Here is a 115343-nt window from a genome sequence, read left to right on the forward strand (position 1 = left end):
CCCCCACTCCAACTCCACCCCTCCTCCCCCTCTTCCGCAGGGAGGCAAATCTCAATATATCACCTCCCTACCCCTCTCTTCAACCCCTACATACCCCCTATATCCCCTCCCACCCGCCCCCTATCTCGCCCCTACCTCAACTTTACCCAATATATCGCTAAATTTCTCGCGTTTACTACATTTTGCTCTCTTAAAGCAACCCCTCCGGCTTACTTAATCCTCCCGGGGACGCATGGTGGGAAAGAGGATAACGTCGCGGATGGAGGGGGAATTGGTTAATACCATCACCAGCCGGTCAACGCCCAAGCCTAAACCTCCGGCGGGAGGCATTCCATACTCTAAGGCTCGCAAAAAATCTTCATCCATCATGTGAGCCTCTTCATCCCCGGCTGCCCTCTCCCGCAACTGGGCTTCAAAACGTTCCCTCTGGTCAATGGGGTCATTGAGCTCGGAAAAAGCATTGGCCAGCTCGCGTCCCGCAATAAAGGCTTCAAACCTATAAGTAAATTCAGGATTGTCCTCTTTCTTCTTAGCCAGAGGTGAGATCTCGATGGGGTAATCCATAATAAAAATGGGTTGTATAAGATGCGGTTCTACCAGGGCCTCAAAAACCTCATTAATTATTTTTCCCCGGCTAAGGCCTGCTTCTATCTCTACTCCCAAACTTTCCGCCGCCCGGCGGGTTTCCACCTCATCCAAAGAAGTAAAATCAATCCCTGTATATCTTTTAATAGCCTCCATCATGGTAATCCGGGGCCAGGGAGGCGCTAATTCCAATATTTCCCCCTGGTACTCCACCGTCGTGGTCCCTAGCGCTTCCCTAGCTACAAAAGCCACCATTTGTTCCAGCAATTCCATCATATCGTAGTAATCGGCATAGGCCTGGTAAAGCTCCAACATAGTAAATTCAGGGTTATGTTTGGTAGAAATACCTTCGTTGCGGAAAATGCGGCCCATCTCGTAGACCTTTTCCAGTCCTCCTACCAGTAAACGCTTCAAGTGGAGTTCCAAGGCAATGCGCAAGTAGAGATCAATATCTAAAGCATTGTGATGGGTAATGAAAGGACGCGCAGCCGCTCCACCGGCCACGGTATGCATGGTAGGTGTCTCCACTTCCAAGAAGCCGCGCTGGTCGAGGAAGGTACGGATAGCTTTTAATACCTTGGCCCTGGTGATAAATACATTGCGCACTTCGGGGTTAACAATTAAGTCCAAATACCGCTGGCGATAACGTAGATCGACGTCTTTGAGGCCATGCCACTTCTCCGGCAAGGGGCGCAGGCTCTTGCAGAGGGGGGTAAAATGGCTGACTTCCACGGAAATTTCGCCTCGACGGGTACGAAAGACCGTACCCCGTACTCCCAGGATGTCACCGATATCCAATAGCTGGGTAAAGATGTGGTAGGCTTCCTCTCCTATCCGGTCGAGTTTTACATAGAGCTGAATGCGACCCACCTGGTCATGGAGGTCGGCAAAAGTAGCTTTGCCATGCTCCCGGATAGCCCTTAACCGGCCAGCTATGGTTACTTCCTTTCCTTCCAGGTCGGCAAAATTGTTAATAATTTCCTGGGTAGAATGGGTACGCTCAAAACGGCCGCCATAAGGCTGCATTCCTGCTTGGCGCAAAGCTGCTAGTTTCTCTTTTCTTACCCGTATTAAATCATTTTCTGCTTCCACCCTGATCCCCCTAAAGTTTAGTTGTTGTTTATGCTTAAAATGCGATAATGCAAGGTACCTGCCGGCACCTGGACTTCTACTACAGCTCCCACCTGTTGTCCCAGCAGAGCCTTGCCCACCGGTGATTCATTGGAGATACGCATCTCGCTGGGTTCGGCTTCCACGGATCCTACAATTTCATAAGTAAGCTCTTCACCGCTATCTAAGTCTAGCACCGTAACTTTAGAACCCATGGACACTACATCCCCCGGCATCTCTTGGGTATCAATTATCCGGGCATGGCGCAATTTCTTCTCTAAAGCAAGAATGCGGCCTTCCAAAAAGGCCTGCTCATTCTTGGCATCCTCATACTCCGAGTTTTCGCTAATATCCCCGAACTCAATGGCCTGTTTAATGCGTTCGGCGACTTCCCGCCTTTTTACGGATTTCAGGTAGTCCAGCTCTTCTTCCAATTTTTTTAAACCGCCCACGGTCAGCAGGACTTCCTTCTCTGCCATCTTACCCTTCGCTCCCTTGCTTTTTCTTTCTTTTCTGCCACCATTGTAATTCGGTAAATCAATAATATGATGTCAACCGTCCCTTTATGCGACCAAAAGCACTGGGGGAATGCCCAGTGCTTGTTGCTTCCCTTGCTTTTATAGGTATTATAGGTTGGGCTCCCATCCTTGTCAAGGATAAAAAACGTTATTCTGCCAGGCGAAAATAAGGACTGGCGCGCCGTGCCGCCTCCAGGGCCCTTTTATACTCTTCCAGTGTCAGGCGCCGGCTTAAAGATTTATAGCGCCATGCTTCACCGGCCGGATAATACTGGTTCATTACGTTAATATAAGAATATGGTGATATCTCGCGGGCGATAAACTCCATAATCTCTTCCGTACCCGCCAACCCCTCCGGCAACACTAAATGGCGTATAATCAGGCCGCGCCGGGCTATCCCATTTTCGTCTATGACCAGGTCCCCCACCTGTCGGTGCATCTCTTTGATGGCCTCTTTAGCTACCTGGGGATAATCCGGAACGCGAGAAAGACGCTGGCCCACCTGGGGATCGGCATATTTAAAATCAGGCATGTATATATCTACCAACCCCTCAATCCTCTTAAGGGTATCCTTTTCCTCGTACCCCCCACAATTATATACCAATGGTAAGCGCAGCCCCCTTTCTGCTGCAATGGCCAGGGCGGCTATAATTTGAGGGACATAATGGGAGGGTGTCACCAGATTTATATTGTGGCAACCCCGGTCCTGTAAGGCAAGCATGATACGGGCGAGTTGCTCCAAGGAAACCTTTTCTCCGTGCTTTCCCCGGCTGATTTCGAAATTCTGGCAAAAGACGCAACCCAGGTTGCAATGGCTGAAGAAAATAGTACCCGACCCGCCCCCTCCTACCAGCGGCGGTTCTTCGCCAAAATGAGGGCCATAGCCGCCGATCTCGACTTCCCAGCCCGCCCGGCAGAAACCCAATTCCCCCTTCTGGCGATTGACATGGCAGTGATGAGGGCAGATGGTACAGTCTTTAAGCCGTTCCATAAGTTCAGCGCCCAGATCCTTTAATTGCCCCTGGGCTAAGCTATTCAAGTAGCCCGGATAGAGAGGCATAATAGCTTAACCGCCCTTATTTTTTCCGCAATTCTTCTAAAATGATATTCCTCAGCCACGCCGCCAATATATCTTCTCCTGGGTCGCGATAGACGTTCAGGCCCAGGTGGGTGCGGTGTTCCACTATCTGGGGACGGGGAAAGAAGCCTTCCACTTCCAGCATCTTAAGACATAGACCCGCCGGCTCTTCCGGCATCAGGTAAGCTGTAGGGCTTATCTCTTCCACCAGCCATCCCTGCCTTTGTAAGAAGGCCTTGATCTCGCCGGATAACTCTTCCGTGCAGCGCACCAGTACGCCCCTTTCTAGATAAACCCTGCCCATCTTCCCCGCCCACTCCTCCAGGGAAGACCTGACGTTGGGAGGCAGCTCGTATTTACTATGTTTCTCTATTAGCTCCATCATATCCCGGGGAGACCAGCCGGACATAAAACCGCGATAAAAAGACTGGTGGCTCAACCTGAAAATAAACATGCGATCGGCGCTCTCTAACTCGGCAAAAGCTGACAGGCGCATAAACAGCAAGGGGTTGATTTCCAGAGGAGCCAGGATCTCAAAATTGGGCTGCACTACAAAAGTCTCTACCTTAGGGAAGCTTTCTTCCACCTCCGGTGCCAGTTGGGCAAAATCCTCTTCGTTTCTAGCCTTGCTTTTCTCTTCGCCCTCAGAATTAAATAAGCGAGACAAACGAAGATAAAGGAGCAATAGGGAGGTAGGCCGTATCGCTCCCCTGTCCCAATTTCCCCTCACTTCCAAAAGCCCTGCCCAGAGTAGTTTCTGCAAGCAATTTTGCGCTTCTTGGATTATAAACTGGCGCCACTGCCCCAGGGAAAAGTCGGAAATCAACCTTTGCAAATTGGCCAAGGACATCCAACGGCACGGAGGCAACGCCAGGACCAGGTTTAAGATATGTTCCAGCCATTTGTGCTCTGTGCTGCTCAACTCTCTTTCCAGGATCTGGGTGACAAACTGGTGCCATTGCCATACCGGATGCAACTCCAGCCATTCCCAGGCTTTTTTCGTCAGCTTAACTTCGTTTTCCCCTTCCTTCTTTAGAAAGCCTAGCTTCCAGGCTAAATTCTCCAATAGCTCGTATCGCTTCTCGTTCTCAGGATAATGTAGCAGAGAAGCTATCTTCTTGCGGTCCTTCTTGTATATATAGCCCGCCTGGGCCACTTTTATTCTCCACTGCAACACACAGGCCAGAAGCACGTAAAAATCCACCAAAAGAAACTTCCCGTGATTTTCCCCCGGTTCCGCTCCCTGCCTTAAGGGTTCAATCAGGCTTTGGACTTTTTTATAATACAGAAAGCCACTCAGTTCTGCCGGTATCTGATAATGCTCCGGCCGAAAAGTGGAGGACAAAAAAAGAAGGCCCAAACCCAGAAGCTTATCCCGCACCTGCCGGGTTACATCTCTCCCCCATAAATTATTTAGCCTGCCATGCGCTTTGTGCACTTCCAGGCCTTCGGCACCTGCACCAAAAAGCACTAACTCCAGCATATACCTAGCCTCAGGTTCAAGCCCTTGCCAAAGCCTCTCCAAGTAGGAAGGTTGGCTATAGAAAGAAATTAAATCTTTACAAAGCTTTTCCCGGAGAAGTTGGGCCTGGCCCCGTCCAGCCTTTCCCAGCTCCGGAACAGGTAAATTTAAGTTCCTGGCCAGGGTCTGCAAAAACTCCAATGGAGCGCTCTCCAAATAATCTTTATAGGTTACCACACCCGCCAACCTATTCACCTTCCCACACTCATAAAGCCTTTATTTCCTGCCGGCTTTCCGCCTCCATTCCGCCAGCTCTATAACCTTGTTATCCGTCTTCTCCCTAGGCTCTCCCGGCGGAGCCCCCTGAGTCCAAACTTTCCCTTTCACCGGTTCCAGTTCCGGCCCTATTATCTCATAACGATATCCCTGTTCCGTTAAAAAGAGCTGCCGGTGGACGGCAAAAACCTGTTCCACCGTATCCCGCGTTACCAGAGAGTAAAAACTAGCCGGAAGCCCCGATTTTTTAGGCCGCAAGATTCTTCCCAGCCGCTGGGCCTCTTCCTGGCGCGAACCGAAGGTTCCTGAAACCTGAATAGCCACACTGGCCTCCGGGAGATCTAAGGCAAAGTTGGCTACCTTGGATACCACCAGGCAGCGCAAACTGCCCTCCCTAAACTCCCGGTAAAGCTTTTCCCGCTCACGGTTGCCGGTCTTACCTGTAATCAAAGGGGCACCCAGCCGCTGCGCCAGCCGTTCCAGTTGGTCCAGGTATTGACCGATGACCAAAATCTGTTCTCCTTCATGGCGCTTGACCAGGGCCTCAACCACAGCATCTTTATACAGATTAGTAGCGGCTACCCGGTACTTATCCCGCTCATCCGCTACGGCGTAGGGCATACGCTCCTCAGGGGGTAAGTCCAGCCTCACCTCAAAACATGTCGCCTTGGCGATCCAACCCTGGGCTTCTAGTTGTTTCCAGGGAATATCATACTTTTTGGGCCCTATCAAGGAAAATACATCATCTTCCCTGCCATCTTCCCGTACCAAGGTGGCCGTGAGGCCCAGCCTTCTCCTGGCCTGCAATTCGGCGGTTATGCGAAAAATAGGGGCCGGCAAAAGGTGCACCTCGTCGTAAATAATAAGTCCCCAGTCTTGTTGATTGAAAAGCCGGAAATGGGGATACTCCTCATCTTTCTTACGCCGGTGGGTGACAATCTGGTAGGTAGTCACGGTGACCGGCTTGATTTCCTTTTTCTCTCCGGTGTACTCACCTATCATATCCGGGGGTAAGTCGGTCTTGTCTCGTATTTCTGCCACCCATTGCCGGGCCGCGGTGACGTTCGTCACCAGTATCAAGGTATAGCACTGGGTCAGGGCCATGACCGCCAGGCCCACAATGGTCTTGCCCGCCCCACAGGGCAAGACTATAACGCCGCTGCCACCCTTGGAACTGCCACTAGCATAAAAGACTTCTGCCGCTTCCCGCTGGTATTCTCTTAGCTTAAAGGGCTCTCCCCCTAAAGTGGTCTCCCGCAAGGAAAATTTCAAGGGCGCGCCCGGCACATATCCGGCCAGATCCTCTACCGGGTAGCCTATCTTAATCAGGGCCTGCTTAACGAGACCCCGTTCCCAGGGATTTATAAGGAGGGTACAAGCATCCCGCTGAGCTTTAATATAAGGCTGCACCCGCTTGTTATTAAGGAGTTCAGTGGCTATAACCGGGTCCGCCGTTACCAATTGCATCTCCGAACCCTTGGCCACCAACTTCACTTTGCCGTACCGGCCCATATACTCCCGTATATCCGTGACCACATTGGCCGGCAGCGGGTATTTGCTCAAATCTCCCAATACCCCGATGATGGTCTCCGCATCCAGGCCGCTGGCGGCCGCATTCCACAGGGAAAGAGGTGTCAGGCGATAGGTATGGATATGCTCCGGGCTTTTAAGCAATTCGGCAAAGCGCACAAGGTAATCCCGCGCCTCGGCATAGAGCGGGTTGTCCACTTCTAAAAGGATGGTGCGGTCGCTCTGTACCACCAGGGGCCTGTCCGGATAATAAGCCATGGGTATCTCCCTTTTTAAATTTTCGTGTCCTTGATAGTAGTTTAGCTCATAGCGTCTGCAGAAGCAACGTCTAATAGCACCAAAATGAACCTAACCTCATACTGACAGCCCAATTAGCTTGAAATCTTGCTCAAAATAGCTTCGCAGGCTGATACAGAAACAGATCGCGGATTGGTCAGGATGGCGGCGATGGCGCCCTGAGGGCAATAAGTGATACCCCAAAAATTTCAAAAGGTTCCGCTCCGAAGGCGCGGAACCTTAATAGGTTTGTCCGCTACCGCTCCAAAATTAGCGGCCGTCTCACTTCTTGAGGGCCAAGGTCCATATCAGTTGCAGGCCACCAGCCAGGGACCCAGGTTAGAAAATCCAGCTCCCCGCCTTCTTTGACCAGCACTGTATCTTCACATTTGGTCCCCTGAATCGTAGGGTTCCAGGCCAGCATTTGGTTATTCTGAAGTATCTCCGTACTGCCTTCTCCAGCCCGATATTCCCGAGGTGCATAACCGATGGCCCCGCCCTGGTGATGTCTTCGCCATTCTTGTGGAAAACCTTCTCGGGCATAAGCTGCCTTCCCGCACTCAAAAACGCTTTGGCTATCTGTACCCACCTTACTGGCACCCAGGAAAGCAGCCTCCACCCTCACGGTAGACAAATAAGTGCTCCATAAGTTATCCGGCACCTTGCCAAAGTAGACGGATCTGGTCAGGGCTACATGCAAGCCGCCCTTCTCACCCACCAGGCCAATAACCGCATACCTCTCCAGCCTCTTGCCCGTAGGCACCGGGTGACGGTGTTTAAAGGCTCGCTCATCCGTTCCCACCAGTAGTACGGCCGGCCGTACGCCGTATCTTGCGAGCCTATAAGAGATATCAGCAAGGATTTCCCATTCTGTCATCCCGGGCTTAAGGCTGACACAGGCAGCCGCTAGCTCGCGGGAGCAGATTTCTCCCAGTTCCCTGGCACGGGCTATTTCCCCTTCTGTCAGGCTGTAGCGCAACCGGTTGAGTTCGGCCCCCAGCACCGGCCAATCCGCCATAGGTATATCGCTGCCCACCTTTAAGTTGCCGACGAGCTTTTTAATAGCCTCCTCCCGGCTCTCATACCATTCATAAGTCCAGGGCTCAAAACCGAGGTCTGGGACCTGCTCTTCCATAATGCGTTCGATTTCGTTTTGGGGAGCTACTACAAATTTGCGGTCCGGCAGGATAACCAGGGCGGCGGCACCTGTCTCCGATCCTGTGACTACCCGATTAGTGCCTCCTGCGGTAAACCAGGAAAAATTCAGGGCTTTAGACAAGCATAGGCCGTCCAGGTTTGCTCTAGCCAGCAGTTCCCTTATACGCCTTTCTTTAGTGGTAATCTCCTTTAAGCGCTCAATCATGATTCTTGCTCCCACCCCTCTGCTGCGACCTTGCCCCAACACCTGAGCTTATCAACGCACGTGGAAACACATTACTTCTACACTCTTACAATCATATTGGGGGAGGTCCCTATATTTCTACAATCTCCAAGCCTAGCAGTGCACTAAAGTCCCTTAGTGCCTTAGCCAAATCGCCATAGACTATTACATAGTGGTGCTCAAATCCCTCAGCCAAAATAGCAGCAATAATGTCGTTTACCGGTTTCTCCATGCGCACGGGTAAGGTATTACCGCTAAATAGTAGCGGTGCCTGCAGCCCCGCTCCTCTGCCTAGCAACAATCGCAGGCTGTCATTAGGACCGGAACTCAACCTCATGATAGTAACTGTTTCCTCTTGCAGGGGGAAATAAAGGGCTAAAGGTATCTTCCTGTTGGGGTGAACTCCGGCCACCACGGGTGCCGTAGGGGAAGCTAGGGACTGCGGTGCTGCCCCGCAATGCCAAAAAATCAGCTCATTCTTTTCTTCGTCGCCCACTACCAGATCGGCCAAGAAGGTCGGTTTGCCGGAAAAGTACTGGCCCAACAGCATGCTCACCGCCCCGTTAACATCGGCCTCACAGGCCGCAACTATTCCTTCATCATTAAGCTTACTTAAGGCGAAACAGGCCGCTCCACCGTAGTAAGCCATAAAATCGGGCCAGCATTCCAAAGCTATACCGTCCAGGGACTTCCGAGCAACTATTTCTTTGAGAGCCAGGTAGCCCCGTACCGATCTTTCCACTCCTTGGCTATCGAGTTTGTCATAACCTTTTACATCCTGTAGCAATAAATGACTATCATCTGCAATTTTACTAGCCAAATTAAAGACCTCATCTAATGATATATATTCCACGGCGACACCCAGGCGGCTGTAAAGGGAGATTTCATTAAAATTAGAGGCATAAAAGCCCTGGGGCCGACGTCCTATCAGGCCAAGGCGCCGCCCTTTAAGCCATTTACGAGCCCCTGCTGCTCTTACGTAAGCAGTAACCTCTTCCAGCGCTTTACGAGAATCCGGATCACCGTACACAGCCTTAAAGTTCTTGCCCGCCGCCTTTAGAGCGTGGGCACCTAAGTTTATACCACAAAGGGAATTAAGCCTTAAGCGCTCACCCGTGGGTTTATCTTGGAAAGCCCACAGTACCAAGGGTAGGTCTAAGGTATGAGCTAGGTGTAAGACAAGGGAGGCATCGGTAAACGTACCCTGTACCACGACAACGGCATCTAAGTCCTTCTCCTTTAGCATTAACGCTGCCTTAACCGCCTCCTCGGCTATGGTAACGGGGTCATCCACCACCTCTAGGTTAATACCAGTCTCCACCAAAGAAGTTGCTACGCGCTGAAACAAGCATTGGGCCAGAGGCATGTCAAACTGGGGTCGACCAAACATTATGAGACCTATGCGATTGCTATCCTTCATGCCGCCACATCCTTTCGCTAAAGGAGAGCACCTTTTATTAACTTCTGCTTTAATAAGACACTTTGTCGGCGTTCAGGAGCCTGAACTGTAATATGGTCAAGGTGGCAATTATAATAAGATAGATAACGGCGGAACTAGCAGCATATCCAAATTTGAAGTTGTTGAATGCCTGATGATAGATGAACAGGGATAGAATCTCAGTAGCATACGAGGGACCGCCGTCAGTCATGGCCAGAATAAGGTCAAAAGCTTTAAAGGATTGGAGGGTTGTATAGGCTACTACTATGGTGGCTGAAGGCGCCAGCAGCGGCCAGGTAACGTTGCGGAAGGTCTGCCACTTGCTGGCTCCCTCTATCCGGGCTACTTCGTACAGCGATTCGGGAATAGAATTGAGCCCAGCTATAAAAATGGTCATAACCTGACCTGTATGGGCCCATACCTGGGCCACGGCCAGACTGTAAATAGCTATTCTTTTGTCGCCCAGCCAGGACTGTATAAGGAACCCAAGGCCCACCTTGTTCAGGAACCAGTTCAGGGAGCCCAGACTGGGATCATAGACGAAAATCCATATAAAGGCTACGGAAACAGAGGCGATCACCGTGGGTAAAAAAAATAGGGCCCGATAAAATATATTGAGCCGGATATTCTTCACCAGAATTAGGGCGAAGATCAGGGAAAAAAGCGTCTGGAAGCAGACTACAAATAGGGTATATTTCAGGTTATTCCCAAAAGCCTGCCGAAAGATCTCGTCGTGAAATAGCAGCGTCTTATAGTTCGAAAGTCCCACCCAGGAAAATTGGGGCGAGATGCCGTTCCAATTGGTCAGGCTTAAGCCCAGCGCAAAAATACAGGGGACTATAAAAAAGATAATATATAAGGTCAATCCTGGAAGGATAAATAAGCTCAAGCCCCAGCTTCTTTTCATGTTCTGGCCTCCTACACCTTGACCTGGTCTGGCCGGGGAAAGGATATATAACTCCCCGGCCAGACCAGGCTATAAAAGCCTGATTTATTCCTTATCGATTCTTCTTAATTGCCAGATCCACCGCCTTCTGTGCCTTGGCAGCAGCTTCTTCCGGCGACATACCGCCAAGTACATCTGCCACAGCATTGGTAATGGCGTCCTGAACCTCACGCACGGTAACCATATAACGCGGCTGGAATAACGTCTTCTTGGACAGCCAGGGGATCTGTTCCTGCAGTTCAGGAGACTCGTATTTCACTCCGTTTACAGTTACAAATTGCCCGGTTGCCTCGGCGTATTCGCCCGCTATATCAGGCCTGAAGAGGAACTGGAGGAATTTCTTGGCAGCCTCCACGTTCTTAGATTTGCTGTTAATGCCCAGCATAAAGGTGGCGGTATGGATACCGTCATACTTCTTCTCGTTTGCCGGAACGGTGATGGGCGCAAGCAAGCCTTGCTTCAAATTGGGATTCTGTTTTTTATTAGATACCATCATGTAAGAACCTTGGGCCAGCATAGCCCCCTTCCCCTGGGCGAACAGGGCTGCCGCACCAGCCTTTTTGGTTCCCAACACGTCTTTTTGGAAGAAGCCTCTATCGTTGAGCTCTTTGAATTGCTTTAAGGTCTTTACAAACCACGAATCGGTGAGTTTGGCTTCGCCGGTCTGAACTTTGCTCAAAGTATCACCAGAGGGCATATTGTTCATGAGCATAGGATTAATAAACTGACCGATACCAATTTCGCTGTCCAAAATAATGGGGGTCACGCCGTTGTCCTTGAGCTTCTGACAAAGAGCTAGGAAACCTTCCCAGTCGTTAGGAGGTTCTAAATTATACTTAGCAAAAATATCTTTATTATAAACGGGAATGTTAAAAACTAGCTGATAAGGAATGGCGTATTGCTTGCCATTGAGTTGTCCAGGCTTTAGGAATTCTGGATTGATGCTCTTGAGGATATCCAGGCCGTTCAAGTCGAGATACGCATTGGCAGAAGCCAAAGCTGCAAAGTCACTACCAGGGAAGGTAGCAAAAACATCCGGACCTTCTCCGCTCTGGAGCTCAGCCTGGATTTTGGTCCTGTATTGTTCCGAGCCTTCCACCGTCTGGCTTACAGCTATATTGGGATTTTCCTCCTGAAACTTCTTGATAATCTTGTTGAAAGCTTCTAAATCCTCTCCCCGCCAGTGGGCGAACCTGATCACCACTTTGTCATTTTGGGGAGCCTGGCCCTCCTTACCCGCGGTTTTGGCCCCACCGCAGCCCGCTAAAATCAAGCTGGCAGCGACCAGGAGAGCCAGCAAGATCCCTACCTTTCGAAGAGTTTTTCCCCTCATACTTCCTCCTCCTTGTTCGGTGTTTAGCTTACTATTAAATTTTTCGCCCTTTTGCGTCCCCCTCCTTATATCACCCCTTATTTATAAGTTTATAATTTTATATCTAGTATAACTCACCCTGTCCCACCTGTCAATCGCTCAAGATCTCACAATATTTGCTTCTATAAGCTGCGCGGGGTGGACTACTTCGATACCTGTGCCGTGCTGGATTTGTACCTTGCACATACCACAGTCAGTAACGACTACGCTGCACTCGCTATTTTTTATAGCGGTAAATAGTGGACGCCCAATAGCCATAGACAGGGTGTACTTCTCTTTTTTATAACCAAAAGTGCCGGCCAGGCCACAGCATAATTCGTCATTGAGAATGACGTCGTACCAATTCTCCAGAATACGTACCGCAGGGGCACCCACGCCTTGAGCCTTTAGATGACAGGGCAGGTGATAATAAAGCTTGGTTTTAGTGGGTTCGGTCCGGCTCGTTCCTACCCCTTCTTCTTCCAATAATTCGCAAATATCCCATACGTTTAGGGCCAGCTCCCTCGCCCCTTCAGGGCCCAAAATGTCTTCATATTCCTGCTTCAGAGCCAGGGAACAGCTGGGGCAGCTGGTAACTATTTTGTATCCCTGGGCAACGTAGTTTAATAAGATCCTGGTGTTTTTTTCTGCTACCTTGTAGGCTTGCTTGAGCAAGCCATTGCTCACCAGCGGTGTCCCGCAACAGAAAAGGGGAGCCAGTTTTACCTCATAGCCCAGGAAATGTAGGAGATTGATAGTGGACTTAGCTACCTCCGTGTCAAAAAAAGTGGCATAGCAGCCCGTAAAATATAGGGCTTTCTTGGAGGAAGGTACCCCCGGTGCTTTAGTGTTGGCTATTACGATCTCCCTTCTGTCATATAAGGGTAAAGGCCGGTGGGGTGTAACACCTATTAGAGCCAGACTCAGGCGTATCCACCTCTGCTTGAGCAACAGGTTAACTAGAGGTGCCAAGCGTTTACCGGCCCTGCCCCAATAATAGTTGTGGGCCAACATCCAATCCCGGATTCTTTCTTTTAGAGGTAACTTTAAGTACGCTCTATTCCTGAGATTAAAGCTCGCCGGTGTAACGCCGTGGGGGCATGCTGCGTCGCACCTTTTGCAGTTGGTGCAGAAGACCAATTCCCTGTCTACAGTAAACCTTGTCTGTGGAGCGTCATTGGTCAAGTATAGCCGTTGCAGCTCCGGCCCTAAATATTTAGGACCAGGAAAATTTACGTATTCAGCCACTACAGGGCATTGGGTGTGGCAAATGCTGCATTTTAAACAATAGTCCAGTCGCCTTTCCAACTGCTCCACGTGCTTAAGCCCCCCGAGCAGCCCAGATTCCCGCCGTATACCCTGTAACTACCGCTACCCCGTTGCCGCTTTTTTCCCCAAAGGGATCGTAACCATACAAATTCCTACCCCCTATGTATACATTCCTGTATACCACTTTGCCGCACGTATCCCGGGGCTGCAGTCGAGATGTAGTTTTAATTCCTGCGCAGGCATAGGGTTGGTTAGCAAAGAAATCCTCGGCAGCACTTGTATTCTCGCCCTGGACCGGCAGGGCAAATACTGTTTCTTCTATGCTTTCGGGGGTAACTTTAAGGCCGCCGCCCAGTATACCCCCAGTGGCCAGTACATAGCTCTGGGCCTGGCAATAAATCTCCCGGCCGTTAATGGACCGGAGCCAAACACCCCGACACCAATCTCCTTGACTTTCCGCCCTAACAGCTTTCGTGTTCCAGATAAACCTTACTCCCTGTTTCTTAAGATAAGATATAAGGCTTTCCGCCAGCCGCCATCCGGTAACCGAGGGGGGGAGCGTGGGCACCTCCATAAAAGCGCACTTAAGATTTTCTTCCAAGTCTTTTTGCACCATTAACCACTTCCTTGCACCCAAAACAGCAGGCACAAGGACTAATGTCCCTGGACTTACCAGTCTCTTGAGTTGGGCCATAATTCCTCTTCTTAAAGCTTCTTCTTCTAGCAAGAGAGCAATATCGAAACTGTTTAATTCTCTCCCCACTTCTATATCCAGGCTGATCCAGGTGGACTCAATAGAGGGTTTTAATCCTAACCGCTTGCACTGACGGTCCAGGTTTTCGGCTATAAGCGCCGGGTAGAAATCGGACATTTCTCGAAAGCCGGTAACTAGTATCCTATTATATTTCTCCCAGTCTGCCTTAGCAGTTAAGGGGACCAAGGCTGTGGGGTTCAGCGTACCTGCCCCCGTGGGTAGAAACCGGTTAGTGCGCCAGCTACCCACATAGGGGTAGCCGGCAGCCTCCATTACTCGGAGGAAAAAACTGAAGGCTTTTTCAATATCCTCTTCTCCCACCACCACATAAGGATGTTCTGGTTGCCTCTGGGCCAGATGCTGCAGGGCCGTCCCGGTCTCCTTCAGGGGAAGGTTGGACCTCCCGGGGTAGTAACCCAGAAAATCAATAAATCCGGTAGAAAGATATAGGCTGCCCCTCCCCTCAGCCACCACCGTTACTCTAGCGTTGGGCACTGCGGCCGCGGCAGCCATGAGCCCCGACAGGCCTGCCCCTATTACCAGCACATCACATTTCATGGCCCTCACGTTCCACCTGACGCAGATTTAAGTTGCCCAGGTACATGCCCCGAGTAATTTCTACCTCCTGGGCCTGATCGCCCCAAAGGACGGGTCGATTACCTTTCCAGCGCTCCTGAATATGGTCCCTCAAGAATTGGAGGGCTCTCTCTCCCGGAAGTATACCTGTATTATGGTAGAAGCCTGCGGCCCTGTAGGTGCAAAAGGTTCCTTGGCAAGGTCCCATACCCAAGCGGGTAAGACGCCGCACATCGTTTAAAGTAAAATATCGTTTCCCCTCTACTACCCTGCTGAGCATTTCAGGGCTTACCCTCTCGCAATGGCAAATATAATACTTGGCAATCCTATCTTCTGGGCGCACCACTGCTTCCAAAGGGATACTATCAGTAAGAGAGGAAGCGCTGATGCCTAATTTGACACAGGCCAGATCCGCCGCAGCCTGAGCCATCAGGCGGAAGGTGGTCAACTTACCGCCTACGGCAGAAATGATACCCTGTATTCCGTGAACCTGCTCATGATCAATGATGGAAAAATCCCTGGTCGCCTCTCGGCCCTGAACACCATTGGAAGTATTTTCATAAATGGGGCGAACGCCTGCAAAGGCCCGGATTATTCGCGCCTGTCGCAAGCCGGGTATCAGCTTTTCGCCCTCAGCCAGCAATCTCCATACTTCCTCTTTTTTAACTTGAGCGGTGTCTGGGTCTTCTATGACTTCCGAGGTGGTCCCCAAAATAGTTACACTGCCGTGGGGTACAATGATATCACCGTCGCTGGGTCTCCGCAGTCTATTTATCACCCGTCGGCACCAGCGGTGATTAAATACCAATAGACTTCCCTGGTCATGCAGTATATTAATCCTAATTCCCGCCATCGCAGCAATATGGTCTGCCCAGGCGCCTGCCGCATTGATCACCAGCTGGCACTCTATCAATTCCTCTTTGCCGGAGATCTCATCCCTCAAGTAGACACCTCGGACAGCGCCATTTTTCAATAGCAACCCTGTAGCTTGTGTATACGTTTTAACCACGCAGCCAGCCTCTTCTGCTGCCCTGGCATTGGCCTCGGCCAATTGGAAGCCGTCGATGGTACCGTCCGGGACCACAAACACTACCTTTGCTGCCGGATTGAGGCTGGGCTCGCGCTCCAGGGCCTTTTTCGGCTCCAATTCTTGGATTTCTATGCCAGCTTCTCTACACCCGGCCACCCACTTATCTATATAATCCTCGTCATCCTCCGGCAGGGCCACAAAGTAGCCTCCGGTATCATGGATAAGGCCCGGCGCCATTTTCTTTAAAAGGGCGTTTTCCCGGGCACACTCCGCTGCCGAAGCAGGATCTACTACCGCATATCTGGCCCCGCTGTGGAGCAACCCGTGAAACCGTCCACTGGTACCGCTGGCCAGTCCCTCTTTTTCCACCAGGAGGCCCTTAACTCCCCGCAGAGCCAGATCTCGCAGGATACCGGTACCTGTAGCGCCTCCACCGATTATGACTATGGGAAATTCGGTTTGCATAGTCACCGCCCCTTAGGGCTCTATCCAATTGCGCGCCCTTTCTACAGCCCTCTGCCATCCTTTGTATAAGGCCTCCGCCTTCTCTTTGGGCATTTGCGGCTGGAAGGTCTTCTCCAGTTTCCATCTCCGGGTTAACTCTTCCCAGCTGGAATAAGCCCCTGCTCCTTTCCCGGCCAGCAAGGCCACCCCCAAAGCAGTGGTCTCATTGACCCATGGCCGGTCTATGGCGATTCCCAGGATATCCGCCTGGAACTGCATGAGGAAATTATTCCGGGTAGCGCCTCCGTCCACCCGTACCCTTTCTAGGGCCAACCCGGCTTCTTGCGCCATGGCCCCCAGGACATCCCTGGTCTGATAAGCAATGGCCTCTAGGGCTGCACGCACCACATGGTATTTATTGGTACCCCTAGTAAGGCCACAAAGAATACCCCTGGCATTCATATCCCAGTACGGCGTACCCAAGCCCACGAAGGCGGGTACGAGATACACACCATTGGTATCTCCTACTTTTAGAGCATAATCCTCCGATTCTTGAGCGCGCGCTATCAGGCCCATTTCGTCCCTTAGCCACTGGATTACAGCTCCAGCTATAAACACGCTTCCTTCCAGGGCATAAAAGACTTTTCCCTCTGCTCCCCAGGCTATGGTAGTCAAAAGGCCCTGCCGAGAAGTGACTGCCCGGGAGCCTGTATTCATCAATATAAAACAACCTGTACCGTAGGTGTTTTTCACCGTGCCAGGAGTAAAGCAGCACTGCCCAAATAAAGCGGCCTGTTGGTCACCGGCTATACCGGTAATGGGTATGGGGACACCTAACAATGCCTCCTCAGCTACCCCGAAGTGACCACAGGAAGGCAAAACTGCCGGCAAAATACTACCCGGTATGTCCAACTCCCTCAGGATCTCCTCATCCCACCTGAGAGTATGAATGTTAAACAACATAGTGCGAGAGGCATTGGAGTAGTCCGTGGCGTGTACTTTGCCACCGGTCAATTTCCACAAAAGCCAAGAATCAATCGTTCCGCACAGGACTTTCCCCGCCCTGGCCTGGGCGCGCAGCCCCGGCACGTTGTCCAGCAGCCACTTGATCTTAGTAGCGGAAAAATAGGCATCTATTACTAAACCTGTCCTGGCCTGAATTTCCTCGCTCCAACCCCTTGCCTGTAAGTCCTGGCAGAAGGGCGCCGTCCGGCGGCACTGCCAGACAATAGCGTTGTAACAGGGTTTCCCCGTCTCCCGGTCCCAGATGACTGTAGTTTCCCTTTGATTGGTGATGCCGATGGCCAGAATGTCCCGCGCGCTGATGCCTGCTCGGTCTATAGCCTCGCGGGCTACCGCCAGCTGGCTATACCATATTTCCTCTGGGTCGTGCTCTACCCAACCGGGCTGGGGATAAATCTGGGTAATCTCCCGGCTAACTTGTTTCAAAGGCCTGCCATCCAAATCAAAGATAATGGCCCTGGAGCTGGTAGTGCCTTGATCTAATGCCAAAATGTACGGGGCCACGCCCGCCCTCCCCCTTCTCAGGCTTAAGGCCTAGAGTGGTCTGTTTAAATTTTGCAGGATAAACTCATCCATGTAGACTATTTGCCCGGTCTGGGCAGAATAGTTACAGGCAAGGGTAACCGCACATGTCTTTATAGCATCACCGATGGGGCACTTGATAAGGCTGGGATCCTGGGCTTTTACTGCCTCGATGAACACGTGGTCGATGTCTCCTGCCGGAGTATCGATGACCTCTACCTTATTGGGGGTGAATATCTGCAGCGTCTTGGGAGTAAACCTGGTCAGGACGTTCTTCCCGGCTATATCCAAAACAATATTCTCTAAAAAGGTCTGCGTACCCATCTCGGGGTAGAGAGCCAGGGTGCCGGTAACTGAGGCTACGGCTCCGCTCTTAAAGGTGAGGTTGACGGCATAGCCATCCCAATTGTTGAAATCCTCATCCTTACGGCAATTGAGGGTATAAGATGCTTTTACTGTATCTACCTCACCGGCCACCAAGCGGCACAGGTCAATAAGGTGCACAATCTGGTCCACTACCGGTCCACCGCCTGTATCTTTGTCGGCTATATGGGGTACAGGGGGTATAGTCCAATACCAGTAGGCGTTTAACATGGCCACCGGTTTGCCAGCGAATATCTCCAGCATCTTTTGCACTGTCTCACGATAGCGATACATATGGCCTACTGTGCAGATAATGCCGGAGCTCTCCACCTGCTCTTTCATCCGATAAGCAGTTTTTAAGTCCAGGGCCAGGGGCTTCTCCAGGAACAGGTGAAGCCGCCGTTTGGTCACTTCCTCCACCATCTCGGGATGAGTAATGGTGGGCGTGTTTATATAAACTATATCCAGTTCTTCCTTATCCAGCATTTCCTTGTAGTCGTAATAGGGTTTAGCTCCCACTTCTTTGGCCATCCTATTGGCCCTGTCGGTAAACACATCGCACACGGCCGTAATAGCTACATCATCCCTGGTTACCAGCTTGCTTTTATGGTGCTGGCCCATCCTGCCAGCTCCGATAAATCCAACTTTAAGCACGGTAAACCCTCCTCCGGTACAACTCTTCCTTTTGCCGATAATGGCTATACAAATTGCCTGAGGTGTTCGGCAGCCAGGAGGACCCCTCGCTCTATTTTTTCATCTGTTCCTGTCCAGATGGGATCTTCATGTTCAATGGTAATAGCGCCCTCATACCCTATCTCGTGCAAGGCAGAGATAAACTTGCGCCAGTCTACATCGCCCTGGCCCGGGATGCGGTGCCGCCACCAGTTGTGGGGATAACAATACATACCCTGCATCCTCTGGACATGGGGCAACATTTCGGTGTCCTTAGCCTGAGCCATGAATATCCTGTCCTTGAATTTTAATACCGCCTCTACATAATCAATTCCCTGCCAGATCAGATGGGAAGGGTCGATGTTCAACCCCAGAGAGGGTGCCGGGAGCCTCCTGAAGATTTCTTCCCAGATGACGGGAGTAACGGCAATGTTATATACGGGCGGCCAGAATTCAATCATGCCGCAGTTCTCGAAACATAACTTGACACCGCATCTTTCGGCTTCCTCTATAATAGGCGGGAATATCTTTTCCATCAGGTCCAGGTTATCGCCAATATCTTTTAAGGGATCCCTACCTGTAAAGGTGGATACCACAGGGACTCCCAATTGTTTCGCCGCCCTTAGCAGGGTAAAAATGTATTTTTGCGCCTTCTCCCTTTCTTCAGGGTTGGGAGACAAAAAGGGCAAAGCTCCGAACATAATGTCCACAATTTGGATATCATATTTCTCGGCCAAGCCTAATATTTCCTTAGTTTCCCCGGCTGCCACCCTATCCCAATTGATGAATTTATAGCGCGGACCGCCGTGCAATTCCACGCAATGGAACCCGTGCTCCTTGGCCCACCTGAAGGTCTTTTCCAGATCCCAGTGCATAAAGCAACTGTGATATAACCCGATTTGCATATTTTGCCTCCTCCTTATCCTTTTATGGATCCTGCTGTCATACCCTCGACAAAGTAGCGCTGCAGGAACACATAAATGATAATCATGGGCACCGAGGCCACCACTACCCCGGCAAAAATCATGGGATAATTAGTCAGATATTCCCCATGGAACTGAAGCAGGGCTACGGGCAACGTTTTTAGTTCGTTGGACTTTAAGAATAATAAGGGGTATAAGAGATCGTTCCAGGTAATGACAAAACAGAAAATGGCCGCAGCCGCCAGAGAAGGCAGGGAGAGGGGAATTACTACCCGGGAATATATCTGCCAGTGCGAGGCGCCATCTACCATGGCCGCTTCTATCAAACCCTGGGGTAGGGTCTTCATAAAGCCAGTCAAAATAAAGACACAGATGGGCAATAAAGTAGCGACCGTAACTAGGATTAAACCGAAATGAGTATTTAGAAGCCCCATTCGGGAGATGAGCACGTAGGTGGGTATCATGTTTACCTGTACCGGTATCATCATGCCTAAAGTCACGAAGCCGAAAAGAGCCGTCCCCCACCATTTAGGCAATCTGGTAATGGCGTAAGCCAGCATGCTGCCCAGCAATAATACAAAGAAGACAGAGGTAAAAGTAACTATGGCACTGTTTTTAAAGTAAACAGCCATATTCTCATGCTCAAACAGTTGCTGGTAGTTATCTAAGGCCCACCTGGCAGGCAAACCCACGGGATTGTTGTACAATTCTGCCACATCTTTGAAAGTGGCAAAGAGTACCAAGGATAGGGGGATGATAATAATTAGGGCGTAAATAATAAGTAGTGAATGCTTAAAAACTTCTCCCAACCACCTGGCCACCAAGCCTGATGATTGTTGCTTCCTTCCCTTTACCTTCATGAGTTAACCCCGCCCAATTTAATTTTGGTTTAAGATGCTGACACCCGTTGTGCGGTCAAACAGATGTATCTTTTCAGGAGATAATTGCAACTTAACTCTCTGTCCCACTGCTGGTAATTTTTGACTTGCGTTTAACCTAATTACTATTTCTATTTCATCCGGAGTTCTTATATATAAGATAACTTCGGCTCCTATATTTTCGATTATTTCTGTAGTACCAACAAAATCTCCCTGCTCTTCTTCATCCCTAGCAATAGTGATATCCTCAGGCCGTATACCCAACACAATCTCTTTGTTTTGATAAGTTATCATTTCCGGATACAAATTAGCCAACCTGATGCTATGCTCTCGCGTCGTAAAATAGGCACTACCCTCACGAATAGCCAACTTACCCTTGATGAAATTCATAGGGGGTGAACCTATGAACCCGGCCACAAACATGTTGTGAGGTCGGTTATATATCTCCTGCGGCGTACCCACCTGCTGGACTACTCCATCCTTCATTACTACAATCCGGGTGCCCATGGTCATGGCTTCTACCTGGTCATGGGTAACATATATTACTGTAGTTTTTAAACGCTGATGAAGTTTAATAAGCTCTGCGCGCGTCTGTACCCTCAGCTTGGCGTCCAGGTTGCTTAAAGGCTCGTCCATCAAGAATACTTGCGGGTGCCGTACAATAGCCCTCCCCAGCGCCACTCTCTGGCGCTGGCCTCCTGATAGCTGCCGCGGGTAACGGTCAAGCAAACCAGCTATACCCAGCATTTCCGCCACTTCCCTTACCCGCTGGTCAATCTCTTTCTTCGGTACTTTGCGCAACCGCAATCCAAAAGCCATGTTGTCATAGACCTTCATATGGGGGTAAAGGGCATAATTCTGAAACACCATAGCTATATCCCGATCTTTGGGTTCCACATGGGTGACGTTCCTCTCTCCAATATATATCTCGCCCTCGGTCGGCATCTCCAACCCGGCAATCATCCGCAAAGTTGTACTTTTGCCGCAGCCCGAGGGACCTACCAGAACCATAAATTCACCATCTTTAATGTCCAGGTCCATCTTGGCTACAGCTACTGTGTTACCAAATCGCTTAGTTACACCTACCAGCCTAACTCCAGCCACAATATCCTCTCCCTCCAGAGCACGCAATTTCTTCTAACTCTAATTTACCTCCGCGGGCTTTAATAGTAGTAAGCAATTCGTTTCTATACAAGTAAGTTGGCCCTAGGTCCCCAACTAAGGGCAAAATCCAATCTACGAACTCCTTCGTCACCCGCTTGCGGGCTTGATCATAAAATTTAAGCGGAAACTCCCTTTCAATGCCCGCCACACGTTCTAAGGACACAAAACCTATACGGGAGGAAGTGCCTTCCCGGACCAGAGTTACCATATGGCCTCCTTGTCCCTCTACAGCCATATTAACAGCCGCCACTCCCACTCTGTAGGCCTCTTCCCTATCTATGGGAGAGACACAGGCGGTAAAGCTCCTCTGATTCATACCCAGCACCTGGGCCCTGGCTCTTAATTTGAGCTTTTCACTAATGCGTCTGACCAAATATTCGGCTGCTCCAGTCCTTACCGCATGACAACCTTTGTCGTTCAATCCAGCAAAAGGAAGATGGCCCAACGGCTCCCCTTTGTTATTGCACACTCCTTCACCTATAGTTACCAATACAAACCCTTGTTCTTTATACACCTTTTCAATATGGGCGAGAAATTCTTCTTCGTCAATGGGAACTTCCGGAATGAAGAGGGGGTGAACTGTGTTAGTAGCATCAACTGCCAAAAAAGAGGCTGCTGCTAGCCATCCCACCCTTCGGCCCATGGTTTCTATAATTCTTACCTGTTCAAACCTCCGCATGGATTCCAGGTCGAGCAACTGATCTCGAACGCTTAACGCCACATAACGGGCTGCACTGGCGTAACCTGGAGCATGATCGGTTTCTGCCAGGTCGTTATCCACCGTCTTGGGAACCCCTATAATCTCCATGGATACTTTTTGACGAGAAGCCGCTTCGCGCAAGCGCAAGCAGGTTTCCATTGTGCCGTTTCCGCCGATGAAAAGGAAATAGCGACAATTATTTTTAGAAAAAAAGTCTATTATTTTCTCCAAGTCCGTTTCTTCTAAGGGATGCCTGCTCCCTCCTAAAATGGCTGCCGGAGTATTATTTAAGCGCTCCAATTCACTGTTTGTTAAATTAAGTTCAATGACTTCCCCGCGCAGGGCTCCTTCCAACCCATGTACCAAACCATAAATTCCATCAATTTCCCGCCTTTTCTGAGCAGCAGCAATTATCCCCGCCAAAGTGCTATTGATGACTGAAGTTGGTCCTCCTGATTGCGCCACAAACAGAAAATTTTTTGCCATGATCACTACACTCACTCTCTGCCTTATGTTCATTGGTTAATGCGATTACTTTGTCTCTGCTAAATGGGTAAGTAGAAAAGTTAATATGATAATATTATAAACTTCGCTATTTACGCCTTTATTATATTCTGGTAATATAGTTAGCGTCAACTGTTTTTTTATGGGGGGTTAAAAAAATGTTAAAATCGGCTAAAGAACTCTTAATTCGGGCGCAACAAAAAAGATACGCAGTCCCAGCTTTTAACTTCCACAACCTGGAGATTTTGCAAGCAATTCTAGATGCAGCCGAGGAAGAAAAGGCCCCCGTAATTCTCCAGATCACCCCTACTTACCTGCAAAAAATCGGTGCTACGGCCGCCGCGGCCATGGCCCGCGCTGCCGCAGAAGAAGCCAAAATACCGGTGGCCCTGCACCTGGATCACAGCGAAACCCTGGAATGGATAATCTGGGCCTTGGCTCATGGGTTTACTTCTGTAATGATCGATGCCTCAAAGCTGGCTTTAGACGAAAATATTTCCCTTTCGAAACAAGTAGCAGCTATGGCCCATGCGGTAGGAGCTTCAGCCGAGGCTGAGCTGGGCCATATCGGCGGGGTGGAGGACTCCATGATAATGGGTAACGCCGCTGCTGGCCTGGCCGACCCCCAGGAAGCAGCCAGGCTGGTCCAAGAAAGCGGTATCGATGCCTTAGCCCCTGCTCTAGGTACGGCCCACGGAATGTATACAGCTGAACCTAAAATTGATTTTCAGCGGCTAGAGGCGATTAAAGAGCTGGTGGGAGTCCCCTTAGTGCTGCACGGCGGCTCCGGGATACCGGACTCCATGCTGCGTGAAGCCATAGTCCGAGGGATCACTAAAGTAAATATTGGGACGGAACTTAAAATGGCCTGGGCCCAGGCCATGCGCGAGGCATTAAACGAAGGCAGGCAAGAGCCCTGGCAAGCGGCCGTAGCTGCCCGCCGGGCTGTGTCCCAAGTGGTAAAAGATAAAATCCATATCTGCGGTGCGGCCGGGAGGGGATAAGTTGGCAGTATAATGGTGAGAAACCCGCAGGGTTTAACGGCTACTGACAACAGTGGAGTTCGATAAAATATAATATTTACGAAACAACTATTCGCTAGGGCTTTGAGTAGAAGCGGTGTTGAAGCGGAGGGAAAGCGGAGAGGGTCCCCTGCCTCTAGCGAAATGGATTTAGCGAAACTGAAGACCCCTTGCCGCTGCTATGACAGTGCCCGTGGCTATCATAATAGCGTTACTGCGAAGGAAAATATTGTTTTTCCCCCGTTAATATAATGGACCCAGAAATTTAGACACGAAAAATGGGGGTCCTAAGCGTCAAAATGAGTATTAGGAAACAATATCCAGCCGAGCTTAAGGCTAAAATCGTACTGGAAATTCTCAAGGAAGAAAAATCCATTTCCCAAATAGCGTCCGAATATAGCATCCACCCCTCTATCTACTTTTCCGCAGCTGTATAAGTTTCTTCCTCAAGTTCACCACCTCTTGCTTCATATCGTAGCTTTTAGCTATATTATAATGCTACAGTTAGCAGCGGTCAAGATAGATGGCACTAAAAAGCTGCTTTTTGAAGCATGAATTGAATATGCTGCGGTTTGTAGAGTAATATTATTACAAGTAGGTGATTTGAGTGAAAAAATTTGCCGAAAGGTTAGTTTCTTTGCGGCAAGCTAAAGGCTTAACGCAAGTTGGGCTTGCGGAACTTCTAAACATATCTAGAGGAGCTTTATCGCTCTATGAACTAGGCAGGCGCGAACCTGATTTTGAAACTGCCTCCAAAATAGCAGATTTTTTTGGGGTAAGTGTAGACTATCTCCTCGGCCGCACCGACGATCCCCGCACCCTTGACCAAATCACGGCCGAGGCTGAAAAAAAGATAGACGAGGCCCTAGAAGGTGATGAAGAACTCATGGCCTTCTGGCAAGAACTTAAAAAGAGAGACGACCTCCAGCTCCTATTCAAGCAAGTTAGGCCCTTGTCGCCCAAGGCAATCAGGAGGATAATGGCGGTAATTAAGGCCATTGAAGATGCAGAAGCCATGGAGGATTAAAGCTTATTCTGGGAAATGAAGATAAACATTAGGGAGGGAGACAATATGTCTCTTGCTATTGAAAAAATCACCAGGGAATTTTCCAACCTGACAACCCAAGAAAAAATAGAGTTTCTAAAGAAAGTGATTGCTGGCCCCCCTGGCGAATGGATCGAGTTAGACAACAAGCTATATTTTATCCCTGAAGGGTCACCGGCCACAGAAGAGGAAGAAAAAGCTTTCGCACAGGCAAACGCCGAAATAGAGGCTGGCCAGGGGGTCACTCTAGATGAGCTCAAAAAAAGCCTTGGATTTTAAAATAGTCCTTGCCAAACAGCCAGCTAAGTATATTCAAAAACTGGACAGTAAATGGCAAAAAAGGATTTTAGCTATCTTAGAGGAAATGTCGAAGAATCCTTACGGCGGAGATATTGAAACAATAAAGGGTAAGCCTGGGTACTACCGGCGTAGGATAGGGGGTTATCGTTTAAAGTTTAAAGTGGAAAAAGAAAGAAGAGAAGTCCATATTTTAGAGTTCGGGCCAAGAGGAGATTTTGATTTTTAGATAATCCGATTTTAGGGAGTGTCTGGCATTAGAGATGTTCCGGATATGGAAAATTAAGTTAGAAAGGATAGTCTCTGAAGATATAGCTGAATTTGAGGCTGGTAAGGCAGAAATAGCCCGAGGTGAATGGATAGATTGGGATGAGCTCCGAAAAGAACTCAATCTTTGATATTACCAGCATTGGCCCCCGCTAAGGCGTATATAAATAAGCTGCCATTATTGTTGACCGGCAGCCTTTTTATTTATCGCCAGGTTTCAACAGGATGTGACACAGATGCACCACTTAATCCGCACCTTACTACCCCAAAATATTCGTGGATTAGAACTTCCCTCATTCCCGCTATTTCTTTCCAAGGTATATCAGGATATTTTCCCTTGAGTTGTTGCGAAATGTTTTTGGCTGCCTACCCGATTACCTCCAGCCGCCTAATAACTGCTTCCTGAAGCATCACATCCGTAAAGAAATCATCTTTCTTTACGTCGGCGACCCATTCAGAAATCAACCTAGCACTCTCCAGCATATGGTTTAGCCGGACCCGGTCCCTTTCTGCTTTCATAGAATCGCTCTTCTCTCACGTAGTACTCTTTCCCGGAAATACGGAGACAAAGATGCTTCCGTCACTACGTCTACGTCCCTCTGCAGGGCCTCCCTCAATTCGCTTATTATCTTCACGTGGGTCAAAAGTGATTTCCTTACGTCGGGGGCGTATTCAATAAGAATGTCTATGTCACTGTCTTCAGCCTGCTCTCGTTTTGCGTAAGAACCGAAAACAAATGCTTTCGCTACGCCGTGCCGTCGCAGAATCGGGACGGCTATTTCTCTTATCTTTTCTATGTCCACTGTAATCCCTCCGAGAAAAATTATATCCTGAAAAACATGGAATTTCCAATATTAACACCGCAAATGTTTCTACTCGAAACGCAGTTATCTTTGCCCGGTCTTGTGTGAACCGTTCCGTGGCCCCTCGTAGTATATAATCATCCACTATCGCCTCAAAATCCTTTTCTAAAAAACTCTTGCACCATAAATTTTTTAGTTTTATACTGGTACTAACCAGCATACCTTTTTAGGAGGAGGTAGAAACATGAGAGTCGGAATTGTCGGGGTAGGCACTATGGGGAGCCGCATGGCGGAGAAGCTCCTCGCTGCCAACCTGGAATTATTCGCCTATGATATTCGCCCTTCTGCCCTAGCGAAAGCTCAAGAACTAGGAGCAATTGCCTGCAGTTCCTCCCAGGAGGTGGCCCAAAAGGCCGAGGTTATCCTCCTGTCTTTACCTCTGCCAGTAGATGTGGAGAGTGTAGTTCAGGGGCCCCAAGGGGTACTGGCGGGTTCTCAACCCGGACATATCATCGTGGATCTTAGCACTGTAGACCCCTTTACCACCCAAAAAATTGCGGCCAAAGCTGCTGAAAAAGGTGTAGGTTACCTGGACGCGCCTGTCCTAGGCCGACCCCCGGGCTGCGGCAATTGGACCTTGCCGGTGGGCGGTAAAGCGGAACACTTGGAAAAGGTTCGTCCCGTTCTGGAAAAATTGGCCCGGAAAATTATTCACGTGGGTCCTTCCGGGCACGGTAATATTATAAAGCTCCTAAATAACATGATGTTCGGCGCTATCAACGCGGTGACGGCGGAAATTATGGCCATCTGCGCTAAAGTAGGGATGGAGCCCAAGGTCCTCTACGAGACCATTGCCGGCAGCGGCGCGGCTTCGGTCAGCAATCTCTTCATTGAGCTGGGGCCCAAGATGATCAACCGCGATTTTAGTCCCCTCTTCACCATCGATCTGCTGCATAAGGATTTAAAACTAGCCCTGGAGATGGCGGAAGCTGCAGGGGTGCCGGTTATCGTGGGTCACGCCAATCAGCTCCTCAACGAAATGGCTCGGGCCAAGGGATTGGGCAGCGAAGATACCAGCAGCGCCGTAAAGGTTTACGAAGAATTTCTCGGTAGACCGATCACTGATAAGTGAGGCCAACAACGCCTGTAGGAGGAGTTGCTTATGAAGGAAGTCCTGGTAGAATATGGCGACGCCAAAATGCCCATAGAAGTGCCGGATACAGCGACTATTTTCCACTTGGGTAAAGATAATATCGATCCGCCCGAAGTCGACCCCTGGGAAGCCACTCGCCAAGCCCTGGCCAACCCCTTGGGAATGCCTCCTTTACGCGAGCTCGTGAAGAAAAACAGCCGGGTGGTAATCGCCTTCCCGGATCGCGTCAAGGGTGGGGCTCACGAAAAAGCCCACCGCCGGGTTTCTATCCCCATTATCGTAGAAGAACTGCAAAAGGCCGGGGTAGAACTTAAGAATATAAAGCTCCTGTGCGCCGTAGGACTGCACCGAAAAAACACCAAAGAAGAGCTTTACTGGTACTTGGGCCGGGAAATCGTGGATGCCTTCTGGCCGGACCGGCTGCTGATGCATGATGCTGAAGACCCCGAAGGAATTGTAGAGTACGGCTATGATGAAATGGGCAATGTGGTTAATGTGAACCGCCATATAGCCGAAGCCGACCTGGCCATTATGATCGGCCACGTTCAGGGTAACCCCTATGGAGGATACAGCGGCGGGTATAAGATGTGCGTAACCGGGGTTACCACCTGGCGCTCTATCCGTTGCCACCATTGTCCCAGCACCATGCACCGGGAGGATTTCATTCCTGTCAACACCGAAAAGAGCTTGATGCGGAAGCAGTTCGACTCCATCGGCCAGGCCATTGAAAAAGGAATGGGCAAGAAATTCTTCTGTGTAGATGCCGTCACCGGTACCAATTCCCAGGTGCTAGGAGTCTACGCCGGCAGTGCCAAGGAAGTACAAGAAGCCAGCTGGCAACTAGCCGAGCGCCGCACCAACGTTTACCTTGATATTAAAGAAAAATTTGATATTATGGTTTTTGGTTTGCCTCGCACCTTCCACTATGGTCCTGGTATGGGCACTAATCCTATCCTGATGCTCCAAGCTATCGGTGCTAATGTAGCACGGCACTTCGATGTATTCCGGGAAGGCGGGGTAGTCATTGCTCCTTCCCTCTGCGACGGGTGGTTCAACGATGAATGGTTCCCGTCTTACCGGAAGGTATTCAATAAACTACAAGACATAGCCGACTTTGCCGAAGCAACCCGGTTTGAGGATGAAATTTCCCATGACCCGGAGGACATATACAAATATCGTTATGCCTATGCCTATCATCCCTTCCACGCCCTTTCCATGGTCTCCATGGGGGGGATTGCTTTAAAACACACCAGCGCCATCTTTATCCCCGGGGCCAGAAAACCGGGCTATGCCCGAGCTATGGGCTGTATACCGACCAATACTTTCAGCGAGGCTTTAAAAAGAGCGGAAAAGTACGTGGGCAAAAACCCCAGGATATTGGTTTTGCCGGAGTTCTTTTTGAAAGTAGCCGTTCACTTGAAGCGCAAATAGGAATAAAAGGAGGCTTCCCCGTGCTGTATCCCGGTAGTGCCAAACCTTTATACGAGCAGCTCAAAGATATAATTAAACAAAAAATCCTAACCGGAGAATTAAAGCCCGGGGAAGCCTTGCCCGGTGAAAGGCAACTTATGGATATTTATGGGGTAAGCCGGGTAACCATTAGGCAGGCCATCAGCGAACTGGTCAACGAAGGTTTGCTGTACCGTCACCATGGTAAAGGCACCTTTGTGGCCGTCAGGCGCATAGAACGTCCCCTGGCCCGCCTTTTAGGTGTGGCCGAGGAGCTGGCCCTGGAGGGTATGCAAATAGAAATTAAGGTTATTAAAACCGGTGCGGTAGGCCCTACCCCGGAGATCCGCAAGGAGCTCAGGCTGCCGGAAGGAGAAACCGTATTTTTAGTAACCCGTTTGATTGTCGCCGAACAGCAGCCGTTGTTATTAGACCGCAGCTATTTTCCTCTAACCATCGGCCAGTTGTTGCAAAATATGGACCTTTCCCACGACCTCATCTATACCCAACTCGAACTTTATGGGTATAAAATTCACCATGCCGAGCAGCGGATCAGTGCCGGTCGGGCCTCAAGGGAGGAAGCAAAGCATCTGAAGTGCAATGCTGGTAGCCCCGTGCTGGCTGTTAAACGTACCACTTATGTTGAAGGTGGGTTGCCCATCGTTTTTTCCCATACTATCTACCGCGGCGACCGTTATGAATACCGGGTTAACCTTCAACGACACGTTTAATAATAGATAATAATAACGCCAGGGGGTTCCTATTTTGGTTACTATTACTTTTACTTTAATTCTATTCATTTTTGTAGCTTCAGTTGTTGCAGGTTGCGTCGGAGCTTTACTCGGTCTAGGAGGGGGGATTATCATTATCCCCTTCTTAACCCTGGGTTTAGGGATTGATATCCGGTACGCCATCGGCGCTAGCGTCGTTTCTGTTATTGCTACTTCCAGCGGTGCAGCCGCGGCCTACATTCGCGACCGCATTACTAACATCCGCATAGGCATGTTTTTAGAAATGGCTACTACTACTGGGGCAATCATTGGTGCTTTCCTTGCCGGTTTAATTAACCCTCGCGTTCTTTATTTCATTTTCGCCATGGTCTTGGGCTACTCCACCATAGCCCTGTTTCAACGCCGCCATGTTGAACTACCCGAAGGCGTAGTTCCCCACCCTGTAGCCACTAAGCTACAGCTCGCTGGCAGCTACTATGACCAGGTACTGCAACAGCAAGTTAACTATATTTCCGCAGGAGTATATGCCGGTTTTGGTACCATGTTTGTCGCTGGCATAATATCCGGCCTCCTGGGCATCGGCAATGGTGTCTTTAAAGTTATGGCCATGGATATGTTCATGAAGCTGCCTATGAAGGTATCGACTGCCACCAGCAATTTTATGATCGGCGTAACTGCTGCCGCCAGCGCCGGGATTTATTTTGCGCGGGGTTATATTAACCCGGCCATTGCCGCCCCGGTTGCCCTAGGGGTGGTTTTAGGTGCTATACTGGGCACCCGTCTAATGGTTCGCTTGCGGAATGCTACTCTCCGCAAAGTTTTCCTGCCCTTTCTTTTATATGTGGCCTTACAAATGTTAATCAAGGGAATTCAGGGGTGAGCTTATGGGGTTATCTAAAGGACAAACACAAAGATCCTCAGCCCAGCCCTTTATGGTGGAAGATTTAATCAGCCTGGCCTTGCGCATAGGCGTTATTGCCAGTTCCATCATCACGGCTAGCGGTCTGCTACTCCTAATCATTACTGGCCAGAGCGGCTATCCACCCGATACCTTCCCCACTAGCCTCAGCCACGTTCTGGCCGGCTTTTTTCAATTGAAACCCTTTGCCGTTATTGAAGCTGGCTTGCTTATCTTACTCGCCACTCCCATTTTTTGGGTAGCAGCTTCCAGCGTAGCCTTTCTTTTACGGCGTGATTACAGCTATACCTTGATTTCCCTATATGTGATGTTGATGTTGCTGCTCAGCCTTTTCCTGGGTAAAGCTGAGTAAAAGCCCGAGTAGGCCGACCCTGCAAAAAGTGAGAATAACTCAGAGCCCCAGGTGGTTGAGTGCCCCCTGGGGCTGGCTGTTCTTATATCTTCAGCGTAGCGCCTTCATCCGCAGAAGTAACTAGGTGGATATAGCGCCGGAGATATCCCTTATTTATCTTGGGTCCGGGAGGTCGCCAGTTAGCCTGGCGGCGATTTAGTTCTTCCTCGGGCACTAATAGTTCTAACCGACGCCCTGGAATATCAATTAAAATTGGATCGCCATCCTCCACCAGGCCTATCAAGCCACCGCTAGCCGCTTCGGGAGCAACATGGCCCACCATCGGACCCCGGGTGGCGCCGGAAAAGCGCCCGTCGGTAACTAAAGCCACATCTTCCAGCCCCATCCCCATCAGCAAAGAAGTAGCTGTAAGCATCTCCCGCATGCCGGGGCCCCCTTTGGGGCCTTCATAGCGGATCACAATTACGTCCCCGTGGTTAATGCGTCCCTCTAGAATAGCAGCATTGGCCTCTTCTTCGCTGTCAAAAACCCGGGCCGGCCCCTGGTGGCGGAGCATAGAAGGCATTACTGCCGTTTGTTTTACCACCGCCCCTCGGGGAGCCAGATTGCCCTTAAGTATAGCCAAGCTCCCCTGGGGGCTATAGGCACGAGCAAGGGGCCGTATTACTTCCGGATTCTTATTTTTAGCCGTGGCGGCTATTTGGCCAATGGTTAGCCCGCTTACTGTTTGCTGGGAGCCGTCCAAGAGGGAACCTAGCTCTTTCATTATGGCCGGCACCCCACCGGCGTCTTCCAGGTCTTTTAAAGTGTGAGAGCCGCTGGGTTTGATTTTAGCGAGATAAGGAGTAGAACTGCTTATTCTTTCAAAGTCATCCGGGGTAATCTCTATATCTAATTCATAAGCAATGGCCGGAATATGCAATAAACAATTGGTAGAACCTCCTACCGCCATGGCCACTCGGATGGCATTGAAAAAGGCTTCCCTGGTTAATACGGAACTGGGCTTAAAACCGGCATGCACTAGTTCCACTATGCGGTAACCGCTGGCTTTGGCCAGGCGCCTCTTCTTCCCTTCCACGGCATGGGCGGTAGCACAGCCAGGCAAGCTCAGGCCTAAAGCTTCGGAAACAATGGACATGCTGTTGGCTGTGCCCATCATGGCGCAGGAACCGGCAACCGGGGAGAAGCAATCCTCCATTTCCTCAAATTCTTCCTGGGTCAGAAGGCCGCGCTTTAACTTTCCTGCCGCTTCCTTCAGTTCGTAAGTGGCCCATTCCCTTCCTCCGTAGCGGCCGGGCAACATAGGGCCACCCGTAACGATAATAGCCGGTAGGTCTAACCGGGCAACCGCCATGAGCAAGGCCGGGACAATCTTATCACAACCGCCCACTAGAACTAAACCATCAAACCGCTGGGCTTCCACCATTACTTCAATAGAATCGGCAATTACTTCCCGGCTGGGCAGCACATAGCACATGCCCTTATTGGCCTGGGAGAACCCATCACAAATGGCAATGGTGCCGAACTCGAAAGGGATACCGCCTGCTGCATATACCCCATATTTAACCTGTCTTACCAGTTCATTAAGATGAAAATGCCCGGGATGCATCTCGCTGTAAGTATTTACAATTCCGATAAAAGGCTTCTTCATTTCTTCGGCTAACAAGCCTATATTTTTTAAATGTGCCCGAGGCCCCCCGCGGTCTATACCTTCGACTACTTCCCAACTGCGGTACCTGCGGTCCTTAGTAAACATCTGAGCTCTCTTTCCTCCACACTCTTAACCCAGCAAGCCTAGGGCTTCTAGTTCGGCCCTTAATCTCTGACTCTCTTCCCTGGTAAGGGGGCGCAGTGGGGGACGAGGTATACCACCGTTTATTCCTCTAAATTTCAACGCTTCTTTATAAGGGGCAATGGGAGTATAGCTCCTAAAAATGGCCCGCAACTTAATGACCATATCTTGGGCTTTTAAGGCTCTTTCCATATTTTGGGCCTTTAAGCTTTCATAAATCTCAACCACCGGCTCCGGGAACACCGTAGCCGTGGCAGCTACCGCGCCGGTACCGCCCATAAGGAGGGAGGCGTAAATCTGGGCATCATTGCCCATGAGAATACAGAAGTCCTCAGGCATCTGCTGTTTAAAGTTAATGAAGTTCATAAAATCCATGCTGCTATCTTTAATACCCACAATATGGGGATATTCGGATTGCAATCTGGCTAAAACCTTGGGTGATACGGAGTTTTTCACGTTGCCGGGTATGTTATAGACATAAAGGGGAAAGTCGGGAACTTGCCTGGCTACTGCAGTGTAATATTGTAGAATGGTGGCGTCGTCCACCGTATAATAATACGGGGGAATCAGCGCCGCTCCGTCGGCGCCCGTATCCCGCGCGTGAAGAGTAAGCTCAAGGGCCTCCTTTAAGTCCAAAGAACCTGTATGGACAATAACCGGTACCCGGCCGGCCGCCTCCTTTACGGTTATTTCCGCTACTTTCTTTCTCTCTTCCAAGGATAAGAGAACCCCTTCTCCCGTAGAACCGCAGGGAAATATACCGTGAATCCCCTTCTCGATTAAAAAATTGGTCAGCCTCCCTATCTCCTGTAGATTTAGCCTCCCTTCTTCCGTCAAGGGTGTAACCGTAGCTGCAATAATACCTTCTACTCTCTTGTAGCTCAAGGATCTATCCCTCCTAAAAATTTAAAGATTGGACTTCCCCTACATAGAGGAACAGGAAGTTCCCCTTAGCTTATTCCTAAGCAATCTCACTACTGGAGGCATCAATATAATAGCAGCAGCCAGTATAAATAAGCTCCGCGATATCGGGCTGTCTAAAAACACACCAAACTTTCCTCCAGAAAGCATCAAGGACTGCCGCAAAGAATCTTCCAACATAGGACCGATGACCAGGGCTAATACCAGAGGGGCCACGGAGAAACGCCATTTCCGCAGGATATAACCCGCAATGCCGGCAATAAACATAATCCAAATATCGGTAACCGAGTTATTGACCGCAAAGGCACCTATTACACATAAAAGCAGAATAATAGGCATTAACAGATTCCGGGGCGTGCGCAGAACATTAACAAATAAGCCTACCAAGGGAAGGTTTAATACCAGGAGCATAAAATTCCCTATATACATACTGGCGATCACGCCCCAGAAGATTTCAGGGTGCTCCTTTATCAGAAGCGGCCCGGGAGTAACCCCGTGGATCATCATGGCCGAAAGTAAAAGGGCGGTGGGTGGTGCAAAAGGAATGCCCAAGGATAAAAGGGGAACAAAGGCTCCCACGGCCGCAGCATTGTTGGCTGCTTCCGGACCTGCCACTCCTTCCGGGGCGCCGTGGCCAAACTCTTTCTGGTACTTGCTTATCTTGCGCTCTAAAGTATAGGACAAGAAGGTGGAGATAACGGCTGCAGGGCCAGGAATCAAGCCGGTAAAGAAACCTAGGAAGGAGGCCCTAATTATAGGTCCAAGAGAACGCCTGAATTCCATCTGGTTGGGCAATAGTTCCTTTAGCTTGACCTTTATGATATCTTTCTTTTCCTCTAATTTCTCTTCCGCCACCTGCAATACTTCGGCAATTCCAAATAGACCCATAGCAATGGGGACAAAATCTATTCCTTTTTGCAGCTCTACCGAACCGAAGGTCAGGCGCGGTTGGCCGGTAATAATATCCAGGCCTATGGTACCCAAAAGCAAGCCAGCACCTACCATTATGAGGGACTTCAGTAATCCCTGTCCGCTTAATTGGGATAAAACCAGTAAACCAAAGACGGCAATAGCAAAATACTCAGGGGGCCCGAATTTAAGAGCTACCTCAGCCAGCCTCGGAGCGAGAAAAGTTAAAATTATCAGAGCAATGGTCCCGGCCACAAAAGAACCTACAGCGGCTAGGAAAAGGGCTGCCCCGGCCCTTCCCTTGCGGGCCATTTTATAACCGTCGATGGCTGTTACTACGGAACTGGCTTCCCCTGGTATATTTACCAAGATAGAAGTGGTGGAACCGCCGTACATGGAACCATAATAAATACCAGCAAACATAATCAAGGCAGTAGCCGGCGGTAAGCCATAGGTGACCCCTAATAGTAGAGCCATAGAGCCGATAGGCCCGATGCCCGGCAGTACGCCAACTAAAGTGCCTAAGAAAGCTCCAACAAAAGCGCACAAGAGATTTATAGGTGTCAAAGCCACAGCAAAACCATGTAATAATCCTTCCATTGCTAAAGCTGCCCCCTATCCCAGGATGCCCTTGGGGAAATAAATACCTAACCAACGGTAAAAAACAATATTGGCCACAATAGTTGTTAACACAGCCACTGCCAGGGATATCCACCAGTTCCGGTAGGCCATGATTCTTAAACTGGTATATAACAGGAAGATACTGGATAGGATGAAGCCTAAATAAGTTAAGGCCCAAGGGTAAAGCAACAGAGTTAGGATAAGCATAAAAGGCTTTCTATAGCCCGAACTTTCACCTTCCCCTTCTTCCTCCCATATGTCCTTCTCCTGGTCACCGGAGGAAGCGAGAGGAGAGGACCATAGTAGCTCTTTGCCGATGAGCATTATGCAAAGGACTACCAGAGTTAACCCTACCAACACCGGCATAAAACCCATACCCGGTGCCGCTGCCGAGCCAAAGGGCAATTTAAAGGCCTCATATAAATAAACTGCGGTTATCGTTCCTATAGTCAAAGCACCGGCCACGTTCCTGGATATCCTGGCCATAGTCACTTAACCCCCTAAAACCTCCGAATTAACTATAGCCACAGGAAGTTCTCCCTTAAGCACCTTGACTAAATTTTGAGCGGCAACAATCCCCATTCTATCAATCGCTTCTACGGTATGGGCACCGCTATGCGGCGCCATGACCACCTGGGGGAGTTCAAACAGGGGAGAGGAAGGATCTGGGGGCTCTTCTGCAAAAACATCTAACCCGGCCCCGCCTAATTTCCCTTCCTTCAAAGCAGTGTAAAGGGCGACCTCATCTATAATATCACCCCGGGCAGTGTTCACCAAAATGGCTCCGGGTTTTATAAGGGCCAATTCTTCCGCACCGATTAAGCCTTTGGTTTCGGGGGTGGCCGGTAGATGAAGGGAGATAAAGTCCGCCCGGCTTAAGAGTTCCTTTAAAGTTACCAATTCAATTCCTTCTTTTTGTATGAAATCTATATCAGGGTAAACATCATAGGCTAAGATCCGCATATCGAAACCCTTGGCCCTGCGGGCTACTGCCTTCCCGATTTTCCCTAGTCCGATGATACCCAGGGTCTTCTTCCACAGCTCAAGGCCCACAATGGGTTCCCAAAGGCTCTGGCGAACCTGTCGGTCGGCTAAGGTTATTCGTCTGGCCACACCCAACATCAAGCAAAAGGCCATATCCGCTACACTTTCACTATTGGCCCCCGGCGCGTTGCAAACCGCAATTTTACGCCGGGTGGCTGCCGCCACATCGATTTTATCTACCCCGACGCCAAATTTAGAAATTACCTTTAACCGCGGGGCTGCAGCTATAACTCTTTCTGTGATTTCATCTTCGCCACAGATAATCCCATCCACGTTACCTACCAAGAGTAGCATTTCCTTCTCTTTAAGCTTCTTACCCAACCAAGGGTTGGGAACTATATGGCAATTACCTTTTTCAAGTATCTGGAAGGGTTCGCGAGAGTAACGGCCAAACACGCGAGCAGTGATTAAGATATTGAACATAGCTCACATTCCTTTTAACCGTAATAAAATTATATTTGTTTTAAGAGGGAAGGCGGAAATGTATCCGCCTTCCGAACATAAGTGTAAAATTATTTGGCTTCTATCTGGGGCATGGATTCGATCAATTTCTTCATAATGGGAGCCTGCTTGTTAAAGTAGTCCACAACATCTTTACCGCTCATTACTTCCAGCATTATGTTATTATCTTCCATAGTCTTCTTAAATTCAGGATCGTTAGCCACTTTTTGTAGAGCTTCGGTCAATACCTTCCGGGCTTCGTCTGGTAGACCTTTAGGGGCAAAAACGAACTTCTTCACGCCCATATCAATATCAAAGCCCTTTTCCTTCATGGTGGGAACATCCGGCAAGGCGGAGAATCTCTGGGTAGAAGATATGGCTAAGGGTCGCAGCTTGCCTGCCTTAATATGAGGTATAGCCTCACCTGGATGGGAGGCAGCAGCATCCACATGGCCTCCCAAGATTGCAGTCAAAGCCGGAGCGCCGCCTTTAAAGGGTACAGGTTGGGACTTAACGCCGGCCAATTGGAATAAATAGTCTAGGCAAAGTTGAGGAATACCACCCATGCCCGAATTGCTGTAACGTATAACTTTATTCTTTTCTTTAGCATCTTTAATCAAATCTTCGAGAGTCTTATAAGGTGAACTAGCATTGACCGTAAGTAAAATGGGCTCATTTGTAAGGCCGAGCAAAAACTCAAAATCCTCCTGTTTATATCCCAAGTTTTTTTGAACGAAAGGCTGGGTCACAAATAACCCGCTGGCCCCCAGGGCAATGGTATAGCCATCGGGCTTGGTTTTAGCCAATTCGGTAGTGGCTATCATCCCGTTGGCCCCGTCGCGATTTACAACAACCATAGGCTTACCTAAGTATTTGTTAGAGGCTATCTGAGCTATGGCCCGAGATATAAGATCGCTAGACCCTCCAGGAGGCCAGGGGCAAATGAGGGTGACTTCTTTTTCAGGATATTTGGGGGCCGGAGCAGTTTGACTGCCTCCCTGTTGTTTGGGGCCACAGGCTACCATAACAAGGCCTAATATTGCCAAGAGACTTAATAAAATCAACAGTCTTTTATTGAAGCTCTTCATCCTCTCTCCTCCCTCTCAAGTTTCGGGTTTTAACTTATTCCCTTAAAGAACTCTCCCCCGCCTAGACCTTCTTGCTATCGCCTCCTCCTTTTATTACTAAAATTGTATAACTAATAGCACCTTCATGTAGTAACAAGTGGTAAAATTTCGCTGCCATTATGTAACACTGCAATCCTATTGCTTTGGCCAACAAGCTTTACAGCCATATTTAGAGCTTCTTGAGGGCTGTCAGCGCTATAAAATCCCAATACACGGGCCTCAAGGGCCGAAATTCCCTTGCTCACCAGGATAACTTTAACCTTTCTAAGAATATTACCTACGCGGGCTAAGTAAGAAGCTATATTTAGATCGGTTATTTCCTTGCCAGCCACTAGCCTTTCCACTTCCCCTAAAGGCCTGAACCCGTATTCAAGAATTAGGTCTCCGTGGCTTCTGGATATACCTTCGGGGCATTCAGCCAGCAGAATTACAACTCCACCTGGTTTGACTACCATATCGGCCGCTTGCAGGGCCTTGGTGGCCTGCCACAGCTCTAATTCGGCCGGAAAGGCTTCGGTTATTACTATGTCCGCTTTTCCTTTAATAGGGACTCCATAAATATTTTGGGCTAGCCTGCATCCCTGCCTGTGGGCCCTGATAGGATCACCGGCAAAGACTCCGGCCAGACGGCCTGTTTTATCCTGGACAACATTAACGATAAACTTTAAACCGGCTCTAAGGGCTACTTCTTCTATTTCCTTCCTTACCGGATTATCCGGCCTACCTAGGATTTCACTGGCCACATAATAGGCGCTGAGCCAATGGGTTTGACCGGTAGTAAGGGGGCCACAAACGCCGGGCTGAATGATCTTACCGCCGCCGCTGTAACCGGCCACCCTATGGGGTACAATATGGCCTATACCGATTATGAAATCGGCTTCCTTTAAGTGCCGGTTAATCCAGATCTCAATACCTGAATCGGTCTTGCCAATGTTTATCAAAGAATCTGGGTCTTGCCAATTATGATTATGAACTAAATAATTCTGATACACTTCTGGGCTAAGCTTTTGCTTTAGTTCGGCTTCATTAAGGGGCCGGTGGGTGCCCAGAGCCACGAGAACTTCAATGCGCTCATTACGCACCCCTGCCTTCTTTATCCTGTCTAATATGTGAGGTAAAATACGGCTTACCGGTGTAGTCCTGGTGTTGTCGTCTACAATAATTAATACCCGCTGGTCGGGCGACAGCATCTCGCTAAGGGCCGGAGTACCTATGGGGTTGTCTAGCCCTTGGGCAATAAGATTATCTTCATCTCCTACGCATAACTCACGAGCGTCGCGGGGATAAAATTCGTCAACTGAAATCTGCTTATTAATTCGGAGGGAAGGGAAAAATGGGTTGCTAAAATGAATGACAGCCATTTTCTTAGAGTTAAACCTCTTTTCTGGTTAATGTACCAAATCTGGAACATTGTTTCTTAGTAAATATATTCGACACAAATTAAACAATTCCTTCTTCCCGATTCCTCGACATAACAGTGAATTATTTGGAAAACTTAATTCTTGGCAGAAAAAGTGAACAAATAGATACTAGTGGGACTAGCCAGCCTATAAAATAGTAGGGAGCAGTCATTATCGGATTAATCCCTAAAGCAGCTTGAATCATAAAATACAAATTAGTCCAGGGGAAGAAAGGGGCCGGAACCATTGTCTGTTCTAGCATTAAACGGGAAAGATGAGAGGCATCCACGCGGGCCTGCCTGAACTTTTCGCGAAAATACCCGCCGGAGATAACTAAGCTGGGGATCACGGCACAGGTAATAACTCCTAGCAAAAAGGCCATGCCCATGGCCCTTAACATTAAATCTTTATAAGAGTTTTCTCGCCCAATCAAAAATCTTCCTAACCCCCCTTCCACTACCCCTAATTCCTTTAGGAGCATGCCCCAGGTACCAGCCAAAAGCACCAAGACGCTTACACCTGTATAATTGTTAATATTCGCTCGGGCAGCCAAGGAATCCAGAAAATCCACTCCGGTCAAGGGAGAACTGCCGGAAATCCCAGCTAGAATTTTGCTAATAGTAAACTGGGGCTGGGTAAGGAACCCCAATAAAACACTAACAATGATATTCAAAAAAAGTATGAATAATAAGGGCGCCCTAGTTATGCTTAACACCAGTACTAAGCCTACAGGTAATAATAAAAGCGGGTTAACATTATACTCCATAACAATCTCTTGCTTCTTCTGTATTATAGCTGTGGCTATATCACCTTGAGGAAGGTACAAATTCAGGACGCTGTACATAAAAACGGCTATTAAAATCGAAACGCCCGCTGTACGGCTGGTATTTATTATGTGATCCCTTAGATTGCTCTGGGCCATGGACACAGCTAGAACAACCATCTCCGATAAAGGCGATAAAAGATTGCCGGCTAGGGCTCCAGAGAGAATAGCCCCTCCGGCCAGGGCTGGAGATACGTTAAGCGTAGCCCCGATGCCCAGAAGGATAATTCCGGCTGTCCCCAAGGCCGCTACGATCGAACCCAGAGCTACACAGGTTACCAGGGAAATAATAAAGGCTTCGGTGAGATAAAATTGAGGCGAAATATAAGTTATGCCATAATACAAGAGGGTGGGTAGTACCCCCGAGGTTATCCAAATGCCGATCGACAAACCAACAACTAGAAGTATAAGGAAAGGATTAAAGGCTTCGCTCGCGCAGTGGGCCAGTCGTTTTTCTATATCCTGCCATTTATAACCCAACCGGGTACCAAATATAATAGTGAAAATAATATTGAGCAAAAAGGCTGGTAGCAGGTTTATATGGTTGTACACAAATACTATAATAAGCAAATAGCAGACTACCAATAATAAACCTATCTGACTACCTGTAGGTAACTTTATGTTTTCCTGGTCCATTTTAGGGTTCACATCCTAAAACCCCGGGTTAAAGCCCAATTTTCTTGAAATACTCAAAGTGGCTTCTTTCACTATAGGTCCCAGTTCTTTAGCCTTGTCCAGGGTGAAGCGAAAATCCGGTCCTGCAATACTTACAGCAGCTATAACCTGGCCGTCGGCCTGGAAAATAGGTGCCGCTACACATATAACGCCCAAGCGGTTTTCTTGGCAATCGAGGGCGAATCCCTGCTGGCGAATCTGAGCCAGATGTTCCTTTAGCCTTTCCACATCGGTAATGGTATGAGGCGTAACCGGAACTAAATTTACTTTTTGCAAATAAGAGTCTAACCGTTCGGCGTCCATAAAAGCTAACATTGATTTACCAACGGCTGTAGAATATAAAGGTACCCGCTTGCCAACCCTAGACAGTAAGCCTATAGTTTCGGAGGTATCTATTTTCTCTACATAAACACCTTCGTCTCCCTCCAGCCATACCAGGTGGACAGTTTCCCGGCTCCTGTTAGCCAGGTCCACCAGTTCGGGACGAGCTAGCTGGCGCAATTCCAGAGAATCCAAGACCTGGCTGGACAGCAACAACAACTTAAAACCCAGGCGATAACGCCGGGTAACTTCATCCTTAAGAACGTACTGCCTGTTTACCAGGGCCATAAGGATGCGGTGGACAGTGCTTTTGCTCAAGCCTAAAGCCCGGCTAATCTCCGTGACCCCAAGCCCCTCTTTAGCAGAAGCCAATACTTCTAGAACCTCTAACGTTTTTATAGGTGTGGAATCGTTAGCCTTCGTCACCCTTCGTTCCCCTTTGTTTTAAATATAGAACTATATTCCACATATGAATAATTCGTCGTCTCTTAAAAAATTCCTGCCGGAGCTCCGAAATATAAATTCCTTGCCCCAATAAATAAGCACTTAAGGCAAGGAATTCAACGTTAAATTTAACGTTTTATAATCCCGCTACTCTACAATAATACCGCTACCGGCTCGCGGGCGGCTACGGTCCAGTTCCACGCGGTATTTATATCTATCGGCCCGGTAGGCATTGATAGAGAGCTCCACGGGCATATCGCCAGAATAAGCTATGCGCTCCATTATTAGAAGGGGAGAGCCTACTTTTACTTGCAGATAAAAAGCCTCTTTCTTCCCCGCTTTTCCGGCCGAGATGGTCTGTTCGGCCCTCTCCAACACCAGCCCTAGCTTGGACTCCACCAGTTCATACAGGCCGTAATGTTCGAGGTCAAACTCAGCCAGGCGAGAACCGTACTCGTAGGGCCAGTAGCTGCGCAAATAAGTAACCGGCTGGCCGTTCATTTTCTGGATTTTTTCGATGAGATAAAGGGGTTGGCCTTCAAATACCCGCAGCTGGGGCGCCCGGCGCAATTCTTGCGGAGTTATTTTCACCGGGCCGGTATATAGGATTTCGGCGCTGGGCACATAACCACGTGCCCGCATCTCTTCAAAAAACCCAGTGAGCTTTCCCAGGGTTTCCTCTACCGCCGCCCTTTTAACAAAAGTGCCCTTGCCCGGCCGCCTTTCCAGCAAGCCTTCTGCCACCAGAGCAGACACCGCCCGCCGTACCGTAATACTGCTGACGCCGTACATCTCCATCAACTGTTTGTCTGTAGGGAATAAGTCCCCTACCTTATATTTCCCCTCTTTAATAGCGCGGCGCAGGTCATTAGTGATTTGATAATGTAGCGGAACGGGTTTAGAACGGTCGATATTTATTTTCATGACGATCAGACACCTCAATTTTGCTTAATTATATAAAATTATACTCATGTGCATTATACTGCCTTTTTATGCGTCCGTGCAAGCACCAAAAATAAAATAGCCCGCTCTGGCATTATACCCATAAGCCAGGGGGCTATAAAACCACTTTTTAAGCTTTAAATTTTATGAGCTCACCTCTTGCCAGACATACTCCAGCCCCAATTGAGCCAGCTTCTCCTTTGTGGGCCGCCCCTGACGGTCCCAGCCCATGAGGTCATAGTACTCATCCAACATGGGCTCCAGTTCCACCACCTGACCTTGGCTGGGACCTGAAGGCATGGGCTCTTTTAGCATCCTGGGGGGAAGCCTATCATCTTTGCGGTCGAAACCTTCTCGTAGGTTAAAGAGCCGCTCCAGATTAACTATTCTCTCAGCCTTTAGCCTGGCCGCTGCCTCATCCAGGGCCAGGCCCGTAACCGCCCGGTAAAGCTCCAGTTGCTCCTTTAGTCCCAGAGCGAAGCGCATGGAAGAGCAGAGGGCAAGGGAATCCACTACTGCCATTAGCAACTGCATCTCTCGCACCAAGGCAGCCTTGCCCCTATATTCTAGGCGCCTGCCGCCGTCCCCGGCAGCCTCAGCGCCCATAGTAGGAGCTATCATATGGTGGGCTCCCCGGGGAGAGATGGCATAAGTCAGGCCCATGCCTTTTATCCCGCGAGGCTCATAGGTAGGAAACTCCTGTCCTTTGACCTGCATGGCTAACTCGGGCACGCCCAGCTTTTCGGCCGCTATCCTGGAACCTTCGGCTAAAAGATCCCCCAAGCCCTCCCGCTGAGCAATTTTCTGTAATATGGCCACCAGGGCTTCGCCGTTGCCAAAGCGCAGGTCAATACCGTCGGTATCCCTTTGGGTGAGGATACCTCTTTCATAACATTCCATGGCCAAGGACACTACTGCTCCGGCCGACATAGTGTCCAGGCCGTAAACATCGCAAATTTCTACCGCTTTTACCAGGGCTGCCAGGTCGGCCACACCGCAGTTAGCTCCTAGTAGTCCGATGGACTCAAACTCGGGCCCTTCAATTTGGGTTCCAGAATAAGGACCATCTTTAATACGGCTCACCTTACCGCAGGCTATGGGACAGGCATAACACGACATGTGGCCTACAAAGATGTTCTCCTCCATGCTGGCGGCATTGATTTTTTCCGCCTCTTCAAAATAGCCCGTGCTAAAGTTGCGAGTGCCCCAGTAGCCCAGGGCATTGGTCCCGTCTATCATTTCCGGGGTGCCGTATTTCCGGCGAGCCCGGGCCTTGAGGTTGGATCCCAATATTTCGTAAGTTTTTTCCGCCAGGCTGGCCAGGGCTTCCGGGTCGGCCACCTCTACCCCGCTGGTACCGCGTACAGCTATGGCCTTTAAGTTTTTGGAGCCCATCACAGCTCCAGCGCCACCCCGGCCGAACTCGCGGTGATAATCGCTCTGGATGCAGGCAAAGCGGCTTTGTTTTTCTCCTGCCGGGCCAATACAGGCTACTTTGATGGACTGATCTTTGAGCTCGCTGCGTATGGCATCCTCCGTAGCATGGGTGAGTTTGCCCCACAGGTGGGAGGCATCCTTTAACATCGCCTGGTCTCCATCTATCCAGAGGTATACAGGATGAGGAGCCCGCCCCTCAATTATGATACCGTCATATCCAGCAAACTTAAGCTCAGGGGCCAGGTGCCCGCCGCACAAGGAAAAGGAATAAGTGCCTGTCAAAGGTGAGCGAAAGGTAACAGTTATTTTGTTGGCGCCTGGAGCCAGGGTCCCCTCTAAAGGACCGGTAAGAAAAATAAGTTTATTATCCGGCCCCAGGGGGTCCGTGGCCGGTCTTAGCTCCTTTAGCAAGAGGTAAGCGCCTACACCGCGGGCACCTATATAGCTGGCAAATACTTCTTGGGGGGTAGGTTCCTTAATTATGGTACCGTTGTTGAGATTGATACGCAAAATCTTTCCGGCTAACCCCTTTAAAGCCGTCATTATCTGATCCCCCCTTGAATCTCAGCAGCAGCTACCTCGGCGTAAGCATCCCTTGGCCCCCGGTCAGCCACAGCCAAAGGCACATACTGGATGGCGCCTTCGCGGCAGTGGGCGACGCACTGGGGATTACCTTGGCAAAGATCACAAATCAAAACTACTCTTTTATCTTTATCAATGCCTATGGCTCCATAGGGACAGGCCCTTATACACCGCCGGCAGCCTATGCAGGTTTCTTCGTTTACCAGGATGGCACCTGTCTCCGGGCTTTTACTTAAAGCGCCCTCCCGGCAAGCAGCAATGCAGGGACTTTTGGCGCACTGCATGCAGGTTACCGGAATATTTACGTATTTGCTGTGCACCCGGACTACCCGGATACGGGCTTTGCAGGGATTCACCTGACCTTCATGTTTAAAGGAACACCATTGCTCACAAAGGCGGCACCCTACGCACTTTTCCGGGTAAACGACCAGGACGTTAGTGGCACTCATTATTATACATACCCCTTAAAAATGTATAATATTATACTCTATGGGTCTATTATATCGCTTACTTTTGGCTTTAGCAAGGAAGATTTCTCCCTATCAAAGTTCCCTTATCCGCCGTCCATAAAATTTACTGTCTCTATAACATCTCCCTGTTGTAAAATCAAGCCATATTCTTTTTTGGTCAAAAAACGCTTGTTTACGGCTACTGTGACAATGGGAGAAAGTAATCCTTCCTGTTGCAGCAATTCATGCAAACTTAGGCCATCCCTTACTTGCTTTCTTTTCCCGTTGACTATAATTTCTATCAAGGGTATTCACTCCCGCAGACACTCTGATACGGTAGACTACCAGTCGAGGTTTATACCCCCATCGTGGTATTTAGGACATAGGGAATAGTTGAACCGGCCTTGGGCAAGACGGCAACCCGGGCCCTTGCCGGCAAGCTATCCTTGACCATATCCACCGCTTCCTGGAGGTTGGCAGCAGGGGTCACTTGCATGATGCCGGCAGTCTCAGGGTCGATATTTTTACTGACTAAGATTACCTGGGCTTTTTGCAAGCTGCGGCACCACAAATAAGCTTTATGAGCGCCCATCTGGAATTCTTGCTGGGCAAAGTTGCGCAAAACCCCTTCTACCGTCCCTCCTTCGAGCATGGCTTTCGTAAACCGGTCATCTCCTACTCCTTCCCGGCACTCAGCGCAAAGAATGATTACGCCTTTTTCCTTTACAATACGGGCCGCATGGGCCAGCCCTTTTTGGGCCTGGTAGAGATTAATATCTTTAGGGAATCCCCCGGGTGAAGCGATGACCAGGTCGGCCTCGCGGGAAACAGGTACTTCGCAGATTTCCCGAGCTAGGGCCACACCGGCGCGGTGGGCCTCCAAGTAGTCACCGGCTACCGCTTTGACAATCTCTCGCCGGCCGTTAAGAATCACGTTGACAATCAAGTTTATCCCCACCAGGCGGCCTATTTCATCAATGTCCTCCCGGGCGGGATTGCCTTCTACCCGGCCCAGTTCGCTCCCCTCCAGTTTAAGGAGAGAATGATTGGCGCGGATGGTGGCTTCTCCGCCGCAGCCGATGGCCAAACCCTTTGCCCCTCCGCTATAGCCTACAATCTGGTGGGGATCGATCATGCCCACTATAATGCGCACTTCGGCTTCCAGATAGTGGCGGTTTACCCAGATGGGTGTTCCGCGGGAAGTGGTGGCCACATAACGCAACGTGCCGGGCGCATAAGCATCATGGCTGATCACTTTGATTGTATTAGCAATCTCTTCGCCCACAATGGCAGGAAACTCTTCCGGAGGCGCCGGCCGGTGTAAGCCTGCACCTATGAGGATAGTAATGCCGGATCTCTCAATACCTACTTCGGTGAGTCTTTTGATTAAAACAGGCAAAATAACTTTATTGGGCACCGGCCGGGTCAAATCGCTCACCACAATTACCGCCTTCTTGACTCCCCGCAAGCTCTCCCAGCTAAAACCCAAGGGGCTGGATAAGGCCCGCTCTATTTCTCCTGCTTCATCTGCTGCTCCCGGGTAAGGACGTAAATTTACTACTTCTACCTCTAAACCTGGCGGCAATTCCGCTGTCTCTAAACCGTTGCCGTAAGGGACTTCTACTCGCATCAATATCCCCCTTCCTAGGAAATCATCATTCCTCAGTGGTATTACCACTAACTATTAAATTTTTTAATTCCTTCCACTGGCAGAAGAATTCCGCGGCCCAGGCTCTTCCTGTACTACCTGCCGCTCTACGTTCTCTAAATGTCTAAGCATAGCGGCTGCAGCCGCATTAGCATCTCGCTGAAGCAAGGCTTCCACAATAGCTTCGTGTTCGGTCACGGAAGCTTCTCCGCGGCCCGGTATAGATAGTGATCGAGAACGGCTGTCAGCCAAAAGATCGAGGAGGCTTTCTACAATACGTACCAGTACGCTGTTTCCGGTAGCCCGGGCCAGGTCGTAGTGAAACTGGCTATCATGACTCGCTAAAAGGGAAAGGCGCCCGCTTTTCAGTTTCCCCAACTGCTCCTTGGTCTGCCGGATAAGATCGGCCAGCTCACTAATTTCCTGTTCCCCGGCCCTCTGGGCCACCCACACGCTAGCCACCGGTTCCAGGACCTTGCGAATTTCAAACAAATCTTTGATAACCCGGGGACTGACAAAAATTCTCTTGGCAAATTGCTGCAGATAAGCATCCGGATCCTGTTCGGCAATAAAAACCCCCTGCCCATGCTTGATATTGACCAGTCCTTCCGCAGCCAACATTTTTAAGGCTTCCCTGACCGAGGTACGGCTTACGCCCAACATCTCCGCCAGTTCCCTTTCTGCCGGCAGTTTATCTCCTGGCTTTAACCGACCCTCGAAAATGCGCTTCTTAATTTCGTCCACTACCCGGTGATAGACACTGCGCGGGTCCTTAATGGTCTGAAAAAGCTCATTAGATTTCTCTGCTTTCATTATTTCACCTGCTCCCTCTATGTCGCTCTGTTCAACTTTTACTTCTTCCTATACAAAGCTATTCTATCATAAGCAGAATATGCATGTCACGGCCACTGGTAGCTTCCTTCCCCAAGGCGTAAGCAGGCCTCTTGTCACTCCAAGCCGGGATCATGTAAAAAACGCGCCAAACGTGATGTCTGGCGCGTCTATTCACCAGAATTAAGCTTTTCCTTCCTATACAGCTTAGGCTTCTCCATCTTCGGCCGCTAATTCGGCGCTCCGGCCGCGGAACTGAAGCCACAGGCCCCACACAACCATGGCGATGGCTATAATCATAAAAGCGACGGAGATGGGTCGCGTAAAGAAAATCAAAGGTGAACCGTCGGAAAGCACCAATGACTGCTTTAAGGAGGTCTCCAGCATTTGGGCCAGGACAGTGGCTAAAACCATAGGTGCCAGGGGGAAGCCCAACTTGCGCATCAAATAGCCTAAGACTCCAAATATTAAAGCCACCCAGACATCGAACATTAAAAAGCGCACGCTGTAAGCTCCAATTACTGAAAACAGGAGAATTAACGGACCAAGGATGGGGAAAGGAATGAGGGCAATACGGGCCCACAATCCTACTAAAGGCAAGTTTAAAATTAAGAGAATAACATTTCCAATATACATACTAGCAATAACAGCCCACACCAGGTCCGGATTTTCTTTAAATAACATGGGACCGGGTTGCAGCCCGTACATCATAAAACCACCTAAAAGCACGGCCAAAGCCGGACCAGAAGGAATGCCAAAGGAAAATAGGGGAACAAAACCGCCGCTACAAGTAGCGTTATTAGCGCCTTCAGCGGCCGCCACCCCTTCTATGGCTCCATGTCCAAAAAGATGGGGGCGTTTAGATACTCTCTTTTCCACATCGTAAGCGATAAAAGTAGTTACTGCCGGGCTGCAGCCAGGCAAGAGGCCTAGAAAGAAGCCGATTACTGAAGAGCGCAACATAGCTCCCCAGCTCTGCTTAAGATCCTCCAGCGTAGGAAGCCAGTCGCGAACTTTAGTTTCATAAATCGTAACTACTGCCCTTTCAACATTTACCAGCACTTCACCAATAGCGAAGAGACCTATGATGACGCTGATAAAGTTGACTCCAGCCATCAAAGTAACCGAGCCAAAGGTAAGGCGTGCTTCACCCGTGACAGGATCGAGCCCTACCATGGCCACCAAAAGGCCTAAGGCGGTGGCGATTAGCCCTTTTAATAAAGCCCGGCCGGAAAGGCTGATAACCAGAGTAAGAGCCATAAACATCAAGGCAAAATATTCAGGAGGTCCAAAGGCTAGGGCCACATTGGCCAGGGCCGGGGCGAAGAAGGTGAGGCCGACCAGGCTTAAAGTCCCGGCCACAAAGGAAGATATGGCTGAGATGCCTAACGCCGGGCCCCCTCTCCCCTGCCGCGCCAGCTGGAAACCATCTAAAGCTGTAGGCACGGAAGAAGCCTCACCTGGTATATTAACTACGATGGCTGTAGTGGAGCCTCCATACATGGCACCGTAGTAGATAGCGGCCATCATTATGATGGCCGGGATGGGCGGCAAAATGGTAGTCAAGGGCAACAGAATAGCGATAGCCGAAGTAGGCCCGATGCCCGGCAAAACACCTACCAGGGTTCCTATCAGGCTCCCTAATAAGGCGTATAGAATGTTTAAAGGCGAAAGAGCCTGAGCGAAGCCGTCTAAAAGGAAGTTCCAAGAAAAGGACATAAGAGAATGCCTCCTACCACCCTAAGGGACCTACGGGAAAAGGAAGTTCCAGCATGTGAATGAACAGGAAAAAGACAGTAGCGGCCGACAAAATTCCTATTATGAAGGTAAGAACAATGTGGTAGCGCCCCAAGTACCACACCAAAAATGTTATAAAAATTAAGGTGCTCAAAGGGAAACCGAGAGTTTCTATTAGCAACAGATAAATTATCAAGCTTACGCAGGTTACCAGTATCCTTATAAAACCATGGCGGTCAGGCCAGGCGATTACTTTCTTTTCGCCCCGATAAAGCCACCCGGTAATAGCCAGAATTATTCCCGTCCCCATTACTATCCAGCTCAGTAAAAGGGGCAGGGTCCGAGGGTGTAGATGCTCCCCCGTAACCCCGGATATTTTTAAGGAAGTAATCAAGGATGTGACTCCCAGAATGGCCAAAAAACCGCCGCTAACAATATCCGCCGAACGCTGTGTCCGCATAAAGCTCCCTCATGTTTTTGGTCAGTGATTATTGCTGTTTAATCTGGTCTACCAGCTCTTTATAAATGCTGGTCATCTTGGCAATATACGCCTTGGTCTCTTCATGCCCCATAGCTATGGGAACAAAACCTTCCTTTTTCATTTGGGCCTGTATTTCCGGATTGCGAGCAATTTCCAGGAAAGCCGTTTCTAGCTTCTTAATAACATTGGCTGGCGTGTCCGGTGGTACAGCTACTCCCCGGTCAATAGTTTCTACCAAGTCAATACCCTTTTCCTTAAAGGTGGGAGCATCTGCAAAACCTTCAAATCTCTCCTTACCGGCAAAGGCTAGCACTCTGATTTTATCCTTGTGCTTAACCAGATCATCAGAGTTGCCAAAAATAGCCTCTACATGACCGCCCAGAAAGGCGGTTATCTGAGGAGCTGAGCCAGTAAAGGGCACATACTTAAATTTAGTACCCGTTAGTTTCTCCAACCTTAAGGTAGCCATCTGGTGCCCGGAGAAAGTTCCTGAACCGCCAATGGAAATTTGTCCGGGCTTTTTCTTGGCAGCCTCCAGGAACTCTTCTAAAGTTTTATAGGGGCTGGTGTTTAACACCGCTAACCCTAGTGGAGTAGACTGGAACAGCGCAACCGGCACAATCTGCTCGGTCTTATAGCCGGTGGCCTGTTGCATGGGCTGTAAAATGATGTGAGGGATGTTGAAACCACAAATAGTGTAACCATCGGGCTTGGAGCGCACTAGTTCACTCCAACCCACTGCACCGCCGCCGCCCACTTTATAGTCAATTACTACTTTCTGACCCAAAATTTTTTCTAGAAGGGGCTGCTGTCTTCTGGCCTCCCGGTCTGATTGTCCACCTGGATCAAAAGGAATAAGATAAGTTATTTGCTTGTTGGGGTAATCATCTTTGGATGCAGATGGAGCCTTACCACAAGAAGTTACTAGTAAAGCTACCACCATTATTAGAGCTACTAAACTGAGCAAATGGGCTTTCCTGCCCTTCGCCATCATGTCTTACCTCCCCTTCTTAAAGTCTTGCCGTCTTTCTTTATATGACTTCAGTGGTCTTACCTCTTACTTTTCGACGGGTAATTAAAAAATCCTTCTTGTTGCTAAAAAAAATATTTATAGTGCCAGTATAACAAGAACAGTGTGTCACTACTGCTATGACCCAACCTTTCCCACCTGGTAATACCGCTTCGGCCAGCCCCGAAAAACATAAGGCCAGGCTTCCATTTATAAGACTGGAAACCTGGCCAGAAATAGATCCTTTTAGACACAAGCTGTTCAAGCCAGTGCCAGCTTTTGCCTTGCCCGTTCGCGTATAGCCTCAATTTTCTCCTCTGACATCGGCCGCTCAAAGCTGCGCAAGCCGGCCAACCGGAAACCATGCTTTTTTGCCAGGCGGCTGATCTCATCCACCTGCTCCACGGTAAGATCGCGACCTAAAGTGAAACATTCCAGGCGTCCTTCCAGGGCCAGGATCATGGTTTCCGCCATGCAGGCATAAGCCAGCCCGGGAGGATAACCGAAGTTAAAGCGGAAATTAACCTCTCCCGGGACTTCCACCACACCGCCTTCGATAACCAGCACATCATCCCTTTCCTCCGCTACCCGGCGGGAAACATCTCGCGGCCGGGCCACATCACACACCACTGCCCCGGGCTTAAGATCTTCCGGTTCAATAACCGCCTCAGCCGCGGAAGTAACGGTAAGAACCACGTCCGCCCGGCGCAGAGCTTCTTTTATATCGGTAGATAAATTGACCGTCAGCCCCGTGTCCTCCCAAATGCGGCGGGCCAGGTCTTCCAATTTCTGCTTCTTCCTGGCCACCAGGGTTAAAGAAGTGCATTCCCTGGCCAGAATCCTAGCGCAAACCGCGCCTATAGCCCCGGTAGCCCCTACCACTGCCACTTGAGCGCGGGAAATATCGATCCCCATCATTTCGGCCGCCTTCTTGGTACCCTCCAGAGCTGTAGCTACAGTATAGCTGTTTCCCGTGGTTACAGGAATGTTCAAGTGGCGGGCTATGGTGATCCCGGCATCTCCTACCACTGAGGTCATGGCTCCCAGGCCCACAATCTCGGCTCCCAGTTTTTCTGCCAGACGGCCGGCCTGAATTATGCGGTCTAAAACAAATTTTTCCGGCAGAGTAACCATCTGCCGGCTGGTTAAGGGGCAGGAGATAAACCATCCCTCGGTTTCAGCGTAGCTGGAGCGCACCCCGGTTATATAAGATGTTTTAATAGGTGGCAACCACAGCAGAAGCCTCTCTACCCAACGGTGGGGGAGATAGGCGGTAATAGGAAACTTCCGAGCTACATCACTCACATCCAGCGGGTGAATAATAAAGGCGAATCTGTGCAACTTTCCAACCCCCTGCCTTGTATGCTTATCCACCTTAACTCAGCGAAGCAGGCGCAGGCTCCTGTAAATGTACTATACGGGGCTTAAACCCCAAGCGGTCTAGCAGGGCGTTATAATCATCGGGAGTCACTTCTTCCGGCCGTTTGCCGCTCAAGACCAGGAGAACAGCCTCCAGGACATTGGTGCCAAAGGACCGACCATTAAATTCGGGGGTGGTAGTAATCAGAGTTGCCACACCCCTTTTTTTAAGCTCCTCTACATCCGCCTGGGTAACAGTATTGGTGATAATGATTTTTCCCGGCAACTTGTCCGGCATATAACGGCGGATGAAATGAAAATCGCCGGCAATAATCTCTGCCTCTTCGTAAAACCGGGTGTAGCGGGGCTCGATTTTCTCTTGTTCTCGACCGGTTGGATAGAGCATCTTTATAGGAAAAAGGCGTACTATGGGGGCCGCTAAATAGGCCACCCGGCGGAAGGTAGGTAAGGACCTTAAGGGTACGGGCAAACCCAGGCCGAAGATTAAATCCCCACAAGTAAGATCGGCTCCAGCTTCGGCCAGTGCTTCCGCCATGCCGAACCGGTCCACAGCGCAGACCATCAACACTTTCTTACCCCGGAAATCCAAGCCCTTCCCGGAAAGCTCTTTAATCACCCTCCGTTCCAGGGTATCCTTTAGACCTCCGCCATCTACTATAGGTGTTTGCCTAGCCGCTTTTACTACCCGCGCCGCATCCCGCAGGAGATATTTGCGCGACCCAACGCGAAGGTAAAGATCCATTCCCCCCAGGCCAAAGGCATCGACTTGGCCGTCCATCTCCCGGATGAGGGCAATCATCTTCTCCAGGTCTCCATCGGTACCAATGCGCGAGAGCTCAAATTGAATTCCCAAAAATTCCACCTGGACCACGTGGTTTCTCCTGGAAGATCCCAGGCTAATGCTAACTACCCGCTTCATCTCTCCTTCTCTCCTTTGCCGGCAGTAATACCTTTCGCACAAGCTGGCGCAATTTTTCCACGTCAACCGCTCGATCTTCTTTGATAGGTGAAGTTCCTATTTCCACCCCGATGACTTCGCGGCCGAGCAGAGCTTCGCTGAGTTTAATGCGGTAATCCGAGCCGATAACTATTATTACATCGAACTCCCGCAGGTGGGCAATAGTCTCCATAAGTTCAGTTATGAGATCGAGACCATTTTTCTTACGTACAAATTCCCACCTTTCCGCCTCCGTAAGGAGAAAAATATATTCTACCCCTTCCTCCTCCAACATCTTCTGCAGCTCTTGTTTATTGGCCACTGGAAAACCAATTACTGCTACCCTCCGGCCCCGCCGGACTTCCCCCAGGCTTTCCAGCCGGGAGACAAAAGACCGGTCCACTCCTATCCGCTGGGCTGTTTCGGCTTGGGAATAACCTTGACAGCGCAAGGAGAGAATCCGGTCAATAGTAGCATTGATTTTGCGCCGGTCCAGGAGTTTATCGCCTACCCTTATGAGCTCCACTTAAACTTCTCCTTTGTGCACAAATATGTGCACGGTAAATTATAACAAAACCCCACCCGAAAAGCAAGCTTCGCTCCACGAAAAACTTAGGAAATCAAACCGGCCATAAGTTCCTCTGGAGTCAAGGCGGTAATACCTTTGTATCCCTTGAAGTCTTGGATATTATAAGTGCATATTTGTTTTATAGCGGCCGCAATCATTTGGGCCACTATGAAAGCATCAAATATCCTTGCTCCCTTCAAATCAGGCTGTTCAGCCAGAATTTCGGTTAGCCTATCAAGAGCCTTGGATCCTGCATCTACAATTAGGCAAGCGGTACGAATAGCGTTTACTTGCTCCAAAGCTAACTCTGGAGAAAGCGGCCGTTCTACCCGGCGCTTATCAGTAATAATAGCATAGAATTCTAACAGGATTTGGGGAGTGATAACGCCATTAAACTGGCCTGCTATAACTGCCTCGATGAATTTGCGGCTTACAGGGTGTTGTGGGGCATCTATATTAATAGCATAAACCCAGATATTGGTATCAACTAAAATCAAGCCTTTACCCTTCCTTCATATAGTTTTTCTCGATCAATGTTTCTTACCTCCCCCAAGCTAAATTTGCCCAGCATCCTGGGAGTTAAATCCGTTAAATATCTCTCCAGGGCTTCTAAAACTATCTCATTTTTCGGCCTGTTGCTGTGCGCTGCCACTCGGTCTAGGATCTCCAAAATTTCTGCCCGGTCTTTAGGAACATAAATATTCAGTTGCACTTCTATCACCTCTAAAATACATTGTAATATAGGCAATAGCTATAATCAATATGGAAACGAAACTCAGAATTGAATTGGGTTAGACGGTGGCCCAGAATATAAAACGCCTGGCTACCCTAATCTAGCGTCGGAAAAACGCACGTCAAAGGTCATGGAAATAACCCGCCCTGCTGCAAGTGTGGTGCAGGTACCTAACCCCTTCTAAACGTTGGTATTTTTCCATTCTTTAAGAAACCCCGATTTTGCCAAGTAACTTTCCAAAAGGGCCACAACTCCCTCCCAACTGTTCTCACTATTTATAGCCTGGCGCACCCGGGCGGCGCCGGGTAAACCTTTGAGATACCAGGCCAGGTGCTTGCGCATCTCCTTCACGCCCTTTTCTTCTCCTTTAGCCTCCACTGCCATCCTAAGGTGCCTCAAGGCCAGGCTCAGCCGCTCGGCCGGCCCCGGCGGCGGGGGAACCTTTTCTCCCGCCAGCAGGGATCGAGTGCGGGTGAATATCCAGGGATTTCCCAGGGCTCCCCGGCCCACCATCACTGCATCACAACCGGTAGTCTCCAGAAGATTTAGAGCATCTTCCGGCTCCCAGACGTCGCCGTTGCCAATCACCGGCACTGTCACTGCTTCTTTCACCTTGCGGATAATTTCCCAGTCAGCCCGTCCGCTGTAAAACTGGCTTCTGGTCCTGCCGTGGACGGTAACCGCTTGCGCTCCGGCTTCCACCACCGCGCAGGCTACTTCTACCGCATTGACTTCCTTTTCATCCCAGCCCTTGCGCATCTTAACTGTAACGGGGACGGGATGAATGGCCTCCGCCACGGCAGCCACTATAGCCCTGGCCCGCGGTATATCTCGCATCAGGGCTGCCCCTTCCCCGTTGCGGGTAATTTTAGGCGTGGGGCAGCCCATATTGATATCTACTAATGCCGCACCGGCCCGGACAGCTTCCTTGGCCGCCCAGGCCAAAATTTCCGGCTCGCGACCGAAAAGCTGAACTGTTACCAGTCCCTCTTCCCCGCTTAAGTCCATCAGCTCCCACGTGGCTCTATTGCGGTAGTAAAGCCCCTTGGCGCTAATCATTTCAGTAAAAGTAAGGGCCGCCCCTGCTTCCCTTAAGATGAGGCGAAAAACCTTATCCGTCACCCCGGCCATGGGAGCGGCTACTACCGGCGCTTCCAGAGTTACCTTCCCGATTTTCACTTGCTTTACCAACACCCTATCTGTTCCGTTCATAAATTATCCGTAAACCTTCCAGAGTTAACCAGGGGTTTACTTTATCAATTACCTCTGTTTCAGGAGCGATCAGCCCGGCCAGGCCACCGGTGGCCACCACTAAAGCCTCTGCGCCCAGCTCCATCTTCATCCGGTTAACAATACCCTCCACCTGGCCTATAAAGCCATACATAATACCAGCTTGCATGCAGGCCACGGTATTCTTGCCGATAACGGAACGCGGCCGCACCAGCTCTACCCGTGGAAGCTTAGCCGCATGGTAAAAGAGGGCTTCCATGGAAATGCCGATGCCCGGAGCAATGGCACCGCCCAGATACTCTCCCGCGGCTGAAATAGCATCAAAGGTAGTGGCTGTCCCGAAGTCCACCACAATAGCCGGACCGCCATACAGTTCGTAAGCCGCCACCCCATTAACAATGCGGTCTGCTCCCACCTCGCGGGGATTATCGAAGCGGATGGGCATACCCGTCTTGATCCCGGGCCCGACTACCAGGGGTTCTACTTTAAAAAGCTGCTGTACCGTGGTAACCAGTATTTGGGTCAAAGGAGGTACTACCGAAGCCAGGACCACAGCCTGGATGTCGTCTCTTTTTAAACCGTAATACAGTAAAAATTGGTACCAGAGCAGGCTATATTCTTCCGGCGTCTTCTGGCGGTCGCTAGCCATCCTCCAGTGACAGACCAGTTCCTTCCCGCGGTAAACGCCGCAAACGATATTAGTATTGCCGACATCAATAGCTAACAGCATAAGTCTACCCCCTCTCTTTCCCATTATTCCACAAGAAAAGCCCTTCTCCTCCTCCCCCTAAAATGCTTAGTTTCTTACCCAATAAAAATAGGGCCTCTGTACCCAAAACAGAGGCCCTCGCTATCCGGCTAGATATCCTTATATTTAAGCCATTGGCCCTTTGGCCGCCTCTTGGTGGCCCGGACCGGGCAAAATCCCGGCGCGATGCAGGGATCGGCGCACCTGCAAGCTTACAGCGGCGGCCAAAGCCAGTTTAGCTAAATCAAGGGGTATATAGGGTATCACACCTAAGACCAATGCTTTTCCCCAAGTAAGGTGTAAAAGATAGGCTAGCTGGAGGGTACCCAGGAAATAAACTACTGCCAGGCAGGCCAGCATACCGCTAACCACCCGGAAATAACTTATTTTACCGCTTTTACCGCCTTCAACAATCCATCCCAAAAGGTAAACGCCAATTACAAAGCCCCAGAGGTAACCGCCGGTGGGCCCTAAAAAGCGGGCTATTCCCGCGCTGCCCCGGGCAAAGACCGGCAGCCCAATAGCTCCCAGTAATAAATAAACCAATACTGCTATTGTTCCCAGCCGCCGTCCCAAAATAGCGCCAGCCAGAAAAACGCCCAAAATCTGGCCCGTAATGGGTACAGGGGTAAAGGGCAGGGGAATAGAAATTTGCGCCAGCACAGCTATTAAGGCAGTGAAAAGCGCCACCATACTTATCTCTCTGGCCTGCATAAAGAAAATTCCTCTCCTTTGGCAAAAATTTTAGCGCAAGCTTATTTCCCCGTAATTAAACCGCCGCCAGCAACCCGCAGCATCCCTTACTAACAGAGCTCCCTCCTCATCAATGTCTGCTGCCTCACCTTCATAGATTTTGCTGGAAGCGATCACTCTTACTTGGCGACCCAGGGTTATACTGGCCTCCTTCCAGGCATCCCTCACCGGGCCAAACCCTTCCTCCTGCCAGCGCTCATACCAATCCTCCAAGCGGCAAAGGAGGGCGTGAAAAAGGGGCAAGCGCGCCACTTCCCGGCCTGCTTCCAGCTTCAAGGAAGTAGCGAGGGATTGAACCTCAGGAGTAAAGTCGGTTATCTCCAGGTTAACATTGATACCTATGCCTAAGACCACATACTGGGTACTATCCATCTCGGCCCGCATCTCAGTCAGGATCCCGGCCACTTTGCGCCCCCTGATCATGAGATCGTTAGGCCATTTAATACCCGGCCGGAGCCCGGTGATTTCCTCCACTGCCTCTTTCACGGCTACGGCAGCCATAAGGCTGAGCTGGGGCAGCTGCACGGGTGCTACGCGCGGCCTGAGGATTAGGGAAACCCAGATACCCTTACCTGCCGGCGAAAGCCAGGACCTTCCCAGACGCCCCCGGCCGCTGATCTGGTATTCCGCCACTACCACCGTACCCTCCGGTGCGCCGGCATCCGCCAGCTCTTTGGCCACCTGGTTGGTGGAACCCACTTCATCGTAATAGTAAAAGGAGCGCCCCAACCAGGAAGTTTTAAGTCCTGCCATTACCTCTTCCGGGAAAAACCGGTCCGGCGCGGTGAGGAGGGCGTAACCCCGACGGGTAAAGGCGCTGATCTGGTACCCTTCCTGGCGCAAAGCGCGGATATGCTTCCAGATGGCTGTCCGGGACAGGCCTAATTTGCGGCTTAATTCTTCGCCCGAAACGTACTCTCCTTGATGGCGCCGCAATTCGGCCAGTACTTGGTGTCGGCTTCCTTCCTGGGTCATACTCCCATTTTAACTCCCTTCTTTATGTTTGTCAACTATACATATTTAAGTAGGTTAACAATTTGTATAAAAACTATTTCACTTCGTCTTATCTTTTTTGCTTAACAGGAGAACATAACTTTCAACTCTGGCTGCCCGGTGGTTTCTCCCCTCCGAGGTACTCCTTAATTTTATTATTTTCATCCACCAAGATTACTTTAGGCTGGAGCTTACGGGCTTCTTCGTCGGTAAAAAGGCCGTAAGAAATAATAATTACAATATCCCCTGGCTGGACCAGACGCGCCGCTGCCCCGTTAACGCAGATAATACCGCTACCCCTTTCCCCGGCAATAACATAAGTTTCAAAACGGGCACCGTTATTATTGTTGACTACCTGCACCTTCTCCTGGGGCAAAATATCGGCAGCTTCCAAAAGTTCACTATCAATGGTGATGCTCCCCACATAGTTAAGATTAGCGGCCGTAACAGTAGCCCGGTGAATTTTAGACTTCATCATAATGCGCCACATACCCTATGCCTCCTTTGGAACTTCTACCACCAGGTTATCAATGAGCCTAGTCTTTCCTATCCAGACAGCTACCGCCAGCAATACCTTCCCGCTAATTTTATCCAGTGGTTTTAAGGTTTCCGCGTCGTTAATGCTGACATAATCTATTCGCGCTAGGGGCTGGCTGGAAATTTCCCGGGCCATGGCCTGCTGCACAACCTCTACCCGGCGCTCACCGGAAAGTATCATCTTTTCGCCCAGCTTGAGGGCCCGGTAAAGGGAAAGGGCCTGCTTCCGCTCTTCAGCATTCAAATATTTATTGCGCGAGCTTAAGGCCAGGCCATCGGGTTCCCGTACGGTGGGTACGGTTATAATCTCCACCGGGATATTTAAATCCTGTACCATGCGCTGGATGACTACCGCTTGCTGATAATCCTTCTGGCCGAAAAAAGCCCGGTCCGGTTGTACGATATTAAAGAGTTTGGTAACCACTGTAGCTACGCCCCGAAAATGGCCGGGTCGCGAAGCTCCGCACAAGACAGCAGTCAAACCTTCCACTTCTACATACGTGGCATAACCGGGCGGGTACATCTCGGCTACCTCCGGAGCAAAGACGGCGTCTACTCCCACCTCAGCGGCCAGTTTAAGGTCGCGCTCTAGGTCCCGGGGATAGCGCTCAAAATCTTCCTGGGGGCCAAACTGAGTGGGATTCACAAAAATGCTCATAATCACTGCATCGCAGCATTCTCTGGCTCGACGGGCTAGAGTAAGATGCCCTTCATGCAGGTAGCCCATGGTGGGAACAAAACCGATGCTTTGCTTCTGTTCCCGCCTTTCTGTAACCCACTGGCGCACTTCCGCTACCGTTTTTAAGAGTTGCATTTAAGCTTGCCTCCTAACCCTGGCAGCCAGCCCCCTGTTCCTGGAGGCTGACCGGTGTTCCTAAAGCTGCTTGTTCTTTAGCAGACCTGAACAGCTTGATAAAAGCAGATGCTTCCCGCTCCCTAAGACTCCCTTTGCGCCGCGCCACTCCTACTGTGTGACGGCCCAGAGCACTGTACAGTTCCACCAACTGCGGGGCTTTGTCCCGCATGGCCTTCAGGTGGCCGGCTACTGTGGCCACGTCGCCCCGGCTAATAGGACCGGTTAAAGCAGCAGGTATGCCTTTTTCCCCTATGTTTTTCCAGGTGCCCTCTATCAAAGGAGCCAGGGCTTTAGCCGCCATTTCCGGGCTCATGCCGGCCAGCACCATTAGCTGGCGGCTTAAGTCCACCAGGGCAACTAAATAATTAGAAGCCACGCAGGCAGCCGCGTGGTAAAGAGCCTTGTCTTCCGGCCGGATATAAAAGAACTCTCCTCCGAGCTCCCGTACCAAGCGCTCGGCTAAGGGATAGGCTTCCCGGTCGCCTTCAATGCTAAAGACAGAACCCGGCAGGTTAGCCACCGCCCGGTCGGCATCCGCACAGGATTGTAACGGGTGGAGGGATAAAGCCCACGCACCCTGCCGGCGCGCAGGGTTTAATACTTCGGAAGTGAGGGAACCGCTCATATGAATAACGGTCTGCCCAGGCCTGAATCCTCCTCGAGCCGCTACTTTATGGGCTACCGGCCCGATAGCCTGGTCACTGGTGGTCAAAAACACAATATCTGCCCGCCGGGCTACCTCCTCCGGCTCCTTAAAGGCAGGACAGCCCAGGCGTTCAGCTGCCCTCTGGGCTGAGGAGTAAGTACGGCTGGCCACGCCTACAATGGGGTAACCCCTGTCTTTGAGGAGCAAACCCATACCGGTACCCACGCTGCCCGCACCAATAATACCTACATTTTTCATTATTTGTTCGCCACCTTAAGGCCAAAATAAAAAGCCTCCCGGACGGGTCCAGAAGGCCAAGATCTTCGCTCTCTTTTCCCGTCTCGGTCCAAAGGAAAAAGGATCCAAGCGGAAGCTCTATTCTATGGGTATACCTTCTAAACTTTAAGCAGTGCAAGCCCTGATGGTGCCGCCTGCGTTTTTAGTTTACCATATTTTATGACAAGGGGGCAATAAATTTTTAGTTAAATTTTACTGCTCCAGCCACCGGGCAGCCTCCAAGGCCGCCAGGAATCGCTGGCGCAGGTAAGGATATCGCTCGACTAAGAAGTTAACTATCGCCTTAACCTCATGGCGTTTCGTTTGGCCTGCGGCCGGGCAAGGATTGGGCAGTGTGGGCAAATGCTCTACCCTGGCCAGGCCAGCTACCGTGGCTTCCGGAAGATAGATAAGGGGCCGGATGACAGTTATCCCGCTTCTGGTCAAATAAGTTACAGGAAGGAAGGTGGAAAAGCGGCCGTTGTAAAACTAATTAAGCAAAAAGGTCTCCAGTAGCTCGTCCAGGTGGTGGCCCAGGGCCACTTTGTTGCAACCCAGACGCCTGGCCACTTCGTTTAAGGCCCCCCGGCGCAAGTGCGAACAAAGGGCGCACGGATTGGGTTCCCGCCGGTACTCAAAGACGATAGCTCCGATGGGAGTAGGTTCCAGATGAAAAGGTATGTTGAGTTCCCGGCAAAAGCTGGCCAGGGGTTGGGGATCTACCTTCCAGCCCAGGTCCAAGAAGACGGCCTGGAAATCAAAATCTAAGGAAGAAAAGTTTTTTAACAGCCACAAAATGTAAAGGAGGGCAGAGCTGTCCTTGCCGCCCGAAGCTCCCACGACGATTTTGTCGCCGGCCGCGATCATATTATATTTATAAATGGCCCGTTTAACCGGGGTTAAAAACCACTTGCGGTAAGTATGCTTGACTTTGTGCTCAATGGTCCACCTTGGGTTCATGGCAGTTGTCTCCCGGCTCCTTTTCCGAAGGTAGCTTAGTCAACTGGCGCCATAATACTCTATTGCCCCTCCAACGTCAAGCACGGGAAAATAAAAAACGGCTTTGCGCCGTTTCCCTTACAGGCAGCACCCTGTTTTGCGGATAATCCTCAGGCTACGATTTCCTTAATTAGAAGCGAAGGATAAGCAAGGAGACGAATTACCTCCCCCGCCCTCTCTTTAGGCCTTAATACCTCCACAATAGGTCTCAAGGGAACACCCGGCTCCTGGGCTATCACCCTGGCCGTTTCTCCCGTGGTAAGGCGCACTATAGTGCCTACCGGATAGCTGACAATTTCCTGAAGGAAAATTTTTACTAAGTCCATATCCAAGGCGCCGTTCGTACTCTCTACCATTAAAAGTTCCATGCCTTCGTGGGGTAAGAGTTTGGGGCGATAACAGCGATCGGTAGTTACCGCATCATAAACATCAGCAATAGCTACACAACGAGCCGCCAGAGAAACTTCTTCTTTAAACAGGCCGCAGGGATAACCAGAACCATTACATCGCTCGTGATGGTCTCTTACCACCCGCCTGACCTCTTCGCTCACCAGCCCCTCCAAGCGCTGATAGCCTGCTTCCGGGTGAAGCTTTATTACTTCAAATTCTTCTGGGGTTAACTTTCCTGGCTTACAGATAATTTCGCTCGGTATTTCCAGCTTGCCAATATCATGGAGCATAGCTCCCATGCCTAAAACCAGCAGCTCTTCGTGCGAAAGATGGAGGCGAGAGCCCAGGTAAGTAGCCAGCAAAGTAACATTCAGGGAGTGAAGGGCAGAGTAAGGGTCCATGTCTTTTAACATAGCCATCTGAAGGAAGATGTCCCGGTTATCTTGCATGCGACCGATAAATTCCGCCACAGCCTCTTTGACGTCCTCTACAGCCAGGCGGTTACCCAAGCGGCAGCTGCGATAAAGATCAAACAATACTCCCTGGGCTTCTAGGTACACTTGCGTGGCCGGACCATCGTTCGGGAGTAAAATCCTCTTTGCGTCAGGTGCCCGAGGCATAACGCTGCCCCCTGCCCAAACACAACCGATAAAACCAATTATTGTGATTCGACAACTTGGTAAAAATTCCTACTAAAATTTACATGGCTAATAAGTACATACTGTGATTATCGATAAAGGAGAAATTTGGTAGAATAATAGGTAACATCCAGGAGGTGAAAATCATGCCCCGGTTGACTGTCCAGTCGCGACAGCGGGTGGAGCTGATTGATATTACTTTCCAAGTCCAGGAATTGGTTACCCAACATAAAATAGCTTCTGGGGCTTGCCTGATCTTTGTACCCCATACCACCGCAGGCATTTTCATTAACGAAAATGCGGATCCCGATGTAGAACGGGATATTTTGGCCGCCCTCTCCCGGCTTGTGCCCCGTAATGGAGACTACTTCCACCAGGAGGGAAATAGTGATGCCCATATTAAGGCTATACTTACCGGTTCCTCGGTGCTGGTACCTATTGCCCAGGGACGCCTGGATTTGGGGACCTGGCAGGCCATCTATTTTGCCGAATTTGACGGACCACGCCGGCGCCAGGTAATAGTAACCTTTATCAATGCGCTGCCGCACTAAACGGTTTTTGGGCTAAGCCCTTGGCGTACCACTTTTTTATTTCTGTTCCAGTTTGTGATCTCCATCATGGTAAGCTGGAAACATAAGGACTAAAATACTATTAAAGAACCAAAGCAACACAAAAATAAGGTTCCAAGGGAGGGGGTAGAATGACCGGGGGACGTTGCCCAGGGCAAGACCGGCGCTACTGGAAGCCGGAGGACATTTTTGAAGAGCCCTGTCCCCATTGTGGGGGCTTGATTGAAATTTGGAAGGACGATGTGACTCTGCGCTGCCCGCATTGCCGGAAACTGATAACCAATCCGCGCTTCGATCCCGGCTGCGCGGCTTGGTGCTCCTACGCCAGCAAATGCTTGGGGGATAAAGCTCTTGCATACCAGCGCCAACCCCGGGTTATCCGGGATAAGCTGGAAGTGGAAGCGCGTAAAAGATTGCTGCACCACAAGGAACTATTGAATATAGCTTTAAAAGCGGCCAGCTTTGCGGAAAAAATAGCCAGAGAAGAAGGAGTAGAACCTCTGGTAGCCATAGCTGCCTGCCTTTTCTATGATCTTGGCGCCACCAGTGACAATCCGGACGGCCCTTCCCTGGCCCGCCAGATCATGATTAATACCGGCCTCGAACCGGACCTTATCGCCAAGGTAGTTAAGATTATAGCTGCTGGCGACCAACCCCTGGATGATCCCGCATGGAAAGTAGTGCAGGATGCCCGCCGGTTGGCCCGCCTGGCAGGCACCACGGACCCGCCTGGCCAGGGAGCTTAAATAAATTCAAACCCTACCCGCCGGTATTTATTAAAGCGAGAGTTTACCAATTCCTCTCTGTCTATGGCCAGCAATTCCTTGAGGTGGAAGATAAGCCTTTCTTTAACTCTGGCGGCCATTCCTGCTTTATCCCGGTGGGCACCGCCCAGGGGCTCAGGGATAATTTCATCAATAATTTTCAACTCGTAAAGCTCTCGGGCTGTCAGTTTTAAAGCCTCCGCTGCCTCCCGGGCGCGACCGGCGTCTTTAAAGAGAATGCTGGCGCAGCCTTCAGGGGAAATAACGCTAAAAAAGGCGTTTTCTAGCATGAGCAGCCGGTCGGCCACGGCCAGGGCCAGGGCCCCTCCGCTACCTCCCTGGCCTATGAGGACGGTAATAATGGGCACCTTTAAGGTACTCATAATAAATAGATTTTGGGCTATGGCTTCTCCCTGTCCCCTTTCCTCAGCGCCGGTACCGGGATAAGCCCCCGGGGTGTCCACAAAGGTAATAACCGGCCGGCCGAATTTTTCCGCCTGCAGCATCAGGCGACGAGCTTTGCGGTAGCCTTCCGGGTGGGCCATGCCAAAGTTATACTTTACGTTTTCCCGGGCATCGCTGCCCTTCCGGTTGCCGATGACCGTAACCGGTATGCCCTCCAGAGTCGCAATACCTCCCATTATGCTGGGATCATCCCCGAAACAGCGGTCCCCATGGAGTTCCAAAAAATCCGGGAAAATAGCTTGCACATAATCAGACGCCCCCGGCCTTTCGGTCATGCGGGCCAGGTGCACACGCTCAAAGGCGCTCAAGTTCTGGTAGATTTCCTGCTCAATCATTTTTACTCTCTCTCGCAAAAGTTGAATTTCAGTGCTTAAATTAAAATTGTGTTGCTGGCAAAATTTTTCCAGTTCATCTATTTTCTCCAGCAGCTGGGACAGATCGCGTTCATAAAGCAGCATTTAGATCTCCTCGCGGGTGCATTTTTAAAATTTTAGCTAAAGTGGCCTTCATGTTTTTTCGGGGAACAATAAGGTCTACAAAGCCTTTGTCCAGCATAAACTCGGCACGCTGGAAACCCTCCGGCAGTTTCTGGCCTATAGTCTGCTCGATAACCCGTGGCCCGGTAAAGCATATAAGGGCTTGAGGCTCGGCTATAATTATATCTCCCAGGGAAGCGAAACTGGCCGTCACCCCACCTGTGGTGGGATCTGTTAATACACTTATATAAAGCAATCTGGCCTGGCTAAACTTATTTAGCAGGGCCGCGATCTTGGCCATCTGCATTAAAGAGAGCATACCCTCCTGCATGCGAGCCCCGCCTGAGGCACAGAAGGCAATGAAGGGGAGCCTTCTATCTAGAGCCGCCTCAATTGCCCGGGCGATCTTTTCTCCCACCACCAATCCCATACTGCCCATCATGAAGTGGCTATCCATTACGGCCAGGACACAAGGCTGACCCTCTATCTGACAGAAGCCGGTGACCACTGCTTCCTTAAGGCCTGTAGTTTCCCGCGCTTCCTTCAACTTGTCCTGGTACCCCGGAAAGGACAAGGGATCACTTGACTCCAGGTCAGCGTCAAATTCCTGGAAGGTGCCCTCATCCACAATCTGCTTTAGTCTTTCAGCGGCGGTCAGGCGAAAATGATATTCACAGTGGGGGCAGACCTTCAGATTATCCCACAGGTGTTTCTGCACCAGAATTTCCTTACACCCTGGGCATTTTTCAAAGGGAGTCTCTGGGGAATACTTTGGGGTGTCTAGTTCAATATATCTGGTCTTCTTGAAACCGGGAAACATTAAAGTATTTATAGCCTCCTGCTAATAGTTGATTTTATTACCTGATGTTAAATTATAGCATATAAAATCCTGGTAGGCCAGCAAAAAATTCCTACAGATTGTGAGCTAAATCACAGCACCCTAACTAGCCCATCCTTTAAGATTAAGGCTGGGAACCCTAAAGGCCTTCGCCTAAAACCTAAAAATATAAAGAAGGGGAGGAGAAAAGCATGTTTTGTTATCAGTGCGAGCAAACCGCTGGAGGAACCGGCTGTACTAAAATAGGCGTCTGCGGCAAGAACGAAGATATTGCTAGCCTGCAGGACACCCTTATCTTCGGCCTTAAGGGTATTGCCGCCTACTCTTATCATGCCCGGGAGCTGGGGGCCCGGGATGAAGAGATCGATGCTTTCATGCATGAGGCCCTCTTCGCCACCTTGACTAATGTCGATTTTGACCTGGACCGGCACCTGGAGCTGGTTTTAAAGTGTGGCGCCATGAACCTGAAGGCCATGGAACTCTTGGATAAGGCCCACGTGGAACGTTTCGGGGCCCCGATTCCCACTAAAGTATCTACCGGGACCAAAGCCGGCCCCGGCATCCTGGTTACCGGCCATGATCTTCTGGATCTGTACGAGCTCTTGAAACAGACCGAGGGGACCGGTATTAACGTTTATACCCATGGCGAGATGCTGCCGGCCCATGCCTATCCTGAGTTGAAGAAATTCCCCCACCTGGTGGGCAACTACGGCTCGGCCTGGCAGAATCAAAAAACCGAGTTTGAAGAATTCCCGGGAGCCATTCTGGGCACCACCAACTGTGTATTAATTCCTAAGGATTCTTATAGGGATCGCATGTTCACCTGCGGGGTGGCTGGCCTGCCGGGGGTAACCCACATCAAGGACCGCGACTTCACGCCGGTTATTGAGAAGGCCAAGTCCCTGCCGCCCTTGCCCGAGAACGAAGGAGGTTTTGTGACCACCGGCTTCCATCATACAGCCATTCTGGGCCTGGCTGATAAGATCATTGAAGCGGTCAAGGCCGGTAAAATACGCCATTTCTTCCTGGTAGGCGGTTGCGACGGGGCCAAGAAAGGCCGCAATTACTACACGGAATTTGTGGAGAAAGTACCCAAGGATTGTGTGGTCCTTACCTTGGGGTGCGGCAAGTACCGTTTCAACTATATGGATCTGGGCGAAATCGAGGGTATCCCGCGCCTCATCGATATCGGCCAGTGCAACAATGCCTACTCTGCCATCCAGGTGGCCCTGGCCCTGGCTGATGCTTTCAACTGCAGCGTAAACGACCTGCCGTTAAGCCTAGTGCTGTCCTGGTTTGAACAAAAGGCCGTGGCCATTCTTCTGACCCTCTTGCACCTGGGTGTGAAAAACATCCGCATAGGTCCTTCGGCGCCGGCCTTCATTTCACCCAATGTCCTGAAGGTGCTCCAGGACAACTTCGGCTTAAAGCTTATCACCACTCCCGAAGAGGATTTAAAGGCCATCCTGGGCTAAACTTCGAAAATAGCCAAAGCCGGGCAACCGTCCCTTCTAAAATGGACCTTGCCCGGCTTTATATTTTTCCTTCCACTTTTAGGAGCCGTAAAGAGTAGCCAGGCGCCTTAAGGCCTCTAATTTCTCACAGCGACCAATCTTAGCCTCGGCCAGTCCTTTCTCTAAAACCGCAATGGAATGATCATAAAGGCGGCGGTTTACGGGGTAGGGATGGCCGTCTTTGCCCCCATGACTAAAGCTATATTTTACTGGGTCGCGAAAACTGGCCGGAGCGCCATAAGCCACTTCCGCCACCATGGCCAGGGCGCGCAAGGTTTTGGGGCCTACACCTTCGGTGCTTAAGATAGCGGCGAAATCTGCGGGATGGGCAGCATAGATTTTTAAGAGGGCCTTATTTAAATAATCAGCTCGCGGTATGTCATGCTGCCAGGGAAGCTGGAGGTTGACCAGCCCCGAGGTACTCGCTTCCATAATCCGGCGAAACTCTTTCATAATTTTTTCCGGCTTTTCCTGGGCCAGACTCGCCACTACCTGCCGGGCCTGCTCGCTTTCCTCCGCTACCATATTCAGGACCTGGCCGCGGTGATCGCAGCAGACAGCGGCATGGGGCTCACACACAAAATTTACAACCTTTTCGCTTAACCAATGATAGCGCCGGGCCAGGCGAGTATTTTCATTCATGCCCTGCTGCACCACGGCCCACTGGCCGTTAAAGGTAAAAATAAAGACGTGGTGGTAGAGCTGGTACCCGTCCTGTAGAGCTGTATTATCCACCTTGGCTGCCATGCGGCTGGCATAAATAAGCCGGTCGGGATCGAGGGATAGAGCGTAACGGTCGGCAGCTCGCATGATCTCCTGGGGTGTCTGCCGGGAGGTCCGGCCTTTGCCCCCAGCAATGATGAGCCCCAAATCCTTCTCCTTACCTTTTATACCTTCCTTTAAGGCACCACAGAGGGTAGTAGTAAGGCCGGAGGAATGCCAGTCAAAACCTAATACGCAACCCAGGGCCTGAAACCAGTAGGGGTCGCTTAAGCGCCGTAAAACTTCCACCGGGCCGAATTCGCACACAATCACTTCGATGATGGCCGCGGAAAGGCGACGCATGCGTTCGAAAAGCCACGGTGGACAATGGCCGCCATGCAGGGGTAAGCTGGCCACTCCTGTACGCAAGACATTCCACTTCCCTTCTCCCAGCGCTCCTTTAGAGGCTATCCCTACCCTTAAAATCTTTAGCGTGCCCAGCGATAAATTCTTCCAATACGCTGTGACAGCAGCTGCCAGCAGGATTCTCTGTGAGGCACCTGCCCCCTCGACCTGCCCCCGTATGTTCCATAACCGCCTTTAACTCGGGTGGGCAGCCGTCAGCTAAGGCTTGCAATATATCCCGTCTCGTTATTCTCCGGCAGTAGCACAAAGGTACATCCAAACCTTCATCTTTAAGCCACACTGCTATCGGTAAATCTGCCTTTTCAAAATAGAATTGGGAGCTAGGGGAAAAATAGACTACCTTACAGCTGCGGCTTGGGCATAGAAAGTAATTATCTTCGGTTACTAAGGGTACTTTGTCTGGTATTACCATATTTTTAACCGTAACATCTTTTACCTGTATTCCTGCTGTCCCGCATTGCGGGCACAAGTGTTCTGTCTTCTTGGACTGGCTACATTTACAACTACAGTTCTCCACTTTCATGCTCCTTTCTCAAGTGCAAGCTTGTTTAAGCTGTACGTACTGCACTGAAAAGCGATTCGTACTCCCATCTGTACGGGGATAACACTCCCAGGACAGGAGCCACTAGATCCTGTAATTTGGTACCAGGCAAAAAGCCATAATTCAACAGGGATTGATACAGGATAAAATTAATCAGCTGAGAGAAATTTAGGCCCAGAGACGCCGCCATAGCTGTGAGGGAAGATGTGGGGCTTAAGGAAGGAGTTCCGTTAACATCAATAATATAGAAATTCCCTTGGGCATCCGCCCGCAAATCGAGGCGTAAGGCATCGCGGGCGCCCAGCTGCGCAAACACCCGGGCGGCCATGCTGGCCAGGGAAATGTAGCGCTCGTCCCCGGCCAATATAGTCACAGCTTCGTTTTGCTCTCGTTTGACGGCAGTAGTCCTAATTTTTCGGCTTAAAAAGACCAGAGGAGGTAAAACATAAGATGGCGACTGCCCCAGGACACCAATAGTCACCTCCTGGCCGGGAAGATATTCTTCCACCAGGATAGGCAGATCGCCCAGAGTGTCTAGAAGAAATGATACTTTGCCTCTTAGCTGTTCGTAATCACAAACCTGGGAGTCAACATCAATACCGATGCTGTTACCACCGCCGTTGGGCTTAACAAAGAGAGGAAATTCTAGTTCGGCCACTACCCTGGCCAACTGGCTGTCCAGATCTCCCCGGCCAGGTTCCAGAAGGATATGGCGCGGCACCGGGAACCCGTATTTTTCCAAAACCTCGTAAGTCAGATTTTTATGCCGGCAGACCTCCATGGTCTCCACCGACGAATGGCTGGCCGGAATGCCGTAATGCTTTAAGAGTAAGCGCACGGAAGCTGCACCGCTGCCATCATATAAAGTATGAGGTTCGTCCAGAAAGCCTTCGGCTAAGACAAAGGCCAGGTGGGGCTCCGGCAGGCGTACCAGGGCTCGTTCCAGCTGCCTGCGGCTTCGCAAATTAAGGGGATAAACCTCGGTACCTCCTTCGAGCAAAGCCCGGTAAATTTGGCGTACCGTTTCCCAAGTAAGGCAATCGCTATAGGGACCCTGGCGCAACCGGGCAGGTACGGCATTGAAAAGGAAGAGTATGCGCAGCAAATCTGTCACTCCCTGGAAAGGCTGTAAGCTGCACTCATTATAGCGCCCCGGCTTTTTAACGTCAATGGAAATTCTCCTTGACAGGGACTGGCATTCTTTAGTATTCTAAGTCCAAAGCAAAATTTAATACACAGGTTGAGCTGAGAAAGACGAGACGAATTAGAGGAGAGAGGAGACGAGACTAGCCGGTGGTAAGAAATGGTCTGGCGGTTTTCGTCAGGCTGTTTTTGTTTTTTTATAATACATCAAGGAGGCTTGAATAAATCATGAGCGAAGAAGTCAAACTCCAGAAAGCTACCAAGCAGGGATTACAAGCAGTAGATGTAGTGATAATAGCCGTTCTGCTGGCAGCGGGGGCAGTTTTACGCATGATCACCCCACCCTTTTTTGGCATCACCCCTAATCTGGTCATCGGCATGTATGTCCTGGCTATCATGTTGCTTAAGCCCCGCTTAGGCCAGGTGTTGGGCATTGGCTTGGTTGCCGCCGCTGTCTGCCAGCTTACCACTAAGTCCCTCCTGCCCTACTTGAATTTCATCAGCGAACCCGTAGGGGCCCTGGTTACAGCTCTTTTACTCTATCTGCCTTTTGATAAAAATCGCCTCTTTAGCACCATCAAGCCTTTGGTAGTGGCCTTTCTCGGCACCTTTGCCAGCGGCTTTACCTATATCAATGTCTTTAAAGCCGTGACCTTGTTTGCAGCGCTGCCCAAGAATCCCGCTTACACTTATCTTTTGATGGTGGTCATCGTAACAGGCGTGGTTAATGCCATCCTGGTCCAGGTGCTCTACTTCCCGTTAAAGCAGTTGCTCAAAAATATGTAATCTAAAATAAGGCCCGGGAGGCGAAACCTGCCCATGGAGCCCATAATCAAGGTAGAAAACTTTACTTTTTATTACGGGGATAGTGAGCTACCAGCCCTGGCAGATATTAACTTCACCGTCCAGCGAGGTGAATTTTTAGGCCTCACTGGCCCCACCGGAGCGGGTAAGACCACGCTAGCCCTGGCCCTTAACGGTATTATACCTCATTTTCAAAGGGGGCGTTGGTCCGGCAGGGTATCGGTGGCGGGGCTGGTAACTGCGGAGACCAGTTGCGCCCGTCTGGCCCAAGTGGTAGGGAGCGTCTTTCAAGATCCAGAGGCCCAGTTAGTGGCTGCTGAAGTGGAAGAAGAGCTGGCCTTCGGGCTAGAAAACCTGGCTGTCCCCCGGGAAGAAATGAGCAGGCGCATCGATGAAGCCTTAAGCATGGTAGGTATCCAGCAATTGCGCCACCGGAGCCTAAAAGAGTTATCGGGCGGTCAGAAACAGAAGGTGGCCATTGCAGCGGCCGTGGCCTTACGACCTGCCATACTGGTACTGGATGAGCCGACTTCCGAACTAGATCCCCAGGGCACCCTGGAAGTCATGGAAGTACTGCAAATGCTCAACCGGCGTTATCATATTACTATTCTCCTCATTGAACAAAAATTAAGCGTTATAGCGCCATATATCTCTAGGCTTATCTGCCTGAATAAAGGCCGTATTGTAGCCGACGCCAGCCCTCGCCAGATATTAAGCCAGGAAAAACTCCTTAATGAACTGGGCCTGGAAGCACCGCCCGTCTCTGTCTTTTTTCGCAGGTTGCGCCAAGCCGGTTTTTACCTGAAAGATTTACCCCTGACCGTAGAAGAAGCTCAAGCGGAACTAGCAAAGCTCCTAACCAGGGAGAGGATATTATGATCCGAGCCGAAAGTTTAAGTTTTACCTACCCTAATGGCGTTGAGGTATTAAAAGATATTTCCTTCCATATAAAAAAGGGAGAATTCGTAGCTTTAATAGGCCAGAACGGCGCCGGCAAAACTACCCTTTTAAAACATTTCAACGGCCTCCTCAAGCCAACCGCCGGCCGGCTTTTAATCGCCGGCCTGGACACTGCCCGGACTAAAGTAGCCGAACTCACCCGCAAAGTGGGTTTTCTTTTTCAAAACCCGGACCACCAGATCTTCCTTCCTACTGTAAAGGAGGAAATAGCTTTTGGCCCTAAAAATCTGGGGCTTAAGGGTTTAGAGCTTCAGGCCCGGGTAGAAGAAGCCGCTGCCCTCGTGGGGTTATCACCCTACTTGGAAGCCAATCCCTTACAGTTGAGTAAAGGGCAACGCCAAAGGGTAGCCTTGGCTTCGGTCCTTTCCATGCGCCCCGATATACTGGTCCTGGACGAACCCACCACGGGCCAGGACTGGCGCGAGGCCCTGGAAATAATGGAAGTGATAACAGGGCTCCACCGGCAGGGCCATACCATCGTGCTGGTGACCCACGATATGGAAGTGGTGGCCCGCTATGCTGAAAGAGCCTTAGTTTTAGGCGGAGGAAAGCTTTTGCTGGACGGCCCCCTTACAGAAGTTTTCTCCCAGGAAGAGATACTGGCCAGCACCGGCCTTGTGCCCCCTTCGATAGTCCGGTTAATACGGCCCTTCCGGGAGACAGGGCTTTTCCGGGATGTCTTGACTGTAGAAGATCTCTACGAGGAAATTATCTCTCTCTTAAGGGGTGAGGCCCGTGTCCCGCAAATCCTTCCTGCATGAGCTAAACCCTTTAAGCAAAATAATCTGGTCCTTGGCGGTAGTCACAGTGGCCTTTTTTTTAAATAGCCCCGCGTCAATGCTTCTCCTCTTTGCCTCGGTCCTGGCCCTCGCCTGGGCCGGTAAAGTGCTAAAGGAGGTTTGGCCGGCTATCCGAGGGCTGGCGCTCTTTGCTGGTCTTTTCTTCCTGTTCCAGATCTTTTTGATCCAAGAGGGGGAGACGGTATTCACCCTCCTGCCAGGTACTGGCTGGGGCCGGGTAACCGATGTGGGGTTGTATGCCTGCACTATGCTGGCCTTAAGAATGCTGGCCATGACTTCTACCATACCGGTGCTGCTGGCTACCACTCCACCCAAAGATATCATTATAGTTTTTGTGGAAAAATTGAAGGTGCCTTACCTTTACGCCTTTATGTTAGTCACTTCTTTACGATTTATCCCTATCCTTAGAGAAGAACTGGATCTCATCCTCCAGGCCCAGCGCGCCCGGGGCTATGACCTGGAAGGGCGTAACTTTATTAGAAAACTTAAGGCCATCCTTCCAGTAGCTCTACCCCTGCTCCTTATGTCCGTCCGGCGAGCCAGGACTATGGCCATCTCCATGGAAACCCGGGGATTTGGCTCCGGCCCCCGTACCCACCTGCGGACCATCGATTTGCAGCCCAGGGATATAGCAGCCATTGCCTCCTGCCTGATTTTCGTAATCCTGGTAGCAGTCTTATAAATCAGGAGTGAGGGAGCCAGTAACTTCTTTTTAGCAGGAAAACCATGTTAAATGTCGAAAAGTTAAATAGGAATAAAGAAGTCGTAAGTAGTGGGGCAGAAAGAGGTGTGAAATCCTGGATCTTTTCCGGGTCATACCTGACCGTTTTTTTAGCATCCTGGCCAGTCCGGCCAAGGAACTCTATGCGCGGGCTCTTTTTTTGCTGTACGACCTTTACTGCCACAACCTCTTCGGCATCCCCCGGGAAGCGGTGGTGGATTGCCTGACTCAGGAGCTGGAAGACCAGGCTTTGACCGACCTGCCTGAAGAGGTGCTGGCCGCAGAACTGGAAGTGGACAAAGGAGAATCGCCCCGCAATAAAGCCAGCGCTATTTTGAGGCGCCTGAAGGAAACCGGCTGGATCGATGTGGAAACGCGTCTGAACTTCGAGCAGTTCGTTAACCTGGCTGATTACTCCATCAAAGTACTGGATACCCTGGACAAGATACGTAAGCAGCGCCCTGCAGAATATCAAGGTTATGTATACGGTACTTATGCCGCTCTGAGTATAGAAGATGTAGAGCGCCAGGGGGCGCTGGCCCTGGAAGCTGCTTACGAACTGACTGAGGCGTTAATCCGAGAACTCAAATCTTTAAACCACAACATTAAAAAATACATGGAAAAGCTCTTGCAAGAAAAGCGACCCCAGGATGTTCTGGCTACCCATTTTCTGGAATACCAACCCCAGGTCCTGGATCGGAGCTACCATTACTTGAAAACTTCGGACAATGTCTCCCGCTACCGGCCGCGCATATTACAGCGCATTGAACAATGGCTTAAAGAGCCCAGCTGGGTGATGGAGGTTGCCCGCTCTGGGGTGCAAAGGGGAAAATACCAAAGCGAGGAAGAGGCTAAAGAAGAGATTTACCGGCAGCTCCACTTTATCCGGACCAGCTATTTGAATATGGACGACCTCCTGGAGGAAATCGACCGGCGCAATGCCCAATACGCCCGTGCCTCAGTAGAAAAGTTACGCTACCTTTTAAACAGCAGCCGGGATACAGAAGGGCAACTGGTAGAGCTTTTAAAATTTATGGGCTATCAACTCTGGAGCCAGCAATGGGCCAAAGATGAAAGCTTAAATGAAGAATGGCAGAGTCTCTTTTCCCTCTTTACCCAAGCCTATTTAGCGGAAGAATCCCTTTTCACCCCGCGCCAGAGAAAGCGCCTGCACCAGCCAGCCGAGCTCACCTTAGCCGATCTAACTCCCCGCCACAAGGCCCTTTATGTGGAAAAGGTCCTGCAAAACCTGGAAAGCCAGCTCACGCCCCCGCGTATAGAAGCTTATGTGAAAAGGATTCTAGAGGGCCGGCAGGCAATAACAGCAGCCGAGATGAAAATCGATACTATCGAAAGCTTTGTGCGCTTGATTTATATCGCTGCTTATGCCAGCCGTAAACGCAGCTTTTATACAGTAGAGTTTAGCAAGGAAAAGATCACTACCGCAGGAGGGCAATTTACCTTCCCCAATATTACCATACGCAAGAGGCGGGGTTAAAATAAAGTGGAATGGGTAGAAAAATACTTGAGTTTAAGCCCGCGGGAAAAGGAAGAATTTACCCGCATTGTAAACCACCTTTTATCCTGCACCTTCATCTGCAAAAGAAATGAAAATACCCGTCGCGCCTTCTACTTCGTGGAACGGCACGAAGCTATTTTCCAAGGGTACCTAAGCATTGCCGGGTGGGATCTTATAGTTGATAGAGTTCACGGCGTCTGCCAGGCTCTAAGCCGGTTGGGCACCAACCGGTTAAACCTTAACCTCATACAAAGTATTTTGCTTTTGATTTTGCGCCTTCTATATGAAGAAAAGCGCCGGGAACTGAGTATCGTCCAGGATATTCTGGCCCGCACCGAAGAGGTGCAGGAAAAATGCCTGGCCTTGAAGATTCAAACCCGGCCCCTGGATAAAAAGACTCTGCGGGAAACCTTTGCCCTATTTAAGAAATTTCAATTGGTGGAAATCCTGGATGAGGATATTACGGATCCCGAATGCCGCTTCCTCATCTACCCCACCGTGCTTATGGCTGTTCGCGTGGAAACCATCCAGGAGCTCTATAACCGTTTGACAGCTTATACCGCCGGGGAAGAGGGTGAAGAAAATAATAATGAAGATCCTGCGGAAGATTAAGCTCATCAACTGGCATTACTTTGCTAACGAAACCATTACTTTGCAGGGGAGCGCCCTTTTGACAGGAGAAAACGGCTCCGGAAAGTCCACCATCCTGGATGCCCTGCAATTCTTGCTGGTGGGCGACTCCCGCAAGGTGCGCTTTAACCAATCTGCCCATGCTGAGACCCGGCGGGACCTCAAAGGCTATCTTCGCTGCAAGACTGGACATGAAGGAAGCGGCGCCGAAGGCTATCTTCGCCATGACGACTTCACCTCTTATATAGTTCTGGAATTTTACGACACCCGTAAAAAACAGCCCTTTCTCCTGGGTACAGTTATAGACTCTTACGCTTCCGGGGAACACGACCCTCCCCGTTTTTTCAAAATAGAAGATTGTTCCCTAGAAGACTCCCTTTTCCTGGACGGCAACCGCCCCCGCAACTTTCGCGAACTCAAAGCCTACCTCTCCCGGCGGAAGGGAGCGGACTTTTACCATACAGGGGAACAATGGCGCACCCATCTCTTGGCCAAGCTCGGCCATTTGAGCGAGCGCTTCTTTTCCCTCTTGGTAAAGGCCTTGAGCTTTACTCCTATCACCAATATCCGCCAGTTCGTCTACGACTATATCCTGGAAGAAAATCCTATCAACATAGAGGCCATGCTGGATAATCTCCAGCAATACCGCCAGCTGGAAGCCCTGCTCGTTCAAACCCGGGAAAAAATAGCGCGCCTGGAGGAAATAAACAATAAATACCGGGAAATCCAGGAAGTCCAAAACTGGATCCGTGCCCAGGACTATATTATCCTGCGCGCCCGGGTGGAAGAAGGACGAGAAAAAATAACTTCTCTTGCCCAAAGGATAGAGGAGCTGGCTCTTCAAATAGGGAACACGGAAAAAAGGTTGGCCGAACTGGCTGACCTGGAAGACAAAAACCGTCATATCCTCGAAACTCTTATCGAGGCCCGGGCCCATAATGCTGTACGGGTAACCGTGGAACATTTGGAGAGGGAAATTCAAGAACTGGAAAAGCAGTGCCAACATTTGGCGGTCCAGGCAGCCCAGTTAATCCGTTGGGGACAAGCAGAGAAAGAGGATCTGGAAACTGCGTGGAAATTGGCGCGGGAACAGGCAAGCTGCCTGGGACTAGGTACATTAGACTTAAGGCCTTTGGAGGAGGCCCTGCCCTACTTTGAGGCCCTGGCCGCAGGCCAAGGGGTATCCCTTCCCGGCGAAGATTATTGGCGCAACCTGGCCTTAAGGCTTAAAGATCTGCAAGAGCAGGTAACCCAGCAGATCTTTCTTTACCAGCAAAAGCTTCAAGGGCTGGAAGCCGAGAAAGATCAGCTACAGGAAGAGCTGGAGAGCCTGCGCAAGTCCAAATTGGTTTACGATAAAAGCGTAACGGAGCTAAGAAAAGCTATTGCTGAAGAGGTAAAGCTGGGGGGAGAGCCTGTAGTACCCCAGATCTTATGTGAACTATTGGAAATACCCAATGAAAAGTGGCAAAATGCCGTGGAAGGTTATCTTAATACCCAGCGCTTCGATCTCCTGGTACCCCCGGAGGCCTTCGACCACGCCTTAAAGGTGTACGAAAAGAGGAAATATGAGCTGCGACTTTCCGGAGTGGGGCTGGTAAACACCGGCCAGGTGCTGCAATACCTGGATCAACCCATTGCCGGGAGCCTGGCGGAAGAAGTGGTGACGGATAACCCCTATGCTCGAGGCTATATCAACCGGCTCCTGGGCCAGGTTATGAAATGTGAAAGCGAGCAAGAATTAAAACGCCACCGCATAGCTATTACTCCTACTTGCATGACTTACCGCAATCATACTGCGCGGCAGATCAATTTTGAAGTGTACCGAGTTCCCTTTATCGGCCAGAGGGCCCTCAAGAAACAGAGGGAGCTTAAAGAAGCCCGCCTGGCCGAAGTCCTACAGGAAATAGCAGAACTGGAAGCAAAAAAAGCCCTCTGTAACAGCTTCTTAAACTGCACCGGCGACAAGGCCGAGCGCTACAGCCGCATGTGGGAGACCTGGATGGAGCTTGAGCAACTGCCCGGGCTGCAAGACAGGCTGGCAGCTAAAAGACAAGAACTATCCTTAATTGACCGCACTGAATTGGAAGAGCTGGAAGCCCGCATCCGGCAAATAAGAAAAGAAGGAGAAAACTTGCGGCAAGAACAAGAGCGCCTGCAGAAGCAGTTGGGTAGCTATCAGGCCGACCTCCGCCACCTTAAAGAGGAGGAAAAGGCCCGGCAAGAGGAATGCGCTGTGTTTATTCAACAACTGGAGCAATTTGCCCAAGAGGATCCCCAGGTAGCCAAAGCAGGAGAAAACCGCTACCAGGAAGAGCGCCGCAAAAAGAGCAACCGGGAAATTATAGATAACTTTTCCATCAACCGGGCAGGAAACTTGACCCGGGTGGAGCGCCTGAAGCGAGAGCTCATAGAACTCAAGACCGGTTACAATAATGCTTACCAGTTCGGCGGTGCTCCTGTAGCCGAAGATAATGCTGCCTATGAGGCCGAATACCGGAAGCTAGTGGAGAGCGAATTGCCGGAGTACGAAGAGCGCATAAGTCAGGCCCGAACAGCTGCTGAGCAGGAGTTCAAAGAGCACTTCGTTTACAAACTGCGCGAGCAAATCTATAGCGCCCGCCGGGCTTTTCAGGATCTCAATATAGTTCTAAACGGTATTACCTTCGGCCAGGACCGCTACCAGTTTGTTTACAGTCCTGCTAAAGACCTGGAAGACATCTATGCCATGATTATGGACCAGGGCCTGGAACAAGGCCTCTCCCTTTTCAGCCAGGTTTTCCAGGAAAAGCATAAGGCCGCCCTGGAAGAGCTTTTCTCCCAAATCCTGGAGGTTCCGGAAGAGGAGCAGGCTGAAAATATCCGGCGCTTTACTGATTACCGCACCTACCTGGACTATGATATCAAAATCTATCACCAGAACGGGGACGTATCCCTTTTCTCCAAAGTCTGCCGGGAAAAATCAGGCGGGGAAACCCAGACACCTTACTATGTAGCCATTGTAGCTTCTTTCCTCCAGCTTTATTGTTACAATACCTTGCCGGAGGACAGTATTCGCTTGGTCATGTTTGATGAAGCTTTCAACCGCATGGACAGCGACCGCATCGAGAACACCCTGCTGTTCATCAACAAGCTGGGCCTGCAGCTTCTGGCAGCCGCCCCTACCGAGAAATGTGAGCTCATTACTCCCCATGTACCTACCACCATCCTGGTCTTGCGGGAAGGCCACCATGCCTGGACAGTAGATTATCACCAGGCCCTTAAAACGTCCGAAACAGCGCTGGCCGAGGTGGCCGCCACAGAGGAGAAAGAAACGGCATGAAGGATTACCGCTCTTTAATCCTCAATGCCCTTCTGGACAAATATGAGCGCAGCAAACACTATACCGACCCCAGCCGGGCCACCCGGGGGATTTTCCTCCCTTACGATCGCCAGCACTTGCCCGACTATTGGATCGATACTACTGCCGATTTCCGGCTGGAGATAAACCGGGTCACCCAAGAGTTGGCGGCTCGAGGCCTTATCACCATCAAGTGGTCCCGCTTTGCCCAGGGACAGACGGTGGAAAAAGTGGCTCTTAACCTTGCGCAGGTAGCCGAGGCCTATGCCCTGGTGGGGCGTACCCCTCCCTGGAAAAAGGAAGACAAAATGCGTTCGGTAGCTTTAAGCTGGCTCCCCAAGTGGAAGCAAGGGGGTTTTTGGGGAGCTACCTTCCTGGAAAAGCTTCTTAGCGCCCTGGACCGCAAGGTACCCTTGCCGGCTGGGTGGCAGCTGGAGGAAGCAGAGCTCCTGGAGGAAGTCTGCCGGGTACTGGACGCCCTGCCCGGCTTAGTGGAAGAAGTGCCCCGCCGTATTTTCAGCCTCCGAGTCCTGGGCCACAGCAAGAGATTGGAAGAAATAGAAAGCCGTTTCTTGCGCGTAGTGCGGGAATTCTGGCCCGAAGGACAAGGTTTGGAAGACAAGGATGAGCTTCTGGCCGAGCTGGGCATTGTGCCCAATCCCCAACATATTTATATAGCCGGTCCCCTAATATTGAGTGGCCCCTCGGGCTCCCTGGACCTTTCTTTATTTTCGCCGGCTGTGGGCCTGCCGGTGGCCATGACCTTAACCCACCGGGTGACCGGTCTCAGGGCCAGCCGTATTATCACCGTGGAAAATCTGACGCCCTTTTACCTCTTGGCTTCCCAGGCCCCCTCTGACACCCTCTGCCTCTACCTGGGAGGGTACCCCAACCGCTCCCGCCGGGAGTTCTTGCGCCAGCTCTACACCTTGGCTCGCCAAAAAGGACAGGAGGTAGAATTCTACCATTGGGGCGACCTGGACCTAGGAGGCTTTCGCATCTTCCACCATCTCTGCAGCCGTTCGGGCATCCCCTTTAAACCCTACAAGATGGACCGGGAAACTTACCTACAACACCTGGCCTACGGCTTACCCTTTAATAAACAATACCGTGCCCAACTGGAAAACCTCCTCTGCCATCCCGGCTTTGCCTGCTTTCACGAGGTCATCCGGGAAATGTTACTGCAGGGCAAGCGTCTGGAACAGGAGAGTATTGCAGCGGTCATCTGTAATAGGCAAGTTAGAGCTGAAGGCCCTGAAAGTATGTAATTTGGGGATAACCAGCAGGCTAACTTCGCTTGTTTGGCAGGAGAAAAGGCTTTTCTGTCGAATTGAACTTTGTATGGAAAAGAAAAAATATCCAGCGGTTGAGGTATTTTAGATGTTTGAAGAAACCTTTCCCAGTATCTTATATGCTTTGCTCCTCCAGGATTTTCCCGAAAGCCTGGTTGAAACGATGGCGGTCTTTAGCCTTTTAAACCTGCGGATAAAAGATAGAAAAGTTTTGGCCATTGCCCTGTTACAGACCCTCACCAACCTGGTGCGCCTTTTGCCCATCGCGTTTGGCATGCATTCGGTAATTTTAATTTTGTCTTTAGCTGTGTATACCCGGCTTTTCACCCGAGCCCGACTGTCCAAGATATTTTTGGCCGTCCTGGTATGCTTTGCTCTCATAGCTACTGCCGAGCTAATTTACGCGCGACCTCTTTTAAACTTTACCGGGTTAGAATATGAGGAGGTCTTCGCCAATCCTTTTTTAAGAGCGGCCTTTGCCCTTCCCGATATAGTTGTATTGCTGGTTGTAGCCCTAGGCAAAAATTACTATAACCAAAAGAAGGGATTAAGTTGTTAAGGTTTAACCTGACCCGGCCGGCTGTAGCCTATCTAAAGGAGAACCTCAATTTAACTCCGGAGGAGGAGGAAATTGCCCTATATGGGCTGCAAGTTATCCTCTATCCTCTCATAGGCTTTCTATCCATCAGTCTGGTAGGTTGGCTTTTAGGCTGTCTATATACTACCCTGGCCGCTACCTTAACGGCGGCTTTTCTACGCCTGTGGTCTGGCGGGGCCCATAGCCGGTCTCCTCTAACCTGCACCCTGCTAGGGATAGTGGTTTCCCCAGCGCTAGGGAAAATATCGCTAGTATTGGCGCCTCTTTTGAACCCTTTTCACCTTTTCTTAATAGTTATCCTGGGTTCGCTTTTATCCTTGTTCTTCGTCTGGCACCTGGCTCCTGTGGATTCCCCAGCCAAACCCCTTCTTTCTTTGGAACACCGCCAGAGAATGTGGCGTTTATCCGTGATCAGCGTATTACTCATCGCTGCCGTACAAATTGCCTTGTTGGCTCTGACCGGGGCCACAGCCCTGGTCCTGGCCTTAAGCCTAGGTCTGTGGTGGCAAACCTTTACTTTGACCAGGGCGGGACATAGGTTTGCCACTTTCATAGACGAGATAATCTCGTTGTAATTAAAGGAGGTAAAAGAGGATGAAGCGTTTACTTTATCGCCTTTTGCCTGCTGTGTTCAGCTTTTTAGCCTTCGCGGCTGCTGTTGGGATTAAGCCTACTTGTTCTCTGTTATGGTATCAACCCGAGGTTCCCAGGTCCCTCCGCAAATAAAATACTCTTAAGAATACTCTGGTGCCGGGAAGCCCCGCCCTTCCCGGTAAGAAAAATTTTTTAGAATGTTGGGTGCTATCGAGTACAGTCCAGTAAAAGGGGAGGAGACATCTCAGCTTTAATTCTGTTAACGGGAGAATCGTCAATGCGCAAGTGGGAACAAAGAAGGTCACAGGAGATATCCGAGTATATTTTAGTTACCCACATTGTTAGCCTTTTAATTTTTCTTATGATCGTTTTTAGTTTTTATAATTTGCCCTTGGGACTAAGTTTACCTATATATCTACTCTTTCTTTTTGCCATATTTGTGATAGGTATTATGACATACACTGGCCGCAAGCTCTTACCCAAGATAACTTTTCTGGACCAACCCCAGATAGATGAGATTTTGCTCCTGGCCGTCATCTTCCCTTTGGCCTTTATCTTTCTCTGGTACAGTCATAATTTTTTCGGGGCCAAGGTCTTGATCCTGGTCCCCGCCATAATTGCTGCCACCACCTTTGGCAAGCTGTTGGGAACGGTGGCCGCTATCCTGGCCAGCGCCCTTCTTTTTTTCCTGGATTATAGGCTTCATCACTATTTATCTCCTGAAATTTTCCAGGCCAACTCCATCATAGCCAGCGTTATCATTCTCCTCGCCTGGCTGGTGGGCGGCCTGATGGAAATAGAGAGAAAAACCCAGGAGGATTTGCTTCAGCTGGCTGATTATGATCAATTAACCGGTCTGTACAACCACCGCTACTTACAAGAAAAGCTGGCCCTAACTTTAAAAAAAGCGGCAGCGGAAAATCTTCCCGTATCCTTTGCCTTATTAGACATAGATCAATTTAAGTACTTTAACACGGTTTACGGTTACCAAAAGGGAGACGAAATTTTAGCTAACATCGGGCAACTATTGCGGGAAGAAGTCAAAGAGCCGAGTTATGCTGCTCGCTACGGTACCGACGAATTTGCTCTCGTTTTTCCTGGAAAAGATAAGGATGAGGCTCTCACAGTAGCTGCGCACATAAAACAAAAAATGGTGAACCAGGCTACCCTTTGCTTGCTGGACAGCGAAAGGACACTGCCTTTTAAGCCCTTTACCATTGTTACCGGTTTAGCGAGCTACCCTGTTGACGGCGATGGAGTTTCGTCCCTGGTAAGGGCGGCAGAAAATGATTTATTTAGAGCCAAGTACGCCCAGGGTAATACTTACCTCTATTATTCTATAATAAGTCAGATCAGCACCTTAAAAGTCAAAGAGGCCTTCCCTACCCTCCAGGCCCTGGTAGCGCTGATAAATATCAAGGATCGCTACACCTTTGGCCATTCGGAAAGGGTTATGTCTTATTCTTTGGCCCTAGCGGAAAAATTATCCCTCTCCGAGGAAGAAAAAGATACTTTGCGCTATGGCGCCTATTTACACGACCTGGGCAAAATCGAAGTAGAGAATTCTGTTTTAAATAAGCCAGGGCCTTTAAATGAAAATGAATGGAAATTTATGCAAAATCATACAGTATGGGGTAGTGAAATGGTTAAACCTTTAGTATTTTTCCAAGAAATATCACAGATCATCCGCTCCCATCATGAAAACTACGATGGCTCAGGTTATCCGGATGGTTTGAAGGGAGAAAAAATCCCACTCCTTGCCCGCATCGTGCGACTGGCCGACAGCTTCGATGCCATGACTACGGACCGCCCTTACAGAAAAGCACTCGGGTATTCCGAAGCCAGCCAAGAGTTGCAAAGGCACGCGGGTACTTATTATGATCCCCTCTTACTAGGTCCTTTTCTCGAAGCGGTAAAAGAAGTATATGAAAAGCGTGAGACTTACTCGGAATAGGGGGATAGGGGTGTCCGGCCCAAAAAGATCTGCTTCTATACCTTTCCGTCTCCTGCCCAATCCTGGTTCCTGGGCAATACCTTCTCAGGAAGCGCTATTCTTGGTACTTACTAAAGAAAACTACCAAAAATATTACCCTGCAGCCCCTCAAGGAGCAGACTTCATCCAAAACATATATTTACTTGCCTGTTGGGGGATAAAACCTAACCCCGGTTATCAGATTTCACTTTCGCAGGTAACCCAATCAGATCGGGAAGTTATTATAACAATAAATTTTATAGAGCCGGAACCCCCTAAATTTTATCCCCAGGTTGCGACCCGCCCTCTAATCGTGGCTGAGGTAGCTAAAGCTGCTTTATCTCCCCGCGGACTGCTAACCTTTATCTTTATAGCAGAAAAGGGCCTGGAACTAGCTCGCCTTAAAACTAATGTTTCATCGTAAAGCTTTGTAGGCGTTAACCCGTCCTACAGGCGGCTCAAAGCCTACTGCGGGATCAACCCCTGCCTCGATCCTTTCCCTTACCTCCGCATTGCTCAAGCCAGGATACTTGGCCCACACTAAAGCTGCTATCCCGGCCACGTACGGGCTGGCCATAGAGGTTCCTGACAGGTAGTCGTAGCCCAGGGCTATGCCATAATTATGAATATAATTGTCGTGGTTGGGGGTGGTAGAAAAGATGTTTAAACCCGGCGCGGCAATGTCCACCCAAGGCCCATAATTTGAAAAAAACGCGCGGCTGTCGTTTTCGTCGGTAGCCCCTACCGCGATGGAATTGGAATAAAAAGCGGGATAAAAAGGAGCCGAGGAATTATCATTGCCTGCCGCGGCAACCAGGACCACTCCCTGGCTCCAGGCATAATTGATAGCTTTTTCTAATACCCTGGAGGGCTGGTTGCCGCCGGCGCTAATATTTATGACTTTGGCTCCATTTTTCGTGGCCCAGACAATACCTTTAGCCAGCCAGCTATAGTAACCGCTTCCGTCATCGCCCAGTACCTTAACGTTCATAAGGGCAGATTTAAAGCCTATACCGGCCACCCCTTTCCCGTTATTGGTGGCTGCCGCAGCAATTCCTGCTACATGGGTACCATGGCCGAATTTATCGTCCACCGTTCTGCTGGGCGTAAAATTGGCGTTGGCTACTATTTGGTCAGCCAGGTCTTCATGATCCTGGTCAATTCCTGTATCTAAAATGGCGATTTTTACTTTCCGGCTCCCTTTTGTTACTTCCCAGGCATCCGGTGCTTGAACCTTGGCCATTCCCCATTGTTTTCCAAAATAGAGATCATTAGGAACAAAAACAGCGCGGGCTATGTAATCTGGCTCGGCAAATTCCACATGGGGACTGCGGCTGTAATTGGCTACCTTCTCCAGAGCTTTGTCCTTTGCTACTTTAACTACTTCGATTCCTATCTCAGGGATAGCATCAATTACCTGGCCATTATTTTGACCATGTACCCTATCCTTAACGGCTTTAGGTATTGCAGGTTTAAATTTAACGAGAATTTGATCTGAAGCAGGCGTGTCTCCCTGGCCGGGGGTTGGAAAGAGACTGGGAGCTGCAAAACCGCTAGTAGAAGCAAATAGTAAAGCCAAAATGAGGCCTACAGCTAAAAGTAAACGTGTTAATAATTTTCGCATGCCCTGATCTCTCCTTTCTGTGAGATATTCTTAAGACATTTTTTCATTAGATTGAGACGGCCTAGAAAGATTTATCCCTCCCTTCCTAAAGACCTGGGCATCCCGGATTCTTCTGCACCATTTAAAACAGCGGGTTGTTCAAGCTGACCAGTTTTCTCCCTGGACTGCTTACGTCGGTCCTTAAAGTGCCGCAAGATACCCAAAAACACCATAATCAGGGCTCCTGCTAAAGCCGAAGCAAAAATTACTATGACCAAAGATACCTGAGGGAATTTCCAAATCAAAAAATAAATATCCACCGGTACCGCATTTTGTACGGCGAAAATAGCTATAAGCAAAGTAAAAATTAAGGCCAGCAAGCCATAGAACTGCATTTTAAAGCTCCTTTCCTGCTATTCTCCCCTGCTTAGCTTGCGCGCAAAAGTGAGAAAGCCGGTGTGGCCCACCATGCGGTGTTCGGGCCTTACAGCCCGGCCTTCTACATACCAGCCTCTAAGCATCACTTCTACGGTCTCGACCAAACCAAAAGTACCCACCTCCCGCAGAGCCGTAACAAAACTTCGCACTTGCATAATAGATGGGAGGTAGGAACACACAATGCCTCCGGGGATAAGAGCATTGTACACAGTCTCCACTGCCCGCCAGGGCTCCGGCACATCCAGGATCACGCGGTCAAACCCTGCTTCGACAGTTGGCTCGTAAATGTCCCCGAGCCTCAGTTCGAGAAAAGGGGGCAGCTCGCCAAAATAGGCTTTAATGTTTTCCATAGCCCAGTCCAGCATATCCTGGCGCACATCGTAAGCTACTATTTTCCCGGCAGCACCTACCTGCCTCAGTACGGCGAGCAGAAGCGCCCCGCTCCCCACGCCTCCTAGCAAAACTCGAGCACCGGGGAAGACATCTGCCCATACCATAATAATACCTAAATCCTTGGGGTAAATGATACCGCTTTTGCGCGGCATCTTAATTATATAGTCCGAGAGAGTCGGATAAAAAACATAGAGCTTCTTCCCAACCGAAGTTTTGACAACGCTGCCGGGTTCGCGGCCTAACACGTTATCGTGTTCAATGTATCCCCAATGTGTATCCAGACGCCCGCCCGGGGTTAGACGCTGCAAGAATTGAACACGGTGATCAGCGAAAATAACTAGTTCCCCTTCTTTAAAAGCCAAAATTACCAGCTCCCTCTCCGACCTAACAAAAAGGCCCATCTCGTTCGAGGGCCTTTAGGCTTCTGAAGCAACTCCCTTTTACACGAAAATCCTTTCCACCTGCACAGCGGGAAATGCAAAAATAATCTTTAGAGGTTCATCATACTCATTGCTAAAACTATGCTTTACACCAGTAGGTACATGTATAACCGTGCCTTCCTCAATCGGATAGCTTTCTTCTCCCAGCTTTAAAGTGCCTTTCCCTTTAATTACATGAATTACTTCCTCTACCTTATGAATATGTAACGGAATAGTCCCGCCCCGCTGTAACGTAATTTCTCCGCTGGTTATAGCCGCGGCACCAGTGGTATTATCAACTAGAGATTTTATAAAAACATTGGGAAATACTTCCTTAGCTTCTACCCCATCGCTTTTTATTACTGGCATTAACAAGACCCCCTTGATTTATAATTTAACCTCTGTTTTCCTCCATTGCTGTTTTCATTTATAATATTTTCTTCGTTTACATTCATTTTCCTGCCACGCTTATTATTTCCTCTATTCGGAAGAAGTAGCGTTGGCCACAGCGCCACCATAAAAAATGAAAGCAAGAAGAGCGCCTCCCAAAAGCCAACCCGCCCTTCTTGCTCCCGCCATAGTACTTAAATAAAACTTACTCCGCATACTTTTGGGCTATAGCGGCAACAATGTCAGCCCGGCTGATAATGCCTACCAACTGGCCCTTATCGTAAACAGGCACTCGCTTGATTTTTTTCGTGTGCAGGATGGCAGCTACTTCTTCTACAGGAGTATCAGCACTCACAGTGATTACTTCCGGGTTCATAATATCTTTGACGCGGCTACCATTTTTTAGAGCGATAAGGTCCGCCTCACTAACCATACCTATAACTTTACCGCTTTCATCGCATACTGGTACACCGCTGATACCGTGTTCAGCCAGCAATTTAGTTAGTTCATATATAGGAGCATAAGCGCTAATCGTTATTACTTCCCTGGTCATAATATCTCTGGCCAGCATATCCTTTCTCCCTCCCTTCATTTTTATTTCCCTGTTAACCCCATAAGAGCAAGCCGCTGGAGTACGGGTGAGCCAAGTCTTCTTGATACGGAAATACGCACAGGTTATAGCCCTGGCGACCGCTGCGCCGGCAGGGCAAGAGTCCGGTATACAAATACCTCCCTTCGCCGAGGGCTTGGTACGAAGTGAGTACCAGTTTTTCCCCGGCGATAATTTCGCCATTTACATCCACAGGTCCAAAGTAAACTGCTACGCACACATCTTCAGGCCGTAAAGAGCCTAATGATATTATCGACTTAATGGTTAAATTGTCACCAACTTCCAAAGTTCTTGGCCCTATCCCCTCCACTTTTTCAATCTGCACCTGGCTCCAGTGATACTCAACCCATCTCTTCCACTCAGCCAGTTCCCTGGCCCGCTGCTGGTTATTAACTTTCAGGCGCTGGTACAGTCTGGCAGAAGGTATATAAAACTCCCGGGTGTATTCCTCTACCATGCGCTGGGTATTAAAAACAGGGCCGTAGGCTTGCATGGATTTTTTCATCCTGGCCAGCCAGCCCGAGGGCAATCCCCTCTGGTCGCGTTCATAGAACAGGGGGATTATTTCTTTTTCCAGCAGGTCGTAAAGAGCCTTGGCTTCTATGGCATCCTGATAAAGAGGATCAGTATAAACCTCTCCACGGCCGATAGCCCAGCCCGTCTCCGGTGTCCAGGCTTCACCCCACCAGCCATCCAGGGTGCTAATATGTAAAGCCCCATTAATTGCCGCTTTCATACCGCTGGTGCTGCAGGCTTCCAGGGGGCGGCGCGGGTTGGCCAGCCACAGGTCTACTCCCTGCACCAGATGCCGGGCTATGTTTATATCATAGTCTTCCAGGAAGACCAGACGTCCCTTAAATTCCTCCCGCCAGCTCTGGGCGATAATCTCCCGGATTAGCTTTTTCCCTTCTTCGTCTTTAGGATGAGCCTTGCCGGCATAAATTATCTGCACTGGCCATTGGGAATTGCCCAAAATCTTGGATAGTCTTTCTAAGTCGTAAAACAAGAGGGTAGGCCTCTTATAGGCGGCAAAGCGGCGGGCGAAACCGATGGTCAAGGCCTGGGGGTCCAAAATGGAATGGGCATCGGCAATCTCCTTCTGGCTGGCCCCTTGAGCTTCCAGTTGAGCCGCTAACTTACGCCGCACCAGTTTTATCAAGGTCTCCCGCTGCCTTTCATGGGCTTGCCATAATTCCCAATCGGGTATTTGTTCCACCCGGGCCCAGATGTCCTTTTCCGCCTGAGTTTCACGCCAACCGGTGCCCAGGTAGCGGTCAAATAGTTCCAGCAACCCTTCTCCCACCCAGGTGGTGATATGTATTCCATTGGTAATGGAAACAATAGGTACCTCGCTCACTGGCACCTCCGGCCATACCGCCTGCCACATCTTGCGAGCTGTCTGGCTATGCAAACGGCTTACACCGTTGGCCCAGGCTGAAAGGCGTAGGGCCAGTACAGCCATATTAAAAGGTTCCTGCTGGTTGTAGGGGTCCTGGCGACCGAGGGCTAAAAATTCGTGGCGGGAGAGGCCTAGAGACTGGTAATACTCGGTGAAATATTTATCCATCAAATAAGGAGGGAATAAGTCTATTCCGGCGGGCACCGGAGTATGGGTGGTAAAAATATGACTGGTACTGGCCAGTTCACGAGCAGCTGCAAAGTCAAGGCCATATTTTTCTTTGAGCTGGCGAATATGTTCTAGGGCCAGAAAAGCCGAATGTCCCTCGTTCAAGTGACAGACACTAGGCTCAATCTTCAAGGCTGCTAGAGCCCGCATCCCCCCTATCCCCAGAAGTATTTCTTGCTGGATGCGCTTTTCCAGGTCGCCGCTATAGAGCTGATCAGTGATGGCCCGGTCAGTTTCCCAATTTTCCGGACAGTCGCTATCCAAAAGGTAGAGATTAAGGCGGCCTACCCGGGCCTTCCAGATCTGGGCCCTGACCAGCCGGTCCGGAAAAGTAACTTGGATGGTAAGGGGTTTACCGTCAGGGTCGTATTCCAGCTCTAGGGGCAGCTCGTGAAAGTCGTAAAAAGGGTAAACTTCCTGCTGCTGGCCCTGGCTATCCAGGCGCTGGCGGAAATAGCCGTGCCGGTATAAAAGGCCTACACCCACGAGGGGCAAGGCCAAGTCACTGGCAGATTTCAGGTGATCCCCGGCTAAAATCCCCAACCCTCCGGCATACATGGGCAAAGCCTCACTCAAACCAAATTCGGCCGAAAAGTAAGCGATCACTGTGCTTTTCTCCAGCCCGTGGGTCTCGGCCCAGGAAGGGGAAAAGTCCTGGTATTGCTGGTATTGCTGCCAGACCCATTCCAGCTTGCTGGTATAATCAGGATCTTCGGTTGCAGTGAAAAATTTTTCTTCTGGCAACCGCTGGAGCAACAGCACGGGATTATGCTCGCATTGCTCCCATAGGTAGGGGTCCAGGCGGCGAAAAAGTTCGGCTGTTTCATGGTGCCGAGGCCAATAGAGGTTCAAAGCTAGAGTTCGCAGGGGCTCCAATTTTGCCGGCAATCTTGGCCGGACTAGAAAGGTGTGGGCAGGACGCATCTTATCCTCTCCTAACGTGTCTTAAGTACTTCCTGATAAAGGGCCAGGGTTTGCTGGGCTACCGCGTCCCAGGTATAATCCTGTTCCACTTTGGCACGAGCGCGCTGGCTCAGTTCCTTAGCCCAATCAGGATTTTGGAAAATAGCCACCAGGCAACGGAGCAGGTCGTCTACATCACCAGGGGTAAAGCATAAACCCGTCACTCCATCTTCTACTATTTCAGCCAGACCCCCCGTACGCGAAACGATCACCGGCACTCCAGCCGACATGGCTTCCAGGGCAACTATGCCAAAGGGCTCATACAGGCTGGGGAATACGGCTACCCGGCTTTGAGCCAGGAGCTGGTTGCGCACTTTTTCCGAGACAAACCCGGTAAACTGAACCTTGTCGGCTATCCCGAGCTCTGAGGCCAGGGATTTTAGCTTTTGGATATAAGGTCCTGAACCGGCAATAATCAAGTTGGCCTCCGGGTAGAGGTTGCTTAGCCGGGCAAAGGCTGCCAGGAGAACTTGCACTCCCTTTTCTACTACCAGGCGCCCTACGTAAAGGACAGTCTGACTCCTCCCGGAGGGAGGAGTAATATTTATAGGCCGGACAGCGTTAGGAATTATTTTGACCCTGGTGGCCGGCGGTTGAAAGAGTTGTTGGATTTCCTCTGCCATATAGCGGCTGCAGCAAATTATCTTGGTGGCATCGGCCACCAGTTCAGCCTCTATCTGGTGGATGGTGAGCTGGATCTTATTATGGAGGCCCTTATTGCGGCCATACTCAGTAGCATGAATAGTGCACACTAGGGGCATCTTTCGGGCATCCCGCAGTTCCCGGGCAGCATAAGCCACCAACCAGTCGTGGGCATGGACGACAACATTATTTGGCGGCAAGCGCCATATTAACTCTTGTCCCCAGTCGGCCATAGTTAAGTTAAGCTGTAATACCCAGTAGAGGAAGTCTATCTTGCTATCCGGCTGGGAAAATCTTGGTAAATAATGGATATAAACACCATTTTTAACTGATGATTCGGCCTGTTCTCCCGGAGCGGGGGTGAGGACATGAACCTGGACACCCTTTCGGGCCAGGGCTTCGGAAAGATCGCGAACATGGATCCCCAGCCCTCCCACATGGTGGGGTGGAAATTCCCAGCTCAGCATAAGCACTATAGGCTCGTACAAATCAGCAGCCGGGGCGATAGGAGGAAACGCGGGCTTGACCCGGCAGTAAAGGCTATAGTCCAGCCTGGGGAAAATATGGTGCTGAGCTTCCAGCCTCGACAAGAACTCTTCATCTATGTTGTTATCCTGGTAATCCCGGTAGAGTTTAAAAAAGTTGGACAAGTGCGTTTCCAAGCGGCTTTGGGCGTACTCCACCACTGTCCGATTAGTAAGGATAAAGGGCCAGTCGCTGCTCTGGGCCAGCAATAGCTCCCTCGCCGCCTGACTAAGGGCGCGCTCCTGCAACGGGCCTGCAGGCGAACCACCTTCGGCCATAATTCCCATGGCCTTTTCTGCCTGGTGCAGGAGGGGATAAACCCAATCGTTGGATTGATTAAGCCATACGCGGTTGTAACCCCCCTCTCCCCAGCTGGAGGGTCCCAGGGTTACTTCCTGCTCCGGCGGGTATTTTTCCAGGTAAGCCGAGAGGGTGGTCAGGCAGGTTGGCCGTCCTCCTGCGGCCAGGCGCAAAACATCTTCGAGCCAATCAGGCCCTTCAAACCACCAGTGGCCAAAAAGCTCTGCATCGTATGGCGCTACTATTATGGGTTTACCTGCCATATGGTTAGCCCAATAAAGTACTTGCTTGTCACGATTGTTCATAAAGTCTTGAGCATGTTCTCTGGCCCTAGCCCGGGCCGTCCGGTAATCATAGGGATCTTTGGCGTCCGTTTTTCCAGTAATGCGATAGTATTTAAAACCCGTATCGCCTCGTCTACCGCCGATAAGGTAGGGTTCCAAATAATTAAAATCCAGATCATAGCCAATATCGCGGTAAAACTCTCGGTACACAGGGTCCCCCGGATAACCCTCGGTGCGGCTCCAAACCTGGTGGGAAGTCTCCCAATCCCGGCCAAAGCCCGCTATGCTGCCGTTAACCCTAACCGGAGCATAAACCGCCGCAGGTGGCCTGGGGATGGCATTTAAGAGCCCATGGGCTGCTACTATGAAATATTTAATTCCGGCTTTCTCCAATATCTTTTCCACCCCAGGTGTATAACCGCACTCCGGAAGCCAGAATCCCGCCGGTACCCATCCCATTACCTCGGCAAAGAGATCCAGGGCGATTCTTATCTGGGCATACTGGGCTTCCGAAGTAAGCATAAGAGGTAAGTAACCATGGGTGGCACAAGTAGTGATTATTTCCAGGTAACCTCGCTTTTGCAAATCTTTTAAAGGGGTAAGCAGGTCTCCCTGATAAATGCTATTAAAAGTTATCGCCAAACCCTTAAGGCGTTGGAAATAAAATTCTGCCAGTGGATTAAACACTGGATCTTTTGCCGTTCGCTCCACTTCCCGGAGTGCTAATTCCTGGAGCTTGTCCAGGTACTGGCTGTAGCGCTCCTGCCTTCTTTTATCCCTGAGCATGGTGATCAAAGGAGGAGATAAAGAAAGGGTGAGCCTGAACTCTACCTTTTCTTGGGCCAGCTTTTCCCAGCTTAGTAAAAGCGGAAGATAAGATTCGGTCAGAGCCTCGAAAAGCCATTTCTCTTCCAAGGTTATACCCTCTTCCCCTCGGGGCAGAAAGGGCAGGTGGGCATGCAACAAAAGCGCTAGATAGCCGGAGGGAGTATCTTTTAGCCCAGCCATAGGATTTCACTCCCTTCAGGACCAGGAGCTCAAAAAGTTGCCGAGGTCTTCTGGCCACGTTTTCTCGCCAGCGAGCTTGAGTGGGCGGTCTTCCGTTTCCGATTCAGGCGGTTGCAGTTTAAGCTCTGGAGTACGGGAAAAAAGGATAAATTGTCCTTCCGGAGTTCTTACGCCAAGCTCTACGTGGTAGGTAAAGCGCGGGTTTATGTGATGAAAGTAATAGCTCCCGGATTGTAAAGAAGGCAGGATGATTTCTTGCTCCAACGAGGAAGAGGCAGGGCAACAGAGGCGCAAGATTAAATGATGTTCCGGCTGGACTTTGCTGAGAAAATCTTTAAGAGTCTCCATTCTTTGGGGGGTGAAAGTCCAATACACAAAAAGCGTTTGTAAATCCTGGGGTATACAGACCAAATCGTTTTGAATACAGCTGGCAAGTAGACCCCGCATGGGAATCTCCCCCCTTTACTTATAAGAAGCAAATTACGATCCTTTCACCCTCCTGCTCCTCCTTACAGTTATTTTTTTTGATTTTAGCAATAGTTTTTATTAGCTTTCTAGTTTATTCATAACATACCTATCATTTCCCGTCAATTTTTGTTGTAACTTGTTTTTTGCTAAAAAATACCTCATAATAAACTCAAAGATGTTTATGGCCATTCAATTATATCCTGTGTTCAAATTTTAATTATAGGCTGCTTATCTTTGCCCAGCTTAACTAAATAGTCTGATCAAAGGAGTAAGTAGAACATTGTTTTTTCACCGCCCAACGCCAAGGTTCTGCCAGCCCTTGGCACCTGGCCAGCTTCTTTTGCGCCTAAAGAGCAGCCGCCGGGAAAAACAGCGCTGCCTGGTAGTTTACGAGGACCAGGGCTTACGGACCGCCCCTATGTATACTTACGCCCGAACACCTCATTACCTCTATTACCAAGCTGAAGTCCGACTTTCCCGCCCCTGGCAGTGCAGGTATTTCTTCCGGTGCCAAGCAGAAGGCGAAGAGCCCGTTTATGTTCTGCCCCCCGCCGGTCACGCCAGGCAACCTTTCATCTATCGCTGGGTGGCGTCCGACATCTTTAGTGTTCCTGAATGGGTTTACGGTGCTGTTTCATACCAAATATTCCCTGATCGATTTTATAACGGAGACCCGTCCAATGACCCACCCGGAACCCAACCCTGGGGAGGAATTCCCACCGCGGACAATTTTTTCGGAGGGGATCTCGAGGGCATCTGGGCTAAAATTCCCTATCTCCAATTTTTGGGTATAAATACCATATGGCTAAATCCAATCTTTGCTTCTCCTTCCAATCACCGTTACAATACCAGCGACTATTTCAAGGTAGACCCTGCCTTGGGCGATAATAAAACTTTGCGCCGCCTGGTAGAATCCCTCCACACAGCAGGCATGCGCCTAATTTTGGATGGAGTGTTTAATCATACCGGCACCGAATTCTTTGCTTTTAAGGATGTTTTGGCCCGGGGAGCTAGTTCCCCATATAAGGATTGGTACTATTTTCAGGGTTTTCCCGTTCAAATAGAGCCCAAACCCAATTACCTGTGCTGGTGGGATATCCCCAGCCTTCCTAAGCTGAAGGTCAGCAACCCCGAGGTACGTGACTACCTCCTTTCCGTGGGTACTTACTGGCTCCGCGAAGCCGGTACGGATGGTTGGCGCCTGGATGTGCCTAACGAGGTAGAGCCTCCCTTCTGGCGGGAATTTCGCCGGCATGTCAAAAATACTAACCCTGAGGCCTATATCGTCGGCGAGATCTGGCACGATGCCCGTTTCTGGCTCCAGGGCAGGTACTTTGATGGGGTTATGAATTATCTTTTCCGCGACCTGGTTTTGGATTACTTCGCCCGCCGCCGTTTTCCCATTTCCACCCTGGATTTTCTTCTGGGGCTTATCCGCTTGCGCTATCCCGAAGTAGCTAATTTTGCCCTGCTAAACCTCCTGGGGAGCCACGATACTGCCAGGGTAATTACTGCTTTTCAGCAAGGCCTGGCCGGCCAACCCGGGCATTCCGGCACCTACGCCGAGGCGGTAATGCATTTACGACCGGCTTTAATCTTACAATTTACCTATCCCGGCATTCCCCTAATTTATTACGGCGACGAAGTGGGGCTTACCGGTGGACCTGATCCCGACTGCCGCCGGACCATGCCCTGGGAACCACGGGAGTGGGACCAGGACCTCCTAGCCTTCTACCGCCGCTTAATAGCCCTGCGGCACCGCCTCCTCCCTCTGAGGCGCGGGTTTTTCCAGCCCCTTTTTACTGACGATAAGGCTGAAGTCTACGCTTACGCTCGGCGCCTGGGAGGTGACAGGGTTATTGTGGTTTTGAACGCCAGCGATTTTCCTCAAACCGTTACTTTGAAGTCCAGTGAAGTTGAACTTGAAGAAGGAGAAACTTGGGAAGATGGTTTGAGCAATCGGTCTTTTGAAGTGCGAAATGGCCAGATTGTCTTACCCCTCGAGGCCAATTTGGGGGCTGTATTATATCGAAGTTGAAAAATTTGGCTGTAGCTTAAGGGGAGGTATAGTCTGCGGCCAGACTGGTCACCGGATAGGGTACATGATAAAATACCCTTAAGAGGTTGAGCACATATGAAAAACTTTTTTAAAAAATGTTTAAGCATTATTATTTTACTGTTACTCTTATTGTCTTCAGCTGCCTTAGCAGCCCCCGTTGGAGCCTCTGAAATTGGCCCTGCTATATATGTCCTGCGGGTAGAAGGCCCTATTGTTCCTGTAGTGGCTGATTATATCCAGGATGGGATAAAATTTGCTGAGAAACGCGGGGCAGCTTGTATTATCTTAGAACTCAGCACCCCGGGCGGCCTTTATACTGCCACCCAAAAAATAGTGGAAAATATATTGAACTCCCAGGTGCCCGTAGTAGTGTATGTTTGCCCGGCAGGGGCCTGGGCCGGCTCAGCCGGCACTTTTATTACCATAGCTGCGCATGTAGCAGCCATGGCCCCGGGTTGCAGGATTGGAGCTGCCCATCCCGTAGCCATAGATAATGATGGGGGACTCTCCGATACGCAAAAACAGAAAATGGCCCAAGACGCTGCCGCTTGGGTACGCAGCATTGCCCAGCTAAGGGGACGCGATCCGGCTCAGGCAGAATTGGCTGTCCTGGAGAGTAAGTCCTTTAGCGACGGTGAAGCTTTAAAAGCACGACTCATCGACTTGCAGGCAACAGACAGAGACCACCTGTTAAGCCAGCTTAACGGCTGCACGGTAAGTTTAATCAATGGCCAAGAAGTTATACTAAATGTGACAGGCTTACCCATAAAGTATGTACCTATGAGCCCTATCCAACGCCTGCTTTTTGCCGTAAGCGAACCCAATATCGCTTACCTCCTCATGAGCATCGGCACGGTGGGCCTGCTGGCGGAACTCTACCACCCGGGAGCTATCTTCCCGGGGGTAGTAGGCGGTATAAGCTTAATCCTGGGTCTCTATGCCTTGGGCAGCCTTAACGCCCAGTTTAGCGCAGTGCTTTTACTTTTATTGGGTTTGGCTTTGCTGGCAGCAGAGGTTTTCGTGGTAAGTCACGGCTTGCTGGCTACGGGAGGGGTTGCCTCTTTTGTGCTGGGTTCATTGATGCTTTTTAGTGGCGGTCCCCCGTCCTTCAGGGTGGGCCTAGGCCTTATCGCTATTACAGCCTTAAGCCTGATGGGTTTTGCGGGATTTCTTCTGGGTGCAGTGGTCAAAGCACAGCGGCGGCGAGCCATCACGGGGAAAGAAAGTCTGGAAGGAGCTATAGGAGCAGCTTTGACGGATTTGAAACCTGAGGGAATAGTGCTGGTGGAAGGAGAGCGCTGGAAGGCGGAAGGCCTGGAACCCATTGAAGCCGGGGACAGGGTGATTATAGTGGGTATAGAGGGTCTTAAGCTCAAAGTAAGAAAAATTTAAAGAAAGGATAGGTGTGAAGGTATGGAAAATTTTATTTCCCTCATTGCTCTATTAATAATTTTAGTCAGCTTAGTATCAGCTTCTATCCGGGTAGTCCAGGAGTATGAACGAGGGGTTATTTTCCGGCTGGGACGCTATGTAGGAGTGAGAGGGCCAGGGCTTTTCTTCTTGATTCCGTTTATTGAACGCATGCAGAAAGTGGATTTGCGGGTAGTGACTATGGACGTCCCCACCCAGGAGGCCATTACTAAAGATAATGTTACCGTAAAGGTGAATGCCGTAGTTTACTTCCGGGTAGTAGAACCGGCCAATGCGGTGATCAAAGTAATGGACCATATCCTCGCTACCTCTCAGCTGGCCCAGACCACCTTGCGCAGTGTGTTGGGCCAATCGGACCTGGATGAACTCCTGGCCCACAGGGAGCAAATTAACCAGCGCCTGCAGCAGATTATTGACGAAGGTACGGAGCCCTGGGGAGTTAAGGTGAGCCTGGTGGAGATTCGAGATGTGGAACTTCCCCAAACTCTGCAACGGGCCATGGCAGCCCAGGCAGAGGCTGAACGGGAACGCCGGGCCAAGATCATTCATGCCGACGGTGAATACCAGGCTGCAGCAAAATTAGCAGAAGCAGCCAGGATTATTTCTACACAGCCCGCTTCCTTGCAGTTGCGCTACTTGCAGACCCTTACAGAAATAGCTTCTGATAAGTCTAATATCGTGGTTTTTCCTATACCCATTGAGTTATTCAAAAATCTGTGGCAGCAGTCCCAATAGTTCACCCCATATCTTCCTGTTCTGGTGAAAGCGGCCAGCCGGTGCCAGCAAGGTAGCCAGGTTACCCGCAGCCGCCACAGCCAAGGTTACCCGGAACTGTGGCCTACAAAGCCTTGCATCACTGGCTCGTGCTGGCCACCTTACGTTTCTTAGCATAGGGTAACAGCTCAGCGCTTCCTTCAATGCCCAACGAAACACCCGCAAAAAGGGCTTTATCATCTGCCCCTCTGATTTGGGAATTATGCCGAACGCCTTGATTTATCACGCAAATAAGTGATCCACTTAGTTACGTGGAGGTGGAGCATGTGGAGTACCAGAATGTTACCCTTTCGCTACCTAAGGAAGTGCTGCGCCGGGCAAAACATATTGCTATTGAGCGGGGGACCTCGCTCTCCGGTCTTCTCACCCAGTTACTCGAGGACCTCACGCGCAGGGAAGACGAGTACCGCAAGGCAAAAGAGCGCCACCTGGCCATGCTGGGCGAGTTTGACCTGGCGACCAAGGGAAACGCCACGTGGACCAGGAGCGATCTCTATGACCGGTAAAAAAATGGCGACCGGCAGTTTGTAGATACCAACGTGCTGGTTTACGCCCACGATATCTCAGCCGGGGAAAAGCACGCCCGGGCTAAAGCTCTGGTCGCCGAACTCTGGCAATCGGGCAACGGCTGCCTCAGCATGCAGGTATTGCAGGAGTTCTACGTGACGGTAACCCAAAAAGTCCGGAAGCCGCTTTCGCCGGAAACGGCATCCCGGATCATTGAATATCTATCGAACTGGCACTTGCACACGCCGGATGCCGATGACGTGCTGGAGGCCATCAAGATTCACCAGCGGTACGCTATATCATTTTGGGACGCGACGATTATTCGCAGCGCTGAGGCACTGGATTGCAGAGTGGTCTGGTCTGAAGACCTGAACCCCGGGCAGTATTATGGCGAAGTGAAGGTCGTAAATCCCTTTTCTTAGTAAGAAGTCATCTTCTATCTCCCTCTTTCCCATTGTTCAGACAAAGGAAACTCGCTTCTGATTGGTAGTGCCTGAACCCCTTACCTTATCAAGCCTACCAGGTTCGCCACCACTTCCCTTAAAACTAAAGGGGGCCTCACCAGAACCGTCCTATGAACCCCGGCCCCCGAAACATCCATACCAAGCTTTCTAGCCTCTCTCAAAGCGCGGAACAAATGAAAATCATGGGTCACGATGATGGCCCGGTGCCATCCATGTCTCTGCATGATAGAGAGAGCGCCTTCCAGGTTTTCTCGGGTGTTACGGGAACTAGTTTCTTCATAAACACAGTTTTCGGGTAGGCCCCGGGCTATAAGGACCTCCCTTGCCGCTCTGCCCTCCGGTTTTGGATTAAAATTTCCTATCCCACCAGTGGTGATAACGGCCGGAGCATAACCCTCCCGATATAGCGTCTCCGCCAGGGCCAGGCGTTCCAGCAGGGCAGGACTGGGGCCGTCAGGCCATACGGCAGCACCCAATACAATTATTACATCTGCTTCCTGAGGGTTAGCCCGGCGGCCGAACCATTCAATGTAGGCGTAGAGGACACCCATTATTAGAATTGCTATAGCCACAAGTAAGGTTAATATGCGTGCAGCAAATTTTTTCACTATATTAAGGCTGGCCATGTTCTCACCTTGACCCCTTCGCAAACCTGGCCTGCGCCCTGTGCTTTAATCTCTCCAGCAGGCAGGTTAGCCCTTTCGTACTCAAGCCTGTCCCTTTCAAATATCGCGCCTATTGAAAAGGTAAACGGCAGCGGCCAAGGCGAGGACTATATAGACTACAGTGTAGACTATCATCCAATTACTGGGGGTGGATAAGCTACCGAAGGGGCCTAAGAAGGCCTGCCGGTTGAAAAAGGCAGTACCCCTGTCGGCCGGAAGCCTCTCTACCACCTCCGCGACCAGTCGCCGGTAGAGGGAGTCGGCCGGCAGAAGAAGGCTGGTGATCACTCCGGCGTACACGGCCGAAGTAGAGTCCAGCAATGCTCCTACCTGCTCTATCATGCCTCCCACCACGGCCAGAGCATATAGAGCAAAAGCCAGAATGCCATTGCCCGTGGTGGGGAGCCTGGTGGTGCCCAGCATGGTGACGGCCAGGAGTACCAGCGGTTCAAGGATGAACAGGCCCAGGGCCGGCAGTAGCCCCGGTATCCTCATCCCCAGTTGCCAATGTACGATACCTGTCACGGCCAGGAGAAAGAGGGCCGCGTACGTAATCAACATGGACGCCTGGCCGGCAAATTTGCCCAAAAGGAGGGAACTGCGGGACAGGGGCCGCGTGGCCAGGGTATAAAGGGTGCCGTTTTCGATTTCGCCGGAAATGCTGCCGACCGCGGACATGATGGACAGACCGGCAACAAGGAAGCTCGCAAAGTAAACACCCAGCACAAAAAGCAGGATCGCCTGCATTTGGGCCAAAGGATCTGCCTGCCAGTCCCTGCTATAACGCTGCCCGATAAAGTGGAGGCCGGTGCCGTACAGGACCAGGAAGCCCAGGGTCAACACTCCGACTACCAGAACTACTTTCTTGCGCCAGGCTTCCCGGAAGGTGAAAACAGCCATCAACCACATCCAAGCTTTTCTCCTTCCCTAATTAACGTGACAAAGACCTCTTCCAGGGAGTTGTGCCGGGGCGTTATCTCATATATGCGCAAGCCTTCCGCTACCAGGCAGGCTACCAGGCCGGGTATCTCTTCTTTATTGCTTAGAGCCACTGTAAGACGGCTGCCTTCTATCTTTAGGAAAGGGTAACGCCGGCGCAAGTTTTCCTCCAGTTCCGGCCTTAAGCCGGCAACCCTGGCCTGCACTTCTGTAGGCCCGGCGAGAAGCTCCGCAAGCCTCCCTTGCGCCAGCACACTCCCCTGGTGGATAATGGCTACCCGGTCGCACACTTGTTCCACTTCGCTTAAAAGGTGGCTGTTTAGAAAGATGGCCTTACCCTCCTGCTTTAAAGCCAAAAGGATCTCCCGTACCTGGCGCCGGCCCAGGGGATCTAGGGCCGAGGTGGGCTCATCCAAGAAGATTACCCGCGGGTTGCCCACCAGGGCAGCCGCCAGGCCTAAGCGCTGCTGCATACCTTTGCTGTAATGGGCTACCAATTTCCCTCCGTCTTTCGCTAACCCCACAAGCTCTAGGACCTGATGGGCCCGGCGCCGGGCTTCCCTCTCTTTAAGGCCCGCCAACCGGGCGTGGAAGATCAAAAGCTCTTCGCCCTTAAGCCAGCCGTGAAGGCGGAAGTTCTCCGGCAAGAAACCTATCTCCCTGCGCCCTCTGCTGTCCCAGGGCAAGCGGCCGGCCACCAGGGCCTTTCCCTGCGTAGGATGCACCAGGCCCACCAGCATCTTTACCAGGGTGCTTTTCCCGGCACCGTTGGGTCCCAAAAGGCCGAAGATCTGCCCCTCCTCTATGGAGAGGCAGATCTCCCGGCAGGCTATTTGCCGGCCGTAAACTTTAGTAAGATTTTGGGTTTCAATAATAGCCATCACTTAACCTCCGTAGCTACTTCCAGAGCTTTCTCCAAGGGAAGCCCTCCTATGGCCCACCACATGTCATGCTGGCGCCATACCAAGATACCGGGAGATTTATCGTCGCGGCTAAAGTAAACTCCCTGGCTGCCGTTCACCGTAACCATCCGGGCCGGCAAATCCCGGGTCTCCGGTAGGGGAAGAGTATGCTGCCAGTCGTTTATGGCTGCCAGCTGGCGGCGCAAATTATCGGGCAGTACGGGAAGATTCAGTAAGGCCCGGCGCACGTCCAAAACATCCACTCCGGCAGGAACCTCGATGGTCAAGTCGCCGGCGACCACGAGATATAGGGTACCACCCGGGAGGTTGTATCTACCCCTTTCCGACCCTTTATACCACACATTTACTAGCGGCGGGACCTTTATGACGAAGGACTGGCCTTTAAGGCTTTCCGGCAGAAGCGCGCTGCCGTGCCTTTTTAGATAGGCGTTTATGTTTTCTACGTCAGGCGAAATCTTAATGACCGTACCCTGGTCTACCAGGATCTCTTCCCTCTTCAGGCCCGCCAGAACCTCCGGAAGCTTAAGCTTAAGGCCGGTTAACTCTTCTACCTGCGAGGGATCGGCTTTCAGCGCGTGCTGCCCTGACCGTACAACCTCTACCCGGCCAAAGTTTCGGATATCCACCTCCCCCGCTTGACCGTTAAGAAGTCTTTCTAGCTGGGCCATATCCTCGGGAGTAAATTTGATCACCTGGATCTTTTCCGTGCGGAAAATGCTCAAAAATTGGGAGGCCAGGCTGCGTCCCGGAGCCCAGCTAAGGACAAGTACCAAAGTCAGGGCGGCCGCCGCCATCCCGGAAACCCACTTGTAACGCCGTATCATATCTTTTATCCCCCTTATTTTACTGCTTATGCCCATGAGGGTCTTTACCGATCCACCAGCCGGAGGCCGGCTCCCGGAGGCTGGTAGAACCCCGTAGGGCACCCGCCGGGGATGGGCTACAGCCTCTGCTGCCCGCCGGTACACCTCCAGAGCAAGACTTACTTCCCTGCCCACCTCTTCCAGCGCAGCCGCCCGCTCCCGGCAAGCAGGGCACCGGCTCAAGTGGCCGGCCACCCTTACAGCCCCGGCCGCGTCCAGTTCACCGTCCAGATAGGCCTGGAGGATCCCCTCCTCGGGACACATGGTCCTCCCTCCCCTCATACCGTTTGTACAGGGTTGCAAAGTGCCGCCGGGCCCGGGCCAGGATGGTACCCACCGAACCTTTATCCACCTGGATAACCTCGGCAATTTCGGCGTAGCTGTAACCCTCATGCCTTAAAAGAAGGCAGAGGCGGTCTCGGGGCGGAAGCTGGGATAGGCAGCTGCGGATCTTGCGAGCTTCCTCGTCCCGTATGACTGCTTCCTCTAGGGGAATTACCCAGGGCATCTCCTTAAGGACCCCTCCCTCTTCACGACGGCGGCGCCGCTCTTCGCCGCGGAGATAGTTGTAGGCTAGGTTGGCGGCCACCCGCATAAGCCAGCCGCCGAGATTGCTTTTATCGCCGGGGGGCTGGCAATAAAGCTTCAGGAAGACCTCCTGGGTCAAATCTTCAGCCGCCGGCCGCTCCCCCACAAGGTAATACAGCCAGCGGTACACCCCGGGATAGTAGGTTTGAAACAGCGCTTCAAATTCAGCAGGCTTGATAGCCCCTCACCCCTGCCAACCCTTTCTAAATAAATATAACACCGCCGGAGGGAGTTTTGTGACACCCATGAAGAAAAGGGAAAAACGGGAGCACTGGCCGTTTAAGCTGAGCTCACTCTGACAGTAAAAGCTTCCCGGCACCGGCCGCTTGGTACTGCTGCGCCCTGCGAAAAACCCAGTGCGTTGGCATACTGCGCTTCAGGCACCACGCACACGTCTTTCCGCAGGCGCTGCTTTAAAACCACCAGAACTTCCAGGTTACCCCCTGCCCGCCATATAAATCGCCTCTGCAAAGTCCAACTTTTCAGCCCAGGCAGCCGCAACCGCTTCTGCTATGGAAGAGCCAGCAGCGTACTTCGCTTCCGCCATCCCCTTGATGGCCATGGTTAACCGTCCCGACGCCCACGGCCTCCAGTGCGGACCCGGCCAGTGCCGCTCATTCGATACCGCCCGCGAGGGCGGCCGTCAGCCTTCTGTGCACTTTTCCTGCTCGCTCGCCCTCCTCTACCCGGCTTACTGTCGCACAAAACAAAAATGCCGGGCACCTTTCTTCGGGTACCCGGCTATACTTTTCCCCTACTGCTCGTTGACCGCCACCACCTGGCCGTCCTCGACCCACTCCACGTCCGCGCCGAGGTTCTCGCTCACGAAGCGGAGCGGGACCACCGTCCGCCCGGGTGGGACTACCTTCGCTGGGACATCGAGGGCTACCTTCTTACCGTCGACCACGGCCTCGGTGCGCCCCGTGTACAGGATCACTGTCTTCCCGTTGGCCGAGTTCGTGATGGTGACCACGCCGTCCTTGTAGTCCACCACCAGCCCCAGGGCCTCGGCTACCGCCCGGATGGGCACAAGGGTGCGGCCGCCCTCGATGAACGGCTCGAGGTCAAACGTAAGCTTTTTGCCCTTCACGAACACCTTTACGCCTTCCTTGCCCGCCTTGCGGTAGAGCTCGCCGACCTTCTTGTACAGGGTTTTCTCTTTCGGCTCGGCAGCGATAGCTTTCTCCACGTCTTCTGCCGCTTCCTCCACTTTGCCGAGTTCTTCCCTCAGGATAGCCCTGTAGGCGTACACGGCACCCGTCACGGTCTCGGGCGATTCAAGCAGCTTCTCCAGCTCAGCCAGCGCTGCCTCTCTGTCGCCCTTGGCCCTCAGGCACTGGGCCACCAGCACCGCCACCCTGGCCGTGGGGTGCGACAACCGTTCCTGTAGCTCCCTGAGTAGCGCTATAGCCCTGTCATACTCCCCGACGTTGCGGTATGCCACCGCCAGTTTCCAGAGGATCTTCTGGTCACCGGGATTTTCCGCCAGTTCCTTTTCCAGTTCGGCAATGCGCTTTTCGAGACCCTTCGTGCCCGCTTTGGTTAATTCCTCTTCCTCAATCCCTTCGGCGATTTCCCGCCCGAGTCTTTCCTCAACCCTCACCTGGAATTCGTCGCCTTCGTTGCGGGTGCGGTTCTTGACCTCAAAGTCGTGCCTCTCCGCGTGCCGGTACACGCCTTCCGCAACGGAATCCTGGTGGGTTTCCGCTACAGCGTGGCCTGCACCCCTATTCCTCCCCTGCTCCATACCGAATGCCATCCCGAACGTGCCAAAGAGGAAAATGGCCGCCGTAAATACGGCAAGGAACATTCTGACTTTCTTCAAGCGTGTCTCCCCCCTTGGGTAATCCTTGATTTTTGTTTTTCCCTTATTTTAAGAACGTTAAGAACGCATTTCCTGACGCCCTGCTTCCACCTCCTCCCATACGGGCCTCCGGCACGTGCGCACGGCCCCCGCCGGGCCCGCCCCCGGCTGGGATGTCTTTCTAATATATTAATACGGAACTCCCTCCTCTTTTCGAGGGTATTACAAAAGAAGTTCGTGTCAAAATTTACTAGTTTGGCCCGCGAAGGTTTCCAGAGCGAGCGCAAGCCAAGCAGGCCTGGGATCAAAACTGGGGATACGCCAGGGTATTATCCGCTTGACAAAATACTTTCTGGTATAATATACTTTGCATCACAAAGCTACTTAAAGGAGGAATACACTTGATGAAGCCTGAAAACGTGCACCAAAGCCTAGCGCTAATCCAGGAAACCCTGGTCAGAGCGCGGCGGGAGTTTTTTTCTCCCGACGGTCCTGTCTACAGGTGCTGGGGGTTCACGTGGGGCATCGCTTTCGCCCTTACCCACCTGCTGGTGTCCCATAGAGACCGGGTCGGGCCGTGGATGGGGGTGGCTATTGGATTAACCTGGATGGTTGCCACACTGGTTGCGATGGCCTACACTTATCGCCACTACGCCGGTCTACAGGGCGTTTCGTCTCCGGCGGGACGGCGTATCAGGTTGGTCTGGATGATCAGCATTTTGCTATTGCTCCTAACCGTTGGCCTAACAGGTTCCTTTAACTGGCTGGTAGGTGTCTGGGCCGTCTACACCGTCAGCATTCTCTATCTTATGATGGGGGCGCTGTACTTTGATAACCTGCAGATGGGTACTGGTCTGTGGCTCGGGCTGGCTAACCTGTTTGCCGCGTGGCTGGGTGAGGGTGTCTACGACCTGGCCATGGCATTGCTAGGGGGAGGCGGTCTAATCGTGGCAGGATTGCTCCACGATCGGATTCGCGCTGGCAAGGACGACAGGGAGCCACGATGATGGAAATAATTGGTGGCCCGGTCGCCTTCCCACATCTCGACGACATCATCCACCAGCCAGCACGACTGCAGATCATGACCGTGCTTTGCGGGTTGCCGGAACGTGATCGCATCGCCTTTACCAAGCTTCAGGAGCTTTTGGGCTTATCGGCAGGAAACTTAAGCACTTGCCTGGCACGGCTGGAGCAAGCCGGCTACGTTAGGACGGAGAAAGCCTTTCGCGGGAAACGGCCTGTCACATGGATCGCAGCAACACGACGGGGACGCCAAGCCTTCGAGGAGTACATTCAGGCTCTTCGCCGCTACCTTAACGAGGTAGATGCGATAAGGCAGACAAATATGAGGCAATTCACGGGTTAATGTAGCGTATCCGCCGGAGGAGACGGGCAGTCGCGGTCAATTGCCGCCACTCAGAATACCTCGCCATCGTCCCCCACCTCGCCCAGAAAAACAGCCGCCGTAACCCCCTACACCGAGTGTGCCCAAGCGGTTCACCCTGGTGAACCTTTATGCCAGCGGATGGCCACAGGCCCGGCAGTGGGGGAGGAAACGACTAGTTTCGATGCCGCACCGAGGACAGGTGATGGTTTGACCTGCACCGCACCAGGCGCAAAAAGGCCCAGGATTGGGAAAACCGCACACCGGGCAAGCTCCCTTCCAGAGACGGCGGCGCTGCACGGCAGGTGCGGACCAAAACCGGTTCTTGAGGTACACCAGGGCGGCGACGCAGACCGCCGACCCGCCGATGGAAACAACCCATTCCACCGGGACAACGTCACGCAGGAAGGGATACGCGATTTTAAAGGAGACCAGCAGTACCTGCACCGCCCCGAAACCGAGGAAACTGGTGCCGATCACGGCGTAACGGCCAAGGTAGGAGCTCCGGCGGAAGAAGTTGAAGGTGAAGAAGGTCAGGATAAAGGTAAACAGGGCATAACCAAGACAGGCGATCCCGGCCTTGAGGTCACGGGCACGGCGAAGGCGGGTCAATTCTGTCTGCAACCGCGCCTGGGCCCGGTCAAATTCCTGCTGTGCGGGGTTGAGTATCTGGACCCGAAAAACCTCCAACTGTCTTTCCGCTTCCTCCCTGGCGGCCTGCGCTTCCTCTAGGATTTTACGGTTTCGCTCCCACTGTGCCCGCTTGCCGGGGTCGTCGATGCCGCGGTCGAGGAGAGTGCGGTACTCCTCACGGGCGGTTTCATAGTCAAGACGCGCCCTGGTTTCGGCTTCCTGGCGTTGCCGGAGGATTCCAGCAAGCTCGCTTTCCTGCCCGCGCAACAGTCCCAGTTCCTGTTCCTGTCGGTCTAACTCGTACGCCTGGTGCAACCTTGCGTAGTTCGGGTAGGGGAATGCGCGATCAATGGCCACGGCCAGACGCATACCGCCGACCAGTAGAAATACGGCCAGCGCCAGGGCCAAGATCTTTTCCGCGCGCGAGATCTCCCTTTCGTACTGGCTTTCTTCCATGCTGCTCTTCTCCCTATCTCAACCTTTCTTGGTGACCTTTTCCAGTGTTGGGCAGCCGGTCAAATCAGAGACGATCCCGGGGCGGAAGCTGGGACAAGCAGCTGCGGATCTTGCGAGCTTTCTCGTCCCGTATCAGCGCTTCCTCTAGGGGAATTGCCGCGGGCATCTCCTTAAGGACTCCTCCCTCCCCGCGGTAGTGGCGCCGCTCTTCGCCGGTCTTCGGCCGCCGGCCGATCCTCCACAAGGTAATACAGCCAGCGGTACACCCCGGGATAGTAGGTTTGAAACAGCTCCAGTACTCTTCTTGGAGTGGCCTATCTGGCTGCAGTTAACGTTCGCACCAGGGCGACGGCGGCCTCGGCGCGGGACACCGAATCTGCCGGACGGAAATAGCTGCCGTCCCCTATCAAAATCCCCAGGCCGTAAGCCAGGGCTACATACCCCAGGGAATCGGGGGAAATACTTGGGGCGTCGGCAAAAGGCACTGTGAAGATACCCTTCGCCTGGGCCGCCCGGTCCAGCCCCAGGAAGCGTACCATCAACCGGGCCAGCACCTGGCGGCTGATGGTGCCACTTGGCTGCAGGTTTTCTTTTACCCACCCGAGCTGCCTGGCCCGCTCCAGCACCTGCTCTCCGGTAAGACTGGCAGTTCCCCCAACTCCATCATGGGCGGCGAGCATGGCCCGCAGGAGCTGTACAGCGGTAATCTCTTCACCGGGGTGGAAGGTGTCACCGTATTCCCTAAAGATGCCGGCCTGGCCCAGAAGGGAAATTTCTTTTTCCGCCCAGTGACCGGCAATATCGGTAAAGCGGTAAGGCCGGGGCTGCTGGACCAGCGGTTTCCCCTGCCAGTCCAGGGCCTCCCCGGTCCTGGCATCCATCATGGCTGCTGCCTGGGTGCCCGGCCGCGGTACCGGGCGGTAGACCAGCCGTATTTCTCGCTTTTCACCGGGCCGGTATACTTCAACGTAACTCAACACCAGTGGCTGCCAGGCGAGATACCGGCTCGTGGCCTCCGCCTTATCCAAAACACCCTCCGCCGGCGGGAAGTCCATATCTGACCAGTTAAAGTCATAGGCCGCGATGTCACCTGTGGCCGAATCCACAACTACCTTAAACCCGTTAGCCGGGTAGGCAATGCCGTTTACCACCCGCCGGTACTCGAAGGAGTAGGAAGGCGGCTGTTCCTCTTGCCTGACCGGCACGTAGTAAGGTTTGCGAATGTTGACCAGCCTTACTTGTTGGAAACGCTCCGGCTGGATCTTCCGGAGGAACGCTTCGGCGATCTTTTGCGCTTCTTCTCTGGTCAACCGCCTCTCCTCTTTACCGTTTTGACGGTGCCAGGACTGGTCGCGATGAAAACCTAACAGTTCGCCGGTCACGGCGTTAACCCGGGCGCTCAACCACGCTGGCTGGCGGGTTTCCTTTTCCCCGTTGCTCCAATGGAAGTTCCAGGTGCGCAGGGGCGGATCCTCCCAGTCATCGCTGGCCAGGATGGCGCTGCGCAGGGTCAGACCCTCTGGAATGGCGACCCATTTCCGTACTGCCGCCTCGGCCTGTTGCTGTGGGATGATTCTGGCAGTTTCCTCTATTTCTTTAACCTCCTCGGGAGTGAGCGGAACGGGAGCTGGGGTTTGAGCTTCCCTCTTCTCCCAGTCGAGAGCTCCCATACCCTCCGGTTCTCCCATCCAGCCACCGTCCAGGTTCGCCGGTTTCCCTGTAAAGGCGTCGATAGCGCCGCTGGAGGGATGTTCCAGCCGGTAGACCAGCATCACCGGCACCCTCTGCCCGCGCGCGCTGGAATAGGGGCGGTAGTACTGAAGTTGCAGCATTTCCGCACGTTCGAAGGCTTCCCGCGCTTTTTCAGGAGAAATAGCCTTCCCCGCATCTGGAAACTCTGCTTTGGTCCAGCGGAATTCGTAGCCGGTTACCCTCCCTGTTTCGGTGTCTACAGAAATGGTTACTCCATCCCGGGGGAAGGGGATGCCATTGACCAGCCGCTGCCACCGGAAGTTGTAGGTGGACGCCTTCCAATGCATGAGCGGCAGCAGCTCGCCTGGGCTATCCTCTAGCCTCAGTTCTGCCAGGCGCCCGGGTTGCAGCCGGCCAAGGAGCTCTTGCGCTATTTTGATCGCTTCTTCCCGGGCGATGGCGGGCAATTTGGGCCAGGGCTGGGGTTGTGGTTTGTACTGCCAGAGGTTCATACTGAGGATGTCCCCCGTTCGGGCATCCACCTCGGCGTTCATACTGCCGCCGGGTTCCTTCTCTGCTCTCCAGTTTAGATGCCAAACTTGCCGTTCTTCATCCCGGCTGTAGCTGGAGGAGAACTGGGTGAATTCCTGGGGTACTTCAAAGGCTGCTTTCACCGTCTGAATAGCTTGCTCCAGGGTAACTGTCGGCTTTTCTGCCGCCAGGGCAAGGCCAGGGAGCAACGCCACCATCATTAATAGCAGGGTGAAAACCACCGCCGCTCTCGACGGGTAACTAGCACATTTCATTAAATTTACCTCCTTTTTTGTTCAGCATTTCCAGCGGGGGCACCCACAACTGCCCTTACTCCCCTCCTCTCCCGGATCTCTTCTCCCCCTCTACTTCTGGGTTTAACGTTCAGCAGCGGGGAAAGTCCCCTGTCTTGATAAGCTCTAGTACCACTTTATGCCTTTCCTTTGGAAATTTAACAGGATTCTCGTAATCCTTGTTTCACACCGGCAATCTCTTTTCCTGAAAACAAATTTATAAAGGTCTCCACAAGGTGCGGGTCGAACTGGCTCCCCGCGCACCTCTTCAGCTCCTCCAGGGCTTCCTCATGCGTCAGGGCGCCGCGGTAGGGGCGCTCTGACGTCATGGCATCGTAGGCATCGGCAATGGCCAGGATGCGGCTCAGAAGATGAATCTGGTCTCCCCGCAGCCTCTGGGGATAGCCCCGCCCGTCCCACCGCTCGTGGTGCTGGAGGATATAAGGAGCCACCGGGGCCAGTTCCCCGGAAGAAAGGGCGATGCGGTACCCCACCTCGGGATGACGCTGGATTTCCTTCCTTTCCTCTTCTGTCAAGCGACCCGGCTTTAAGAGAATATGGTCCGGTACCCCCAGCTTGCCGATGTCGTGCACATCCACCAGCAGACGGAGATTGTCCAAATCTTGGCGCGATAGCCCCACCGCTTCTCCCAACAAGCAGGCAATCCCTTTCATGCGTTCCGTATTGTGAATGTCTTTCTCCGCCAGGGCCGCCTTGAGGGCGCGGATCACCGCAGCCCGCAGGTCTTTTCCCCTGGCAAGCTTGTTCATATACATCGCGTCGTCCGCCTCTTTGTACACCTCCCGCAGCGGACGCGAAGCGTCTTCGGCCGTCGCCGCCCCGACGGAGATGCTTAAGGGTAGGTCCGGGTGCTGCGCAGTGTCCCTTTCCGCAGCTTCAATTATGCGCCTGACAACTTCCTCAGCCGTCGTCCGATCCGTTTGAGGCAAGATCACGGCAAACTCGTCTCCGCCAATCCGGGCCACCACGTCCGACCCCCGGACACAGCTCGCAATTACCTTCGCCGCACGGCGCAATAGCTCGTCACCCTGCTCGTGCCCCAGCATATCGTTAACTACTTTTAAGCCGTCGAGGTCGCAAAGAACGAGGCTAACGGGGAAGGAGCGGCTCTTTTCTAACCGCCGCAATTCTTCCTCGACGAAGGCTCGATTGTATAACCCGGTGAGGGCATCGCGCGTGCTCCAGCGCCTCAGTTCCTCTTCCATCCTCTTGCGCTCGCCGATGTCGCGTATGCACTGAACTGCCCCTAAAAGGTTCCCCTTATCGTCGTAAATTGGGGCCACAAGGGTCCAGAAGTGAAGCCCCCTGCCTCCGCAGGCGAAAGGGGCAAAACCTTCGCCGACAAGAATATGGCCCTTCCTCTCGATTTTTTCATACTCCTGTTCCCACTCCTTGCCATTGCCGAGGAAAATATTGACCAGGATGGGCCTCCGTTTGCCGAAAAACGGGACGGCGTAAGCGTATTCGCCCTTGCCCACGATTTCTTCTTTCTTGACGCCTGTCATTTCCTCCATGGCCCGGTTCCACACTAGCACCTTCCCCTCGCGGTCAACGGCAAGGGTGGCGTCGGGAAGGGAATCGACGATTCTTTCGAGAAGGCTCAGCCTCTCCCCTGAGCTTTCCGGCAGAACCCCGCTGCTGTTACTGAACAGAAGTTCCAGAAGCCTTCTGGCCGTCGCAGTTTTCTCCTCCGGCAGAGCGTCCACTAGGCGGTGAAGTTCGTCTCTTCGCTGGCTTGGGTTCATGCGCACCGCCGTCTCCTTTGTGCTTTTTTAGAATATTTTTTTCTTTTTTCACCAAAGAGAATCCTACCCCCCAGACGTCATCTCCTTACCATGGCTATCGTATTCTTTTCCGGCTATGTCCAGCTAACCACCCAGCAAGAACGGTGTCAAGGAGAAATTTGTCGAAAATATTGGCCCTACACGTCGCACTGAGAATTAACAGTGAAGCCTCCCGTCCTAAAAAAGAGGGGGCTTCGTACTGAAGCTTTGCCGGCTATGAATCAATTCATGGGCATCCCGCATAAGCCTCCGGCCCGTAGCCTGGGGCAACAATTGATTTATAGGGGCTCGCGCGGGTTATTCTTTCTCTCCAGCAGCCACACTATCGCGGAAACAAAAAGCCACACCCCAGCCGCCGAGAGGGCCCCCAGGGGGTCTTTCTTAAACACCAGCCAGAACATCACCGTGCCCAGGGCTCCACCGAAAGCAAAACCTAAAAATCCTCTCTTATCCAACGACAATTCACCCCTTTGCCCCGGGTCACACTCCAGCAGGCTGAGTTTAGGGATGAACTCACCGGAAGGGCACGTCTGGTGGCGGCCGTACTCTCCTTAAACAAGCCCGTTGCGCCAGGTTTCCGCCGATAAGGTCAGTAGTGCTGGCCTACTTACCGGGGGCTATAAACTTTCCTAAAAAAACAAACCTGGAAGAGCTAAAGGCTTAGACGCCTGGCTACGGCAGCATCTGACCACTGCCCCCGAGGGGCGCCAGAAATTCGCCACTCCTTTTTCCGCACCGACAGCCCCTTCCGCTAAAATAACTCCCTTCTCCCCTTTACGACCGAAAAAACCTTTTCCGGGTTATTCCGCCTTACAGCAGGATACGGTTTTCGGCCAGAAGGCCAAACGGATAACAGCGGTTCTTCTTTGCTTCTTTTTCGGCATACATGCGCGTGTCAGCAACGGAGAGGAGAGAGCGTGCGTCCCTGCCGTCCTCAGGGTAGTAGGCTACCCCGACCGAAATGCCAACCTCTATACCCCCGGAATAAGGTAGCTCCGTCAGCAAATTTTCTTGGACCCTGGTCCTGAACTTTTCCACCCGCGGCCCCCTCCCTGCAAACAGGAATGCAAACTCGTCTCCCCCGTACCGGGCAGCTATATCCTCTTCACGTGTTGTCTTCTTTAGGGCTCTTGCGGCTGCTCGCAAAACTTCATCCCCTACCTGGTGACCCAGGGTGTCGTTTATCAGCTTCATGTTATCCAGGTCCAGGATGGCCACCGCAAAACTGCTGCCTCTCTTTAACCTGCGATCCAGTTCCCGAAAAAAGGTCCTGCGGTTGTAAAGGCCTGTAAGGGGGTCGGTCTCTGCTTCTTTCTTGAGTGCCAGGGCTACCAGGTGGAATTTTACGGTCAGGAGGTACATGGCCAGTATAGTCACCGCTGTACCGGCGTTCACCAGCACCAGGTCGCCCAGGATCCTTCCCCAGCTTTCCGGAAGACCAAGCTTGGTCCAGTAGGCGCTCAAAAAAGTTCCGGTGCCCATAGTTAATAGGCCTAGCAGCAGCAATTTCTCTGGCCCGCAACCTTTCCGGCCGCGCCTCCAGTACAGGCAAATTCCCATGCCCAGGGCGGATACAAAATATATCACGGTTTTGCAAAGGTCAGAGAGGGCCTTGATCTGTTCTACGTTCACTGGCGAGCGACCACCCCTCTACGTAACTCACAATTAAACGCATAGATTCGATATTTGTACATCCTTTTCCTTCCTTAGTTGAGTTGTTATTTTACTGGAACCACACCAGCAAGGGCATACAATATAGCCCCTGTCTTCCAGTACTCTTCTGAAGGAAAACCGCGTGAGGGGCGAATCTTCCACTAGTAAGATTATCTTCTCCTGGGAGCTTAATAGCATTTTCCTTGACCTCCCCGCTATTGCTGCCCACCCGCCTGTGCGAAAACCTTGTACCTGCAGGCCTGGATTCTTGCAGGATTGAGGCGCGCACCCTGGCGATTTTGCCAGGGCTCATAATCGCAGCGAATCACCCCCGATTGGAACCTTGTGGCTGGCAGCAAGTCAGATTCTGTGACCTTCTTCCTCCAGAATCTTTAGGAACACCTCTACCACCCGCGGGTCGAAATGTTTGCCCGCCTCGTCCTTCACATAGGCGCGCACTTTTTCATGCGGCCAGGCCGGCCGGTAGGGACGGTCTGAACTCAAGGCGTCCCACACGTCCACCACGGCAAAGATGCGCGCCGCCAGGGGGATCTGTTCACCTTTCAGTCCCCGCGGGTAGCCCGTGCCGTCCCACTTCTCGTGGTGGCAGTAAGGGATGTCCAGCGCTAGACGCAGGTAGACAATGGGGGAGAGCATCTCATAGGCGTACTGCGGATGCCGACGCATGATCTCCCACTCCTCCGGGGTAAGCGGACCGGGCTTGAGCAGGATGCTGTCGGGAACGCCCATCTTTCCGATGTCGTGCAGCAAGGCTCCCCTGCGGACGTGTACCAGCTCCTCTTCCTTCATTCCCAGCGCCCGGGCCAGGCGCAGGGTCATCTCCGTGACGCGCCGGCTGTGGCCTTCGGTTTCCTTGTCCCGCAGGTCGAGGGCGCGCGCCCAACCCTCGATGGTGGCGTCGTAGGCCAGGATCAGTTCCAGGTGGGAGCGCTGCAGCTGGTCTACCAGGGCTACGTTGTCAATGGCAATGGCTGCCTGCCCGGCCAGGGTCTCCAGAAACTGCAGCCACTCCCCGTCGGGGTCAACAGGAGACCGGTGGCAGACTTCCAGCACGCCCTGGATCTGCCCCTTGGCGATGAGGGGTACCGCGTAGTAGGTGACGAAACCTTCATCCGCCAGAAGCGGGGCCTGGACCAAGTCGCGCTCGGCCTCCGGCAGGAAAGGAATATGTATGGTACGGCGTTCGAGGGCTGCGCGGCCGGCGTAACCCTCGCCCAGGCGCAGGCGGAGGCGCTGGATAGCCCCTGTGCGAAAGCCGCGCCAGGCGGCGTACTCCAGCATCAGTGTATGTGGGTTAAAGAGCAGGATGGCAGCAGCATCCATGCCTAACTGGGCGGTTATTTCGTCCAGCGCCACGCTGAAGGTGATGCGCAGGTCAAAACTGCCTGCGATGGCCAGGTCGATGTTGCGCAGAGCCTGCACGAGCTTCAGGCGGCGCCGCGTCTCCTCAAAGAGCCGGGCGTTGGTAATGGCCTGGGCGGCCTGATCCGCCAGCCCCTGCAGCAGCGCCAGCTCTTCCGCGGTAAAGTGGCGCACTCCGCCTGTAGTGACGAGGGCCAGAACGCCGATGAGCTGGCCATCCCGCTGCATCCTCGCGCCGACACCAGTGCAAAGATTATAATGGAGGCACAAATCGGCCACGCGCCGGTCAGGGACGGCCCGGAGATCGGAAATTACGACGATGGGCCCCCCTGCAGAATGTATTCTTCGTAAAGGGACCGCGGGAGCGGCTTCATCCGCTCGGCCAGTTCCGGCGGCAAGCCGGAGCCGTCTGCCAGGTTGAGCACATCGCGCCGGTCGTCGTACAGCAGAACGGCAGCCACGGGCACGAGGAGCGCGGCACGAGCTTCTTCGCAAACCACTTTCAGCACGCGGTCCAGGTCGAGCTGGGCGTTGAGGCGGGAGGCGATGCGCAGCAGGGCCTCCGTGCGCGCGGCCTGGTAGCGTATTTCCTCCTCCATCTGCTTACGCTCGGTGACGTCGTTATAGACGGCCACGATTTCGTTGGAGGGAAGCTTATAGACGTAGTATTCTCGCCAGCCTTCCCGGAAGGCGTCCCTGTAGCGGAGAGCCCAGTGGTGTTCCGGTTTCCCCGTTCTCCAGACCCTCCGGAAGACCTCCAGAAGTCCGTACTCCCCAACCCCGGGGAATACCTCGGTCACCCTACGGCCCAGAAGTTCTTCCTTCCTGATGCCTTCTATTAGCTCCGCGGCCCGATTGAAATCCTTGAAGATGAAATTTTCGCCATCGTCTACCGCCTCGTACACTGCCACGCCGCTACCCATGTTGTCGAAGAGGTGTCGGTACCTCTGCTCGCTCTCGCGCCGCTTTTCTTTTGCCTTCAGTGTTTCGATGGCCATTTTAAGCAGGTGGGCCACGGTCTCTGCAAGAGCTATTTCCGTACCGGTCCACGCCCGCGGTTGGGGTGCGGCCACGGCAAGTCCGCCCGTCCGGCCTTCTTGTTGGAGGGAAACGGCAATGGAAGCCCGAATACCCAGGCGTTCCATTACGCCTGCCAGAGGTGCCAGTTCGGGATGGGTCTCTCCGATTTTTTGCCAGTCGGGAACGGCCTGCACGTGGGGGATGCTCAGGCCGGTATAAGCTGCTACCTTCCCGATCTCTGCAACCTCTTGCCCTAGGCCGCGTGTCACCCTGTGGGAATGGAGCCAGATAGTCCCCATTTTCAGGCCCAGTGCCCTAAGCAAGCGGTCGAGGCTGGTTTCTAGAAGTGCGAGGAGTTCCGTAGGGGCTTCCACTGCATTGTCAGCGGCTCTACTAAAATTCAACAAAAACTTTCTCCTTTCAATAATTGGTAGTGCTGATATAAAAGTGTACCACTGTACGCAACAAATAAAAAAGTGCCCACCTGACCAAGACCCTGTACTCTATAATTAGTGACACTTTTTATGGCGTACAGGGGGCTTACACCTCTGCCTACGACTTCAACGGCAACCCGAAGTATGCCTTCCTTTACCTGGAGGGCCTTCGTATCCGCCACGCTTTTCAGTTTGACCCTCTATACGGTGTTAATATTTCCCGCGTCGATCCCTTACCCCACCAGATAGAGGCAGTATACCACTACATACTCAAAAATCCAAGCCTTCGGTTCCTTCTCGCCGACAATCCCGGCGCAGGAAAGACCATAATCTAAATCATTAAGTCCCTCCACAAAAAAGGACGCCCCAAGATTAATTAACTTGGACGCACCCTCTATCCAATCATAAATATTCATTTCTGTCCCTTCAACGTAGCCACCAGTTTGCATATAGAACCTAATCACTGAATATGTATCACTGCCAACTGCCGGATCACAAACAGAACCACCCAGGGAGTTACTTTTGAGGATCCACTTTATCTATTTCCTCCGGCCTCGAAATATTGTCTTGGGGTG

General features: G+C 51.3%; 113 protein-coding genes and 3 pseudogenes. 35 read left to right on the forward strand and 81 right to left on the reverse strand.

The window, feature by feature from the left end; genetic code table 11:
* Positions 1-213: 213 nt before the first annotated feature.
* The 18 genes from lysS to AC1BI1_RS05790 form a co-directional block, all read right to left on the reverse strand.
* Positions 214-1683, reverse strand: coding sequence for a lysine--tRNA ligase (lysS, locus tag AC1BI1_RS05705; protein ID WP_476716433.1), 1470 nt, complete (start codon positions 1681-1683; stop codon positions 214-216).
* An 11-nt stretch (positions 1684-1694) separates the two neighbouring features.
* Positions 1695-2174: a transcription elongation factor GreA gene (greA, locus tag AC1BI1_RS05710; protein WP_476716321.1), complete on the reverse strand. Its 480-nt coding sequence runs from the start codon at positions 2172-2174 to the stop codon at positions 1695-1697.
* A gap of 187 nt (positions 2175-2361) precedes the next feature.
* Positions 2362-3273: a radical SAM protein gene (locus AC1BI1_RS05715; RefSeq protein WP_476716322.1), complete on the reverse strand. Its 912-nt coding sequence runs from the start codon at positions 3271-3273 to the stop codon at positions 2362-2364.
* Positions 3274-3289: 16 nt separating this feature from the next.
* Complete coding sequence (locus AC1BI1_RS05720; RefSeq protein WP_476716434.1) at positions 3290-4990, reverse strand: helicase-associated domain-containing protein; 1701 nt, start codon at positions 4988-4990, stop codon at positions 3290-3292.
* Positions 4991-5029: 39 nt separating this feature from the next.
* Positions 5030-6817 carry a DNA repair helicase XPB gene (locus AC1BI1_RS05725; protein ID WP_476716323.1) on the reverse strand — a complete coding sequence of 596 codons (1788 nt, stop codon included), beginning with the start codon at positions 6815-6817 and terminating at the stop codon, positions 5030-5032.
* Between the two features lie 274 nt (positions 6818-7091).
* Complete coding sequence (locus tag AC1BI1_RS05730; protein WP_476716324.1) at positions 7092-8198, reverse strand: M24 family metallopeptidase; 1107 nt, start codon at positions 8196-8198, stop codon at positions 7092-7094.
* Positions 8199-8307: 109 nt separating this feature from the next.
* Positions 8308-9636 carry an L-fucose/L-arabinose isomerase family protein gene (locus AC1BI1_RS05735; RefSeq protein WP_476716325.1) on the reverse strand — a complete coding sequence of 443 codons (1329 nt, stop codon included), beginning with the start codon at positions 9634-9636 and terminating at the stop codon, positions 8308-8310.
* Positions 9637-9685: 49 nt separating this feature from the next.
* A complete protein-coding gene (locus AC1BI1_RS05740; protein ID WP_476716326.1) occupies positions 9686-10561 on the reverse strand; it encodes a carbohydrate ABC transporter permease in 876 nt (291 codons plus the stop codon).
* A 91-nt stretch (positions 10562-10652) separates the two neighbouring features.
* Positions 10653-11933: an ABC transporter substrate-binding protein gene (locus tag AC1BI1_RS05745; RefSeq protein WP_476716327.1), complete on the reverse strand. Its 1281-nt coding sequence runs from the start codon at positions 11931-11933 to the stop codon at positions 10653-10655.
* 138 nt (positions 11934-12071) lie between these two features.
* Positions 12072-13268, reverse strand: coding sequence for an anaerobic glycerol-3-phosphate dehydrogenase subunit C (locus AC1BI1_RS05750; RefSeq protein ID WP_476716328.1), 1197 nt, complete (start codon positions 13266-13268; stop codon positions 12072-12074).
* A gap of 4 nt (positions 13269-13272) precedes the next feature.
* Complete coding sequence (gene glpB / locus AC1BI1_RS05755) at positions 13273-14532, reverse strand: anaerobic glycerol-3-phosphate dehydrogenase subunit GlpB (RefSeq protein WP_476716329.1); 1260 nt, start codon at positions 14530-14532, stop codon at positions 13273-13275.
* The gene (locus tag AC1BI1_RS05760) at positions 14522-16045 is read right to left on the reverse strand and encodes an FAD-dependent oxidoreductase (protein WP_476716330.1); all 1524 of its coding nucleotides are present in this window, start codon (positions 16043-16045) and stop codon (positions 14522-14524) included. The genes glpB and AC1BI1_RS05760 overlap by 11 nt, the downstream gene beginning before the upstream one ends.
* A gap of 12 nt (positions 16046-16057) precedes the next feature.
* The gene (glpK, locus tag AC1BI1_RS05765; protein ID WP_476716331.1) at positions 16058-17551 is read right to left on the reverse strand and encodes a glycerol kinase GlpK; all 1494 of its coding nucleotides are present in this window, start codon (positions 17549-17551) and stop codon (positions 16058-16060) included.
* 30 nt (positions 17552-17581) lie between these two features.
* Positions 17582-18586 carry a Gfo/Idh/MocA family protein gene (locus AC1BI1_RS05770; protein ID WP_476716332.1) on the reverse strand — a complete coding sequence of 335 codons (1005 nt, stop codon included), beginning with the start codon at positions 18584-18586 and terminating at the stop codon, positions 17582-17584.
* Between the two features lie 44 nt (positions 18587-18630).
* Positions 18631-19509, reverse strand: coding sequence for a sugar phosphate isomerase/epimerase family protein (locus tag AC1BI1_RS05775; RefSeq protein ID WP_476716333.1), 879 nt, complete (start codon positions 19507-19509; stop codon positions 18631-18633).
* A 14-nt stretch (positions 19510-19523) separates the two neighbouring features.
* Positions 19524-20387, reverse strand: a complete 864-nt coding sequence (locus AC1BI1_RS05780) for a carbohydrate ABC transporter permease (RefSeq protein WP_476716334.1) — start codon at positions 20385-20387, stop codon at positions 19524-19526.
* An 18-nt stretch (positions 20388-20405) separates the two neighbouring features.
* On the reverse strand, positions 20406-21509 hold the full coding sequence (locus AC1BI1_RS05785) for an ABC transporter ATP-binding protein (protein WP_476716335.1): 1104 nt from the start codon (positions 21507-21509) through the stop codon (positions 20406-20408).
* On the reverse strand, positions 21496-22755 hold the full coding sequence (locus AC1BI1_RS05790) for a diphosphate--fructose-6-phosphate 1-phosphotransferase (RefSeq protein WP_476716336.1): 1260 nt from the start codon (positions 22753-22755) through the stop codon (positions 21496-21498). Before AC1BI1_RS05790 ends, AC1BI1_RS05785 begins: the two co-directional genes overlap by 14 nt.
* A 176-nt stretch (positions 22756-22931) precedes the next feature.
* Between AC1BI1_RS05790 and AC1BI1_RS05795 the strand changes: the two genes are divergently transcribed.
* The 6 genes and pseudogenes from AC1BI1_RS05795 to AC1BI1_RS05820 all read left to right on the forward strand — a co-directional run bounded on the left by AC1BI1_RS05795 (position 22932) and on the right by AC1BI1_RS05820 (position 25535).
* Positions 22932-23777 carry a class II fructose-bisphosphate aldolase gene (locus tag AC1BI1_RS05795; RefSeq protein ID WP_476716337.1) on the forward strand — a complete coding sequence of 282 codons (846 nt, stop codon included), beginning with the start codon at positions 22932-22934 and terminating at the stop codon, positions 23775-23777.
* 317 nt (positions 23778-24094) lie between these two features.
* Positions 24095-24202: pseudogene (locus AC1BI1_RS05800) on the forward strand (transposase); the annotation flags it as partial.
* Positions 24203-24402: 200 nt separating this feature from the next.
* Entirely contained in the window at positions 24403-24822 is a 420-nt protein-coding gene (locus AC1BI1_RS05805; RefSeq protein ID WP_476716338.1) for a helix-turn-helix domain-containing protein, read from the forward strand.
* A gap of 15 nt (positions 24823-24837) precedes the next feature.
* Positions 24838-25119, forward strand: coding sequence for a hypothetical protein (locus tag AC1BI1_RS05810; protein WP_476716339.1), 282 nt, complete (start codon positions 24838-24840; stop codon positions 25117-25119).
* On the forward strand, positions 25091-25366 hold the full coding sequence (locus AC1BI1_RS05815) for a type II toxin-antitoxin system RelE family toxin (protein ID WP_476716340.1): 276 nt from the start codon (positions 25091-25093) through the stop codon (positions 25364-25366). Before AC1BI1_RS05810 ends, AC1BI1_RS05815 begins: the two co-directional genes overlap by 29 nt.
* 34 nt (positions 25367-25400) lie before the next feature.
* Complete coding sequence (locus AC1BI1_RS05820) at positions 25401-25535, forward strand: hypothetical protein (protein WP_476716341.1); 135 nt, start codon at positions 25401-25403, stop codon at positions 25533-25535.
* A gap of 73 nt (positions 25536-25608) precedes the next feature.
* On the opposite strand, the gene AC1BI1_RS05825 is transcribed toward AC1BI1_RS05820, so the two are convergent.
* The 3 genes from AC1BI1_RS05825 to AC1BI1_RS05835 are packed head-to-tail and all read right to left on the reverse strand — an operon-like array spanning position 25609 to position 26207.
* Entirely contained in the window at positions 25609-25758 is a 150-nt protein-coding gene (locus AC1BI1_RS05825) for a HepT-like ribonuclease domain-containing protein (RefSeq protein ID WP_476716435.1), read from the reverse strand.
* Between the two features lie 12 nt (positions 25759-25770).
* Positions 25771-25923: a HepT-like ribonuclease domain-containing protein gene (locus AC1BI1_RS05830; protein ID WP_476716342.1), complete on the reverse strand. Its 153-nt coding sequence runs from the start codon at positions 25921-25923 to the stop codon at positions 25771-25773.
* Positions 25920-26207 (reverse strand): nucleotidyltransferase family protein, encoded by a 288-nt coding sequence (locus AC1BI1_RS05835; protein WP_476716343.1) that lies wholly within the window; start codon positions 26205-26207, stop codon positions 25920-25922. The genes AC1BI1_RS05830 and AC1BI1_RS05835 overlap by 4 nt, the downstream gene beginning before the upstream one ends.
* A gap of 244 nt (positions 26208-26451) precedes the next feature.
* Here AC1BI1_RS05835 and AC1BI1_RS05840 point away from each other — a divergent pair, with 244 nt between their 5' ends.
* Genes AC1BI1_RS05840 through AC1BI1_RS05860 form a run of 5 tightly spaced genes read left to right on the forward strand, consistent with a single transcriptional unit; the run spans position 26452 to position 30811 of the window.
* A complete protein-coding gene (locus AC1BI1_RS05840) occupies positions 26452-27339 on the forward strand; it encodes an NAD(P)-dependent oxidoreductase (protein ID WP_476716344.1) in 888 nt (295 codons plus the stop codon).
* A 30-nt stretch (positions 27340-27369) separates the two neighbouring features.
* Positions 27370-28791 carry a lactate racemase domain-containing protein gene (locus AC1BI1_RS05845; RefSeq protein ID WP_476716345.1) on the forward strand — a complete coding sequence of 474 codons (1422 nt, stop codon included), beginning with the start codon at positions 27370-27372 and terminating at the stop codon, positions 28789-28791.
* Positions 28792-28811: 20 nt separating this feature from the next.
* On the forward strand, positions 28812-29540 hold the full coding sequence (locus AC1BI1_RS05850) for a GntR family transcriptional regulator (RefSeq protein ID WP_476716346.1): 729 nt from the start codon (positions 28812-28814) through the stop codon (positions 29538-29540).
* A gap of 34 nt (positions 29541-29574) precedes the next feature.
* Positions 29575-30420: a sulfite exporter TauE/SafE family protein gene (locus AC1BI1_RS05855; RefSeq protein ID WP_476716347.1), complete on the forward strand. Its 846-nt coding sequence runs from the start codon at positions 29575-29577 to the stop codon at positions 30418-30420.
* Positions 30421-30424: 4 nt separating this feature from the next.
* Complete coding sequence (locus tag AC1BI1_RS05860; protein ID WP_476716348.1) at positions 30425-30811, forward strand: DUF1634 domain-containing protein; 387 nt, start codon at positions 30425-30427, stop codon at positions 30809-30811.
* An 82-nt stretch (positions 30812-30893) separates the two neighbouring features.
* Here AC1BI1_RS05860 and ilvD read toward each other — a convergent pair whose 3' ends face one another.
* The 33 genes from ilvD to AC1BI1_RS06025 form a co-directional block, all read right to left on the reverse strand.
* Positions 30894-32567 carry a dihydroxy-acid dehydratase gene (gene ilvD / locus AC1BI1_RS05865; protein ID WP_476716349.1) on the reverse strand — a complete coding sequence of 558 codons (1674 nt, stop codon included), beginning with the start codon at positions 32565-32567 and terminating at the stop codon, positions 30894-30896.
* A 24-nt stretch (positions 32568-32591) separates the two neighbouring features.
* Complete coding sequence (locus AC1BI1_RS05870) at positions 32592-33488, reverse strand: dihydrodipicolinate synthase family protein (RefSeq protein WP_476716350.1); 897 nt, start codon at positions 33486-33488, stop codon at positions 32592-32594.
* 39 nt (positions 33489-33527) lie between these two features.
* Positions 33528-35033 carry a tripartite tricarboxylate transporter permease gene (locus tag AC1BI1_RS05875; RefSeq protein WP_476716351.1) on the reverse strand — a complete coding sequence of 502 codons (1506 nt, stop codon included), beginning with the start codon at positions 35031-35033 and terminating at the stop codon, positions 33528-33530.
* Between the two features lie 15 nt (positions 35034-35048).
* Positions 35049-35540: a tripartite tricarboxylate transporter TctB family protein gene (locus AC1BI1_RS05880; RefSeq protein ID WP_476716352.1), complete on the reverse strand. Its 492-nt coding sequence runs from the start codon at positions 35538-35540 to the stop codon at positions 35049-35051.
* Positions 35541-35546: 6 nt separating this feature from the next.
* Positions 35547-36521 carry a phosphoglycerate dehydrogenase gene (locus AC1BI1_RS05885; protein WP_476716353.1) on the reverse strand — a complete coding sequence of 325 codons (975 nt, stop codon included), beginning with the start codon at positions 36519-36521 and terminating at the stop codon, positions 35547-35549.
* An 89-nt stretch (positions 36522-36610) separates the two neighbouring features.
* Entirely contained in the window at positions 36611-37627 is a 1017-nt protein-coding gene (locus tag AC1BI1_RS05890; RefSeq protein WP_476716354.1) for a tripartite tricarboxylate transporter substrate binding protein, read from the reverse strand.
* Positions 37628-37749: 122 nt separating this feature from the next.
* On the reverse strand, positions 37750-39027 hold the full coding sequence (locus tag AC1BI1_RS05895; protein WP_476716355.1) for a nickel-dependent lactate racemase family protein: 1278 nt from the start codon (positions 39025-39027) through the stop codon (positions 37750-37752).
* 121 nt (positions 39028-39148) lie between these two features.
* Entirely contained in the window at positions 39149-40537 is a 1389-nt protein-coding gene (locus AC1BI1_RS05900; RefSeq protein ID WP_476716356.1) for a Na+/H+ antiporter NhaC family protein, read from the reverse strand.
* Positions 40538-40540: 3 nt separating this feature from the next.
* Entirely contained in the window at positions 40541-41311 is a 771-nt protein-coding gene (locus tag AC1BI1_RS05905; protein ID WP_476716357.1) for an IclR family transcriptional regulator, read from the reverse strand.
* A 165-nt stretch (positions 41312-41476) separates the two neighbouring features.
* Entirely contained in the window at positions 41477-42253 is a 777-nt protein-coding gene (locus AC1BI1_RS05910; protein WP_476716358.1) for a GntR family transcriptional regulator, read from the reverse strand.
* Positions 42254-42415: 162 nt separating this feature from the next.
* Positions 42416-44251, reverse strand: a complete 1836-nt coding sequence (locus tag AC1BI1_RS05915; protein ID WP_476716359.1) for an aldehyde ferredoxin oxidoreductase family protein — start codon at positions 44249-44251, stop codon at positions 42416-42418.
* The gene (locus tag AC1BI1_RS05920; RefSeq protein ID WP_476716360.1) at positions 44251-44739 is read right to left on the reverse strand and encodes a 4Fe-4S dicluster domain-containing protein; all 489 of its coding nucleotides are present in this window, start codon (positions 44737-44739) and stop codon (positions 44251-44253) included. Before AC1BI1_RS05920 ends, AC1BI1_RS05915 begins: the two co-directional genes overlap by 1 nt.
* A gap of 104 nt (positions 44740-44843) precedes the next feature.
* Positions 44844-45044 (reverse strand): sulfur carrier protein ThiS, encoded by a 201-nt coding sequence (gene thiS / locus AC1BI1_RS05925; protein ID WP_476716361.1) that lies wholly within the window; start codon positions 45042-45044, stop codon positions 44844-44846.
* A gap of 50 nt (positions 45045-45094) precedes the next feature.
* Positions 45095-46369, reverse strand: a complete 1275-nt coding sequence (gene larAH5 / locus AC1BI1_RS05930; protein ID WP_476716362.1) for a nickel-dependent malate racemase, LarAH5 family — start codon at positions 46367-46369, stop codon at positions 45095-45097.
* A 63-nt stretch (positions 46370-46432) separates the two neighbouring features.
* On the reverse strand, positions 46433-47200 hold the full coding sequence (locus AC1BI1_RS05935) for a FadR/GntR family transcriptional regulator (RefSeq protein ID WP_476716363.1): 768 nt from the start codon (positions 47198-47200) through the stop codon (positions 46433-46435).
* Between the two features lie 225 nt (positions 47201-47425).
* Entirely contained in the window at positions 47426-48937 is a 1512-nt protein-coding gene (locus AC1BI1_RS05940; RefSeq protein WP_476716364.1) for a tripartite tricarboxylate transporter permease, read from the reverse strand.
* Between the two features lie 13 nt (positions 48938-48950).
* On the reverse strand, positions 48951-49415 hold the full coding sequence (locus tag AC1BI1_RS05945; protein WP_476716365.1) for a tripartite tricarboxylate transporter TctB family protein: 465 nt from the start codon (positions 49413-49415) through the stop codon (positions 48951-48953).
* A 28-nt stretch (positions 49416-49443) separates the two neighbouring features.
* Complete coding sequence (locus AC1BI1_RS05950) at positions 49444-50427, reverse strand: Bug family tripartite tricarboxylate transporter substrate binding protein (protein WP_476716366.1); 984 nt, start codon at positions 50425-50427, stop codon at positions 49444-49446.
* A 279-nt stretch (positions 50428-50706) separates the two neighbouring features.
* Positions 50707-51786 (reverse strand): shikimate dehydrogenase, encoded by a 1080-nt coding sequence (locus AC1BI1_RS05955; protein WP_476716367.1) that lies wholly within the window; start codon positions 51784-51786, stop codon positions 50707-50709.
* A gap of 34 nt (positions 51787-51820) precedes the next feature.
* Positions 51821-52744 (reverse strand): quinate 5-dehydrogenase, encoded by a 924-nt coding sequence (locus tag AC1BI1_RS05960; protein WP_476716368.1) that lies wholly within the window; start codon positions 52742-52744, stop codon positions 51821-51823.
* Complete coding sequence (locus AC1BI1_RS05965; RefSeq protein ID WP_476716369.1) at positions 52728-53288, reverse strand: transcriptional regulator; 561 nt, start codon at positions 53286-53288, stop codon at positions 52728-52730. The genes AC1BI1_RS05960 and AC1BI1_RS05965 overlap by 17 nt, the downstream gene beginning before the upstream one ends.
* Positions 53289-53374: 86 nt before the next feature.
* The gene (locus tag AC1BI1_RS05970; RefSeq protein ID WP_476716370.1) at positions 53375-53827 is read right to left on the reverse strand and encodes a type II toxin-antitoxin system VapC family toxin; all 453 of its coding nucleotides are present in this window, start codon (positions 53825-53827) and stop codon (positions 53375-53377) included.
* The gene (locus AC1BI1_RS05975; protein WP_476716371.1) at positions 53824-54042 is read right to left on the reverse strand and encodes a hypothetical protein; all 219 of its coding nucleotides are present in this window, start codon (positions 54040-54042) and stop codon (positions 53824-53826) included. Before AC1BI1_RS05975 ends, AC1BI1_RS05970 begins: the two co-directional genes overlap by 4 nt.
* Positions 54043-54243: 201 nt before the next feature.
* Entirely contained in the window at positions 54244-55275 is a 1032-nt protein-coding gene (dusB, locus tag AC1BI1_RS05980; RefSeq protein WP_476716372.1) for a tRNA dihydrouridine synthase DusB, read from the reverse strand.
* Positions 55259-56023, reverse strand: coding sequence for a type III pantothenate kinase (locus tag AC1BI1_RS05985; RefSeq protein WP_476716373.1), 765 nt, complete (start codon positions 56021-56023; stop codon positions 55259-55261). The genes dusB and AC1BI1_RS05985 overlap by 17 nt, the downstream gene beginning before the upstream one ends.
* A 144-nt stretch (positions 56024-56167) precedes the next feature.
* Positions 56168-56755 (reverse strand): biotin transporter BioY, encoded by a 588-nt coding sequence (locus AC1BI1_RS05990; protein ID WP_476716374.1) that lies wholly within the window; start codon positions 56753-56755, stop codon positions 56168-56170.
* Positions 56756-56785: 30 nt separating this feature from the next.
* On the reverse strand, positions 56786-57769 hold the full coding sequence (locus tag AC1BI1_RS05995; protein WP_476716375.1) for a biotin--[acetyl-CoA-carboxylase] ligase: 984 nt from the start codon (positions 57767-57769) through the stop codon (positions 56786-56788).
* A 121-nt stretch (positions 57770-57890) separates the two neighbouring features.
* Positions 57891-58277 (reverse strand): aspartate 1-decarboxylase, encoded by a 387-nt coding sequence (panD, locus tag AC1BI1_RS06000; protein ID WP_476716376.1) that lies wholly within the window; start codon positions 58275-58277, stop codon positions 57891-57893.
* A 3-nt stretch (positions 58278-58280) separates the two neighbouring features.
* Positions 58281-59138 carry a pantoate--beta-alanine ligase gene (panC, locus tag AC1BI1_RS06005; RefSeq protein WP_476716377.1) on the reverse strand — a complete coding sequence of 286 codons (858 nt, stop codon included), beginning with the start codon at positions 59136-59138 and terminating at the stop codon, positions 58281-58283.
* A gap of 13 nt (positions 59139-59151) precedes the next feature.
* Positions 59152-60084, reverse strand: a complete 933-nt coding sequence (locus tag AC1BI1_RS06010; RefSeq protein ID WP_476716378.1) for a Rossmann-like and DUF2520 domain-containing protein — start codon at positions 60082-60084, stop codon at positions 59152-59154.
* Positions 60085-60315: 231 nt separating this feature from the next.
* Positions 60316-60549: a hypothetical protein gene (locus AC1BI1_RS06015; RefSeq protein WP_476716379.1), complete on the reverse strand. Its 234-nt coding sequence runs from the start codon at positions 60547-60549 to the stop codon at positions 60316-60318.
* A gap of 42 nt (positions 60550-60591) precedes the next feature.
* Positions 60592-61062 (reverse strand): tRNA lysidine(34) synthetase, encoded by a 471-nt coding sequence (locus AC1BI1_RS06020; RefSeq protein WP_476716380.1) that lies wholly within the window; start codon positions 61060-61062, stop codon positions 60592-60594.
* Between the two features lie 149 nt (positions 61063-61211).
* A complete protein-coding gene (locus AC1BI1_RS06025; RefSeq protein ID WP_476716381.1) occupies positions 61212-62111 on the reverse strand; it encodes an HD-GYP domain-containing protein in 900 nt (299 codons plus the stop codon).
* Between the two features lie 164 nt (positions 62112-62275).
* Here AC1BI1_RS06025 and AC1BI1_RS06030 point away from each other — a divergent pair, with 164 nt between their 5' ends.
* Together AC1BI1_RS06030 and AC1BI1_RS06035 are read left to right on the forward strand one after the other, a co-directional pair.
* The gene (locus tag AC1BI1_RS06030; protein ID WP_476716382.1) at positions 62276-62680 is read left to right on the forward strand and encodes a secondary thiamine-phosphate synthase enzyme YjbQ; all 405 of its coding nucleotides are present in this window, start codon (positions 62276-62278) and stop codon (positions 62678-62680) included.
* Positions 62681-62829: 149 nt separating this feature from the next.
* Entirely contained in the window at positions 62830-63444 is a 615-nt protein-coding gene (locus tag AC1BI1_RS06035) for an HD domain-containing protein (RefSeq protein ID WP_476716383.1), read from the forward strand.
* On the opposite strand, the gene AC1BI1_RS06040 is transcribed toward AC1BI1_RS06035, so the two are convergent.
* The gene (locus tag AC1BI1_RS06040; protein ID WP_476716384.1) at positions 63441-64385 is read right to left on the reverse strand and encodes an acetyl-CoA carboxylase carboxyltransferase subunit alpha; all 945 of its coding nucleotides are present in this window, start codon (positions 64383-64385) and stop codon (positions 63441-63443) included. The two genes, AC1BI1_RS06035 and AC1BI1_RS06040, sit on opposite strands and share 4 nt — an antisense overlap.
* The gene (accD, locus tag AC1BI1_RS06045; protein ID WP_476716385.1) at positions 64372-65223 is read right to left on the reverse strand and encodes an acetyl-CoA carboxylase, carboxyltransferase subunit beta; all 852 of its coding nucleotides are present in this window, start codon (positions 65221-65223) and stop codon (positions 64372-64374) included. The genes AC1BI1_RS06040 and accD overlap by 14 nt, the downstream gene beginning before the upstream one ends.
* 209 nt (positions 65224-65432) lie before the next feature.
* Between accD and hcp the strand changes: the two genes are divergently transcribed.
* Positions 65433-66716, forward strand: a complete 1284-nt coding sequence (hcp, locus tag AC1BI1_RS06050) for a hydroxylamine reductase (protein WP_476716386.1) — start codon at positions 65433-65435, stop codon at positions 66714-66716.
* Positions 66717-66794: 78 nt separating this feature from the next.
* On the opposite strand, the gene AC1BI1_RS06055 is transcribed toward hcp, so the two are convergent.
* The 3 genes from AC1BI1_RS06055 to AC1BI1_RS06065 are packed head-to-tail and all read right to left on the reverse strand — an operon-like array spanning position 66795 to position 69529.
* Positions 66795-67886 (reverse strand): DUF763 domain-containing protein, encoded by a 1092-nt coding sequence (locus tag AC1BI1_RS06055; RefSeq protein ID WP_476716387.1) that lies wholly within the window; start codon positions 67884-67886, stop codon positions 66795-66797.
* Positions 67887-67917: 31 nt separating this feature from the next.
* Positions 67918-68400 (reverse strand): (2Fe-2S)-binding protein, encoded by a 483-nt coding sequence (locus AC1BI1_RS06060; protein ID WP_476716388.1) that lies wholly within the window; start codon positions 68398-68400, stop codon positions 67918-67920.
* A gap of 31 nt (positions 68401-68431) precedes the next feature.
* A complete protein-coding gene (locus AC1BI1_RS06065; protein WP_476716389.1) occupies positions 68432-69529 on the reverse strand; it encodes a D-alanine--D-alanine ligase family protein in 1098 nt (365 codons plus the stop codon).
* A gap of 266 nt (positions 69530-69795) precedes the next feature.
* Between AC1BI1_RS06065 and AC1BI1_RS06070 the strand changes: the two genes are divergently transcribed.
* The 13 genes from AC1BI1_RS06070 to AC1BI1_RS06130 all read left to right on the forward strand — a co-directional run bounded on the left by AC1BI1_RS06070 (position 69796) and on the right by AC1BI1_RS06130 (position 83221).
* Positions 69796-70353 (forward strand): tryptophan transporter, encoded by a 558-nt coding sequence (locus AC1BI1_RS06070; protein ID WP_476716390.1) that lies wholly within the window; start codon positions 69796-69798, stop codon positions 70351-70353.
* A gap of 33 nt (positions 70354-70386) precedes the next feature.
* Positions 70387-71250, forward strand: a complete 864-nt coding sequence (locus AC1BI1_RS06075) for an ATP-binding cassette domain-containing protein (protein ID WP_476716391.1) — start codon at positions 70387-70389, stop codon at positions 71248-71250.
* Positions 71247-72092 (forward strand): energy-coupling factor ABC transporter ATP-binding protein, encoded by an 846-nt coding sequence (locus tag AC1BI1_RS06080; RefSeq protein WP_476716392.1) that lies wholly within the window; start codon positions 71247-71249, stop codon positions 72090-72092. Before AC1BI1_RS06075 ends, AC1BI1_RS06080 begins: the two co-directional genes overlap by 4 nt.
* On the forward strand, positions 72067-72813 hold the full coding sequence (locus tag AC1BI1_RS06085; RefSeq protein ID WP_476716393.1) for an energy-coupling factor transporter transmembrane component T family protein: 747 nt from the start codon (positions 72067-72069) through the stop codon (positions 72811-72813). The genes AC1BI1_RS06080 and AC1BI1_RS06085 overlap by 26 nt, the downstream gene beginning before the upstream one ends.
* Before the next feature lie 199 nt (positions 72814-73012).
* Positions 73013-74350: a Wadjet anti-phage system protein JetA family protein gene (locus AC1BI1_RS06090; protein ID WP_476716394.1), complete on the forward strand. Its 1338-nt coding sequence runs from the start codon at positions 73013-73015 to the stop codon at positions 74348-74350.
* 6 nt (positions 74351-74356) lie between these two features.
* Entirely contained in the window at positions 74357-74983 is a 627-nt protein-coding gene (locus tag AC1BI1_RS06095; protein WP_476716395.1) for a DUF4194 domain-containing protein, read from the forward strand.
* On the forward strand, positions 74961-78323 hold the full coding sequence (locus tag AC1BI1_RS06100) for an ATP-binding protein (RefSeq protein WP_476716396.1): 3363 nt from the start codon (positions 74961-74963) through the stop codon (positions 78321-78323). The genes AC1BI1_RS06095 and AC1BI1_RS06100 overlap by 23 nt, the downstream gene beginning before the upstream one ends.
* Positions 78320-79609: a Wadjet anti-phage system protein JetD domain-containing protein gene (locus AC1BI1_RS06105; protein WP_476716397.1), complete on the forward strand. Its 1290-nt coding sequence runs from the start codon at positions 78320-78322 to the stop codon at positions 79607-79609. Before AC1BI1_RS06100 ends, AC1BI1_RS06105 begins: the two co-directional genes overlap by 4 nt.
* A 112-nt stretch (positions 79610-79721) precedes the next feature.
* Positions 79722-80192 carry a hypothetical protein gene (locus AC1BI1_RS06110; RefSeq protein WP_476716398.1) on the forward strand — a complete coding sequence of 157 codons (471 nt, stop codon included), beginning with the start codon at positions 79722-79724 and terminating at the stop codon, positions 80190-80192.
* Complete coding sequence (locus AC1BI1_RS06115; RefSeq protein WP_476716399.1) at positions 80186-80806, forward strand: accessory gene regulator ArgB-like protein; 621 nt, start codon at positions 80186-80188, stop codon at positions 80804-80806. The genes AC1BI1_RS06110 and AC1BI1_RS06115 overlap by 7 nt, the downstream gene beginning before the upstream one ends.
* A gap of 19 nt (positions 80807-80825) precedes the next feature.
* Complete coding sequence (locus AC1BI1_RS06120) at positions 80826-80957, forward strand: cyclic lactone autoinducer peptide (protein ID WP_476716400.1); 132 nt, start codon at positions 80826-80828, stop codon at positions 80955-80957.
* Positions 80958-81102: 145 nt separating this feature from the next.
* Positions 81103-82779, forward strand: coding sequence for a bifunctional diguanylate cyclase/phosphohydrolase (locus AC1BI1_RS06125; protein ID WP_476716401.1), 1677 nt, complete (start codon positions 81103-81105; stop codon positions 82777-82779).
* A complete protein-coding gene (locus AC1BI1_RS06130) occupies positions 82751-83221 on the forward strand; it encodes a protease complex subunit PrcB family protein (RefSeq protein ID WP_476716402.1) in 471 nt (156 codons plus the stop codon). The genes AC1BI1_RS06125 and AC1BI1_RS06130 overlap by 29 nt, the downstream gene beginning before the upstream one ends.
* On the opposite strand, the gene AC1BI1_RS06135 is transcribed toward AC1BI1_RS06130, so the two are convergent.
* The 8 genes from AC1BI1_RS06135 to AC1BI1_RS06170 form a co-directional block, all read right to left on the reverse strand.
* A complete protein-coding gene (locus AC1BI1_RS06135) occupies positions 83213-84421 on the reverse strand; it encodes a S8 family peptidase (RefSeq protein WP_476716403.1) in 1209 nt (402 codons plus the stop codon). The two genes, AC1BI1_RS06130 and AC1BI1_RS06135, sit on opposite strands and share 9 nt — an antisense overlap.
* Positions 84422-84492: 71 nt before the next feature.
* Entirely contained in the window at positions 84493-84795 is a 303-nt protein-coding gene (locus AC1BI1_RS06140; RefSeq protein WP_476716404.1) for a LapA family protein, read from the reverse strand.
* Between the two features lie 18 nt (positions 84796-84813).
* Positions 84814-85593 (reverse strand): tRNA (adenine-N1)-methyltransferase, encoded by a 780-nt coding sequence (locus tag AC1BI1_RS06145; RefSeq protein WP_476716405.1) that lies wholly within the window; start codon positions 85591-85593, stop codon positions 84814-84816.
* Positions 85594-85671: 78 nt separating this feature from the next.
* Positions 85672-86019, reverse strand: a complete 348-nt coding sequence (locus tag AC1BI1_RS06150) for a cupin domain-containing protein (protein ID WP_476716406.1) — start codon at positions 86017-86019, stop codon at positions 85672-85674.
* A gap of 226 nt (positions 86020-86245) precedes the next feature.
* On the reverse strand, positions 86246-86611 hold the full coding sequence (locus AC1BI1_RS06155; protein ID WP_476716407.1) for a CBS domain-containing protein: 366 nt from the start codon (positions 86609-86611) through the stop codon (positions 86246-86248).
* 34 nt (positions 86612-86645) lie between these two features.
* Positions 86646-89201, reverse strand: a complete 2556-nt coding sequence (gene glgP / locus AC1BI1_RS06160; RefSeq protein WP_476716408.1) for an alpha-glucan family phosphorylase — start codon at positions 89199-89201, stop codon at positions 86646-86648.
* An 11-nt stretch (positions 89202-89212) separates the two neighbouring features.
* Positions 89213-91999, reverse strand: a complete 2787-nt coding sequence (locus tag AC1BI1_RS06165) for a 1,4-alpha-glucan branching protein domain-containing protein (protein WP_476716409.1) — start codon at positions 91997-91999, stop codon at positions 89213-89215.
* Between the two features lie 15 nt (positions 92000-92014).
* On the reverse strand, positions 92015-92446 hold the full coding sequence (locus AC1BI1_RS06170; RefSeq protein WP_476716410.1) for a DUF4912 domain-containing protein: 432 nt from the start codon (positions 92444-92446) through the stop codon (positions 92015-92017).
* Between the two features lie 301 nt (positions 92447-92747).
* On the opposite strand from AC1BI1_RS06170, the gene AC1BI1_RS06175 reads away from it, so the two are divergent.
* From AC1BI1_RS06175 to AC1BI1_RS06195, 5 genes and pseudogenes are all read left to right on the forward strand, one after another.
* The gene (locus AC1BI1_RS06175; RefSeq protein WP_476716411.1) at positions 92748-94505 is read left to right on the forward strand and encodes an alpha amylase N-terminal ig-like domain-containing protein; all 1758 of its coding nucleotides are present in this window, start codon (positions 92748-92750) and stop codon (positions 94503-94505) included.
* A gap of 96 nt (positions 94506-94601) precedes the next feature.
* The gene (locus tag AC1BI1_RS06180) at positions 94602-95918 is read left to right on the forward strand and encodes an NfeD family protein (RefSeq protein ID WP_476716412.1); all 1317 of its coding nucleotides are present in this window, start codon (positions 94602-94604) and stop codon (positions 95916-95918) included.
* A gap of 21 nt (positions 95919-95939) precedes the next feature.
* Positions 95940-96692 carry a slipin family protein gene (locus AC1BI1_RS06185; RefSeq protein ID WP_476716413.1) on the forward strand — a complete coding sequence of 251 codons (753 nt, stop codon included), beginning with the start codon at positions 95940-95942 and terminating at the stop codon, positions 96690-96692.
* A gap of 305 nt (positions 96693-96997) precedes the next feature.
* Positions 96998-97237: a DUF6364 family protein gene (locus AC1BI1_RS06190; protein ID WP_476716414.1), complete on the forward strand. Its 240-nt coding sequence runs from the start codon at positions 96998-97000 to the stop codon at positions 97235-97237.
* A 3-nt stretch (positions 97238-97240) separates the two neighbouring features.
* Positions 97241-97660, forward strand: a pseudogene (locus AC1BI1_RS06195) (PIN domain-containing protein); the annotation flags it as partial.
* 80 nt (positions 97661-97740) lie between these two features.
* Here AC1BI1_RS06195 and AC1BI1_RS06200 read toward each other — a convergent pair.
* The 7 genes from AC1BI1_RS06200 to AC1BI1_RS06230 all read right to left on the reverse strand — a co-directional run bounded on the left by AC1BI1_RS06200 (position 97741) and on the right by AC1BI1_RS06230 (position 103505).
* The gene (locus AC1BI1_RS06200; RefSeq protein ID WP_476716415.1) at positions 97741-98328 is read right to left on the reverse strand and encodes a YdcF family protein; all 588 of its coding nucleotides are present in this window, start codon (positions 98326-98328) and stop codon (positions 97741-97743) included.
* A 96-nt stretch (positions 98329-98424) separates the two neighbouring features.
* The gene (locus AC1BI1_RS06205) at positions 98425-99276 is read right to left on the reverse strand and encodes an ABC transporter permease subunit (RefSeq protein WP_476716416.1); all 852 of its coding nucleotides are present in this window, start codon (positions 99274-99276) and stop codon (positions 98425-98427) included.
* The gene (locus tag AC1BI1_RS06210; RefSeq protein WP_476716417.1) at positions 99267-100187 is read right to left on the reverse strand and encodes an ABC transporter ATP-binding protein; all 921 of its coding nucleotides are present in this window, start codon (positions 100185-100187) and stop codon (positions 99267-99269) included. The genes AC1BI1_RS06205 and AC1BI1_RS06210 overlap by 10 nt, the downstream gene beginning before the upstream one ends.
* On the reverse strand, positions 100187-101356 hold the full coding sequence (locus tag AC1BI1_RS06215; protein ID WP_476716418.1) for an anti-sigma factor family protein: 1170 nt from the start codon (positions 101354-101356) through the stop codon (positions 100187-100189). The genes AC1BI1_RS06210 and AC1BI1_RS06215 overlap by 1 nt, the downstream gene beginning before the upstream one ends.
* The gene (locus tag AC1BI1_RS06220; RefSeq protein ID WP_476716436.1) at positions 101313-101858 is read right to left on the reverse strand and encodes an RNA polymerase sigma factor SigX; all 546 of its coding nucleotides are present in this window, start codon (positions 101856-101858) and stop codon (positions 101313-101315) included. The genes AC1BI1_RS06215 and AC1BI1_RS06220 overlap by 44 nt, the downstream gene beginning before the upstream one ends.
* A 258-nt stretch (positions 101859-102116) precedes the next feature.
* Positions 102117-102242 (reverse strand): hypothetical protein, encoded by a 126-nt coding sequence (locus tag AC1BI1_RS06225; RefSeq protein WP_476716419.1) that lies wholly within the window; start codon positions 102240-102242, stop codon positions 102117-102119.
* 192 nt (positions 102243-102434) lie between these two features.
* Positions 102435-103505, reverse strand: a complete 1071-nt coding sequence (locus AC1BI1_RS06230; RefSeq protein WP_476716420.1) for a tetratricopeptide repeat protein — start codon at positions 103503-103505, stop codon at positions 102435-102437.
* A 383-nt stretch (positions 103506-103888) separates the two neighbouring features.
* Here AC1BI1_RS06230 and AC1BI1_RS06235 point away from each other — a divergent pair, with 383 nt between their 5' ends.
* Positions 103889-104491, forward strand: a complete 603-nt coding sequence (locus AC1BI1_RS06235; RefSeq protein ID WP_476716421.1) for a hypothetical protein — start codon at positions 103889-103891, stop codon at positions 104489-104491.
* The gene (locus tag AC1BI1_RS06240; RefSeq protein WP_476716422.1) at positions 104491-104850 is read left to right on the forward strand and encodes a transcriptional regulator; all 360 of its coding nucleotides are present in this window, start codon (positions 104491-104493) and stop codon (positions 104848-104850) included. The genes AC1BI1_RS06235 and AC1BI1_RS06240 overlap by 1 nt, the downstream gene beginning before the upstream one ends.
* Positions 104851-104997: 147 nt before the next feature.
* Here the strand turns inward: AC1BI1_RS06240 and AC1BI1_RS06245 are convergent, their stop codons facing one another.
* The 7 genes from AC1BI1_RS06245 to AC1BI1_RS06275 all read right to left on the reverse strand — a co-directional run bounded on the left by AC1BI1_RS06245 (position 104998) and on the right by AC1BI1_RS06275 (position 114738).
* A complete protein-coding gene (locus tag AC1BI1_RS06245; protein WP_476716423.1) occupies positions 104998-105957 on the reverse strand; it encodes a zinc ribbon domain-containing protein in 960 nt (319 codons plus the stop codon).
* A gap of 314 nt (positions 105958-106271) precedes the next feature.
* Entirely contained in the window at positions 106272-108455 is a 2184-nt protein-coding gene (locus AC1BI1_RS06250) for a YcdB/YcdC domain-containing protein (protein WP_476716424.1), read from the reverse strand.
* Between the two features lie 176 nt (positions 108456-108631).
* A complete protein-coding gene (locus tag AC1BI1_RS06255; protein WP_476716425.1) occupies positions 108632-110239 on the reverse strand; it encodes a sensor domain-containing diguanylate cyclase/phosphohydrolase in 1608 nt (535 codons plus the stop codon).
* Positions 110240-110556: 317 nt separating this feature from the next.
* Positions 110557-110733: a hypothetical protein gene (locus AC1BI1_RS06260; protein WP_476716426.1), complete on the reverse strand. Its 177-nt coding sequence runs from the start codon at positions 110731-110733 to the stop codon at positions 110557-110559.
* Between the two features lie 355 nt (positions 110734-111088).
* On the reverse strand, positions 111089-111910 hold the full coding sequence (locus AC1BI1_RS06265; protein ID WP_476716427.1) for a GGDEF domain-containing protein: 822 nt from the start codon (positions 111908-111910) through the stop codon (positions 111089-111091).
* A 381-nt stretch (positions 111911-112291) separates the two neighbouring features.
* Entirely contained in the window at positions 112292-113656 is a 1365-nt protein-coding gene (locus AC1BI1_RS06270) for an HD domain-containing phosphohydrolase (protein ID WP_476716437.1), read from the reverse strand.
* Positions 113626-114738 carry a GAF domain-containing protein gene (locus AC1BI1_RS06275; RefSeq protein ID WP_476716428.1) on the reverse strand — a complete coding sequence of 371 codons (1113 nt, stop codon included), beginning with the start codon at positions 114736-114738 and terminating at the stop codon, positions 113626-113628. The genes AC1BI1_RS06270 and AC1BI1_RS06275 overlap by 31 nt, the downstream gene beginning before the upstream one ends.
* Positions 114739-114914: 176 nt before the next feature.
* Between AC1BI1_RS06275 and AC1BI1_RS06280 the strand changes: the two are divergent.
* Positions 114915-115100 (forward strand): annotated as a pseudogene (locus AC1BI1_RS06280) (hypothetical protein); the annotation flags it as partial.
* Between the last annotated feature and the right edge of the window lie 243 nt (positions 115101-115343).

The sequence above is a fragment of the Thermanaeromonas sp. DSM 22490 genome (genome assembly GCF_056378755.1).

Excerpts from the sequence above, each read along its gene's own strand:
- AC1BI1_RS06245 (WP_476716423.1), bottom strand. The coding sequence starts at position 105,957 with ATGGAAGAAAGCCAGTACGAAAGGGAGATCTCGCGCGCGGAAAAGATC.
- AC1BI1_RS06130 (WP_476716402.1), top strand. The coding sequence starts at position 82,751 with ATGAAAAGCGTGAGACTTACTCGGAATAGGGGGATAGGGGTGTCCGGC.
- AC1BI1_RS06180 (WP_476716412.1), top strand. The coding sequence starts at position 94,602 with ATGAAAAACTTTTTTAAAAAATGTTTAAGCATTATTATTTTACTGTTA.
- AC1BI1_RS06205 (WP_476716416.1), bottom strand. The coding sequence starts at position 99,276 with ATGTGGTTGATGGCTGTTTTCACCTTCCGGGAAGCCTGGCGCAAGAAA.
- AC1BI1_RS05735 (WP_476716325.1), bottom strand. The coding sequence starts at position 9,636 with ATGAAGGATAGCAATCGCATAGGTCTCATAATGTTTGGTCGACCCCAG.
- AC1BI1_RS06200 (WP_476716415.1), bottom strand. The coding sequence starts at position 98,328 with ATGGCCAGCCTTAATATAGTGAAAAAATTTGCTGCACGCATATTAACC.
- ilvD (WP_476716349.1), bottom strand. The coding sequence starts at position 32,567 with ATGTTTACTAAGGACCGCAGGTACCGCAGTTGGGAAGTAGTCGAAGGT.
- AC1BI1_RS06255 (WP_476716425.1), bottom strand. The coding sequence starts at position 110,239 with ATGAACCCAAGCCAGCGAAGAGACGAACTTCACCGCCTAGTGGACGCT.
- AC1BI1_RS05830 (WP_476716342.1), bottom strand. The coding sequence starts at position 25,923 with ATGAAAGCAGAAAGGGACCGGGTCCGGCTAAACCATATGCTGGAGAGT.
- AC1BI1_RS05795 (WP_476716337.1), top strand. The coding sequence starts at position 22,932 with ATGTTAAAATCGGCTAAAGAACTCTTAATTCGGGCGCAACAAAAAAGA.
- glgP (WP_476716408.1), bottom strand. The coding sequence starts at position 89,201 with ATGCGTCCTGCCCACACCTTTCTAGTCCGGCCAAGATTGCCGGCAAAA.
- hcp (WP_476716386.1), top strand. The coding sequence starts at position 65,433 with ATGTTTTGTTATCAGTGCGAGCAAACCGCTGGAGGAACCGGCTGTACT.
- AC1BI1_RS05780 (WP_476716334.1), bottom strand. The coding sequence starts at position 20,387 with ATGAAGGTAAAGGGAAGGAAGCAACAATCATCAGGCTTGGTGGCCAGG.
- AC1BI1_RS05985 (WP_476716373.1), bottom strand. The coding sequence starts at position 56,023 with ATGCTGTTAGCTATTGATGTCGGCAATACTAATATCGTTTGCGGCGTT.
- AC1BI1_RS05875 (WP_476716351.1), bottom strand. The coding sequence starts at position 35,033 with ATGGAAGGATTATTACATGGTTTTGCTGTGGCTTTGACACCTATAAAT.
- AC1BI1_RS06075 (WP_476716391.1), top strand. The coding sequence starts at position 70,387 with ATGGAGCCCATAATCAAGGTAGAAAACTTTACTTTTTATTACGGGGAT.
- AC1BI1_RS05960 (WP_476716368.1), bottom strand. The coding sequence starts at position 52,744 with ATGAAGCGGGTAGTTAGCATTAGCCTGGGATCTTCCAGGAGAAACCAC.
- AC1BI1_RS06100 (WP_476716396.1), top strand. The coding sequence starts at position 74,961 with ATGAAGATCCTGCGGAAGATTAAGCTCATCAACTGGCATTACTTTGCT.
- AC1BI1_RS06170 (WP_476716410.1), bottom strand. The coding sequence starts at position 92,446 with ATGCGGGGTCTACTTGCCAGCTGTATTCAAAACGATTTGGTCTGTATA.
- AC1BI1_RS05775 (WP_476716333.1), bottom strand. The coding sequence starts at position 19,509 with ATGCAAATCGGGTTATATCACAGTTGCTTTATGCACTGGGATCTGGAA.
- AC1BI1_RS06135 (WP_476716403.1), bottom strand. The coding sequence starts at position 84,421 with ATGCGAAAATTATTAACACGTTTACTTTTAGCTGTAGGCCTCATTTTG.
- accD (WP_476716385.1), bottom strand. The coding sequence starts at position 65,223 with ATGTTTCCCGGTTTCAAGAAGACCAGATATATTGAACTAGACACCCCA.
- AC1BI1_RS06070 (WP_476716390.1), top strand. The coding sequence starts at position 69,796 with ATGAGCGAAGAAGTCAAACTCCAGAAAGCTACCAAGCAGGGATTACAA.
- AC1BI1_RS06025 (WP_476716381.1), bottom strand. The coding sequence starts at position 62,111 with ATGCCTCGGGCACCTGACGCAAAGAGGATTTTACTCCCGAACGATGGT.
- AC1BI1_RS05730 (WP_476716324.1), bottom strand. The coding sequence starts at position 8,198 with ATGATTGAGCGCTTAAAGGAGATTACCACTAAAGAAAGGCGTATAAGG.
- AC1BI1_RS05810 (WP_476716339.1), top strand. The coding sequence starts at position 24,838 with ATGAAGATAAACATTAGGGAGGGAGACAATATGTCTCTTGCTATTGAA.
- AC1BI1_RS06110 (WP_476716398.1), top strand. The coding sequence starts at position 79,722 with ATGTTTGAAGAAACCTTTCCCAGTATCTTATATGCTTTGCTCCTCCAG.
- AC1BI1_RS05845 (WP_476716345.1), top strand. The coding sequence starts at position 27,370 with ATGAAGGAAGTCCTGGTAGAATATGGCGACGCCAAAATGCCCATAGAA.
- AC1BI1_RS05715 (WP_476716322.1), bottom strand. The coding sequence starts at position 3,273 with ATGCCTCTCTATCCGGGCTACTTGAATAGCTTAGCCCAGGGGCAATTA.
- AC1BI1_RS05745 (WP_476716327.1), bottom strand. The coding sequence starts at position 11,933 with ATGAGGGGAAAAACTCTTCGAAAGGTAGGGATCTTGCTGGCTCTCCTG.
- AC1BI1_RS05725 (WP_476716323.1), bottom strand. The coding sequence starts at position 6,817 with ATGGCTTATTATCCGGACAGGCCCCTGGTGGTACAGAGCGACCGCACC.
- AC1BI1_RS06140 (WP_476716404.1), bottom strand. The coding sequence starts at position 84,795 with ATGCAGTTCTATGGCTTGCTGGCCTTAATTTTTACTTTGCTTATAGCT.
- AC1BI1_RS05880 (WP_476716352.1), bottom strand. The coding sequence starts at position 35,540 with ATGGCCAGGATATCCAGGAACGTGGCCGGTGCTTTGACTATAGGAACG.
- AC1BI1_RS05815 (WP_476716340.1), top strand. The coding sequence starts at position 25,091 with ATGAGCTCAAAAAAAGCCTTGGATTTTAAAATAGTCCTTGCCAAACAG.
- AC1BI1_RS06185 (WP_476716413.1), top strand. The coding sequence starts at position 95,940 with ATGGAAAATTTTATTTCCCTCATTGCTCTATTAATAATTTTAGTCAGC.
- panC (WP_476716377.1), bottom strand. The coding sequence starts at position 59,138 with ATGCAACTCTTAAAAACGGTAGCGGAAGTGCGCCAGTGGGTTACAGAA.
- AC1BI1_RS05990 (WP_476716374.1), bottom strand. The coding sequence starts at position 56,755 with ATGCAGGCCAGAGAGATAAGTATGGTGGCGCTTTTCACTGCCTTAATA.
- glpB (WP_476716329.1), bottom strand. The coding sequence starts at position 14,532 with ATGAAATGTGATGTGCTGGTAATAGGGGCAGGCCTGTCGGGGCTCATG.
- AC1BI1_RS05840 (WP_476716344.1), top strand. The coding sequence starts at position 26,452 with ATGAGAGTCGGAATTGTCGGGGTAGGCACTATGGGGAGCCGCATGGCG.
- greA (WP_476716321.1), bottom strand. The coding sequence starts at position 2,174 with ATGGCAGAGAAGGAAGTCCTGCTGACCGTGGGCGGTTTAAAAAAATTG.
- AC1BI1_RS05895 (WP_476716355.1), bottom strand. The coding sequence starts at position 39,027 with ATGGCTGTCATTCATTTTAGCAACCCATTTTTCCCTTCCCTCCGAATT.
- AC1BI1_RS05945 (WP_476716365.1), bottom strand. The coding sequence starts at position 49,415 with ATGCGGACACAGCGTTCGGCGGATATTGTTAGCGGCGGTTTTTTGGCC.
- AC1BI1_RS06040 (WP_476716384.1), bottom strand. The coding sequence starts at position 64,385 with ATGCTGCTTTATGAACGCGATCTGTCCCAGCTGCTGGAGAAAATAGAT.
- AC1BI1_RS05940 (WP_476716364.1), bottom strand. The coding sequence starts at position 48,937 with ATGTCCTTTTCTTGGAACTTCCTTTTAGACGGCTTCGCTCAGGCTCTT.
- AC1BI1_RS05910 (WP_476716358.1), bottom strand. The coding sequence starts at position 42,253 with ATGAAAATAAATATCGACCGTTCTAAACCCGTTCCGCTACATTATCAA.
- AC1BI1_RS06080 (WP_476716392.1), top strand. The coding sequence starts at position 71,247 with ATGATCCGAGCCGAAAGTTTAAGTTTTACCTACCCTAATGGCGTTGAG.
- AC1BI1_RS05820 (WP_476716341.1), top strand. The coding sequence starts at position 25,401 with ATGTTCCGGATATGGAAAATTAAGTTAGAAAGGATAGTCTCTGAAGAT.
- AC1BI1_RS05860 (WP_476716348.1), top strand. The coding sequence starts at position 30,425 with ATGGGGTTATCTAAAGGACAAACACAAAGATCCTCAGCCCAGCCCTTT.
- larAH5 (WP_476716362.1), bottom strand. The coding sequence starts at position 46,369 with ATGCGAGTAGAAGTCCCTTACGGCAACGGTTTAGAGACAGCGGAATTG.
- AC1BI1_RS05890 (WP_476716354.1), bottom strand. The coding sequence starts at position 37,627 with ATGAAGAGCTTCAATAAAAGACTGTTGATTTTATTAAGTCTCTTGGCA.
- AC1BI1_RS05760 (WP_476716330.1), bottom strand. The coding sequence starts at position 16,045 with ATGCAAACCGAATTTCCCATAGTCATAATCGGTGGAGGCGCTACAGGT.
- AC1BI1_RS06035 (WP_476716383.1), top strand. The coding sequence starts at position 62,830 with ATGACCGGGGGACGTTGCCCAGGGCAAGACCGGCGCTACTGGAAGCCG.
- AC1BI1_RS06120 (WP_476716400.1), top strand. The coding sequence starts at position 80,826 with ATGAAGCGTTTACTTTATCGCCTTTTGCCTGCTGTGTTCAGCTTTTTA.
- AC1BI1_RS06250 (WP_476716424.1), bottom strand. The coding sequence starts at position 108,455 with ATGAAATGTGCTAGTTACCCGTCGAGAGCGGCGGTGGTTTTCACCCTG.
- AC1BI1_RS05915 (WP_476716359.1), bottom strand. The coding sequence starts at position 44,251 with ATGACGGCTTTAAAGGGGTTAGCCGGAAAGATTTTGCGTATCAATCTC.
- AC1BI1_RS06020 (WP_476716380.1), bottom strand. The coding sequence starts at position 61,062 with ATGAACCCAAGGTGGACCATTGAGCACAAAGTCAAGCATACTTACCGC.
- AC1BI1_RS06225 (WP_476716419.1), bottom strand. The coding sequence starts at position 102,242 with ATGGCCATCAAGGGGATGGCGGAAGCGAAGTACGCTGCTGGCTCTTCC.
- AC1BI1_RS05790 (WP_476716336.1), bottom strand. The coding sequence starts at position 22,755 with ATGGCAAAAAATTTTCTGTTTGTGGCGCAATCAGGAGGACCAACTTCA.
- AC1BI1_RS06030 (WP_476716382.1), top strand. The coding sequence starts at position 62,276 with ATGCCCCGGTTGACTGTCCAGTCGCGACAGCGGGTGGAGCTGATTGAT.
- AC1BI1_RS06215 (WP_476716418.1), bottom strand. The coding sequence starts at position 101,356 with ATGTGTCCCGAGGAGGGGATCCTCCAGGCCTATCTGGACGGTGAACTG.
- AC1BI1_RS05740 (WP_476716326.1), bottom strand. The coding sequence starts at position 10,561 with ATGAAAAGAAGCTGGGGCTTGAGCTTATTTATCCTTCCAGGATTGACC.
- AC1BI1_RS05950 (WP_476716366.1), bottom strand. The coding sequence starts at position 50,427 with ATGGCGAAGGGCAGGAAAGCCCATTTGCTCAGTTTAGTAGCTCTAATA.
- AC1BI1_RS06010 (WP_476716378.1), bottom strand. The coding sequence starts at position 60,084 with ATGAAAAATGTAGGTATTATTGGTGCGGGCAGCGTGGGTACCGGTATG.
- AC1BI1_RS06125 (WP_476716401.1), top strand. The coding sequence starts at position 81,103 with ATGCGCAAGTGGGAACAAAGAAGGTCACAGGAGATATCCGAGTATATT.
- AC1BI1_RS06150 (WP_476716406.1), bottom strand. The coding sequence starts at position 86,019 with ATGCCAGTAATAAAAAGCGATGGGGTAGAAGCTAAGGAAGTATTTCCC.
- dusB (WP_476716372.1), bottom strand. The coding sequence starts at position 55,275 with ATGAACGGAACAGATAGGGTGTTGGTAAAGCAAGTGAAAATCGGGAAG.
- AC1BI1_RS06240 (WP_476716422.1), top strand. The coding sequence starts at position 104,491 with ATGGAAATAATTGGTGGCCCGGTCGCCTTCCCACATCTCGACGACATC.
- AC1BI1_RS05885 (WP_476716353.1), bottom strand. The coding sequence starts at position 36,521 with ATGTTCAATATCTTAATCACTGCTCGCGTGTTTGGCCGTTACTCTCGC.
- panD (WP_476716376.1), bottom strand. The coding sequence starts at position 58,277 with ATGTGGCGCATTATGATGAAGTCTAAAATTCACCGGGCTACTGTTACG.
- AC1BI1_RS05995 (WP_476716375.1), bottom strand. The coding sequence starts at position 57,769 with ATGACCCAGGAAGGAAGCCGACACCAAGTACTGGCCGAATTGCGGCGC.
- AC1BI1_RS06165 (WP_476716409.1), bottom strand. The coding sequence starts at position 91,999 with ATGGCTGGGCTAAAAGATACTCCCTCCGGCTATCTAGCGCTTTTGTTG.
- AC1BI1_RS05920 (WP_476716360.1), bottom strand. The coding sequence starts at position 44,739 with ATGAGTGCCACTAACGTCCTGGTCGTTTACCCGGAAAAGTGCGTAGGG.
- AC1BI1_RS06210 (WP_476716417.1), bottom strand. The coding sequence starts at position 100,187 with ATGGCTATTATTGAAACCCAAAATCTTACTAAAGTTTACGGCCGGCAA.
- AC1BI1_RS06235 (WP_476716421.1), top strand. The coding sequence starts at position 103,889 with ATGAAGCCTGAAAACGTGCACCAAAGCCTAGCGCTAATCCAGGAAACC.
- AC1BI1_RS06105 (WP_476716397.1), top strand. The coding sequence starts at position 78,320 with ATGAAGGATTACCGCTCTTTAATCCTCAATGCCCTTCTGGACAAATAT.
- AC1BI1_RS06155 (WP_476716407.1), bottom strand. The coding sequence starts at position 86,611 with ATGCTGGCCAGAGATATTATGACCAGGGAAGTAATAACGATTAGCGCT.
- AC1BI1_RS05935 (WP_476716363.1), bottom strand. The coding sequence starts at position 47,200 with ATGAAAGCAGAGAAATCTAATGAGCTTTTTCAGACCATTAAGGACCCG.